Here is a 114,810-nt window from a genome sequence, read left to right on the forward strand (position 1 = left end):
CGAGAGCTATGAGGCCGGACTCCACCTCCGAGGATCGATCATGTGGCTGAAACTCCTCACCTCAACCACATGATCCGAACCCCAAACAGCCCCTAGGGGGAGAGCAGGAAGGACAAGCCGAGGTCGTTGAGCTGAGTGGGGCGCAGCGGCCGCCAGCCGCCGTCGAGTCTGGCGAGCTCGGCGTCGATGTCGACGTCGATCGTGCCGAACAGGTTGATGTTGTCGCTGCGGCCCGGCGAGATGTGCGACAGCAGCTCGTCGGGGACGTCGCGGCCCTGCCCGCGGAGATCGGCGATCGCGCGGGAGTAGTACTCGGTCCCGAGGAATTCGTCCAGCGTGTAGTGGGCCTCCCGTGCGGTCGGCATGATCACCATGGTGCCGTAGGGCGACCACTGGTCCGAGACGTGGGTGTAGGACGACAGGACCAGCCCGCCGTGGATGCTCATGTGCGCGCCGGTGAGGGTCTTGCCGCGGACGGGGAACCTCTGCCCGTCGGAGGAGGACATGGTGCCGCCGCCGAACACCCGCGACAGGTCCAGGCCGTGGTGGTGGTTGACGATCCGGTTGCTGGCCTCCCGGAGCGCGTCCTCGCGCAGGTACCACTCGCTCGTCCAGGCCAGCACGTCGTAGGAGACGCCGCAGGCCTCGGCCATCCGGGTCAGCCCGAGGTTCGTGCCGCCCGCCAGCAGCACCGCCAGCAGGTTGCGTTTGAGGTCGGCGGGCCGGCTGGTCTTATGGCCGCCGGCGTGGGTGAAGGCGTCCAGGAAGCCGGTGCGGCCGTCGAGCTCGATCAGCAGGGCGGAGATCGGCACGAACGGCAGCATATTCGCCAGCTCGCCGCGCAGGGTCTTGGCCTCGGCCGGGACGTCCTCGGCCGACAGCGGCGGAATCACCAGGCGGCCTTCCTCATCCAGCCGGACCGTGCCCACATCACCCGGCGCCGCATCGGCCAGCGCCGCCTCCAGGTCGGTGAGGGCCTGGTGAAGCTCCTCCTTCGCCCGCTCGATCGCCGCAGCCGCGCCCGGCGGCTTGCCGACCAGCGCGCAGAAGTCGTCGCGGCGCGGCCGCCACTGCTCGAGCGTGAACAGATAGGTGCCCGGATCGGCGTACCGGCGCGACCCGGGCACGAACACATCCCCCGACCGCAGGCCGTCCCGCAGGGCCAGGATCACGCACAGCTCCCAGTAGTGCCGGAACGCCGTCTCGTCGCCATCCCTGCGGGCCGCCGTCAGGTAGTCGGCGTACCGCGGCGGCACGAACGAGGACGGCGCGTCGGCGGGGACCTTCCGGCCGCCGGACCGGTTGAGGTCGCGCAGGATCGCCAGGGCGTCCATCAGATCGGCGGTGCCCGGGCCACCGGTGAAGTCGACGGCAGCCAGGACCTCGGGGGTGAACTGGCGGAGGTAGGAGTAGGAGGCGGCCAGCGCCGACAGGCGGCCGTGGTCGCGCGGCAGCGGCCGCCACCCCTCGGCGGAGATCTCGCGCAGCCGCTGCATCCCGATGCTCTCGCGCAGCATCCCGCCCACCCGCTCATCCGGGACCGACGGGTCGGCGAGCACCGGCAGGATCAGCTCCATCAGCACCTGGCGGGCCTCGCCCCTCCGGGCCCGCTCGGCCAGCGCCGCCTCGGTCCTGGCCTTGGCCCGCCCCTCGCGTCCCGACACCGCCCGGTCGAACAACGCGACCACCTCATCCAGCTGATCGACCGCCGACTGCGCCATCAACGTCAACAAGATCGGATACCTGCGCTCCTCCCGCCGCATCAGCCCCCGCGTCGTCGACCTCCTCCCGACCGTCGCCAGGAACCGACGCCGCTCGACCGGCAGCATCGACAGATCCAGCACATGCGCGTCAATCCCGCGCAGAAACTCCAACTTCCGCACCGACGCCAGCACCGCGGGCGCGGTCGCCTCCACCGCCGGCGTCGTCAACCACGTCAGCCGCGTCATCCCCCGCAGCTCCGGCACCGGCTCCAGCAGACCGTCCAGATCGCCACGCATCCGCACCGTCAGCAGCGGCCCGACCTTCTGCGACGTCAGCTCCGACGCCGCGGCACGGGCCGTCCCGACCATGTCCATCAACGCGAACAGACCCGGCCGGATCACCTTCGCCGCGATCAGATACTCCCGCGCCAACGCGAACAACAGCGACGGCGCGTCATGCTCCATCGCCCGGTCCAGCAGGAACTGTTCCAACTCCTTCATCGGCGCACCCGCCGCCCTCGGCTGCCGCCACCCCAAATACCCCGCCACCAACCGCAGATGATCACTCCGCGTCTGCGGACGGCGCCCGTAGAAGTCCAGCACCCCCGGATGCAACGCGAGCTGATTCGCCAACCGGATCACCACCGCCCGCGGAGCACCCCGCAGATCATCAGGGATGAACCCCAGCCACGGCAGCGTGCACAACTGCAACGCCAGCCCCATCCGGGCCTCAGGACCCCGCCCACGACCCCGGTTGTCAACGAACTCCAGATCCGCCCGCCTCAACGTGAAAAACCGGATCAGCTCCTCCCGGCCGACATCCGGAAACGACCGCAACCGCTCGATCTGATCCTCAGAGAAGAACAGCGTCGCCAACCCGCCAACCCCCACGAAGCACCGGAATCAGCACGAACCGTAGCGACAGAGATCAACAACAGCCAGCGAAACCCGAGAACTCCCAGGCCAAGGGCAACATCGTTGGATTCGCAGCCGATGCTCAGCCGACCCCTGGTCGGGGGGGGTCGCTATGATCCGCCGGTGGTGACTCACGGAAAAAAGGTGGAAGCTCCGGCTCCCTGGAGACCGCAGGATGACCGCGCTACCAGCCGCCCTTGAGGACCCCGTAGACGGCCAAGGCGGCGTCTTCCATCGGGGCCCCAGGCCCCGTCACCCGAGGCCGCGGTCTTCACGACTCTCCAGGCCTGAACGTCGTACGACTTCAAGGCCCTTGGAGGCCGCTGACACTAATACGCGCATCCCACTGACAAGATCTCCGCGCGCAACAGACCGGTCATTTTGGGGGCCAGTCCTCATGTTCGGCGGTAGCGATGGTCGTCGGCGACCTGGCGGATCACCGCGGAGGGCTCGGGGCCGTGGGAGGTCCTGGCGCTGGGGGTGCGGGGAGGGGGTCCCGTCAGGGGAAGGTGATCCGGGCCAGCCTGCTGTCCAGCCAGTCCTCCAGGCGGGTCGGACGGCTGAGGGTGCCCGGGTTGTGCGGCTGGTTGAGATCGGCGACGAACGCGGTGAGGATCGGCAGCCGCTCGGCGGGGTCCGTCACCGGTGCCGCGCGAGCCCGCAGGTCGGCCCGCACGCCATTCTTGAGGTGGAAGGTGAACTCTGGGTGCGCCAGGAGGTTGGCGTACCAGCTCGTCGCTCCGCCTCCGGCGCCGCTGCACAGGTAGGTCTCGCCGAAGGCCCGGTAGAAGAAGATCTCGATGCGCCGGGGACGGCCGGTGCGGCGTCCCGTGGTGGTGATGTCGATGATCCGCTGCCGGGTGCCCGCGTCTGGGGTGATCTCGATGGCTGCTCGTACGGCGGCGTTCATGAGCGGTCCTCTCAGGCGTCGTGCTTGAGCGCGGGGCCGAGCAGTATGCCGCCGTCGACGACGTACTCCGAGCCGGTCGTGAACGAGGCCTCGGCGGAGCTCAGGAAGAGCACCAGCCGGGTGACGTCGGCGGGCTCGCCCATGCGCGGGATCGCGAAGGGCTCAGGAGAGTAGAAGTCCGAGATCGGGGCGTCGGCGCCGGCCGCGGGCTCGGTGATGAACGGGGTGGCGATGACGCCCGGGTGGACGGCGTTGACGCGGATGCCGTCGCGGCCGAGTTCCAGCGCCGCGGTCTTGGTGAGCCCGCGCAGCGCCCACTTGCTCGCGACGTAAGGCGCGTAGAAGGCGGTGCCGCCGATCCCGGAGGTGGAAGCGATGTTGACGATGGCGCCTGCGCCGCTCCGGCGCAGAGACGGCACGGCCGCCTTGATCCCGAGGAAGGCGCCGGTCAGGTTGATGTCGAGGATGCGCTGCCAGACCCGTAGGTCGGTGGCCTCGACGGGCGCCGCGGGGTTCTGCACACCCGCGTTGTTGACCAGCACCGACAGCGGCCCGAACCGCTGCTCGGCCGCGGTGACGGCGGCGGTCCACGACTCCTCGTCGGTGACGTCCAGTCGGACGAACAACGCCCGGTCGCCGAGTTCGGCGGCGAGGTCCCGTCCGCGCGGCTCGGCGATGTCGGCGATGACGACGTTCGCGCCTTCGGCGTGGAAGCCGCGGATGTGACTCGCTCCCTGTCCGCCGGTGCCGCCGGTGACGAGGACGGTCTGGTTCTCGAAGCGTCCCATCGGAGATCTCCTTCAATGATCATGAGTTGTGAGTCGAGTGACTCGCCTTACCTGAACACTAGGTCCGGGCAAGTGGTGAGTCAAGTCGCTCACCTCGCCTAGAATGGTGATATGACGACCGAGCCCTCCGCGTATCACCGGCGCGTCGCCGAGGAGAAGAGGAACGCGATCCTCAAGGCCGCGACCCGGTTGTTCCTCGACTCCGGCTACGCCGGCGCGTCCCTCGCCAAGATCGCCGACGCGGCCGGGGTGTCCAAGGCCACGCTGTTCAAGCAGTTCCCGACCAAGGCCGCGCTGTTCGACGCGATCGTCACGGCCTCCTGGGAGACCGGCGAAGACACCGGGGAGCGGCCTCCGGTGGGCGACCTCGACGCCGGCCTGGCGACGATCGGCCGCCGCTACGTCGCGCTGCTCACCCGTCCCGGCATGGCCGACCTGTTCAGGATCGTCATCGCCGAGCTGCCGCGCTTCCCGGAACTGGGAGAGACCCAGTTCAACCGGGGCAAGATGCCGTACTTCGAGTCGGTCCGCGGGTACCTGGAGACCGAGCGCGACGCCGGCACGATCACCCTGGACGACCCCGACCTGGCCGCCACCCAGTTCCTCGGGATGATCTCCAACTACGTGTTCTGGCCGCGCATGCTGCTGCAGGACTGGGCGCCCGACGAGGCGGCCATGGACCGCGTGGTCGACGAGGCCGTCCTGGTCATGCGCGCACGGTATGCCCGCTGACCGTCGCCGGTCAGCGGGCCCGCGCCGCCAGGAGGCCGGACACCGGCCCGAGCGACAGCAGACCGCTCGCCAGCCCCGTCGCCGCCGGGCGCAGGGCCGTCTGCGCCCGCAGGAGCACAGCGCCGTCCCCGGCGTGGTCCGCCGCACGCGCGAGCAGCGCCCGCACCCCCAGCTGCTGAACCGGCGGATTCGATCAACGACGTGATCGGCAGGCTGGGCAAGGCAGTGGCAGCGTCGAGTCCCCTGGAGGAAGGGTCCTCCTCCGACTGATCTTTCCGGTGCCCATCCGGCGTCCCCGGTCAGACGCCGGGCAGAACCCCCGCTCTGTCCGGGTACGGACGGCGCGCGGTGAGGTGATGGGAGCCGGTAAGAAGCGCGGCATGAGCCCCAAGTAGCCCGAACAACCGCGCCTCCGGTTAAGGGCCGTCCGCATCACCGCACCGGGTAGATGATCTGTCCGCTCATAATGGTTGCGGCGGCGGTGGAGAAGGGGTGTGCGCGTGGTGTCGGGGGAAGAGGGCTTCGATGGTCGGATCGAGCCGTTCCGGACGGAGCTGCTCGCGTACTGCTACCGGATGCTCGGGTCGGTTCACGACGCGGAGGACCTTGTTCAGGAGACGTATCTGCGGGCGTGGCGGGCTCGGGAGCAGTACGACGAGACGCGCAGTTCGGTGCGGACCTGGCTGTACCGGATCGCGACGAACGCCTGCCTGACTGCGCTGAAGTCTCGCGGCGGCAGGCCGCTGCCGTCGGGGCTGGTGGCCGCGTCGGATCCGCTCGCGCCGTTGGTCCCGGGTGAGCACGCCTGGCTCCAGCCCCTGCCGGACTCGCTGCTGGAAGCGGGTGACCCTGCGGTGACCGTGATCGACCGCAGCAGCCTGCGGCTGGCGTTCGCGTCCGCCCTGCAGCACCTGTCGGCGCGGCAGCGCGGCGCGCTGATCTTGCGTGACGTGCTCAGCTTCTCGGCGTCCGAGACGGCGGAGATCCTCGACGCCACCGTCGTTTCGGTGAACAGTTCCCTGCAGCGGGCACGTGCCCGTCTGAAGGAGACCGGGGCCCGGCAGGAACTGGTCAGCGAACCGTCCTCGACCGAGCAGCGCGCCTGGGTCGAGCGTTACATGAAAGCGTTCGAGCTCGCCGATGTCGAGGCCCTCAAACGGCTGATCACCGAGGACGTCCTCATGGAGATGCCGCCGATGCTCAACTGGTTCACCGGACGCGCCGACTACGGCCTGTTCATGGGCTGGGTGTTCGATGCCGCCGGGAAGGACTGGCTCCTCAAGGAGACCACCGCCAACGGCGGCCAGCCCGGATTCGCCGCCTACCGGCGCGTCGGCGACGGGTACCGGCTGCACACGCTTCAGATCTTCACCGTCACGGCCGAGGGCATCAGCCGGAACTCGGTGTTCCAGGACCCCGAGATCTTCGCGGCCTTCGGTCTGCCCACCGAAATCTCCTGACGAGGGTGCGATGAGTTCGACCCGCGCCGTCGGTATGTATCGGCGAGCTCACCGGAACACCCCGGGCGAGCCGATCACAAGGGAGAACCCGATGCCGAACACCCGTGTTCAGGACGAGGCCGAGATCCAGACCGTGCTGGCCGATTCCTACAAGGCGTGGGAGGCCGGCGATGCCGACGGCATGGTCGCCGACTACACCAAGGACGCGACCGCCATCATGACCGGCTCGCTCCGCGACGGCCGCGAGATGATCCGCCAGAGCATGGCCCAGGGCTTCGCAGGCCCCCTCAAGGGCAGCTCCACCTACAACAAGCAGCTCAGCATCCGCTTCCTCGGCCACGACGCCGCGATCGTCATCAGTGAATCCGCCATCCTCTTCCCCGGCGAAACCGAGATCACCGACGACCACCGCAAGGTGAACGCCACCTGGGTCTTCGAGAAGCGCGACGCCCAGTGGCTGATCGCCGCCTACCACAACAGCCCGGTCCTGCCCCCCGGGCAGTAGTCCCCGTCCAGCGGCCGCCAGCCCCTCTCCGTTGCGAAAACGCAGCGAAGAACAGCTTGGCGGCCGCGGTACGGCGAGCCGGACGTCGTCGGCCGTTCCTGGATCGGCCTGGTCCCGCGCCTGACCCCGACCATGCCGCCGCGGAAAGCGCCCGTGCTCGGTACCAACGATCAGCTCGCGCGTCTCCACCGCGGGCCGGTCCCTCCTTCACCAGCGCCATATCCTCACCGCAGCCGGCCCTTCTCGTCCGCGTCGAGGGGTTCCGCCCCGCCGACGGCGTGCGGCTGTTCGAAGACCCCGCACCACCTCGAAGGTCCCCGCGCTGGAGCGGCCCGCGTTCGGACGGGTCGCGGCCGCGCACCCCGGCGAAGCCGTTCTCGAGTCCCTTCGCGGCTCCGAAGGTGGCGGTGGCCTGCGGCCGTTGGCACGGGTGGGAACTCAGGCTTCGCCGGTGTGCCCGGTGAGGGTGCGGAGGGTGAGTTCGAGGGTGGCGGCGGCGTAGAAGGGGGTGGGGTCGTCGGGGGGCTCGCCGGAGCGCCAGGCTCGGTAGGACGCTTGCAGGCGGATGGGGTCCACCAGGCCGTGGTCGGCGAGGAGGGGTGTGGTGAAGAGGGTTTCCAGGCGGTGGCGGGCGGTGTGGCGCAGGCTTTCGATGAGGACCGGTTCGAAGTCGTCGGTGTCGGGTGGAAACGCCACGAGGGGGGAGATTCCGCGGCGGGTGAGCAGGTGCCGTTCGAAGAGGCGATCCGTGCGCCAGGGTGTGGGCAGCCAAGCGCACAGGCGTACGAGTTCGGGCGTGCACAGCGGATGCACCGGCCAGATTCCGCGGCGGAGATACTGGGCGGACGACAGGGCGGTCGTCTCGATCGCCGAGCCGCGCGGGATCGACGACGGGGCCGTGTCGATCGTCTTCGGTGCGGCGAGGGCCGCGTCTCGTGCCGCGGGAGTGAGGAAGGCGGGGAGTTGCTCCGGGGCGAGGGTCGTCGGCCGTTCACCGGCCCGGCCGGCGCGTCGCCGTGGATGGCTCAGCTCATCGCCGCCGAGACCGGTGAAGATCATTTGGATTCCGTCCTGGACGGCGCGGTCCAGCATCGCCTCGGACGCCTCGGCGTAGCACTCCTCCCAAGGCGTCATCGGTCCGGCCGCGCCGCGGCCGAAGGTCTCGGGACCGTCCGGGGCGAGCGGGCGGTGGGCGGCGAACGGCACGGTCGTGTCCGCACCGCCGAAGCGGCGCACGAGTTCGGCGCGCCGGGCGTGCTGCCGGGCGCCCGGCACGCCCGCCAGAGCGAGTCCGTAAGTGCGGGGGCCGGTGCCGGTCACCTCGGCGACCGCGGCGGTGACGAGCGCGGAATCAAGGCCGCCGCTCAGTTCGCACCCCGCGATGGACGCGGCGTCGTCGGGGAGCCAGCGTCGGACCGAGGAGGTGAGGCACCGCCACAGTCCGTCGAGCACGTCCGCGTCCGGTCGCACCTCGCGTTCCCCGTAGGGCTCGGCGTCCACGGGGTAGTGGACGGCCAGCGTCCCGTCCTCTGTCGGCCAGCGCGCCACCGACCGTTCGGTGATCATGTGCAGGCCGCGCAGCATGGTCCGTCGCGCGTACGGGGTCTCGAAGGTGGCCAGGAAATGGGCTGCGAGGGTCTCCTCGAGCGGCGTGTCCCGGTCGAGGAGCGGATAGAGCAGCACCGGGTCCCAGTGGCCGTGCAGGCCGTCGCCCGACGCCACGGCGAAGACCGGTGCCGTGCCCCAGGCGCCGCTGCGGATGGTCACCCGAGGAGGGTCGTCCACGGCCGAACCCGGCTCCACCGTCAGGCAGACGTACTGGAGCGGCCAGGACGTCACCCCCGCGAGGATCTTCTCCCACTGGGCGGGGCTCACCTCGACGGGCGCTCCGGTGCCGCAGCCAGCCGGGCCGGAGATGACCGGCCCGGCCGCACCGCGGCACCGTTCGCGGACGGCGACCAGCAGCCGCCGTCCGCAGCGGGCCACGATCTCTTCGAGCGCCCGCAGGCGGAGCGGAGCGATCCGGCTGTTCCCGGCCGACCAGCCCGCCGGTCCCTCATGCCAGGGGCCGTCGAGATCCTGCCGGTGCAGGGTGAACTCCAGCATTCGCCGCTCCGCTCTCAGCCCGTCCCGCTATCCCTTCTTCTTCTTTTGCTTGTCCCGGTTGCCCGGACGCTTGCCCTCGGGCTCGTCCACCTCGCCGTCGGATCCCTCGGACGTCCGGTTCACGCCGGAGCCGAACAGCTCGTCACCGGTCGTGACCTTGGGTGCGGCGTTCCTTTCCGGTGCCGCGTGCTGTTCGTCGGGAGTACGTGCGGTCATCATGAACTCCTTTTCTCTGAGCGAACCCGGCCTTCGGGTTCGGGTCTGTGGAGAAGGTCGCCCCAGCGGGTGCGCTCCGGGTCCGCCGGATCGGCGACCGGGCAGGACTCGCTGGGCAGGCGGACCTTCGCGGCGGCCGTGCAGCCGCAGGCCGAGCACACCTGTGACGGTGCCCGCAGAGCCGCGCTGAGCCGGTACAGGCCCGTCGGCTCCACGTCGACCAGGTGCGGGCAGGCTTCGCAGGCCGCCCACCGGCGGGCTCGCGTCGCCTCGTCCACGGCCGTGAAACCGCTCGCGGACCAGCGCGTCATCGCGACGCTCGCCCTCTTGAGCAGCTGCGCGGTCGAGTGCTGAGGGACGTCGCGTTCCAGGCCGGCCATGTGCGCGGCGCTGGGCGGAAGTTCCGGCGGACGATCGAGCAGCCATGCCACCGCGTCCCGGTGGCAGCGGGCCGCGCTGAGCCGCCGCTGGTAGCCGGGATGCACCAGCGCCGCGACGAGCGCCTGCTCCGACACCGGCAGGTCGGTCCCCAGCCAGCGGGCCAGCAGTTCCGCCGCCCGCTGCGGGGTGACGGCGTCACGGACGTCGCGCAGCATGTCCTCGGCGACGGCCGGGGCCGGTTCGGCGGGGGCGGTCATCCTGCGTCCCCCGCGGGCGCGCACTCGGCGCACGCCGGAGCGTGCGGCCCCTCCATCGCCGCCGTGACGGTCTCGATCCGGCACGCGTCGCTCGGATAGCGGTGGCCGAATCCGTCCGTGCCGTCGTCCTCCTCACCGTCCTCACCCTCCTCGGCACCGACGGGCACGAGGTATCCGAGCAGCTTCTCGAACTGGGCCAGCGCGCTGGAGGTGAGATCGAAGTAGGAGGATCCGAACCAGATGTTGCGCAGCACGACGCCGACGCCGTAGAAGTCGGCCTTGCCCTCGCACGTCACCCCGTCCCTGACCACCGGCTTGCCGAGCAGGTGGCCGACCTCGTGTGCCATCGCGAAGGCCATGCCCTCGTACTCGAAGCCGTCGATGCGTGCCAGGCCGCCGGAGACATAGACGTACTTGCTCTCGCCGTCGACCCAGGAATGGGTGTTGACCTCCCCGCTGTACCAGTCGAAGAGGAACTCGATGTCGGGGTAGGCCGGGCCGAACACCTTGTCCCGCAGCCACTCGCACTCTTCGAGGTAGTACTGGTTGCTGATCGGCTGCTTGGGCGCGATCCGCCGGAGCCGGACCGCCTGCCGGCGCGGCAGGAACGCGCTGGCATGGGACGGGACCTCGACCGCGTGCTGCTCGGCGGAACGGAACACCCCGTCGTTGATCTGGACCGGCCCGTCGAGCGGCGCGAAGCGGCGGGTGAGCTCCCAGTCCGCCGAGCCGACCGCGGGTCGCCCGGATTCCGCGCCCTCCGCCCGGCCGGTCAGCTCCGGCAGGTTCACGAAGGTCGACACGGCGTAGTCGCCGGTCACGATGCCGCCGGTCACCACGAGGTGCCCGTCGTACGTCGCGTTCGGTTCGGTCATGTCGGTCGCGAGCTCCCAGAACGCGCCCTCGTAGCTCCCCAGCGAGACCGAAAGGATGGACACCGTGGAGCCGTCCGCGGCGTACAGTTCGTCGGTGACCTCGAGGGAGCCCGCGGACACCAGCTTCCTGCCGGAGGCGGCCTTGACCAGGACCGGGTGGTCCATGGTGAGGACCAGTTCGCACTTCTTCCCGTTCAGCTTGTAGGCCAGGTAGATGGTGTTGTGGGTGAGGCCGGGGGCGCTCTGGGACACCAGGTTCGCCGGCTTGGCGGAGAACCGCAGGTCGATCCCCGCCGCGAGGACGGGTGTGCCGGGTTCCAGCTGGTTCACCGGCTTGTCCTCGCCCGTGGCGAGCATGATCGGGGTCCCCGCGCCGAGGCAGCTGCAGATGCAGTAGCAGACCTTGCCGTTGACCTTGTACATGATCCACTTGCCGGCCTGCTTGTTGAGGTCGTGACAAGTGCTGTCGATGTTCCTCTTGTCGTTCTCGCAGTAGTAGGGCGAGACGGTGTCGCAGTAGACGACTGCCATGGTGGTGTTCCCCTCTAGATGTCGTTGGCGAATCCGTAGAAAGAACCCATGTAGGTCATGAGGTCACGCTTGACGGCGGCTCTGACCGCGGTGAGCTTCGGCCCCCACACCGGGTTCTCCGCGAGCACGGTGAGCAGGGCGTCAGCCTCCACGCTGACCCTGGCCAGCGTGCCCGCGCGGTCGGTCGTCGGCGGCAGCTCACTGATCAGCCGCGCGTTCTGGGCGATGCTCTCCTCGTCGGGGCGGCGGGCCTGCGACGGGAGCGATTCGCCCTCTCCCTGCGTCGGCGGCGGGGTCCGGGACACGTAGGTGACGCGGTGCAGGAGCCGCCAGACCTCGTTCGGCCGGGTGAGGGCCTGGCGCAGCGCGAGCGCGTCCGGGTCGTAGGAGCCGGCGTACCGTCCCGTGCCCGCGAGCCATTCGTCATCGACGACCTGGGGGAAGTCGTCGAAGTTCCGCTTGGACGGCGCGAGGTAGAAGCTCATGAACCGGTAGGCCTGCACCTTGCCGGGCGACGGCTTGTCGGTGTAGACGAGGTCGTCCTCGCCCTCCTCGATCAGGCCCGTGTACCGCTCGCCGAGCACCTGCGCTTCCATCAGGTACTGCCACTGCTCGCGTCTCGCCTTCATCGCCTGGGTGGTGACATGCGTCCCGAAGAGCGCGGACAGGGAGTAGCTGGGCCCGACGTTGAAGGACAGCTCGGCGTACCCGCCGATCCTCGCCGCCATCGAGTACACGCCGCCGGAGGACTCCTCGCGGACCGCCGTGTACTGCTGCTCCTCGCTGTACAGCCCGCCCTCGGACGTCCACACGTAGGTGTTGACCATGTTGCGGCGAGCCATCCGCTCCTTCCACTCCTCGCCGGTCAGCGCGTTCTTGTCCGTGACGCCCAGCAGGACGTTGGCGATGTCGCGGTCGGGTTCCGACAGGTCGACCGCTCCGGGCCGGCCCGCCTTGTCGCGCCGGCCGAGGCCTGAGGCGTCGAACGCCTCGAAGCGGGTCCGGCGCTGCTGGCGCTCCCGGTCGACGAGCCGCTTCAGCGCGTAGGCCTCCAGCGGCTTGAAGTAGCTGCCGTGCTCGCCGGGCTGCAGGTGGCCGTAGCCGGAGTCCGGCTGGAAGCCGATCCAGCCGTCCAGCGTGCCGTTCTTCACATAGGTGTCCTTGATCTTGAACATGATGATGTTCATGTCCTCGGGGATGTCCGGGCTGGGCCGCATGGAGTAGCCGACCAAAGTCCCCGATCCCCGGATCCGCATCGCGAAGACGTCGGCCGTGCCGGAGCGCACCAGCGCATAGCCGACGTTGGACGGGTAGAAGACCGAGCCCGTCCCACCGTCGATGGCGTAGGTGTTGGGGTGCCAGGCGCCCTGTGACTCCAGGTACTTGCGCGCGGTGGCCTGGGTCTCCTCCGACACCTGCGCCTCCGCGAGCGTCCCCGCCGACTCCTCGGACTCGGTCTGCAGGCCGGCCGAGAGCTCCATGCCGTAGATCTGCTGCTGGACGCCGATGCCCGCGGAGGTGTTCAGCTCGATGCCGAGGCCCTCCTGCAGGCTCAGCGCCGAGTCCGAGCCGATGGTGCGGCTCCCCGTGTAGGTGAGCACCTCGTTTCCGACCTCGTCGATCGTCACGGAGGACGCGGCGACATAGGAGTCGGGTGAATCGGGGAACACCTTGAGGTTCTCCGCTGGCAGCGGCGGGGCGCCTTCGATGTAGCCGATCAGCGTGGGCGCCATCTGGGCCTGGCCGACGTAGGCGATGTCCAGGGCTCCCAGGGTGTCGCCCGCCCGGAGTTCGAGCCGCCCCGCTCCGGCCGCGTCGGCGTCGGCGTCGGCGTCGATGGAGCCGAACGCCAGTTTCAGGGTGGCCAGCAGTTCGCCGCGCGCGCCCTGTTCGAGCCGGCCGTAGGCCGCGGTTCCCGGCGCCCAGGCGCTGCGCCGGCTGTGGTCCCCCGCGATGCCGCCGGGCAGGCTGGTGACGGCGAGCGGCTCAAGGGCGACGGGCACGGACGACGGGCCCCAGGCCGGGTCTCCCCCGCCGATCCACTGCCCGTTCGCGCCGCGGCTGGTCCGGTCCGCGATGATCTCCCCCGAGCCGTCGTCGAACGGCCAGTAGCCGGCCAGGCCCGGCTCGTCTCCGTGGAGCGGCCGATGGAGCAGACCTCGGACCTGCTCGCCGGTCAGCTGCCTGTCCCAGACGCGCAGCTCGGCCAAGTCGCCGGTGAACTCGTTGACCAGCGCCGACTGGTAGGAGAGCACGGCGATGGTGGCCTGCGGATCTCCGAACACCTGCTCCTCCGACGCGATCGCGAAGGTCGTGGCCGGGACCGCGACGCCGTCGAGGTAGAAGGTCCAGGCTGCCATGAACGTGGCGCGGACCCACATCGCGTCCACCGCGGCGGCCGTCAGGCGGGCCCCGGCGTCCCTGATCACGGCGTCGTTGTCGCTCACATCGTCGAAGGCCACGGCGTTGCGGCCGGTCTCCAGCGGCCAGCGGGAGATCAGCCCCCGTGGATTCGGCTCGGGATCGCGCCGGGCGAAGTAGGCGACCTGCCAGTTCATGCGCCCGGCCGTCCACAGCCGGGTCTCCCCGACGGTGCCCTGGAGGTACCCGGAGAATTCGGCGCTGCCGATGGTCAGGTGCGTGTCGCTGACGACGAGAGGGTCGACGACCCGCTCGAACGCCTCCATGATCCCGTCGACGAAGACCTTGTGGGCGAACTGCCCCTTGTCGACCCGCGTGAAGTCACCGCCGGTGAGGACGCCGTTCGCCGTTCCCGCGCGGTCCATGACCGTGGTGCCGAACAGGTCGTTGAACGGCCAGTACCCGGCCAGCCCGCGTTCGGACGCCGAGAGCGGCAGGTTGATCTTCTGCCGGGCCTCGGCCACCGACAGGGCGCGGTTCCACAGGCTGAGCTCGTTGATCAGGCCCACGAAGGACTCCTGGGGGCCGACGCCACCGACGGTGTACGCCACGTCCATGCCCTTGCCGGAGACGGCGGGGCCGGAAGCCGCGATCGTGGACCGCGGGCCGGTACCGTCCTGCGGCCCTCCGTACAGCGGAACGCCGTCGACGAGCAGGGCGATCACATGGGTGTCCTGCTGGTAGGTGCAGGCCAGGTGCACCCAGTCGTCGTTGCGCAGGCGCCGGTCGCCGGTCACCGCGTAGGCGTTGGCGCCGTCGCTGACCTCGAACGAGGGGTATCCGTCGCGCAGGCCGACCGAGACGACGATGGGCTGGGCCGGGTCCTGGGAGATGAAGAGGACTTGGTCCTTCGGCTGGAACGCGCCGACCCCCTTGAGCCACATCGCCACGGTCACGCCGGTCTTGGGGGGCAGCTCCACCTTGGGAAGGCTGACCTAGGAGCCGGCGGTGAACATCACCGCGACCTGCCGCTCGAACTGGACGTCGTACACGCCCGCGAGATGGTGCCAGGTCCCTGGGGTCAGCGCCGTCCGCGACACCACGCTGCGCCGGACCGGGCCGGTCGCGGTGGATTGCTGGACGGAGAAGCGGACCTTTCCGTCGGGATCGACGCCCAGGTCCCAGCTCTGGCCGCCGCGCGGAGCCCATCGGGCGATCGCCGTCTGCGATTGCCCGGGCCGGGGCGGCTCGTCCAGACGCACCCAGACCTCGGCCGTCAGTGCTTCCGGTGTGTCGAGGCTCCTGTCGTTTCCCGCGTCGAGGTACCTCTCGCCGCCGAGCCGGATGCCGAAGCTGCTCTGGTAGGACGCCGCGAGGTGCTGCCAGGCGCCGTCGGTGAGGGGCGTGTCCACGCGGGCCGCGATCGGGCCGTTCACCGCGTACGGGCGCCGCTCACCGTCGATGCCGAGCAGGTACCGGGCACCCTCCGGCTGGTTGAACACCAACACGGTCATCGGATCCCCGGACGGGTCGGAGCCGGGTCGCAGCCAGGCCTCGACCGCCATGTCCCGGTCGGCGGCCAGCGATCCGTCATAGTCGCCGACCTGCTGCTCGTCCAGCACCTCGACGAACTGGCCGGACTCGCTCAGGTCGAGGCCGGCCGGCGGAGGCGCGGGCAGCCAGCACGGGTCGGTGCCCGCCCGGCCGAGGACCGCCGGAGCCGCTGAGGTGGGAGTGACCAGGGAGGGACGGCCGTTGGACGATCCTTCGTCGGGGATGGCGGCGAACAGCGACGATCCCGTGCCGGGCGCGGGGACGGGACCGAGCTGCCCGCCGGCCGGGGTCACCACGACCGCCTTGTAGTCGTAGATCGGCCGCGAGCGCGCCTCCTGTGCCGGAACGTCGCCCTTCTGCGCGGCCTCGCCGTTGAGCACCTGGCAGAGCGCCTCGAGTTCCTGCGGCACCTTCGGCCAGCGTTCGGTGTATCCGGTGGAGCCGCGGAGCGTCACGGCCACGTGGCCCTTGCCGTCCTGGGCGATGGTCACCGGCGGGTTCTTCGAGGTCGCGGGGTTGACCGCGGCTCCCGTCTGACGTGCGACGAAGCCGACCGTCCCGGCCTCGTCGTTCTCGGCGTCGTCGGGGTCCGCGGCCAGCCACGACGCCTGGAACGCGCCGCGGGCCACCACGGTGGACAGGTGCGCGGCGACCATCGTGCCGTCGGGCGGTGCCACCCCGTAGAGGTGGACGAGTGAATCGGCGCCTTCGGTCAGCCAGGGCGCCGCCGCGAGGGTCGTGAACTCCAGGAGGCCGGTGGCGATGGTCAGGCCGCGATCGTCCCAGGACCGCGGGGCGAGGGAGGAGGCGGCCAGGGTGGATCCGGGTACCCAGCGGGTCCCGGAGAGGGTTCCGTCCGCTCCGGACAGCCGCGAGATGTTCGGCACCGTGGTGAACCGGGCGTCGGCCGCAGGCGCGTCCATGGGCCAGTAGCCGTTGAGGTTCGCCCAGTCCGGATCCGCCGACGTCACCGTCGTGCACATGGCCGCGAGGATCTCCTCCCGCGTCCGTGCGCGCTGCCAGAGGCGCAGTTGCTCGATTCTCGCGGTGACGCTCGATTTCCCGCCCAGCCGGTAGCCCTTGGCGGGCGGGTCGGCGGGCGCTACCGGATCTGTCGGCTCGTCGTGGGGAACGCCGTTGACGTACAGGACCGCGTTCGTCCCGTCCCAGGTCGCGGCCAGATGCGTCCAGACCTCCAGGTCGATCGGGTCGGCCGCGGTCACGGCGGCGTCCGCACCGGCGGTGTACACGGGAACTCCGTCGACCAGGGCGATCGTCAGCGGCCCTGTCTCCGGGGCGGAGCTCACGATGATGCCGGGTTCGAGACCGGTTCCCGCCGAGGTGAGGGCGGCCCACAGCTCCAGCGTGTACGGCCCGTTGATCTGGACGGGCGGCAGATCGGCATGGACCGGGCACGATGCCGAGATCTCCAGGGCCGTGACCGGCTTCGGCGCCGCCGCGACGGTCAGCTCGTCCGGGCCCTGGGCGAGCGTGGCGTCCTTCGCGACACCGAGATCGACGATCGCGACCTGGCCGCCGGATCCCGCCGTGACCGCGAGCATGAAGCGGGCCTCGCGCTTCTGCAGCGCGATGGCGCCGCCGTCCTGAGCGAGCTGCTCCTGCTGGTGGTACAGGAGTGCCGCCGGGCCGTGACCGACAGGCAGGGGCGCGCCCGAACCGGAGACGAGCGTGAAGTCCTGGTCCGGTTCGATGACGCCGTCCTCGCCGATCCGGTCGGCCAGGTCGAAAAGCCCGTTCGCCGACCTGAGGATCGAATAGCCGACCAGTCCGCCGGTGTCGCGGTTGTGCAGAAAGAACTGCCAGCGGGACATGCTCGGTAGTTCCCCGGGCACCAGGGCCACCGCGAAGGAGCCGTTCACCACCGGTGGCAGGAAATCAAGCTGGATCGTGGGTTCGACGAATTTTTCGCCGTTCATGTCCGTGGAGCCGAACGTGTCACGGCGGTCCAACGGGATATCGGCTTTTCCGCTGCGCCGGAATCTGACCTGCCAGGCGTTGTAGAGCCGCCCGGTGGCCTCGTCCAGCACGAACCGGTCGACGTACACGCCGGCGTCCTTCGACTGCCGGAAGACGTACAGGTAGTCGCCGTCGCTGACGATCTGGAACGGCGCGTCCGCGACGGGGATCTCCTCCCCGAAGTCCACCGCCACCACCGCCCGGCCCGCTGTGGCGATCCGCTGCGGGAACGTGAGTTCCTGGAAGTCCGTCCACGAGGCGTCGGCATCGGGGCTCGTGGACTGCGGCGTCATCAGCGAATAGCCGATGCGGAACAGCCCCGACCCGGGCTCGGACTCCCTCGCCGAAAATGCCACCACCCAGCTGGCGTGACGGACGATTCGAACGTATTCACACACGCTTTGAACGACCCGCATAACACCCTCCAATGCACTCAGTAGCGAGAGTCGCACGGAGAGTGAGAATTTGTCAATGAGAATTTCTGCCCGCCGGAATTCTCATTGACACGACCCAGCGGAAAGTTAAACAAGGCATTTCCCAAAGAACGTCCATGCAATTTTTGCCCGGCCTCCGAGTCGCCAGGCCGCCGACCATCGGGCGTCGACGACCTCGGCGCCGAGGAGGGCAACGGGACAATGCGCGGACAGGACCCCGAGAACACCACGACAACCTAAAGTGATCGAATGACAACTCTGTGTTGCCTTGGGGGGTCTGAGAATCTAGAGTCGAAGCGTGCTTAATGAGAAAAACGGGGTCGCCGGGGACGGAGCAGGAGGGCTGGCAGCGCTCTTGGCGCCGGTCGGGCTGCGGGAGTTCTTCGGCGGCCATCACGAGAGCGCGCCGCTCCACGTTCCGGGGGAGCCGGAAAGATTCCGGGATCTGCCGCAATTGGCGGACGTCGACTTCCTGCTGACGGCGACCGTCTCGGACCGGATCCGGCCCGTTGACGGCGAGCGCCTGGTCCGCAGCGAGGCCGGCGGCGGGCTGACCGAGCGCCGTGTGCGGACTTTGAGCTCCCTCGCGGTAGACGTGCAGGACGTCTACCGCGCCTACGACGAGGGCTTCACGCTGATCGTCAACCGGTTGCACCGGCGGCACGACGCGGTCGCACGGCTCTGCCGGGAACTCCAGGCGCAGCTGCGCTTCCCCGTCGGCGCCAACCTCTACCTCACTCCCGCCCGCAGCCAGGGCTTTCTGCCGCACTCCGACAGCCACGACGTGTACATCCTGCAACTGCACGGCTCAAAGGTGTGGCACGTCAGCCCTCCCGAGACCGAGCTCCCGCTGCGCACCGAGCAGGGCGGGCCGCGAGCACTACCCGAACCGGACGTGCTCACCCTGGCGCCCGGCGACGTGCTGTACCTGCCGCGCGGCTGGCGGCACGCGGCACTGACCGGCGAGGCGTCCTCGATGCATCTCACCGTCGGGGTGGAGGCCTACACCTGGCACGACTACCTCACCGTCGCCCTCGACGTGCTCGCCGAATCCGACGTGGCGTTCCGGTCCGCCCTGCCCCGCTCCTACTTCGACGGCCCGGCCGACCCCGCCCGGATGGACGCGCTCACCACCCGCCTCACGTCCGCCCTCGCCGACCCGTCGGTACGGGCACAGGCCCGCGATCGGCTGCGCTCCCGCCTGTCCCGCGAGACCCTTCCCACCGGTTTCCAGCGGTTCGCCTCACTCGACGCGCTGCCCGCCCTGGAACCCGGCGCGAAGATCCTGCGCGACCCGGACATCACCTGCGTCGTCCGCACCGTCGCCGCCGAGACGACCATCGAGTTCCTCGGCAACCACGTCACCGGCCCCGCCATCGTGGCCCCCGCCCTGGAGTTCATCGCCGCGGAGACGCGCTTCGCCATCGCCGACCTGCCCGGCCCCCTCACCGACACCGACCGCCTCGACCTCGTCCGCCGTCTCATCAGCGAAGGCCTCTTGGAGGTAGATCCCACATGAACGACGAAACCGGAAACGACATCATCGGCGGCGACATGGCCGAGGACGACCAGCGGATCCTCCGGCACTGGCGCGACAGCCTCATCCTGCTCGACCTCCGCTACGAGGACCGCCGCCTCGCCAAGATCGCCGCGCGGGCCATGACCGACCCGGTCTTCCGCGCGTCGGCACTGCCGCCCGGCGAGACCGAGGCCGTCCCCTACGACGACCAGACGCCCGTCGAGATCCGCTTCCACGTCAACACGCCCACGGTCCTGCACGTCGTCCTGCCACCGCCCGCCGGAGAGGCCGCCCGGCGTCCGCTCGCCCTCCGCGAAACCCTCCGTTCCCGCACCAGCCTCTCCGCCACCGCGGCGATCTTCGGCAACGACAACTGGAACATCTCCGACCCCGGCAACGACCCCTCGGTTCTCCTGGGCCCGCACATGCCCGACGGCACCGACGGCCACGGCCACGGCACCGGCGACATGTTCCAGGCCCACCCCGACGGCGGCACCCACTGACCGCTGATGATGAACGAACCGAACAAGTCCGGGAAAGATGGCTTTCAGCATTCCGATCCGGCTGGCAGCCCGAGCCAGGCGTCGACATCGCTGCGGCCGACTTCACCGGCCTCGACCTGGCAGCTTGAGACCCTTGAGCCGGGCCGTCAGGCGAGGTGTGGTTTCACTGCGATCCAGCTGCGGAGTTGCTCGGCGAGCGACTGGTCATGGAGGTCTGGCAGGTGAGGAGCGGCCGCGCTGACCAGGTTCTTGGCTTGCCGACCCCGCTCACCGGCGCTCGCCCGGCGTGGGAGCGATGTACCGGACGACGTGCTCGGGTCGCGCATCGCGCGGCGGGGCGGTCCTCCTGCTCGGCCGTGGTCGCGCATCACTCATGTACGTGACAGTAATCCGTTTCCGCGTACATGAGTGATCCGAAAGCCCGGGCTCGCGCGGGGTCGTCGCCGTTCCGGTCACAGCGTCGGCACGGCTTTCGCCTCCTTCCGGACGTGTGTCGCTGGGGAAGGTGACGGGCACGCCGACGGCGGCCGTTTCGCCGGAGGCGATGCCCGACGGCGATGCAATCCGAACGCGTCGAGAAATTCTCAGAAACAGAAGTCCAGTTGCGAGGCCTTGCCCTGTTTCCTCTGCAGTCCCAGTGATCGATGCGCTTCACGGCGAGAGCGGCCGTTCGGGCACGGAGAGTGTCGCAGTTGGGGACGGAACAGGGCCGGATATGAGCCTATAGCGGTGTTTGTGGTGTTCGCGGGGGTGATGCACGCTGCCCGAGGACGGCCAGGAACCACGCTTCGACGATGCGATGGCGCCAGGTGATCGCGTTCTTCTTCCCGGTCGTCCCGGGCTGTCCGGCGCTGGGGCCGGACATGCCGCAGGCCGGTGGATCCATCAGGATCCGCCGGCGGTTCGCGACGGCCGGGAGGCACGGCGATGGGATTCATGCGGTACAAGAACACCGGCTTCAGCTCGGCGGCGGCACTGCCGTCCGATGCGTTCCACGGGATGTTCCTGCGGGGGGACCGGCTCGTGGCGACCTCGGGAACGGACATCAGGTACGAGGGTCTGATCGGCGGGTTCGACTCGGCGAAGCTGAACGCGATCCCGGAGCCGTTCAAGAGCGCGTGTGACGGGATGCTGATGCTCCCGGTCACCGGCGGGTCCTGGCAGACGGTGTTCTTCAAGGGCGACCAGGCCTGCTGGTACCACTGGGACAACAAGGTCGTCAGCCAGGGCTCCTGGACGGCCCTGGCCAAGGGCGGCCCGGCCTGGAACACGATGCTGCCCGCCGGCTACAGGACGGACGTGGACGCCCTGCTGATGGACTCGGTCGGAGAGTCGGCTGCGTGGCGGACGTATGTGTTCAAGGGTGACCGGGTCGCCACCATCGACTGGGCGACCGGATGCACCCGGGACTGCCGGATCTACGAGGGCGCCCAGCCGACCGCGGGCTGGGCGAGGCTGCCGGCCGAGTGGCTGCGGGATTACGACCACGTGCTGCCTCTGCCGAGCGTGGCGGGCGCCAAGCGCAGCCTGCTGATCAAGGGCGGCAACGGGTGCGTGTTCAACTGGAACACAGGCCCGGAGAAGACCGGGGCGCTGACCACGGTGCTGCCCGAGCTGACGGCCCTGCCCGCGCCCTACACCACGCAGTACAAACCGATCGTGGGCCGCTGGGGCAATACGGCCGCGCCCAACCCTGTCACCGTGCGCGGCGATCTGGACGGCCTGGGCGCGACGCGGCAGTTCAGCGGCGACATCGACCAGATCAGCGGCGCGACGCGGAGTCCCCTGTACTCCTTCCGGGTCCCCGCGCCGGACATCGTCGTCTCGGCCACCGAGGTGACCGCCACCGGCAGGGTGCAGTGGAAACCGGCCTGGGTCGGCTGCACCGCCAAGATCACCATTCCGCGGGTGACGCAGTCCGCCTCCGCTCCCGCCCTGCGGTTGGAGCTCCGTTTCGACGACGGCAACACCCCCACCTACGATCTGCCTTACCAGTCGGCGCACCTGCGCACCATCGACCTGGAGATCGACGCGATGGCCGGCCGGGCCGCGCTGGCGTCCTATGACACCGCCACCGACGCGGAGGCCGGTCCGCCCGACTACGTCGACCGGCAGCTGACCATCGCCTCCGCGTTCGCTGAAGCCGGCATCGAATTGCGTGCCGCGGGCACGGTCAACGAGGTCGGCACCGCCGACGCCGGTATCGACCTGCGGTGGTCGGACTCCGAATTGCACACCGCGATGCTCCACAACTTCTCCGGCCACGCCGAGACCGAGCAGTGGAAGCTGTGGGCGTTCGTGGCCAGCCGGCACGTCAACGACAGCACGGGCGTCATGTTCGACGTCAACGAGGGCAAACAGCGGCAGGGCATGGCCGTCTTCTACGACCAGATCAACAACGAACGCGGCTACTTCAAGCTGGGCCTGTACGTCCACGAGCTCGGCCACTGCCTCAACCTGCAGCACTCGTGGCAGAAGGGCGACTCCGGGGCCCCGCTCGGCCCCCGCGACGGCCGCGGCGACCTGTCCTGGATGCAGTACTGGAACATGTACATCGCCGAGGACGGCAGCAGCGGCTGGGACGTCTTCTGGAGACGGTTCCCGTTCACCTTCACCGCCAACGAGCTCGCCCACCTGCGGCACGCCTTCCGCTACGACATCATCCCCGGCGGAGCCAACTGGGCCGCGCAGGGCAGCGCCGCCTACGCCACCACCGACCGGGCGCTGGCCGCGATGGACGCCCCGATCTCCGACGATTCCGGGCTGGCCCTCACCCTGTCGGGCCGGGCGTTCGCCTACGGCGAGCCGGTCACCGTCGAGATCAAACTCGCCCGCGACGGCCGTGACGTCACCGTGCACCGCGAGCTGTCGCCCAAGAGTGAATACCTCACCATCGCCATCACCGCACCCTCCGGCATCACCCGGCCGTTCCGGCCCCTGGCCCGCCACTGCAAGGGGCACGGCGACGACGCCCTGACCAGCCTGACCGCCGAGGTGCCCGCCCTGTACGAGTCGGCCTACCTGGGCTCGGGCGCCGACGGCCAGTACTTCACCGACCCCGGCCTCTATCGCGTCCGCGCCGTCTACTCCGCGCCCGACGGCTCCCGCGTCGTGTCCAACGACCTCCAGGTCCGTATCCGGCTGCCCCTCACCGGCGACGACCGGGACGCCGGTGAACTGCTCATGGACGACCAGACCGGCACCCTGATGGCCCTGCTCGGTTCCGACTCACCCGCCCTTCAGGCCGGGAACGACGCTCTGGCCGAGCTGTCGGACCGGTTCGCCGGCCACCCTCTGGCCGTCTACTCCCACCTCGCCCAGGGCGCGAACGCCGGACGAGACTTCCAGCACATCGTCGACGGCCGGATCGAGGTCCGCCCCCCGGACACCAAGGACGCCGTCGCCCAGCTCAGCGCCGCCATCGATGCCTCCACCGGGCCCGAGGGCCTCAACAACATCACCCTCAACGCCACCATGCGCCGCCTGGCCACCGTCCAGGCCAAGGCCGGTGACCTCGCCGAGGCCGACGCCACCCTGACCCGCCTCGTCGACCACTTCCGCGACGAAGTCCCCGCCGCCGTCCTGGAGACCATCCAAGCCCAGGCCGACGCCACCCGAGAAGACATCCTCCCCGACCAGGACATCACCCTGCCCTGACCAGACGCAACACCCGGTGGCCGGCGCCAGGCACCGAAGGAAGCGCCGGCCGGGCCGCCGTGAGGCCTCCCGCCGATCGGATCGGCGGGAGGCCTCACGGCATCGCGTTGGAGCGTCTGGTTCAGGCGCGGTTGGAGTTGCCGGCGTTCTCGACGTTGGATGCGATGGAGTCACGGATCCGGGGGCAGGTGAACGAGGCGATTTGCCGGAAGATCTGGACCGGGCTGGGGGCGGGCGGCCGGGTGCGGATGCAGGATCTGCCGGTGCCGGGACCAGACGGGAAGTCGCCGTTCAACGAGTTGAAGAAGCCGGCGAAGCGGCCGACGTGGACGAAGTTCCGGGACCAGCAGAGGCATCTGGAGTGGGTGGACGGCCGGGCCGACACCGATGTGCTGGCGCGTTCCTACCACGGGGAGGCCAAGCGGCTGGCGTTGATCACGTGTCTGGTGCATCAGGTGCGGGGCCGGGTCGGGATGATCTGACGCAGATGCTCTGCAAGCGGCAGGCGATCAATGTGAAGAAGGCGAAAGCGAAGCTGGAGGACTTCCATCAACGGCAGCGGCAGCTGATGGAGAAGCTGATCCTCAATTTCGGGGAGGTGCTGCGGGGTCTGGCGCCGTCGGGCCCGGTGGCGGGGTCGGAGGATCTGGCCGCGCGGATGCTCGGGGTGGCGATGGAGGCGACCAAGGATCACACCCCCTCCACGCCCGCGGATCAGGCGATCGCGTCTCAGACGGCGGCGCTGGTGGCGCTGGTGAAGGCGGTGCGGGCGCAGTCGATGGGGGTGGGGTCGGTCCGGGAGACGGTCCAGGCCCAGAGCGGTTCGACGCCCTGCTGGCGGAGATCGAGGAGTTGACGACCTACCGGGACGGGAACTACGAGCTGCTGGTGCAGGAGTTCTTCAAGGGGTGGACAACCGTGAACAGGTCCGCGAGTTCCTGACCTCGCGGCGAGCCAAGATCAACCCCGAGCAGGCCGCCTCGACATGACCGCCGAACCCGGCCTCACCCTCACCATTCACGCCGCCCAACCCGGCTCCCCCTCCGAACAAGCACTCCGACTCCTCTCCTCCTGGGCAGCCACCCCCCCACACACCCGCACCTCACACCGGCGCCTGAACCCGCACCCACCGGCAGTGAGCGCACCAGCGCAAACTGAGGTTCGCCCCTGCAGGGCTTCGGCCTCCCCAGGCGTAAAGGAGTGGCTGCGGAAGCGAGTCGGTGGCGTGTGCCTCTACCAGGCGACCTCGGTGACGTCCGCCGAGGTCGTGATGCGGGCGATGCGCCACAGGCCGAGCCAGCTGTCGGGGAAGACGGACGGGTCGAGGAGGGCGGCGTGGGCCTGTGCGTCGGGGTCGGCGCAGGCATCGGCGCAGATGGCGACCTGGTAGCCGATGTCGTGGGCCCAGCGCGCGGTCGACAGGACGGTGCCTGACGTGGCCACTCCGGCGATCACGATCCGGCCGACACCGGCGTCGCGGAGCCGCTGGTCCAGGTCGGTGCCGGCGAAAGCCGAGAACGTGGACTTGGCGAGGACGGGCTCGTGCGGACCACGCTCCACCAGGGGATGCAACTGCTCGGTCATCGGCCCAGGGGCGACATGGAAGACCGGCATGCCCGCATCCCTGGCGGCTCGCAGGGCCTTGGCGGCGTTCTGGGCCACGCCGGGGTCGTGGCTGTAGTTGTCGACGATGTAGGTCGCGAAGTCCAAGGTGAGGAAGGCAGTGCCGGTGCGGCCCGCCGAGCCGTCGGTGGTCATGGGTTCCCTTTCCTGTCCGGAGGGCGCCCACTAAGTGGAGACATCGCCCCGTTTTGGCGCAGGCTACCATAAGCGGAGATAGCGCCCCGTTTCTTGGAGGAGGTGCCGTGCCGGCTCAAGGCAGGCCGCTGCGGGCGGACGCCCGTCGCAACCGGGACCAGATCGTGCAGGCAGCACGCCAAGCGTTCGCCGCCGAGGGGTTCGGGGTGCCACTGGACGAGATCGCGCGGCGCGCCGGCGTGGGGCCGGGCACCCTCTACCGGCACTTCCCGACCAAGGAGGCGCTGTTCGAGGCGATCGTGCGCGAACGGCTCCTCCTGCTCGTGGAAGGGGCCAAGGCCGCGCGCTCGCGACCCGATGCCGCCGGCGCCCTGTTCGGCGTGATCGAGGCGATCGTGGCCGACGCCCAGGCCAAGACCGAGCTGATCGACGCCCTCACTGGCGCCGGCATCGACGTCCAGACCGAGGTCGCCGCCACGGCCGCCAAACTGCGCGAGGAAGTCGACGCCCTCCTCCGACGGGCGCAGCACGAGGGCTCGATCCGGGACGACGTCGGCGCGGCCGAACTCATGGCCTTGATCGGCGGCGTGATCCTCGCCCTGCGCGGCCCGCAGGCCATCGACCCCGCACGCGCCCTCGCCGTGATCCGCGACGGCCTACGCCGGTCCGCCTGAACGCCTCACCTAGCCGGTCCGCCCCCATCCGGCAGGCATACCTCCATGTACGTGATAACTGCCTGTTATCACGTACATGAGCGCCGAGCGATCAACACCGAGCTGCGGATCCACCCCCGCGGCCGATGCACGACTCGGTCATGTTATCCGGTACATCGCTCCGAAGATCGGCGGTGGGCGATGAGCGGCGCGAAGGTCACCGCGCTCCGCGGCTCCGCGATCAACCTCGGCGACGCTGCCGATGAGTTCCTCGGCACGCACCGGGTCTCTAACGACGACAAGACCCGCCACAAGAACCCCCGCACCGCCATGCGCTACCCCCGCCCCGGCGGCGAAGCCGCCGCCGAAATCACCGGCATCCTCGCCCCGCCCTGTCGCAGTCACTGAGCAGCCGGAACGCTCTCAAGATCTACTCATTGTGGGTTTTGGGCTTATGTGGGCTGGACCCCTAGACGCTTCTCCGAGGTGCCGGAGCAGGTCACTCCGGGGCGCGCCGGAGGCTCGCCGGATCCGTGGCCGTGATCGGATCCGGGATCTCGAGGTGGGACGTCACACTCACCCTGACGTTTCTTATTATGCATTGAATTTATGAATAGTGGATTGTACGGTGTGGGCACCCCGCAGCGAGGCCGGCTCCGCGCCCCCACCCCTGGAGAGCCCTATGAACACTTCATCGACCTGGACCAGGAGAGGGACCGCCATGGCCGCGGCCCTGCTGCTGTCCATCACGGCGGCGGCCTGCTCCTCTGGAGACACAGGCGAAAGCCATGACGGGCCGCTGCGGATCGTGATCAACTCCGGGGCGACCCCGCCGATCCTGCCGCTGGTCGCCGAGAAGAACGGCGACTTCACTCGTCAGGGGCTCCAGGTGAAGATCACGGCCCTGCCGAGCACGAGCATCACCACGTTCGCTCCGGCTCTCGGCCGCCAGTACGACATCGCGTGGGGCACTCCCGCCGATGTCATCGCCGCCAAGGCCCAGGGCCATGACCTCACGGTGATCGCGAGCGCCTATGTCGACAGCACCGAGCACTCCCAGGCGCAGATCTTCGCCGCCAAGGGCAGGAAGATCACCTCGTTCGCCGGTCTGGGCGGCAAGCGCATCGCGACACCGTCGCTGTCCGGGACGCTCTACCTGTCGGTCGTGACCGCGCTCAGGAAGGCCGGCATCGGCACCAAGGCCGTCACGCTCGTCGAGGTCCCCTTCCCGAACATGCTCGACCAGCTCAACGCGGGACGTGTCGACGCCATCGCGACGATCCAGCCGTTCATCGGCGGAACCAAGGCCGCCGGCCACACGCCCCTGGGCGACCCGTTCCTGTCGGTCGCCTCCCCCGCCGTCACCGGCATGTGGACCGCCGACCGCGCCTGGGCGGCGAAGAACCCCGACAAGGTCGCGAAGTTCGTGGACGGCATGGACGCCGCCGACTCCTGGGTGGCCTCCCACGACTCCGAAGCCCGTGCCTTCCTGGCGGCCACCCTCAAACTGCCGCCGCAGCTGATCGCCGGCATGCCGCTGCCCGACTGGAAGTCCGCCATCACCCCGGACGACCTGACCCCGTGGATCGACGCGGTCGAGGCGTCCGGCCAGGTCAACGGCAAGCTGCCGAAGGCCACCGACCTCGTCGTCCAGCGGGCCGGGTGACGGCGGCCTCGCTCGCTCCCACACACTCCGGCCTGCCCCGGCAGGGCCGGTACTGACCTCGGCCGCGCCCGCGACCGATCGGGGGAACCACCCAATCCGGATCTTCCGGTACAGCGAGAGTCCTTCACCATGACGGCGCATTCCCAGCCCCGCCTCGCCACGTCGGCGCCGCGCCCGCTCCCCGCGGCCCTGGCCGGTCTCGGCGCGGTGCTCCTCCTGATAGCCCCGCTGGGTCCCGGCTGGCTGTTCAGCCCGGCGAACCCGGCCGCCGGCATCCCGGCGATCACCCTGAGCTTCGCCGACCTCCACCGCCTGACCAGCTCGGGCCCCGTCCCGACCAACTGGATCCAGGAGAACTACTTCTCCTGGCTCGGGTGGGCGCTCATCGCGGTGACGATCCTCACCACCGCCGCGGGCGTCCTCCTCCGCAGGCGCGAGCTGAACAGCACAGCGGCCGCCCTCGCCGCTCTGGGGATCGTCCTCACCGTCCTGGCCGCCAAGGGCACCCTCACCTGGTCCCAGTTCTCCGACGAGACCCCGCACATCCGTGTCGGCGTCTATCTCCTCCAGCTCGGCTACGTCCTGATGATCGCCGCGGCGGCGACCGCGCAGAAGCGCCGCTGACCCGAATCCTCGTAGCACGTCGCCTTTGCCCCGGTGTCCCCGACGCGGATACCAGGGCAAAGGCGACGCTCGGAACCGAGTGGGGTGCGGATCATCAACCATGGCACGGTGGCCGGGAAAGTCTCCGATGTCAGTGGGGTCGGCGATGCTTTGGGCGTGGAGTATGTATCCAGAGTGCCACGACCGCCGCTGGACGCGCTGATCGACGACCTCTACTACCTGGAGGGGGCGCCTCCGTACGCTCGGCTGACGCTGCCGCCGACGCTGGCGGCGTTGCTCATCGTCAACCTCGGGGCGCCGTTCCGGATCCGCGCCGGTACCGACATCGAGACGGCCGAGTACGCCGACGGCTGCGTGATCACCATGCCCACCCGCGCGTACGAGTTCGGCTACCCGGTCCCGACCCGCTCCGTCGGCGTGCACCTCAAGCCGTGGGGACTGGCGCCGTTCCTGCCGATGCCCGCGGTGGAGCTGTGCGACCGGCCGGTGACGATGGAGCAGGCCTGGGGCCGGGCCGCCGCCACCGAGTTGCGAGACCGGCTGGCCACGGCGGACGCACCGCAGGAGATGCTGACGCTGCTCGAGGAGGAGCTGATCCGACGGCTGTACGAGACCGCAGGGCTGGGGCTGGTCCGCCATACGAGCAGGGTCATCGCGGCGGCCGGCGGGGCCGTGTCGATCGGCGGCCTGAGCGTGGCGGCCGGTGTCAGCAGCACGCATCTCGCGCGGCGATTCAAGGAGCTCATCGGCGTCACGCCCAAGCGGCTGGCCCGCACCTGCCGCTTCACCGCCACCGTGTTCGCGATCGACCTCGCCGGACCGATCGACTGGGGCGAGCTCGCCGGTGACGCGGGCTACTTCGACCAGGCTCACTTCGGCCACGAGTGCCGGGAGTTCACCGGGCTCACCCCGACCCGGTACCTCGCGGTCCGGCGACGGTTCCTGCGCGAACATCCCGGCCACGCGATGGACGGCTGGCCGCTGCCGGCGGATTGATTTCTTACAAGAACCGCAGCTCACGGCCCGCTAACTTGGGGCGTCCCCAAGAAAAGGAGTGCCCCATGGGCAAGGTGGTCATGTACGGCTCGGTGTCGGTGGACGGCTTCATCGCGGACGAGAACGACCAACCCGGACCGCTGTTCGACTGGCTCTCCAGCGGCGACGTCCCGTTGGACGAGAGCGGCCACCTGACGGTGTCGCAGACGTCGTATGACTACATCCGGCCGTACTGGGACCAGATCGGAGTCACGATCGCCGGCCGCCATGTCTTCGACCTGACGGACGGCTGGGACGGAGTCCCGCCGAGCGGCATCGACCACGTGGTCGTCGTGACGCACCGGCCGATGCCCGAGGGCTGGAGCCCCGAGTCCCCGTTCCACTTCGTCGACGGCGTCGAGGCGGCCGTCGCCAAGGCCCAGGAACTGGCGGGCGACCGCATCGTCGAGGTCGCCGCCGGCGACGTCGGCGGCCAGGTCCTCGCCGCAGGCCTGATCGACGAGGTCCGCATGGACGTCGCACCCGTCGTCTTCGGATCCGGCAAACGCTACTTCGGCTCGATCCAAGCCCAGCACCTCCTGGAGAACCCCGACACGGTGATCCAGAGCAACCGGGTCCTCCACCTCCGCTACCAGGTCCGCCGCTGACCGGTGCGGAGGACGACCTGGGCGTCCTTCCTCCGCCTCGACGGCTACCTCGCCGGCATGGTGTTCGGCAGGTCATCGTGGGTTCGGCCGTCTCCTAGGCTGGATGCTCCAAGTGACGGACGGGAGACCCAGGTGAGGGTGGACGAGGTGATGGCCGAGCTGGCCGCGCTCGAGGATCCGAGGGCACGTGAGGTCAATGAGCGGCATGGCGACGATCACGGGGTGAATCTCGGTAAGCTGCGGGCGCTGGCCAAGCGGCTGAGGACTCAGCAGGATCTTGCGGTCGGGCTCTGGGCGACCGATGACACCGCCGCGAAGCTGCTGGCTCTGCTGATCTGTCGTCCGAAGGCCTTCGAGCTCGGTCAGCTGGACGCCATGCTGCGTCAGGCGCGGACCCCGAAGGTGCACGACTGGCTCGTGAACCATGTGGTGAAGAAGAGCTCGCACGCCGAAGAGCTGCGCGTGGCCTGGCTCGCCGATCCCGGTCCGGTGGTCGCGAGCGCCGGGTGGGCGCTCACCACCGAACGCGTGGCGAAGGCACCCGAAGGTCTCGACCTCGACGGCCTTCTCGACGTCATCGAAGCCGAGATGAAGAACGCCCCGGACCGGCTCCAGTGGTCGATGAACCACTGCCTGGCTCAGATCGGAATCGAGCACCCCGCTCTCCGTCCTCGGGCCCTGGCCATCGGCGAGCGTCTCGGGGTCCTCAAGGACTACCCCACGCCCCCGAACTGCACCTCCCCGTTCGCCCCCACCTGGATCAACGAGATGGTCCGCCGCCGAAGCACCTGAGGATCCAGGTGGTCAGAGGTCGAGGGGCGTTCCGGTGATCTCCTGGGCCCAGAGAAGGTCGGTGAGGCGGGCGGTGGCCTTGGCCAGGTGCCTGCGGTAGGTGGAGAAGGAAAGGTGGAGGGCCTCCGCAGCGGCCTCCTGGGTGGGAGCCGGGTGGAGGTAGGTACGGTCGAGGACGCGGCTGAGCTGCAGCGCTCGGGGGTCGTCCCCCAGATGGCCGACGGCCGCGAGAAGGGTGGCGCGCAGGTCGGCCGGGGTGGGTTCGGCGACCAGGGCGGTGCCCAGCAGGGGGCTGTTGGCGAGCCGTTCGGGACGGTTCAGATCGGCGAGTGCCTGCCGGACGGCGCCGTCGAAGCGGGCCCGGTCGAGGGGGGCCGGGCGGAGGAGTTCGGGAGGCGGCGGTCCCGTCGCGCCGGTGAACTTCCGTTCGGCCACGAGGTCGGACCAGCGCTCGACGGGCAGGCGGCGCCAGTCGACGCCGTAGAGGGTGCGCGTGGGACCGGCGGCCGAGGCGACGGTGGCCAGCCTGCTGAACGCCAGGTAGTGAAAGATCGGACCCCAGTAGTCGGGATCGGTGGTCGCGGTGAACGACCAGGCGAGTGGCCGGGTGGCCCAGCCGACGGTCGACATGACCGATCCTGCGAGCTTGGCGTGCGGGTCGCGTTCGTGACCGTTCACGCCGATGACGTAACGGGCGATGCTGATCTGCTCCCCCGGCCGGGGCGGGCAGACGGCGTCCGCGGTCTCCAGCGCGGTGCGCAAGACGGGATCGGCGTCGAGGAGGGCGGGGGCGGCCGGCCAGACGCACTCGAAGGCGCAGGCGGCCAGTCCATCGAGCGAGCGGACGACCACGAGGTTCTCGGGCTGCTCCGCCAGCCAGAGCGCGGCGAGTTCGGCGCTCTCGGTGCCCTCGAAACGCTCGATGAGGGCGAGCACAGCAGGGTGATCTTCGTGACTTCCGGGCGTCACGGCCACCGTCCGGTGCTCGGGCAGCGTCCAGACGTGGCCTGCCAGGGGGCTCCCGCGCAGCAGGAAGACCTTCTGGTGGGCGGCGATCCAGCGTTCCCTCGCTCCGATGCGGCGCAGGCCTGCGAGGGCGTGGCTGTAAACGATGCGGTGGACTCGCCTGTGGGAATCCGGTGAGCGGCGGCGAAGGTCGGCGGTGAGGAGATCGCGGACGAGGTCGTGGGCGTGCAGGCCGTCGCTGCTTCGGCTGATGTAGGGCCGGCTCTCCAGCCAGGCCCAGACCTGCGGTGCGCGTTCCCCGACGGCCCGCCGGAGCAGGTCCTCGGTGGTGAGCCAGGCGTACGCGCACACCGCCAGGCCGATCGCGTGTTCTTCGTCGGGCACCACGCCGACGATCCTGGTGACCAGCGCGGCGACCAGGTCGGGTGCCTCGCTCAGCTCGTCGGGTGGCGGGCCGTCGGCCGCGGCGTCGGCCAGGAGCGCCAGCACGAGCGGATGGCCGCAGCCGAGCGCGGCCAGGCGTTCGGAGAGCGACGCCGACATCCCGGCACGGCTGAGCAGCTCGAGACTCTCGGTCCTGCTCAGCGCCGCGAGCTCGCGGCAGACGGTGAGGGCCCGCCATCCCGGATCGGCGCGCCATTGCGGGTTCGGCGGATCACGCCCGGCCAGAACGACGACCGTTTCCGCCGGGACGGATGGCAGGAACTCCTCGCGCATCCAGCCGTCCAGTGTGGCGAGGTATTCGTAGCCGTCCAGCAACAGGACCTGGTCGGTGCGCCCGTCGCCGTCGGAGACCGCCTTGCGGAAGGCCTCGGGCGAGCAGTCGACGGCGCACCCTTCGACGGACACCACGTGACGTCCGGCGGCCTGCGCCCTCATGCGGAACTGGCCGAGCAGCGTGGTCTTCCCGATCCCGCCCGGCCCGTGGAGCAGCAGCACCCGGCGCGGTGTTCCGGTCTCGAGCACATCGGCGAAGACGGCGAGTTCCTCCGCCCTGCCGACGAACGCCCGCCGTCGCGCCTCGTCGATGACCGCCGCCAGATCCTCTGCCATCACCACTCCCACAGCCGCGGCCCCCAGGCTAACGCCGCGACCGTCCCGCGGACAGCCCGAAGCCGCCGCGGGCCCGGCGGGGTCCGCGGCGGCGGTGTTCGGTGATGGTGGGTCAGGGGACCGTCGGCGGTGTGCAGAGGAAGCAGTTGACCTCGGCGCCGAGGTCGACCGGGTCGATGGAGCCGGGCTCTTCGTCGTCGCCGATCTCCTCGTAGATTCCCAGCGCGTGCCCGACCGCGCCGAATTCGTTCGAGCCCCAGCACCGGACGGTGCCGTCGGTGGTGACCGCGCAGGTGTGCGCCGTACCGCCCGCGAGTGCGATGACCGAGTCGCCGCCCAGGCTGAGGGGCAGTGCGGTGGACGGCAGTTCGTCGTCTCCCAGGTCGTCGAAGTTGCCGAGGTCCGGCAGGCCGAGACGGCCGTCCTTGGCCCCGTCGCCGCCCTGGCCCCAGCACTTCACCGCGTGGACGGTGCCGACCAGTGCCGCGCAGGTGTGGTTGTCGCCGGCGTCGGCCGTGATGATGTCGGAGGTGGTGTTCGGGCCGGTGAGCAGGCTCACGTGACCGGAGCTCGGCGACAGGTCGAGCGTCGGGGTGCCGAGCCCGGTCGCTCCGGTGGCGTTCTGGCCCCAGCAGCGGAGCTTGGAGTTCTCCAGCGTGACGCAGGTGTGGTTACCGCCCGCCGTGACGCTGACCGCCTTCATTCCCGGCCCCAGATTGACGGGGCCGGCGTCGATGGGGTCCTCCGTGTCGCCGATCTTGTTCTGGAGATCGGGGTAGCCGAGCTGGCCGAACTCGTTGTCGCCCCAGCAGAACACCGAACCGTTGTCCGTCACCACGCATGTGTGCGACTCGCCCGCGGCGATCGCCTTGACGCTCCGCCCGCCGAGATCGACGTCGCCGACGCTGCCGAGAAGTTCGGTGTCGCCGATGAAGTCGTCCCCGTTGGGATAGCCGGCTTCGCCATCGAACGCCTTGCCCCAGCATCTGACATTGTCCTCGTCGGTGATCGCGCAGGTGTGGTCGCCGCCCGCCGCGATCGCCTTCGCGCTCCGGTTCGAGCCGAGAGCGACCCTGATCGTTCCGGGAGAATCGTCGTCGCCGACCGCTGCGCCGTACCGATTCTGGCGCCCGGTGCCCAGGCGCCCATAGGTGTTGAGGCCCCAGCAGGAGACCTGAAGGTCGGCGAGGAGGGCGCACGTGTGGTTGTTGCCCGTCGCCACCCTCAACGCTCCCGGCCCACCGAGGCTAACGGGCCCGACCACGGACGGCACCTCGTCGTCGCCGACGAGTACCCGGGACGGCGTGATGATGTTGAGGCCGTGACCGAGCTGGCCGTTGTGGTTCCTGCCCCAGCAGCGCACCGCCCCGGCGTCGTCGACCACGCAGGTGTGCCAGTTCCCCGCGTCGAACCGCGCCGTGACGGGCGCGGGCAGCGGGATCGGAGTAGCGCCGGCCGGGGTCAGGAACGCCGCCCCGACCGCGATCACCGTCATGACCACGAAGGCGACGAGCAGTCCCGCCCGCCGCGCCCCGCTGATCCGATCTGTTTCCACGAGTTTCCTTCCTCGCACGACCCGCCCCCGTGGCAAGCCGTGCACCGAGGATCAGCCGATCGGCTGCCCACTCTCCAGGTCAGAAACCCGTCATCTCCTGTCCATCCGCCGCCCCGCGGACTTGTCTGCTCGTGGGCCGTCGAGCCTGTTCTTCGGCGGCGTCGAGTGCGGGTGCCAGGGTCGCGAGGGCGGAGCGGAGCAGGTCGGGGAGGGAGCCGGACAGCAGGAGGAGTCCACTGGTCGCGAGAGGTGCGGGCGGAGGCTGGAGCCACTGCTGAAGTGCGACCCGGACGGCGGCGGCGACGCTCGTCGCGAGTACCCGGGAGGTGAACGTGCCGGTGCCGCCGAGACGCTGGTCGATCGCGGTGGCGAGGGGGTGTTCGATCGTCGCGGCGGCGTCGAGGTAGCTGTCGCGCAGGGCGGGGCTCGCGGTGATCAGCAGCAGCTCGTCCCGGTCGCGTGGTTCGGTGTACTGCTCCACGATCGTCGCGGTCAGGGCGTCGGCGAGGCGGACGTGGGCGGGCCAGGCCGCCACGGCGGCGGCGACGCGGTGTTCGCGTTCGGCGGTGACCGCGGCGACGATCGCCTGTTCGCGGCTGGAGAAGTAGTTGTTGTAGGTCCGCGGTGAGACGCCGGCCGCCTCGGCGATGTCGTCGACGCGGACGTTGGCGGGTCCGTGTTCGAGAGCCAGCCGAAGTGCCGCCTCGCGCAGGGCCACCTGGGTGGCCTGCTTCTTCTCCTCGCGCAGCCCGGGCCGCCGTGTCGTCACCCCTTGAGCATCCCAGCAGAGGTGCGTGCACGCAAATTTGCGTGCACGCAATATTCGAGGCTAGCCTCGGCCGCCTACAGAAGGGTCGGACGCATGCGAGCCAAGGGCATCTGCTACGAGACAGGCTTCCTCCGCGACGGCGAAAGCTCCCGGGAGCACTTCGACCCCGACCAGTTCAGAAGGGAACTGACCATCATCCGCGACGATCTCCACTGCACGGCCGTCCACATCACGGGCGGCGACCCGGACCGCCTGGAGCTCGCCTCCCGGCACGCCGCCGACCTCGGATTGGAGATCTGGTTCTCGCCCTATCCCCTGGAGCTGACGGCCGACGAAATGCTCGCCCTGTTCGCCGACTGCGCGGAGCGGGCCGAGCGGCTCCGGACGGAAGGCGCCGAGGTCGTGTTCGTCACCGGCGTCGAGCTGAGCATCATGAACCGGGGTTTCCTCGACGGCGACAGCACCGAGGAGCGGCTCGGCCGTCTGCTGAGCGACCCGTCCCTCCGGCCCGAGAGAATCGCCGCGGTCGGCACCCGCCTCAACGCCTTCCTCCGCCGGGCCGTGACGGTGGTCCGCGAGCGCTTCCATGGCAAGGTCACCTACGCCGCCATCCAGTTCGAAGCCGTCGACTGGGACCTGTTCGACTTCATGACCTTCGAACTCATCCGGACCTCGGAGGTCGCCGATGTCTTCCGAGAGGCCGTGCGCAGCCTCGTCGCCCAGCCCAAGCCGGTCGCGATCACCGGCTTCGGTACGGCCACCTGGCGCGGCGCCGGCGACGTCGCCGCCCGCAGCATGGAGATCCTCGATTCCACCCGCACCCCGCTCCGGCTGACCGGAGCATACGAACGCGACGAGGCCGGCCAGGCGGCCTACCTGAGCGAACTCCTGGAGATCTTCGACAGCGAGGGCGTCGACAGCGCCTTCGTCTTCCTCTTCGCCCTCTACAACCTGCCCCACCGCCCCGACGGCGACCCTCGCGACGACCTCGACCTCGCGAGCCTCGGCATCGTCAAGATCTTCAAGGACCGCCGCGGCGACACCTACCCCGACCTTCCCTGGGAGCCCAAGGCCGCCTTCACCGCGATCGCCGACCATTACCGCGGCTGAGAGCCGGGCTGTCAGAGGGGGCGCTCCCAGGCTCCGTTCAGCCAGGGGTTGTCGGCCGGGTCCTCTTCGGGATCGGCGATGGCGTAGAGCTCGGCGTTGGTCCAGCAGGCGATGGGGCCGCGCCGCCATCCATGTTCCGACCGTAGACGCCCCGTCCGACAGTCCGCCCTCCGCCGGTCTTGACACGTAGCGACCGTTTGGTTTCTATGTGGCCATGGGATTCGACGTGGTGGTGCGGGGCGGGCGCTGGTTCGACGGGACGGGGGCCGCCTCGGCGATCCGGCATCTGGGGATCAGCGGGGGACGGGTCGTCGCGGTCTCGGCGGAGGCGCTGGACGAGGAGGGCGCGGAGGTCGTCGACGCCTCGGGCAAGTGGGTGATGCCGGGATTCGTCGACGTTCACACGCACTACGACGTCGAGGTGCTGGTCGCGCCGGGGCTCGGGGAGTCGGTGCGGCACGGGGTGACGACCGTGCTGTTCGGGTCGTGTTCGCTGGGGACCGTGCACGTCGATCCGCTCGATGCCGCCGACCTGTTCAGCCGGGTCGAGGCGGTGCCCAGGGAGCATGTGATCGCGGCGCTGGAGGACGGGAAGTCCTGGACGAGCGCGGCCGGGTATGTCGAGGCGCTGGAGCGGCTGCCGCTGGGGCCGAACGTGACGGCCTTCCTCGGCCAGTCCGACCTGCGGGCCGCCGTGATGGGCCTCGGCCGGGCCACCGATCCGGCCGTCAAGCCGAGCGACGAGGAGGTGCGCCGAATGGAGGGCATGCTCCGGGAGGCCCTCGACGCCGGGATGGTCGGCATGTCGGAGATGCTCAACCCGTGGGACAAGCTCGACGGCGACCGCTACCGTTCGCGCACCCTGCCCTCGACGTTCGCCACCCGCAAGGAGCGCCGTCGCCTCCACCGGATCCTGCGCCGGAGCGGCCGGATCCTGCAGTCGATCCCCAACCTCACCCTCCCGGTCGCCCTGATTCCGGCGCTCATCGAGTCGATCGGCATCGGCCGCGGAGCGCTCAAGACCAGCTACCTGACGGCCGCCGACGTCAAGGCCAACCCGTTCCTGATGCATCTTCTGGGCCCGCTGGCATCCGCGGTGAACAGGCTGCGCGGCGACTTCCGCTGGCAGCATCTGCCGGTGCCGTTCGACATCTACGCCGACGGCATCGACCTGGTCGTCTTCGAGGAGTTCGGCTCGGGCCGGGCCGCGCTGCACCTCAAGGAGAAGGTCGAGCGGGACGCCCTACTGAACGACGAGGCCTACCGCCGCCGGTTCCGCAAGGAGTACGAGAGCAGGTTCGGGCCGCGCGTGTGGCACCGCGACTTCTACGACGCCCACATCGTGGCCTGCCCCGACCCCGACGTCGTCGGCAGGACGTTCGGCGAGGTCGGCGACCTGCGGGGCATCCATCCGGTCGACGCCTTCCTCGATCTGGTCGTCGAGCACGGCACCGCGATCCGCTGGCACACCGTGATCTCCAACCACCGGCCGAAGGAGCTCAACAAGATCAGTTCCTGGTCCGGGGTCCAGATGGGCTTCTCCGACGCGGGTGCCCACCTGCGGAACATGGCGTTCTACAACTTTCCGCTGCGGCTGCTGCGCCGGGCCCACCATGAGGGCTTCATGAGCATCGAGCGGGCCGTGCACCGGCTGACCGGCGAGCTCGGCGCCTGGTACGGGATCGACGCGGGTTTCCTGCGTGAAGGAGACCGCGCCGACCTGGTGATCGTCGACCCCGCGTACCTGGACGAGAGCGTCGACGAGCTGTCCGAGGCGCCGGTGCCCGAGTACGGGGGCCTCAGCCGGATGGTCAACCGCAACGACGCCACGGTGGTGGCCACTTTCGTCGCGGGTACCCGGGTGTTCGGCGCCGGCTCCTACGCGCCCGTTCTCGGCAGCCGGCGGACCGGCCGGTTCCTGCGCGCCGGAGAGGCGCGGGGCACGGTCGATCCGCGCACCCTCCCCGGAGAGCGGCTAGCCTCGGCCGGATGAGTTCCGAGCAGACCCCTCCCCGGCGGACCCAGACGGAGCGGAAGCAGGCCACGATCGACCGGCTGGTCGACGCGACGATCGGCGCGATCGCCGAGATCGGCTACTCCCGCGCGTCCGTGGGGGAGATCTGCGCGCGCTCGGGGGTGTCCAAGGGAGGGCTGTTCCGGCATTTCGACTCCCGGCAGAGTCTCATGGTCGCCGCGGCCGAGGAGGTGGCGCGCCGCCACTTCGCGGCCGTCCGCGCCCGCCTGGACGGACTGCCCGACGCCGACCTGCGCACCGCGGTGGTCCTGATGCGCGAACGTCACCGCAACGTCGACAACGTGGTCTGGTTCGAGCTGATGGTCGCCGCCCGCACCGACGCCGAGCTCCGCGAACGCCTGGCTCCGTCGGCGCAGTGGTTCTTCGCCGCCATCACCGACATGGCGGCAGAGCTGCCTGCGCTGGCGGGCCTGTCCCCCGACGACCGCCATCTGGTCATCTCGACCATCCGCCAGCTCTTCGACGGCGAGGCGATCTCCCGGACGCTCGTCCCCGAACCCGAGGTGGAGTCCCGCCGCCTCGATCTGGCCGTCCGGTACGCCGAGTTCGTGGCCGCCCGCGGCACGGCCCTCCCCGGACGCGCCGAGCCCTGAGGCGCCGCCGTCAGCCGGTGCGGCCGCGGAGCCACAGGGCGCGCAGGACGGTCTCGGTGGCGAAGCGGCTGTCGGGGTCGGTGAGGTCCTCCTGGAGGATCTCCTCCAGGACGCGCATCCGGTAGCGGACGGTCTGGACGTGCAGGCCCAGGTCCTCCCCCATCCGTCCGGCGGGGCCCCGGGTGCGCAGCCAGGCCCGGAGGGTGTCGGCGAGCCACTGGCGGCGCCGTTCGTCGGCCCGGGTCAGGAAGGAGAGCTGCCGCCGGGCGATCTGCTCCATCAGCGGGCCGTCCGACAGCAGCCACATGCTCACCAGGTGGTCCTCGCAGAGGGTCAGGGTGCCGTCGTCGAAGATGCCCTCGGTGATCAGGGCGAGCATCCGCCGGGCCCAGCGCAGGGAGTCCGCGGCGCGTGCGGGCGGCACCGGGAGGCCGACCGCGGCCCGCCCGCTCGCCAGTGCCGCCTCGAGCATCGCCCTGCGCGGCGCGGTCAGCGGGCCGGGCACCAGGAGGTAGGGCTCGGGGGTGTGCAGGTCGAGCAGCAGATCGGGATCGAGCAGCGGCCGGACGGCGGAGGTCCGCGGTGGGAGGGCGACCAGGGTCACCTGGGCCGGGGCGGTCCACTCGGCGGCGGGGTGGAGGGCCTCGACGTCGGCGTCGGAGCGCCGGACCAGGTCGCGCAGCAGGAGCAGCCGTGCGGCGTCCCGTTTCTCGTCCTCCTCCGCCCTGACCCGGTCGTAGCCCTCGCGCGACAGCTCGGCGGCCTCGTCCATGTACCTGAACAGCGCCTCGGCGAGGACGGACACCGCCACCGCCGACGGTTCGCGTTCGGCCAGGAGGCTCTGGATGCGGGACCAGCCGAGCTGGGCGCCGATCCGGTAGGCCGACTGCAGGACCGCCAGGGGACGTCCCTCCATGGCCTCGAACGCGCCGATCCTGCGGCAGAGGTCGTTGCGGCGTTCCAGTGGCCGGCCGGGGTCGGCGAGCCACTCGACGAAGCCGAGGACGTTGCGCTCCACCCCGCACCGGATGATCTCGTTGTAGGGGCTGCCCTGGGGACGGTCGTAGTCGGGGATGGTCGCACGGATGCCGTCGATGATCTCATCGACGAGCCCGGGAACGAACTCGTTCAGGTCGGGGAGGAGGTCTGTGTAAGGTCTCTGCGCGCCCATGGTCCCGCCGTTGGGAAGGGTCTCCTGGCGCGCCTTCCAGGGGACTTCGGTAAATCTCTCACCGTGAATCAGGCCACGTTGACGTTAAATCACCGATCCCCTCCCGGCAATACCGGACTGGCCCGGTCGCGCAGTCGCAGGGCGCGCAGTGCGGCCTCCAGCCCGTAGCGGGCTTCGGCGTCGTCCATCTGGCCGCCGATCCGCTCCCTGATCTGGTGCAGCCGGTAGCGCACGGTCTGCGGGTGGATGTGCAGGAGGCGTCCCACGTCGGCGGCGGTGCTCCAGCTCTCCAGCCATACCCGGAGCGTCTCGGTGAGCGCGGTGCGTTTGGACGCCGGCAGGCTCATCAGGCCGCCGAGCCGGCGCTGGACGATCTCGTCGAGCAGGGCCGGGTCGTTGGACAGCCACAGGTCGAGCAGGTGGTCCTCGCTGAGGATCACGGGTGTTCCCGTGTCCGCGGCCGGGGTGAGGGTGAGGACACGGCGGGCCCAGCGCAGGGCGTCGGGGAGCTGTTCCAGGGGGACGGTGAGGCCGACCGACAGGCGGGTTCCGGGCAGTGCCGCCTGCAGTGCCGCCCGCCGGCCGGCGTCGAAGGGCCCGGGGAGCAGCAGCCACGGCTGGGCGCCGTCGAGGTCGAGCAGGAGGTCCGCCGTCCCCAGGGGGCATCGCCATCGGGTGCCGGGCTCCACCGCGACGGGCGTCGCGGCGGCGGGCAGCGGCCAGCCGGCCCGGCCGGCGAGGTCGGCGGCGCTCTCGGCGTCCCCTCCGGCGAGGGCCGACATCAGGCGGCGCCGCAGCTGCGCCCGTTCCTCGCGCGGCCTGCGGTCCGCTTCCAGATAGCCCTGGACGACCAGGCCGATGATCTCGTCCATGTAGGCCATGTGGCAGGCGGCGAGGTCGGCGAGCACGGAGCCGGGCAGCCGGTGGCGGGTGCAGACCTCGGCGGTGCGCTGCCAGGACGTGCGGAAGGCGATGCGGACGGCGGCCTGAAGCGAGTCCAGGCTGCGGCCGCTCTTGAGCTCCTTGCGGCCGAGTTCACGGAACAGGCCCATGAGCCTGTCGGTCGGGACGGCCGGGTCGGCGATGCGGGCCACGAAGAACGCGAGTCCCTCGTGCACCACCGTCGGGATCGAGGGCGGGCTGGAGTCGGCGACGGTGTAGTCGGAGATGGAAGCGTTGATCTCGGCGTAGATCTGTTCCGCGAGCCCGGGCAGCCCGGTCCGCAGAGCCGCCGCGAGCTGCGGGCCCGGTGGCCTCACCGACTCTCGCCGCATGCTCCGTCCTTCCTCCCGGCCGACCGGTGGCGGCCGTCGGCGGAGTCGAATTCCCTACCGGAGGATAACTCCGTTGGTGGTTGAATTCAGCATGGTTGTTCCGGCAATCTCCGGGCTCAGATCATCACGGGCGATATAACGCGGCGGGGGTTTCTGCTCATCCGCTGACAGACTTCGGTCCAAACACCCGTCCCACTCTTGTCGCACTCGATCCCCGGACTTACGCTCGTGAAAGTAATCGATTACTTGCCCCCTGAGCTGCCCTTTGTTCGCCCAGTAATGGGCCGCTCACCATCCCACCCCGAACGAAAGGCCCATTCATGCGCAGGTTCGCCATCGCGGCGTCGGGTGCGGGCGCCATCGCCCTCGTCTTCAGCACCCCCGCCTTCGCCGCCGGAACGTGGACGGCCACCAACGCCGGCCCGGTCACCGCGACCTCCAGCAACATCTCCTTCCAGGACGTCACGGCCGGCATCACCGCCAACTGCACCTCCGGCAGCGCCGCGGGCAGCGTCATCGCCAGCGGAAGCTGGCCCAGCGGCACCGCCGCCTCGCTCACCTCCCTGTCCACCAGCGGCTGCAGCGGCGCGGGCATCACCTTCAACCTGACGGCGAACATCTCCGCCGGCAGCCCCTGGAGCCTCAAGATCACCGGCCCGACCAGCGGCGGCATCACACCGGGCAGCATCAACGGAGCCTCCGTCCACGCCACGGCGCTCGGCGGCCTGTGCAGCCTCGACGCCGACGGCCCCGGCGGAGCCAACTCCCACACCGGTGTCATCAACGGCTCCTACAACAACAACGGCACCCTCACCGCCACCGGCTCCACGAACATCAAGCTCTACAACGTGAGCTGGGGCTGCCTGGGCATCGTCAAGAACGGTGACGTCGCCACCCTGACCGGAACCTTCGCGGTCACCGGCGCCGGCGGTGTCCCGGTCATCACCGCCGTCTGATCCACCGCTCGGACGAGCACCTTCAATGGGGCCGCACGGACCACCCAGGGCCGTGCGGCCTCCGGCGTGCCGAGGCGCAGGGGAATGCGCCAAAACATCGGGCCCGGCGGCAGAACCGGAACATCCCCGCATTTGCGAAAAACTCTTCGGATTTCGCGCCGGACAACGAATTGGACGCGATGTCAACGAATAGTGGATCGGGTGTCCAATTCACGAAAGGGCTCCATCCGCCCCTCCCCGGGAACGACGCGGGGCGAGGATGTCACACACTGGTGTGGTGTCCCGTCCTCTGGGTGTGAGTGAGTTCGAAGGGCTTCGGCCACGGCTGGTGCGGGTCGCCTACGGGCTGCTCGGCGATCTCGGCGAGGCCGAGGACGTCGTGCAGGAGGCGTGGATCCGGCTCGGCAGGGTCGGGGAGCCGATCGTGGACGTCGAGGGGTGGCTGGTCGTCGCGGTGTCGCGGCTGGCGCTGGACGTGCTGCGGTCGGCACGCCGGCGGCGTGAGGAGTACGTCGGGGAGTGGCTGCCCGAACCGGTGGTCACCGCCGTGGACCCGGCCGACAGGGTGACGCTGGAGGAATCGCTGAGCATGGCGATGATGGTCGTGCTGGAGACCCTCAGCCCGGCCGAACGGGCGGTGTTCGTGCTGCACGAGGTGTTCGGAGTGCCGCTGAGCGAGGTCGCGGTGACCCTCGGCCGCAGCCCGGCGGCCGTCCGGCAGCTCGCGTCGCGGGCGCGCCGGCACGTCCAGGACGGCACTCCTCGCTTCGACATCGACGCCTCCGCGCACCGCAGGGTCGTGGGGGCGTTCGCGGAGGCCTGCTCCGAGGGCGACCTGGACGCCCTGATGGGCCTGCTGGCACCCGATGTCGTCTACCGCAGCGATGGTGGAGGCGTGGTCAAGGCGGCCATCAATCCGGTGGTCGGGGCGGACCGGGTCGCCCGGTTCATCCTGGGCGTCGGGCGGAAGGCCCCCTCACAGACCCGGCCCGTGGACGTCAACGGGCGTCCCGGGCTGCTGCGGCTCGTCGACGGCGCGACGGTCGGCGTCTATGCGCTGACCGTGGCCGACGGCCTGATCACTCGCATCGATCTCGTGATGAACCCGGAGAAACTGAGGAGCGTGCCATGACCGAACGCATCGACATCGCGGAGCTTGCGCCGAAGGCGTACCAGGCGATGTTCGGACTGGAGAAGTACCTGCACGGCAGCGGGCTCGAACAGCGCCATATCGAGCTGATCAAGCTGCGGGCCAGCCAGATCAACGGCTGCGCGTTCTGCGTCGACATGCACAGCGGTGACATGAAGAAGCAGGGCGAGCCCGACCGGCGGATCTGGGCGGTCGCCGCGTGGCGGGAGACCTCGTTCTTCACTCCCGAGGAGAGGGCCGTCCTGGCGCTGACCGAGGAGGGCACGCGCCTGGCCGACGCCCACGAGGGGGTGTCCGACGAGGTCTGGGCCGAGGCCGAGAAGTACTTCTCCCCCGAGCAGATGGCCGCGCTCTGCATGGCCGTGGCGACGATCAACGCCTGGAACCGGCTCGGCGTCATGCCGCGCAAGGCCCCGCCGCCGTTGGCCTGATCAGGGGATCAGGACGATGCGTCCGCGAAGGCCCCGGGTGCCGCTCAGCTCGTAGGCGGCGGCCGCGTCGGCCAGGGGAACGGTCCTCGCGACGCGGGCGGGCAGCGCGCCGGAGTCCATGAGGGCCGCGAGCCGGGTGAGGGCGGGGCCGTCGGCGGAGATCCAGACCTGCTCGACGCGGGTGCCGCGCAGGGCCCGCGGGGTGGAGGCGCCGGAGACCGAGGCGAACGCTCCGCGGTTGCGCAGGGCCTCGACGGCCGCCGTTCCGATCGCGGCGGCGTCGAGCACGCCGTCGACCCCTCCTGGGACGACGGCCCTGGCCGCCTCACCCAGCCGTTCCTCTCCCCTGGCCAGGAACTCCGACGCCCCCAGGGCGCGGACCTGTTCCTCCTCGGAGGCGTCCGCCAGGCCGATCACGCGCAGTCCGCGCCGGGCGGCGAGGCCGACGGCGAATCCGCCCACGCCGCCGGCGGAGCCCGTGACGAGCAGGGTGGATCCGGCGGGCAGGTCGAGCGCGTCCAGGGCCTGGGTGGCGGTGAGGCCGTTGAGCGGCAGGGTCGCGGCGTCGGCGTCGGTGACCGCGGCGGGGGTGCGGGCGACGGCGGAGGCGTCCAGGACGACGTGGTCGGCGTGGGTGCCCAGGGCGACGTCCAGCCGGTCGCGCAGCCCGATCACCCGCTCTCCGGCGGCGAAGCCGGTGCCGGGCGCGGCCTCCTCCACGACGCCCGCGACGTCCCATCCCAGGCCCAGCACGGGACGTTCGGCGATCATCCCCGCGCGGGTGAGCCCGCCGGTGGCGGTGGCGAGGTCCACGGGGTTCACCGCCGCAGCGGTCACCCGGATCCGGATCTGCCCGGGCCCGGCCTGCGGGGCCTCCGTCTCGATGAGCTCCGGTCCGCGAAGTCCCCTGGTCACGACGGCACGCATCAGCGCGTCCCCCTTCTCTCGACGATGATCACAACCCTAGGGAGAGCTACTATCCGTGGGGTAGTACGCACCCGAAGGTGCGTAAGTCACGCCGGAGGACGCATGCCGACCCAGACCGCCGCCCAGCGCCGCGCCGAGGCCCGGACGGCCTACAACGCCTATGTCGCGGAGTGCCCGGCCCGCGCCTTGCTGGACCGCATCAGCGACAAGTGGGTCAGCCTCCTGCTCATCGCCCTGGCCGAGAGCCCGCAGCGGTACAGCGACCTGTCCCGCACCGTCGCCGGGGTGAGTCCGAAGATGCTCACCCAGACCCTCCGCGCGATGGAACGCGACGGCCTGGTGGCCCGCACCGTGACCCCCGAGGTCCCGGTGCGCGTCGACTACGCGCTCACCGCTCTGGGCGAGACCCTCCTGCCCGTGATGCGCGCCATCAAGACCTGGGCCGAGACCCACATGCCCGACGTGGCCGAGGCCCGCACCCGCTTCGACGAGACCCGCCCCTGACCACCCACCGCAACCCGCTATCCGGCCATGGCCGGTGACCTCCCGGCCGCACGGTGGCTCCTCAGCCGCTCGCGACATTTGGTTGCTACAGGCAATCAAATGGGCTTACGGTTGCCTGAGGCAATCAGATGGAGGGTTCATGACGTCGGCGGCATCGAGGGAGACGGTGGAGGAGCGGACGTCGCACGCGCAGCTTCTGCGGGCGCTGTCCGGGCTGTACCTGGGGATGTTCGTGGCGATCGTCTCCGCGACGATCGTGGCCAACGCGCTGCCGGTCATCACCACGGATCTGGGTGCGGGGCAGAGCACCTACACCTGGGTGATCGTCTCGACGCTGCTGGCCACCACGGTGACGAGCCCGCTGTGGGGCAAGCTCGCGGATCTGGCCGACAAGAAGAAGCTGCTGCAGGCGGGGCTGCTGGTCTTCGCGCTCGGCTCGGCGCTGTCGGGCGCGGCGGTCAACCCGGGGCTGCTGATCGCGGCGCGGGTGGTGCAGGGGATCGGGGCGGGCGGCCTGCTGGCGCTCACCCAGGTCATCATGGCCACGATCCTGTCGCCGCGTGAGCGGGGCCGCTACAACGGCTACATGGGTGCGGTGCTGGCGGTCGGAACGTCCGGCGGGCCGCTGCTCGGCGGGCTGATCGTCGATGTGGACTGGCTGGGCTGGCGGTGGTGCTTCTTCATCGTCGTGCCGCTGGCGCTCCTGGCGATGGCCGTCCTGCAGCGCAATCTCGACCTTCCGGTGCGCAGGCGCGAGGTGACGGTCGACTGGGCGGGTGCCGCGCTCATCACCTCCTCGGCCTCGCTGCTGATGGTGTGGGTGACGTTCGCCGGGGCCGAGTACCCGTGGCTGTCCTGGCAGACCCTGGCGATGGCCGGCGGGGGCATCGTGCTGGCGGCGCTGTTCACCTGGGTGGAGGGCAGGGCGGCCGAGCCGATCGTGCCGCTGCGGCTGTTCCGCAACCCGACGGTGTCGCTCGCGGTGGTCGCCAGCCTGCTGGCCGGGGTCATCATGTACTCCTCGACGACGTTCCTCAGTCAGTACTTCCAGCTGTCGGCCGGGAAGTCGCCGACCATGGCCGGAATACTGACGCTGCCGCTGATCCTCAGCCTGGCCGTGGCCTCGACCCTGTCGGGCCGGATCATCAGCACGAGCGGGCGCTGGAAGCCGTTCCTGGCCGCGGGCGGGGTCATGCTCGCGATGGGCAGCGGGCTGCTGGGCCTGCTCCGCCACTCCACGCCCTACCTGGTGGTGGCCCTCGGCATGGCCTTCGTCGGGGTCGGACTGGGCATGACGCTGCAGAACCTGGTGCTGTCGGTGCAGAACCAGGTGCGGCCCGAGCAGCTCGGCGCCGCCAGCACCTCGGTGTCGTTCTTCCGCACGCTCGGCGGCACCATCGGCGTCTCGGCCCTCGGCACGGTGCTGTCCCATCGGGTCGTCGAGTACTCCAGCGACGATCTGGCCCGCCTCGGCGTGCACGGGTCGTCGAGCGGTGACGCCATCCCGGATCTGCCGTCGCTGCCCGCGCCGGTCCGTTCGGTTCTGGAGAACGCCTTCGGGCACGCCATCGGTGACGTGTTCCTGTACACCGCACCGCTCGCCCTGCTAAGCCTGGTCGCCATCGCCTGCATCAAGGAGGTCCCGCTGCGGACGTCCACCCCGCTGCAGGTTCTGGACGAACAAGCAGGAAGGCGGTCATGAGGGCCGAGACCACCGACGTCCCCGAGGCCTACGGCGCGCTCGAACGGGAGCTGGGCGTCTTCCTGCGCCGGGCCCGGGCCGCGTCCGACCAGCTGAGCCGGGCCGTGCATCCGCAGCTGGACTCGACCGCCTACGGCCTGCTCATCTATCTTCGCGATCACGGGCTCGCCCGTCCCAGTGAGCTGGCGGCGTTCGTCGGGGTGGGCAAGCCCACGATCAGCCGGCAGCTCCAGGCGCTGGAGGATCTCGGGCTGGTCCAGCGTCAGGACGATCCGGTCGACCGACGGGCCCATCTGATCACCCTCACCCCGGACGGCCGTCAGCGGCTGGACGGGGTGCGGTCGGCCCGCCGCGATCACTTCCACGCCCTGCTCAACAACTGGCCCGACGACGACGTCAGCACCCTGGCGACGCTGCTGGCCCGCTTCAACGCCCTGGGCGCCGACCAACCCGGCCAGCAACCTCCGGGTCTTCGGTAACATTCCTTGACAGGAATATTCCCCTTGGGGAATACTTCGGGGCATGGACGGACTCCTCGGCGCGCTCGCCGACCCGATGCGGTGGCGGCTCGTGGAACTGCTGGCCGAAAGACCCCGGGCCGTCGGCGTGCTCGCGCAGCTCGCCGAGGCCCGGCAACCGCAGACCACCAAGCATCTGCAGGTCCTCGAGCGGGCCGGTGTCGTGATCTCCCAGCGCAGCGGGCAGCGGCGGGTCTACGCGCTGCGGCCCGGAGTGCTGCGGGAACTCGCCGCCGAGCTGGTCAGGCTGGCCGATGTCGCGGAGCGCGCGGGCGGACCGCTGGAGACCTTCGAACGGTACGGGGCGGGGATGGCCGTGGAACGGCTGGCCGCGGAGGAGCCGGGGTGGGCCGACGGGCGATCGTTCGCGTTCCTCCGGTCCCTGCCCGCCGGGCCCGAGCTGGTGTGGCGGCACCTGACCGAGACCGCGCTGCTCTCCCGCTGGTGGACCCCCGACGACCTCCACGTGTCGGATCTGGTCTTCGAGGCGCGGCCGGGCGGCCGGATCGTGCTGGAGTACCGCGACCTCGACGACACCGGCGGGGTCGACCCCGTCGCCGGGCGGGGCGAGGGGTCGGTCTCGGTGGCGCGGCCGGGTGAGCATCTGGCCTACCGGCTGTCTCCGCTGCTTCCCGAGGGCGGGCTCGCCTTCACCTCCCATGTCGACCTCGGCCTGCGGGCCACGGACGACGGCACGGACCTCGACGTCCGCTTCCGGATCACCGGCAGCGCGGTGGAGTCCGCGGACTTCGTCGCCGGGATCGAGATCGGCTTCGGCCAGAGCCTCGACAAGCTGGCGGCAACCCTCGCCGCGCCCTCACCGGGCGGCGGCACATCAGACGACGAAGACTCCAGGAGCACACGATGACCGAGAAGACCGGCGGCCGCAGGGTCGTCACCAACATCAGCCTCTCCCTGGACGGCCGCTACGCCGCGCCGGAGAATCCCCTCGACATGGGCTGGGTGATGCCCTACGCCGTCACCGACGTGGCCCGCGACCATCTCACCGGCCTGTGGAAGAACGCCACGACGGCCCTGCTCGGACGGGTCAACGCCGAGGGGTTCCTCGGCTTCTGGCCGACCGTCATCGGCATGGAGGGCGCCGACCCCCGCGATGAGGGCTTCGCCCGGTGGCTCGTCGGCGCCGACAAGGTCGTGCTGTCCAGGACGCTGGAGAAGCCGCCCTGGGAGCGGACCACGATCGTCGACAGGCCGGCCGCGGAGGCGGTCGCCGATCTGAGATCCGCCGAGGGCGGCGACATCCTGGTGCTCTCCAGCGCTAGCGTCATCAAGTCCCTGCTGGCGGCGGACGAGGTCGACCGGCTGGCGCTCACGATCTTCCCGGTCTTCCTCGGCGGCGGCCCCCGCCTGTTCGACGACGGGCTCCCGCCGGGCCGCTGGGCCTTGACCGGCCAGACCGCGGGAGCCCACGGCACCCTGGCTCTGGTCTACGACCGGATTCCCTGAATCCGGTCTCCCCCGGCCGCTCTCCCCCGGCCGACCGCCGCGCGCCGTGGGCGCCACTGAGGCCGCCGGGGCCGTCAGGTCGTGGTGAGGATGGCCAATCGCTGGGTGGCCCGGGTCATGGCGACGTAGCGGTCGACGGCGCCTTCGATGCCCTTGCCGAAGGATTCGGGGTCGATGAGGACGACGAGGTCGAATTCGAGGCCCTTGGCGAGTTCGGGGGTGAGGGAGCGGACGCGGGGCCGCGGCTGGAAGGCGGGGTCGCCGATGACGCAGGCGGTTCCGTCGGTGTTGGCGGCGAGCCAGGTGTCGAGGATCGAGGGGAGGTCGGTGACGGGCCCGTGCAGGACGGGGATGCCGCTGGAGCGGATGGAGGTCGGCACGTTGGCGTCGGGAAGGGCGGCGCGGATGACCGGTTCGGCCTCGATCATGACCTCTTCGGGGGTCCGGTAGTTGATGCTGAGGGCGGCCATGGTGATCTGGTCGAGGCCGACCCGTTCCAGCCGCTCCTGCCACTGCTCGGAGAAGCCGTGCCTGGCCTGGGCGCGGTCACCGACGACGGTGAAGCTCCGGGACGGACAGCGCAGCAGCAGCATCTGCCATTCGGCGTCGGTCAGTTCCTGGGCCTCGTCGACGACGACGTGGGCGAACGGGCCGGCCAGCAGGTCGGGGTCGACGGTCGGCATCTCGGACTCGTCGACGAGGGCGTCGCGCAGGTCCTCCTGGACCAGGCTCATGACCAGGCCTTCGCCGTCGTCGGCGGCGATGAGGTTGTCGATGACCTGGTTCATGCGCTCGCGCTGTGCGGCGACGGAGGCCTCGTGGCGGCGTTTGCGGCGGCCGGCTTCGGGGTCGCCGATCCGCTGCCGGGCGGCGTCCAGGAGGGGCAGGTCGGCGACCGTCCAGGCCTGGGCGTCCTGGCGCTGGAGCTTGCGGATCTCCTCGACGCTGAGCCAGGGGGCGCACAGCCGCAGGTAGGCGGGCACCGTCCACAGGTCTCCGACGACGTCGGAGGCCTCCAGGAGCGGCCAGGCCTTGTTGAGGGCCATGAGGAGTCCCCGGTTCTGCTGCAGAGACTTGCGGAGCAGGGCCTCGGGGGCGTCGCCGTCGTGCTTGTCGATGAGGATGGTGAGGAGTTCCTCCCAGATCCGGTCGCGTGCGTCGTTGTGCGGGGTGCCGGGGTCGGGTGCCTGGAACGCCTCGGCCCAGTCGTCGGCGCTGAGGTGGATGTCGGACCAGTGGGTGGTGACCGTCATTCCCTTGGCGGGCACCTTCTCGTAGAACCGGACGGCGGTCTCGACGGCCCGTACGAGGTCGGCCGACGATTTCAGGCGGGCGACGTCGGGGTCGGTCTCCTCCGCGGCGGCCGCCCCCTCGGCGACGAGGTCGCGCAGGGTGCAGGTCTGGACTCCCTCCTCGCCGAGGCTCGGCAGGACGTCGGCGACGTAGGCGAGGTAGGGCTGGTGCGGGCCGATGAACAGCACGCCGCCCTTGCGGTGGGCCAGACGCGGGTCGGAGTACAGGAGGTAGGCCGAGCGGTGCAGGGCGACGACCGTCTTGCCCGTGCCGGGGCCGCCGTCGACGACGAGCGTTCCACGCGATCCGGCGCGGATGATGGCGTCCTGGTCGGCCTGGATGGTGCTGAGGACGTCGCGCATGCGGGGTGAGCGGTGGCTGCCGAGGCTGGCGATGAAGGCGGACTGGTCGTCGAGGGCGGCGTGGCCTTCGAAGCCGTCAGTGGTGAACACCTCGTCCCAGTAGTCACTGATGCGGCCGAGCGTCCAGCGGTATCTGCGGCGGCTGGCCAGGCCCATCGGGTTGGCGTGGGTCGCGCCGAAGAACGGCTCGGCGGCGGGGGAACGCCAGTCGAGCAGCAGCCTGCGGCCGGCCTTGTCGGTGAGGCCGAGCCGGCCGATGTAGACCGGTTCGGGGTCGTCGGCGGTGACGATGTGGCCGAGGCACAGGTCGAGGCCGAAGCGGCGCAGGGTGCGCAGGCGGGTGGTCAGGCGGTGGACCTCCAGGTCGCGGTCCAGGGCCGCCTGGCCCTCGCCGCCGGCGGATCTGCGCTCGGCGTCGAGGCGTTCGGAGAGTTCGGCGATCGACTGCCCGAGACTCTCCTCGATGGCCGCGAAGTGCTGCTCGTCCCCGGCGATCAGTGCGGGGGTGGCCTTGGCGGCGAGGTGGTCGGGAAGGTCGAACGCGCTGGTAGTCAGCGTCATCAGCTCCGATCTGAGGTTCGTGGACATCGATGAAGGGGCGAATTCGCGGGCACGGCGGAATTCGCGGGGGAAGGGAGAGGGCGTCGTCGCGCGCTCGGCCGCCGGGCCGGGTCAGGGCACCGGGGACCGCGTCCGCGGTGTCGTTCCGCGGCTGACGCGGGTCGTCGATGGCATGCGCGGTCCCTCCCCTCGGTTCCGGCCTCGATGGACGATTGTGCGGTAGGCCCGGGGGCTTGTGGCAAGCCCCCGGGTGCGCTATAGATTGAGAGTGGAGAGGTGCGGATGATTCCCCTCTCCTTCTTCATTTTCGCACCTCAGCGCCGTCGAGGGCTCCCGGGCGGCCCGTCAGCGCGCAAAGCCCCTGCCGGAGCGCGGCAGGGCTTGCGGGCCGGTCGGCTGAGGAGCGGCGGGGTGTGGTGCTTCAGCGGCAGGCGAGGTGGGACTTGTAGAGGCGGCCGTTCCATTCGGGGTCTCGGCCGTTGGCCTCGGCGTCGGAGTACAGGGCGGAGACGCTGATGCACAGGCCCTTGCCCTTCCAGCGGCCGCGGACCTTGACCGGTCCCGCGTAGCGGCGGAAGTTGCCCTGGTCGTTGTCGATGTTGCCCTTCTGACGGTCCTCGGCCCACCGGGCGTTCATGATCTCCAGGAACATGGGGACCTTGGCGTTGTAGCGGGGCTTGCCGGGACGCTTGACCATGACGGCGCAGTTCCAGCCGGACTTGGGGTTGTAGTAGAGCCTGATGTCGCTGCGGTAGTACCGCTTGCCGGTCAGCTGGTCCTTCAGCGGGACCGGGATGGTCTTGACGAGCTTGCCGGCGCATCCGTAGGCGCCGGCACTGGCCGCGGGGGCCACGGCGGTGCTGACGCCGAGCGTGGCGACCGCCGCGACGAACACCGCGGCTGAGCGCTTGAGCATGCGGAAACCTCCTGGATCGGGGGTGGTTTCCGAAGAGCCTAGCGATCAAGATCGCTTCCGTGGAGGGGAATCGGTCACCGGATCCGTTGCATTAAGGACGACCCTGGCCTGTATCGACGCTTGTCGATACAGGCCAGGGTCGCGTCCTGCTTGGACGTCTGCCACCATCGACACATGTCGAGTCAGAGGGGTCTGCCGGTGGTGGACGCCGTCGACCTGGCGCGGGTGTTCAAGGCTGTGGCGGATCCGATCCGGCTGAGGCTGCTGTCGCTGATCGCCTCCCCTCCGGGCGGGGAGGCGGGCGTGGGCGATCTGAAGACATCCGAGACGGTCCCGGCGTGACGGGCGGCCGCGGCGTGCCGCCCTCGGTGCTGTTCGTCGGTGTTCACGACGCGGGCCGTTCCCCGATGGCCGCCGCGTTCCTCGCGCACCTGTCCGGCGGGAGGGTCCCGGTGCGGTCGGCCGGGTCCGCGCCCGCCGAGCGGGTCGGTCCCGTCGTCGTCGAGGCCATGCGCGAGGCCGGTATCGATGTCTCGGCAGCCGTTCCCCAGGCCGTCAGTGGCGAGCACCTTGAGGCGTCCGACGTGGTCGTCACCCTGGGGTGCGGTGACGCCTGCCCTGTTCCGCCCGGTCGGCTTCGTCTCGACTGGGTGCTGCCCGACCCCGCGGGGCTGGGCCTGGACGCGGTCCGGCCGATCCGCGACGAGATCGGGCGGCGGGTTCGCGGTCTGCTGGACGATCTCGGTGTCCCGGTCACGGGGGCGCGGGTGGCGGCGATGCTGCCCGAGCACGCCGGGCAGGTCCTGGAGATCTATCAGGCCGGGATCGACACCGGTGACGCCACGTTCGAGAAGGCCGCTCCGTCCTGGTCCCGGTTCGACGCCACCCGCCTGCCCGCCCACCGGCTGGTCGCGCTCGGCGCCGACGGACGTGTCCTGGGCTGGGCGGCCGTGGTGCGGGTCTCCGACCGGTGCGCCTACAGCGGTGTCGTCGAGCACTCCCTTTACGTTCATCCGGAGGCCAGGGGCCGGGGCGTCGGGACGGTCCTGCTGACGGCGCTGCTGGCCTCCACCGACGCCGCCGGGGTCTGGACCGTCCAGTCGGGGATCTTTCCCGAGAACGCGGCCAGCCTGGCACTGCACGCGCGGGCGGGGTTCCGGACGGTGGGGGTCCGGGAGCGGGTCGGCCGGCAGGGCGACCGCTGGCGGGACGTCGTCCTGCTCGAACGCCGCAGCCCGGCCGTCGGCTGAATCAGCGTGCCGGACTGGGCCGCGGGGCTCCGATCGGCCACCATGGAGGGATCATGCGACGAGGGAGGCCGTGCTGAACGCCGACGATCCGGTTCTCGAGGGGTTCCTCGTCGGAGGGCCGGGGCCCGTCGCGCCACAGAGCCTGCCGGCGGTTCCGCAGGCCCCGGCCGCGGCGGAGGATCCCTTCGCGCAGGCGGCGGGGATCCTGCCCGCGCTGCCGATCGACGCTCCGGGAGACCGGTACGGGCTGCGGGCGTTGACGGCGGCGTGGCTGCGGAGCCGGCGCAGTGAGGCCACCCGCACCGCCTACTACCGGGATCTGGCCGGGTGGCTGGGGTTCTGCGCCCGTACGGCCTTGGATCCGGTGGCCGCGCGCCGGTCCGACGTCGATGACTGGGTGGCGACGATGACGTCGGCGACGCGCGCCGGGGGCACCCGTCCGGCCGGGGCTGCGACCAAGGCCAGGCGGCTGGCGGCGGTGTCGTCCTGGTACACCTATCTGCAGTCCAACGAGGCGGTGCAGCGCAATCCGACGCTGCTGGTCACCCGGCCGTCGTCGGCGGAGATCGCCGCCTCGGCGCGCAAGGCCCCGACGATCAGCGTCCGGGAGACCGCCGATCTTCTCGACGCGGCCGAGGCCCACGCCCGTGAGGCGGACACGGAGGCGGCCTGGCGCGACACCACGGTCATCGCGCTGCTGTTCTACACGGCGTTGCGCGTGTCGTCGATCACGAACGCCGATCTGGCCGACGTGACGGTCGAGGCGGGTTACCGGATCCTGTGGCACGGGGTGAAGGGCAAGGGTCCCGACGGCCGCGACTACGTCCGGCTCGACGGCGAGGTCACCCGCGTCCTGGACCACTACCTCCAGGTGCGCGGGCGGAGCCGTCCCGACGGCGTCTGCCCGCCCGGCCCGCTGCTGTTGACCACTCCGCACCCTTATGACCCGACGCGGCCGGGGGGCAAGCGCCTGACCCAGCGCGACGTCACCAACATCCTGCGCCGGCACGCGACCGCGGCGGGCCTGCCGGCGGCCGCCCTGCTCACCCCGCACAGCGGCCGCCGCACGGTCATCACCACGCTCCTGGGCAACGACGTGCCGCTGGCGAAGGTCCAGGATCTCGCGGGCCATGCCGATCCGCGCACGACCCGCCGCTACGACGACACCAACCACAAGCTGGCCGCCTCCCCGGTCACCGATCTGACGCGCATCCTCGCCCGCCACCGCACCCCGCCGCCCCCGATGCGTCCCCGGGATCCGGCCGACGGCGGGTCCGATTCGCCCGTTGAATGATCTTTTGGCTGCAAGATCGAAGTTCGGGAGACAGGGGGTGGTCCCCGAGTGCAGACTCGGGTCTCGGTCTTCTAGTCGTTGGAGTGGATGAATGGCTCCTCAGCCGGTCGTGGTGGCGCTGGGTCTGGGCATGGCGGTGCGGGAGGCGGCCCGGGCGGGGCTCAACCGGGTGCTGCCCGGTGGTGGGCCGGTCCCCTTGCGCGTCGAGGGCGTGACGGACGCCTGGCTGGGCAGGGCTCTGCGGTTGAAGTCCGGTGACGTGACCTCGGTGCGGGTGGTGGGCGCGGATTCGGGGACGGCGGCCAGGGCGCGGATCGCGGTGACGTCGGAGTCCGGCGGGGTGCCGGAGCGGCTGTTCGTGAAGCTGGTGCCGACGAACTACCTGCAGCACGTCATGCTGAACCTGTTCGAGCTCGGGGTCAGGGAGATCCACGCCTACACCGCGCTCGGGGACGTGCCGCCGGTGCGGGTGCCGCGCTGCCATGTGGCGATGGTCGATCCGGCGCGCGGGCGCAGTGTCCTGGTGCTGGAGGATCTTTCGGAGACGGCGCGGTTCCGGACGGTCCTGGATTCGTTGACGCGGCAGGAGGCGGAGGCCGTCGCCGACGGGATGGCCGACCTGCACGCCGCGTTCTGGGAGTCCGACCGGTTCGCCGGCGACCTGAGGCCGCTCGCGGGGCGGTCCGCCGGGGCCGAGCGGCTGGGGAACCTGATCCGGCGGCGTTTCCTGGGCAGCATCACCGGGCCCGCGGCGGGGCTGATCCCCGAGGAGATGAAGCGGGAGTGCCGGATGCTGTTCGAGCGTTCGGGTGAGATCGACGCCTTCTGGGACGCCCAGCCGCGCACGCTCATCCACGGCGATCCGCATCTGGGGAACCTGTTCTTCGAGGGTGCGGTGCCCGGCTTCCTGGACTGGCAGGTGGCGATGGCGGGGGCCGGTATCCGGGACGTCGCCTATTTCGCGTGCGCGTCGGTCGAGCCCGAGCTGCTGCGCACCTTCGAGCGGGAGCTGGTCGAGCGGTACACCGCGCGGCTCGCCGCCGCGGGGGTCGCGGTCGAGGTCGAGCGGCAGTGGACGCTGTACCAGGCGGCGACGACGGAGTTCTATCTGGCGGCCGTCTGCACCGCGGAGGCGGGTGAGCGGATGCAGCCGCGCGACGTCATGCTGTCGGGGGTGGAGCGGGCGGTGGCCGGTGTCGCCGCGCATGACGGGTTCGGTGTTCTGGCGCGCCTGCTGGAAGCGGAGCGCTGAGCGGGGCGTTCAGGGTTTGCGGGCGATGCCGCCGATGGCCCAGAAGGAGTCGGGGTCGACGGTCGGCTCGCCGGGGAGGGGCCGCCAGGCGGGCATCGGGACCAGGCCGGGCGGAACGAGGTCCAGCCCGGTGAGGAATCGGGCGACCTCGGCGCGGGTGCGCGGCTCGGTGCGGTCTCCCTCGAGCAGGTAGTGCTGGTGGAACAGGTCGGCCAGTTTCGCGGTGTCGGCGTCCGGGGGGTCGCCGACGGCGTGGGAGAACAGCAGGTAGCTGCCGGTGGCCAGGCGGTCGGCCAGGCGCTGGATGGTCCTGGCGACGAGGGCGTCGTCGAGGATGGTCGTGAACACCGACTGCACGACGATGGCGGTCGGTTCCTTCAGGTCGATGTGGGCCGCCACGACGGGGTGGTCGAGGAGGGCGTCGGGTTCGCGGACGTCGGCCTGGACGACGCGGATGGTTCCCGTGGTGTCGATGAGGGCGTTGCTGTGGACGATGACGACCGGGTCGTTGTCGACGTAGACGACCTTGGACTCGGGGGCGATGGGTTCGAGGATCTGGTGGACGCTGCCCTGGGTGGGCAGGCCGCAGCCGATGTCGACGTACTGCCGGACGCCGTGTTCGGCCAGGTAGCGGACGGTCCTGGCGAGGAACTTGCGGGATTCGCGGATCATCATGGGGATCTCGGGCGCGAACTCCAGGATCTCCGCGGCGGCCTTGCGGTCGGCGGCGAAGTTGTCCTTTCCGCCCATCATGAAGTCCAGGACCCGCGCCTCGTTGGGCACCCTGGGGTCGAATCCCCTCACCTGGTCGGCGGCCTCATCCGTCACCCCCGAAGGATAGTGCCCTGCACCCGTTGATTTCAGGTGGGTTACCGCATGACGCCCGATGGGGTCGCGGCGGTCCGCGGCGTCACAGGCCGCCTTCGAAGAAGGCGAGGAGGGCCGGTACGGGGTCGGTGGCGACGGTCGTGTTCGCCACGGCGACGACGACGAACACGATGCCGAGGAGGCCGGTGAGGGCTGCGCCCGCCGCCAGGACCCGCCGGGTCCGGCGTTCGGGACGTGCGGTGCGGGCGTACCGCCGGCCCAGCAGCGCGGCGGCCGCGAGGAGGATGGCGGCGGTGACGGCGGCGATCGCGACCATCGCGGCGTGGTAGCGGACGAAGTCGTCGATCATCGTCTCGAGGGCGGGCGAGGTCGCGGCGCCGGTGTTCTGGGCGGTGGTGAGCTGCTGCCGGATCTGGTCGAGCACGCCGGTGAGCGGGGCGCCGTTCGCTCCGTCGGTCACCATGGGCAGCAGGGAGGCGTACGGCGCGGCGGCGCCCTGGAGGTTGGCGACGACGGCCAGCAGGGACCCGGCGGCGAGCGTCAGGGCCAGGGCCCCGGACCCGCACAGGAGCACTCCCCTGGCCGTGGATCCCTTGGCCGTGGATCCGCCGGTGCGTGCGAACGCCGTCAGGACGCGGACGGCGAGTGCGATCAGGACGGCCAGCAGGATGGCGGCGATGGCGGCTTTGGCCAGGTGGTAGCGGAGCCAGTAGTCGACGACGCGTTGCAGGTCGGGTGCGGGATCGGCCGCTCCGGAGTTCCAGGAGGCGACGAACGAGCCGCGCAGCGCCTCGACGAGGTCGGCCCTGCCGCCGAAGTCGCCGCCGGCGAGCACGCGGGGCGCGGCGACGAAGGCGGCGACCAGGCCCGCGGCCAGGATGGTCAGGACGGCGAGCAGCCGCCCGGACAGGCCCTCTCCTCGGGGCAGTGCTGCGGGAACGTTCATGGGGACTCCTCGGGCCGCGTGCGGTGACGCTTCGGAGCATGCCTCCGCCGGCGGGTGTTCCGCATCGGCCCGTGGCGTGATGCCCCGTCGGCCTGCGGCATGACCCGGGGGGTCAGGGGCGGGGCAGGAGGGCGGCCAGGAGGCCGGGGAAGGCCGCGTCGATCTCCTCGCGGCGCAGGGCGTTCATGCGGGAGGTGCCGGCGTAGTACTGGCGGATGAGGCCGGCTTCGCGCAGGACGTGGAAGTGGTGGGTGGCGGTCGACTTGCTGACGGGCAGGTCGATGGTGCCGCAGCTGAGCGGTTCGGGGGCGCGGTAGAGCTCGCTGACGATCAGCCGTCGGACCGGGTCGACGAGGGCTTCGAGGATCTGCTGGAGCCCGATGCCGTCGATGTCGGGGTGGGCGGGGATGCGGTCCCGTCCGGTGGTGCGCTCTGTTCTCATGCTGCCTCCCTCCGCTCATCGTACGACAATCATCGTAGTACGATGGCCGTCAAAGTTTGACTGTTGTCGTACTTTCAAGGGGTGTGGGCGATGTCCAGAACGGTGCGGTTCCACGAGCTCGGAGCGCCGGACGTGCTGCGGCTGGAGGAGGTCGAGGTGGGCGGGCCCGGCCCGGGTGAGCTGCTGATCCGGGTGGAGGCGATCGGCCTGAACCGGGCCGAGGCGAGTTTCCGGGCCGGTCATTACATCGAGCCGGTCAGGAGGTTCCCCGCCCGGCTGGGCGCGGAGGCCTCGGGTGTGGTCGAGGCGGCGGGCCCGGGGGTGACGGGTTTCGCGCGCGGGCAGGCGGTGAGCGTGGTGCCCTCGTTCTCGATGAACGACTACGGCGTCTACGGCGAGCACGCGATCGTCCCGGCCTCGGCGGTCCTGCACCGGCCGGACTCCCTCGACGCCGTCACCGGCGCCGCGGTGTGGATGCCCTACGTGACGGCCTATGGCGCGCTGGTGGAGCTCGGCGGGATGCGGGCCGGGGACACGGTCGTGCTGACGGCGGCCTCCAGCAGCGTGGGCCTGGCCGCGATCCAGGTCGCGCGCCGGATGGGTGCGGTGCCGATCGCGACGACCCGCGGACGGGCGAAGGCCGGAAGGCTCCTGCGGGCGGGGGCGGAGGAGGTGATCGTCACCGGGGAGGAGGACGTCACCGCCGGGATCCTGCGGATCACCGGCGGGCGGGGCGCGGACCTCGTCCTGGACGCGGTCGCGGGTCCCGGCGTGACCGCCCTGGCGGGCGGCCTTGCTCCCGGGGGGAGGCTGTTCGTCTACGGCGGGCTCAGCGGGCGGGACACGCCCTTCCCGCCGCTGGGGACGATGCGGGCGCGCAGCATGCACGGCTATGTCATGTTCGAGACGACGACCGATCCGGTCCGGCTGCGGCGGGCGGAGGCGTTCGTGTCGTCGGGGCTGCGGTCAGGGGCGTTCGTGCCGGTCGTGGACCGGGTCTTCGCCCTGGAGGAGATCGTGGAGGCGCACCGGTACCTGGAGTCGGGCGACCAGTTCGGCAAGATCGTCGTCACGGCGGGCGGCCGACCCTAGAGGGGGCGGTCGATCCGGTAGACGTAGTGCAGGGGCTCGTCGACGGGGTTGTCGGGTTCGAGGTCGCCCTCGCCGACGCGGTGCAGGCCCGCCTTCTCCAGGGCCCGCCAGGACGGCCGGTTGCCCGCCGCGATCGCGACGATGACGCAGGTCGCGGCGGGGTGGTCGCGCCAGGTCCGGGCGAGGGTCTCCTCGATGATGCGGGGACCGAGGCCGCGGCCGGTCCGGTCGAGGTCGCCGATGAGGTAGTCGACGGTCATGGCCTCGACCGGCACCTCGACGATCTTCGCCAGGGCATCGCGCTCGCCGGGGTAGTCGGCGAACCGGCTGCGCTGGACGAGCCCGACGGGGGCGCCGTCGAGGAGGGCGATGAAGTCCTCGCAGGGCTCCTCGCCGCGGGTGGCGGGTCCGAAGTCGCGTTCCACGGCCTCGGGTGAGGTCTCGTGGTTCCACCAGCGGGCGACGTGGGGCTGCTCCAGCCAGGTGCGCAGCTGGGGGAAGTCGGCCGGTTCGACCCGGCGCAGGCTGATCGGCATCTGACGCTCCCTGAGGTGGCGATCAGCCGAAGGTAACAGGTCAGATCACGGTGGCGAGGTCTTCGGCGATGAGGCGGTCAGTGGCACGTTCGGCGATGGCGGCAATGGTCATGGAGGGATTGCAGGCGGCGGTGGTGCCGGGCATCAGGGCGCCGTCCAGGACGTAGAGGCCGCGGTGGCCGTGGACGCGCCCGGCCAGGTCGCAGACCCGGCCCATGGACGCCCCGCCCAGGGGGTGCCAGGTCGAGGGGACGGCGGCGTTGGTGTCGAGCAGCATCGAGGACGGTCCGGCGATCTTCTCGCCGCGTTCCTGGAGCCGCTTGAACAGCGTGGCGTCCCCGCCCTTGGGCCAGCGCAGGACCGCCTCGTCCCTGGCCGTGTCGTAGACGAACCGTCCGCGGTCCGGGCTGATCCCGTAGCCGACGAGCATCGTGGAGCGCAGGTTGGCGGGCAGGGGCGGCAGGGACGCCTGGATGATGGTGTTGGCGGTGGCGGGGTCGTCCCATTCCTTGCTCCCGTAGACGACGGGCCCGCCCTGGGGTGCGCCGAAGTCGTCGGCGAGGTTGGTCCACACGTAGATGCGGTCGCCGTTGGTGCCCCAGCCGGTGCCGAGCTCGGTGGGCAGCCCGGAGATGCGCTCGTGGGCGGCGGCGCGCATCAGCAGCCGGGTGGTGCCGGCGGTGCCCGCGGCCATGATGAGCGCCCGGGTGGTGATGATCTTCTTTTCGAGGACCGTTCCATCGGTGGCGATGCGGTCGGCGTGGACGACCCAGCGGCCGCGGGGTCCCTGGGCGATGTCGGTGACGTTGTGGCGGGTGGCGACGGTGACCAGGCCGGTGGCCTGGGCCGCGGCGACGTAGGTGACGTCGACGGTGTGCTTGCCTCCGTTGTTGACGCCCAGCGAGCAGTCCCCGTTGGTGTAGGAGGCCTTCATCTCGCCGCGGAGCTCGCGCTGGGCGAAGGTCCAGTCGATGGGCATCGGGATCTTCGACACGGCGTAGCCGGCCCGTTCGGCGTTGCGGGCGAAGATCCGGGCGGGCAGGTAGGTCCGGCTGTTGATCAGATCGTCGGGCGCGGTCCGGAGTTTCAGCATCCGGGCGACGCGGGGGTAGTAGGTCTTCTCCATGGCGCTGTAGTCGAGGCCCGCGGGCATCGTGGCCTCGAACAGCTCGCGGGTCGGCTGGACGGTCATGCCCTGGTAGACCAGGGAGCCGCCGCCGACTCCGGCGGCGCACATGATGTTCATGCCGTCCCCGCGGACGAGTTCCAGCAGTCCGGTGTAGGGGTCGTGGGCCGGCACCTTGACGCCGAGGAACTCCGGGCCGAGGCCCATCCAGAACGCGCGCTTGTCCATGGCGGAGGGGCTGGGGAAGGTGGTGGCGCCGGGTCCGGTCGGCCACCAGATGCCGCGTTCCAGTACGAGGGAGGGCACTCCGGCCTGGGCGAGCCTCAGGGCGGCGACGCCTCCTCCGAAGCCCGAGCCGATGATCACGAGCCGGTGTTCCTCGCGGGTCACGGGGACGGCTCTGCGGGTGGAGGCGCGGGCGGTGCGGGCTCCGGTGGTGGCCAGTCCCGCCGCGGCGGTGGCGCCGGCGAGCAGGGAACGGCGGGTGATGTCGGGCATGGCGCTGCTGCTCCTGGGGCTCATGAGTGGAAGCGAAAAGGGGGCGTCCCGGCGCGGTCGCCGGGACGCCTCGGGGGTCAGGGCTGGCCGGGGAGCTTGGCGCAGGTGCCGGTGGTGCGCTTGCCGTTGAGGCGGGCGGTGAGCCAGGTGATGGCGTCGCCCTGGTCGGTCAGGAGGGGGGCGAGGTGGTTGGTGAGGAGCTTGTTCCCGAGGTTGGGGAGCTTGACCGGCTTGTAGGTGACGTTGGCTCCCTTGGCGCACCACCGGACGGCCAGGGTGCGGACCTGGCCGTGCACGACGATGTCGTCCAGGACGCCGGTGGTGACGCGGACGGGGCCGGCGGGCTTGAGGGAGCCGAGGCGCTCGCGGGCGAGGATCTTCTTGACGCTGGGGCTGGCGGCGATGATGGCGCCGACCGAGCGGCCGTCGCGGGTCCACTGCTTGCTGGTGGAGAAGCCGTAGCGGAGGATCGCGTCGCCGACGCAGGTGGTGGACAGGTCCTTGAGGGCGGCGCGGCCCTTGGCGTTGACGTGGCCGTTGATGACCCGCCTGATCTCGGGGTAGGTCTGGGACAGGCCGTTGATGGACCAGCCGAGGGCTCCGGCGAGGGCGCTGCCGTCGATGCCCTTGATGACCTGGGTGAGGTCGGCGGGGGGCGCGCCGGCGTAGGTCCCGGACAGGTGGATCTCGGGGGCGTAGCGGGGCTGGAGTTCGGCGGCGGCGGCGCTGGCCCCGCCGCCCTGGCTGTAGCCGTACAGGCCGATGCGGGACTTGGCGGTCAGGGAGGTGCGGGGCAGCCGCTTGGCGGCCCGGACGGCGTCGAGCAGGGCGTGGGCCTGGTCGAAGCGTTCGGCGTAGGTGTGGAGGCGGTCGGTGGTGCCGAGGCCGGCGTAGTCGGTGACGACGACGGCGATGCCCTCGTTGAGCATCCGGTAGATCCCCAGGTCCTCGTAGCCGACGGAGACGGTCTCGCCGTTGACGGTCAGGGGGTGCTGGAGGGCGAGGGAGGGGGCGCACTGGTCGCCCTGGCCCATGGTGCCGGCGGCCATGCCGATCAGGGGGCGGGGGCCGCGTCCGCGCCACTTCTTCGTGGGTTCGATGTAGGCGCCGGTGACCGCGACGGGCTTGCCGTTGGCGTCGGTCGACTTGTACATCAGCCGGGTGGCCCTGCCGGGCAGCGGGCCCTTGACGTCGGACAGGGTGACGGCCAGCGGGAGCGGCTGGGTCCTGATGAGCGTCCCGTTCTTGCGGGGCAGGTGCTTGGGCGGGTCGTAGAAGGCGGGAATGGTGATGCCGCGGGAGGTCTCGCGGTGCTGGGGTGCGGCGGAGACGCCGGATCCGGCGGCGAGGATCGCGGCCGCCGCCAGCCCGCCGGTGACGGGCAGGGCCCGCCGGCGGATCTCGCGGGCGGGACGCCGCTCCTGCCGGGGGGTGTCGCCGCTCGCCTGAATCGTCTCTCGCGCCATCGGTCTCGCTCGCCTTCCTCGACGTAAGTTGCCGATGAGTAACATAAGTGGCCGGTTACCTGATGATCTAGGCTGGGGCGACGCGAATTCGGCGGCGGGAATGTGTGTCCAACTGAGTGGTTTCTCTAGCCGCTCGGCTAGGCGTCATATAGCCGCTCGGCTATGCGGTGGGGTTGCTAGGGTGTGGCGATGAGCCAGCGGAGCCGTCCAGGACAAGCCCGTGGACGGGTGCTGGCCGCGGCCCTGGACCTGTTCTCCCGGCACGGGGTCAGCGGAACCTCGCTCCAGATGATCGCGGACGAGATCGGCGTGACCAAGGCAGCGGTCTACCACCAGTTCCCCTGCAAGGACGACATCGTCCACGCGGTCATCGCCCCCGCCCTGGAACAGCTCGGCCGGGTCACCGCCGAGGCGGAACGGCTGCGGGGCCGCTCGGCGCGCGCGGAGGCCGTCCTGGCGGGGATCGTGGACCTCGTGGTGCGCAACCGGCGGCTGACCGCGGTCATGCACTCCGATCCGGCCATCCTCGACCCGCTCTTCCGCACGCCGCAGATGCAGGAGCTGGAGCGGCGGGTGTTCGAGCTGCTGGCCGGTCCCGACCCCGACGCCGAGGCCCTCACCGCCACCGTCATGATCAGCGGCGGGCTCATGGTGGCCACGACGAGCCCGTTCCTGGAGGGGTTCGACGAGGACGCGCTCCGTGCCCACCTGCTGAGCAACGCCCGCCGGCTGCTGCGCCTCAGGCCGCCCGCCGCCCGCTCTTGAGGGTCACTCCCCCGGCGCGTCGGGGGCCTGGCGGCGCAGCAGGTCGCCCGGCCGGCAGTCGAGGACTTCCACAGCGCTTCCAGGGGCCTGCGGGCTAGTGGGGCTCCTCGGTGGAGCGGGAGTCGGTGAGGGTGAGGGCGCCGCCCGCGGTGACGAGGCCGACGATGACGGCGAGGAGGGCGTAGGTGATCTGCTCGCCGTGGAAGAAGGACGAGACGAGGTCGCCGCTCCAGGTTCCGGCAGGGAGATGCGTGGTGACCAGGGCGGCGATCATGGTGCCGATCACGGCGGTGCCGACACTGGTCCCGACCTCCTGGGCGGTGTCGTTGAGTGCGGTGCCGATCGAGGTGCGGTTGCCCGGCATGGCCTCGACGAGGGCGATGGCGCAGATCGTCATGACGGTGCGCAAGCCGATGGTCATCACGACCATGGAGACCGCGATGGCGGCGTAGCCGTGGCCGACGCCCCAGGCGAGCGCGGCCAGTGATCCGGCGAGGCAGGCCGCGCCGACCAGGCAGGCCACGCGGTGGCCGAACCGCTTCGCGAGCCACTCCGACAGCGGCGTCGCGACGATCATCGTGATGATGATCGGCAGGTTGGCCAGGCCGGCCCGGACGGGGCTCCATCCGTAGGCGTACTGGAAGTGGAGGATCAGCCCGAACATCACCCCGGCCATCGCGATGGACGTCCCGATCTGGGCGATGGCGGCGCCGCGCACGGTGCCGTGGGAGAACAGGCCCAGGTCCAGCATGGGTGCGGCGGTGCGGCGTTCGTGCCACACGAACGCGATGCCCGCGGCCGCGGCGCCGAGGATCGAGGCGATCGTGATCGTGGAGAGCCATCCGTGCTCGATGCCGCTGGTCAGCGAGTAGCAGGCCAGGCCGATCGCCAGGACGCTCAGGACGGCGCCGGGCAGGTCGAGCTTGTCGTCGGTCAGGTCCTCGGGCCGGTCGGCGGCCACGCCGAGCCGGACGCCGATGGCCGCGATCAGGGCGATGGGCGCGTTGATCACCAGGAGCCACTCCCACCGCACGTGGGCGAGCGCCGTGCCGCCGAGCAGCGGGCCGAGGACGAAACCGGACATCCCCACGACGATCATCAGGGTCATCGCGCGCATCCGCAGCGCCTGGTCGTCGAACAGGCGGAAGACCAGGGAGTTGGTGATGGGTGCCATGGCCGCGGCGGCGATGCCGAGCCCGGCCCGCAGGGCGATGAGCTCTCCCGCGGTGGTGACGGCGACGACGCACAGGCTCAGCAGGCCGAAGATCGCGAGGCCGACCAGCAGGACGCGCCGGCGTCCCAGGCGGTCGGCCATCGATCCGGCCGTCAGGAGCAGGCCGCCGAAGGTCAGGGAGTAGGCGCCGGTCACCCACTGCAGCGCGGTGGTGCCGCCGCCGATGTCGCGGCCGATCGTGGGCAGCGCGATCGAGAGCAGGGTGTTGTCGACCATCTCGACGAAGAAGGCCAGGCAGAGGGCGGCCAGGGGGATCCAGGCCGCGCGGAGGGAGGGGTAGGTGCGGGTCGCCGGGGGCCCGGCCGCATCGGTGGTCACGGTCATGATCGACCTCCTCTCGGAACGTCGCCGACTATCGAACGACGTTCCATGATAGAACTTGGTTCGATGTTGAGGCAAATCATGATTAGATGGATGCCATGACAGGCCCGCGACCACGACCAGCCGAACGCCCCTCCCGGGGACGTCAACGCGCCTCCCACTCGATGGAGGCCGTCCTGGCCGGGGCCGTGGCCCTGCTCGACGAGTCGGGCGAGTCCGCACTGACGCTCCGGGCCCTGGCGGCCCGGCTCGGCACCGGCGTCGGCAGCATCTACTGGTACGTCTCCGGCAAAGACGATCTTCTCGACCGGGCCATCGACCACGTGCTCGGCGGCGTCCTCACCGCCCTCAACGCACAGGAGCCCGGAACCGACGCGATCGACGACCTGCGCGTCATGGCCGTGACCCTGTTCGACGCCATCGTCGACCGGCCCTGGCTGGGCGCCTACTTCATGCGCAACACCGACGTCCAGGGCAACTCCCTGGGCCTCTACGAGAAGCTGGGACAGCAGACGCTCCGCCTCGACCTCACCCCGCGCCAGCGGTTCCACGCCGTGTCGGCGGTCGTGGGCGTCGTGGTCGGCAACGCCGTCGACATGGGGCAGGAGCCTCCCCCGGAGGTCCTCGACGGAAGCCTGACCCGCGAGGAGTTCCTCGGCCGCTACACCAGAACCTGGCGCGCCCTCGACGCCCGGGAGTACCCGTTCGTACACGAGATCGTCGAGGAGTTCGACGGCCACGACGACAAGGAACAGTTCCTCGCCGCGCTCGACCTGACCCTCGCGGGCCTGCGCCTCCAGGCCGGAGCCCGAACCCTCAGCCCACCGTGAGGAACAGGCCCGGCGCGAAGGCGAGAGCGGTGAAACGCAAGGACCGGCCGAGGAGGCACACGACGGTGAACAGCCCCGCGGGCATGGGACTCCGGGCGAGATAGACGCTGGTCATCAGCAGCGGCGGAAATCCCGTGGCGGAACTGACCAGCAGCAGCGACACGGCGTGCCGGGGGCGGTCGAGGGTGGCGAGCGCGGTCCGCGCCCGGGAGGAGCCGGCCGGTTCACGCAGGCGCCGGCGCAGCAGGCGCCCGGCCGTTCCCGACCGCAGGGCGCCGCGGGAGAGCAGGAAGATCAGGAGCTTGCCCGCCGTCTGGCCGAGCGCGGCGGCGACGCCGAGACAGGCGGGCGGGACGCCGGTGGTCACCGCTGCGCCGAGAAGATACGGCTCGATCGGAGCGACCGGCAGGACCGCCGACACCGCGCCCAGCAGCGTGGTGACGGCCAGCGCGGCGATCATCACGCGGTCCGCGGCACGTGGTCCGGCCAGGAGGGGAGCCGGACGACCGCCCGCAGGGAGACGGCCTTGACCACGGTGACGGCCGCGGCCAGGAGCGCCGGACAGACCGGTGTTTCCACGGCACCAGGACGCAACACGAAAGGCCGCCCCCACCGGCTGATCATGACGACAGACGGCGGGACGGCCAGAGAACCAGGCGAGAACTACTGCCGGTAGCCCTCCACCTCACTAGCGGAACGGGGATGAGCGGCCTCGGGATCGGCACCGAACTCCCGGGCGGCACGCCGCTGCCGCAGAAGATCCCAGCAGACGTCGAGATCCTCCTCGATACGGCGCACCCGCGCGGCAGCCTGAGCACCACCCACGCCCCGAAGCTCGTGCTCCTCCTCGATCATCGCCTTGATGCGGTGCAAAATCTGATCATCTTCGCCCATAAGACGCATCTCCCCGCTCACACCCGATCCAACCGCCGAACAGCGCAGGCCAGAGCATTATTTGGCACACCCCGAATGTCAGACCCCCCGGCTAACGTCGACCCATGCGACCCGCACAACTGCTCCCGCTCACCGTGCAGGAGTCCGTCGACAACTACGTCGAACTCGTCCACGCCAAAATGGCCACCGGACAACTCTCCCCCGCCACCGCCGAGCTGTACGCACGCGACGTCGCCACCTTCGCCCGCCTCGCCGGACCCGAACGCATCCTCGACGACCTCACCGGCCAGGACCTCGACACCATCCTGCTCGCCTTCGCCCGCAAACCCGACGGACGCAGGACCGAACCACGCCCCGGCCTCCAAAGCGCCGCCTCCCAAGCCCGCTTCCGCCGCTCGGTCTCCGCGTTCTTCCGCCACGCCGCCCTCACCGGCTGGGTCCAGCTCGACCCCATGCCCACCAGCACCGTCCACGCCCGCGAACGCGGCGGACTGCGCGCCGAACGCCGCGCCCTCACCCGCGAACAGGCCGGCGGCCTCGTCACCGCCGCGGCCACCCTCGCCACCGCACCCACCACACCGTCCACCCGCGACGACCAGCGCACCGGCCACCGCGACGCCCTCATCGTCCTGCTCCTCGCCACACTCGGCCCCCGCGTCTCCGAACTCGTCAAGGCCGACATCGAGCACTTCTACACCGGCGACGGCATCCGCTACTGGCGGATCTTCGGCAAGGGCGGCCACACCCGCGACGTCCCCGTCCCCCGCCCCGTCGCCACCGTCCTCGACTCCTACCTCACCGACGGACGCCCACCCCTCGACCGCGGCCGCGAACCCCGGGCCCTCCTGCTGTCCTGGCGCGGCAACCGCCTCAACCGCGGCGACGTCCAGGCCGTCATCAACCGCGTCCTGGCCAAGGTCACCCCGGCCGACCGCCGCTCCGTCACCCCCCACGGCCTGCGCCACACCACCGCCACCCACCTCCTGGCCGCCGCCACCGACATGGACGCCGTCCGCCGTGTCCTCGGCCACTCCGACCTCACCACCCTCACCCACTACCGCGACGAACTCCCCGGCGAACTCGAAGCCGCCATGCGCGCCCACCCCCTCCTCGACCCCACCGGCACCGCCACTGACCTGTAGCCTCACCCCCAAGCCCGCCCACGACCGTCCCCGGCCCACCAGACTCGAACGACATGAGACCCGGAACACCGACCCTGATCATCGTGAGCGGAGCACCCGGCACCGGAAAGACCACCCTCGCCAGGGAACTCGCCCGCTCTCTCGGCTGCCCCGCGATCATCCGGGACGAGATCAAACAGGGCATGGCCCTGTCCACACCCGGCTACACACCCCAGGACACCGACCCCCTGAACCCACCGGTCCTCGACGCCTTCTTCGACACCCTCGGCGTCCTGCTCCGCGCCGGGACGACCGTCATCGCCGAAGCCGCCTACCCCGACCGGCTCTGGCGCCCCGACCTCGAACCACTCGCCGACCTCGCAGCACTGCGGATCCTCCAGTGCACCGCCGCACCCGCCGTGGCCCACGCCCGGATCGCCCACCGCACCACCCGCTCCGGCACCGAACCGCCCACCCCGGCCGCGGGCACCTTCACCACCGCGTCCTTCACCCCGATCTCCCTGAAGGCCCCCGGGCTCCTCGTCGACACGACCGACGGCTACCGGCCGGGCCTCCCCGACCTCCTCACCTTCGTCACCACCACCCGTTAAAGGAAGGGGCCATCTGCCGGGCTCAGTCTGGCGAACATGCCGATCACCCTCCCCCCGCACACCGGCAGCGGCGGCCTCATCGCGGCCGCCGACCGCGAGACCCCCACCACCCTCCTCAAGCTCATCCGTGAGGAACACCGCCCCACATGGCACGATTGACCACGTGACCAGCAAACCGACCCCGGAACAGCACCTACGCGACCTCGCGCGCCTCCGCCGCGTCCGCGACCGGATCGACCGCGAGTACGCCCAGCCACTGGACGTCGAAGCACTCGCCCGCGGCGTGCACATGTCCGCCGGTCACCTCAGCCGCCAGTTCCGCCTCGCCTACGGCGAATCCCCCTACGGCTACCTCATGACCCGCCGCATCGAACGCGCCATGACCCTGCTCCGCCGCGGCGACCTCAGCGTCACCGAGGTCTGCTTCGAAGTCGGCTGCTCCTCCCTCGGCACCTTCAGCACCCGCTTCACCGAACTCGTCGGCATGCCCCCCAGCGCCTACCGCAAGCAGGCCGCCGACGCCACCGAAGGCATGCCGCCCTGCGTCGCCAAACAGGTGACCAGACCGATCAGAAATTGAGAAGCGCACCTGACCGAACGACAACTAGCGTGACCGGCATGGACCTCTCCATTCACCAGACCTATCTCCCCCACGACGACGCCGACGCCGCCCTGGCCTTCTACCGCGACACCCTCGGCTTCGAAGTCCGCAACGACGTCGGATACGACGGCATGCGCTGGATCACCGTCGGCCCGCCCGGACAGCCCGACACCTCCATCGTCCTGCACCCCCCGGCCGCCGATCCCGGCGTCACCGACGCCGAACGACGCACCATCACCGAGATGATGGCCAAGGGCACCTACGCCGGCATCAACTTCGCCACCCCCGACCTCGACGCCACCTTCGAACGCCTCCAGGCCGGCGACGCCGAGGTCGTCCAGGAACCCACCGAACAGCCCTACGGCATCCGCGACTGCGCCTTCCGCGACCCCGCGGGCAACCTCATCCGCATCCAGGAACTCCGCTGACCGTCCTCACGGACGCCAGATCACCAGCTCGATCTCCCGGGTCCGCTCCGCGAACAACCCCCCGTCCGAGGCCCCCATCAGGAGCCCGCGCAACTCCGCCTCGAAGACCGGACGGCCGGAGCCGAACAGATGCGGCGTCGAACCGCTGAGCGAGAAGACCGCGGCGACGATCTCCTCGACACTCCGGGCCACGACCACGCCACCACCGCACCTGACGCGGACCGGCCCCCGGTAACCCGCCTCGATCATGATCTCCTGCTCGCCTGACGGGGTCCCGCTGGGCAGGAAGCCCCGCCCAGCCCTGCGGACCGGACCCAGATGGCGGGCGACGAGTTCCTGGATCCGATCCCAGGGCGGCCGCGGATGCGTAAGGCCGTCCTCACCGTCGACCCCCTGGTGGGTGCTCGCACTGACGTGCACCCAGACGCCGTCCGGGGCGAGCAGGCCACGAACGCGCCCTGCGACGACGGCCCGGTCCATCCAGTGGAAGGACTGCGCGAACACCACCACCCGGAAGGGGCCCAGATCCGACGGCAGCTCCTCGGCCCGCAGATGCCGCCACTCGACGTTCGAAACGCCCAGCTCACCGCACCGCCGGGACGCCTCGGCCAGCATGTCGCGGTCGGCGTCCACGCCCACGGCCGAGGCGAACAACGGCGCCAGCACCCCGGTCAGCGATCCCGGCCCGCAACCGACATCGAGCAGCCGCCCCTGCCCGTCGAGCCCGAGTTCCTCGGCCAACACGGTGGCGACGACCGCCGGATACGGCATGCGCCCTACCGCATAGTGCTCCGCGCTCCCGGCGTACAGCGTCTCGTCCCACTCCCACCCCGAATCCACCCCGCGATGCTACCGACCTGCTCCGCCGGTTCTGGTTGATGAGTCTTCAGTCCGTTATCAGGTCTAAGGGGGGAAGGCACTGCCATCGCCCTGGGCCTTTACACAGTAAGGTTCTTAATGATCAGAGCCGTGAACGGAGCGCCCAGGGCTATTTGATCAAGAGCCACTGCTGGACGTCGAGATAGCCCGAGCGGAAGCCCGCTTCGGAGTAGGACAGGTATAGCTCCCACATGCGGCGGAACGTCATGTCGAAGCCGAGGGCGTCGACGCTCTCGGCCGAGGCGGTGAACCGCTCGCGCCACAGGCGAAGGGTACGGGCGTAGTCCCGGCCGAAGCCGTACCGGTCGGCGACCCACAGGTCCGTCGCGGCCACACAGCCCTCGACGGCCTCCACCGACGGGATCAGCCCGCCGGGGAAGATGTACTTCTGCACCCAGGTGTGGGTCTTGCGCGACGCCAGCAGCCGATCGTGCGGCATCGTGATCGTCTGGATCCCCGCCCGGCCGCCCTGCACCAGCAGGCCGTCGACCGTCGCGAAGTAGACCGGCCAGTACCGCTCGCCCACCGCCTCGAGCATCTCCACGCTCACGACCGCGTCATAGGCGCCCTCGACCTCGCGGTAGTCGCACAGGTCGATCCGGATCCGGTCCGACAGCCCGGCCCGGGCCGCGCGGCGCATCGCCAGCTCCCGCTGCTCGGACGACAGGGTGATCGAGCGGACCGTCGCCCCACGCGAGGCCGCCCGGATCGCCAGCTCGCCCCAGCCCGTTCCGATCTCCAGCAGCCGGGTGCCGGGACCGGCCTGGACGGCGTCGAGCAGCCGGTCGATCTTCCTGTGCTGGGCGGCCGGAAGCTCCGGCCAGACCGGATCGGCGCCGTCGAACAGGGCACTGGAATAGGTGAGGGTCTCATCCAGGAACAGTGCGAAAAGGTCGTTCGACAGGTCATAGTGCCGGCTGATGTTCCGGCGGGCGCCTTCGGGGTCGCCGTCCTCGCTCATGGGCGGCCGGGGAAGGACCAGCGGCCGCAGGGCCGCGAGACCGCGCGGCACCAGGCCGCCCATCCGGCCGGCGAAGACCGTCAGGACCGCCGGAAGGTCGTCGGCCTCCCAGTCCCCCGCCATGTAGGCCTCACCGAACCCGATCAGCCCCTCGGCGCCGAGCCGCGCGAAGAACGCCTCGGGTCGCACGATCCGCAGCTCGGGACCGCCCGTTCCCAGACGCTCGCCCCCGGCCATGCTCACCCGGACGGGCAGATCGGCGACCGCCCGGCGGAACAGCCAGCGGGCCGCCCTCGCCCGGTACCCCGCCCGGGGCACGCGCTGAAGGGCCGGCCAGCGTTCATCGGTCAAGACGGTCATGAGTGGACTCCTCACGTGGAACGACGGGGACACCCCGCAGGAACAGCCGGATCCCCTGGATCCGGATCCGGATCGCACCGGCCAGCGGCGCCCACGGATGCCGCACGGCCATCCGCAGCAGCGACGGCCAGGTCGCGGGCCGCCGCACCCCCCGCACCGAAGCGGTGAACGGAGGCCCCTCCGGAAGATGAAGCGTGATGGTCAGCGCCAGCCGCTCGTCCGGCTCGGGCAGCGACAGCCGGTACCAGCCCTCCACGGCGTGGAAAGGCGAGACATAGAACTCCTTGTCCGCGCGGGCCGAGCCCCGCTCGTCGGTGCGGACCAGGTAGCGGTGGCTACCGCCGTAGGTGTTGTGGACCTCGGCGACCACGCAGACGAGCGCTCCGTCCGGGTCGTGGCACCAGTAGACGGTCAGCGGATTGAACACGTGGCCGAGGACCCGGGCGTGGGCGAGCATCAGCACCCGGCCGCCGCCGAGGTCCACCCCGGAGGCCGCCAGATAGCCGTCCAGCTCCTCGCGGGTCGCGTCGAACCTGGCCAGCGGGCCACGGGCGGGCGGGGAGTCGAGGTCGATGAGCCACAGGTAGCTCTGGTAGGCGAAGGCGTGCCGCACCGGCGCGGACCTCGCGTGCCGGATCACGCACTCGTACAGTGCCGGGGTCACCATCGCGCGCCCAGCGCCGCGGCCGCGGCGACCCCCGACCGGCATCCGTCCTCGTGGAAGCCCCACCCGTGGTAGGCCCCGGCGAAGGCCAGGGCCGGCCCGTTGAGCGAGGGGAGCAGCGCCTGGGCGGCGACGGCCTCCCGGGTGAAGACCGGGTGCTCGTACTCCATCCGGGCCAGAACCCGGTCCGGCGCGATGTCGGCACCGAGCGAGACCAGGTAGCGGCCGGGGCCCGGCAGCCCCTGCAGCCGGTTCATGTCGTAGGTGACCCTGACCCGGTCGGCGGAGGTGTCGCAGGCATCCATGGCGTAGTTCCACGACGCGCGCGCCCCCGCGGCCCGCGGCAGCACGGACGCGTCACCGTGCAGCACCGCGGTGTTGGGCGTGTAGGTGAACGCGCCGAGGATCTTCTCCTCGGCCGGGGTCGGATCGGCCAGCATCCGCAGGGCGTGCGCCGGGTGGGTCGCCACGACCGCCGCGTCGAAGGTCTCGGCGCCGCCGGGGGTGCGGACCTCGAGCCCGGAGTCACCGCGGACGATCGCGGTGACGGGCGTCGAGACGCGCACCGAGTCCAGCCCGGCCGCGACGCGCTCCACGTAGGTCCGCGATCCGCCGACGACCGTCCGCCACCGCGGAGAGCCGGTGATCGAGAGCATCCCGTGGTTGGCCAGGAACACGAACAGGTGCCGGGCCGGATAGTCCAGCGCGGTGCCGGGGGCGCAGGACCACACGGCGGCGACCAGCGGGGTCACGAAGTGCCGGACGAAGTAGGGGGTGAAATCCTCGGCCGCCAGGAACTCCCGCAGCGTCGTCTCATCCGTGCCCGTGGCCAGCAGCGCCCTGGCCCTCCGGTGGAACCGGGGGACCTGGGCGAGCAGCCGGGCGTAGCGCGGCGAGACACGGCGGCGCGCCAGCAGCCCCGCCGCCCCGCGCGCTCCCGCGTACTCCAGACCGCAGCCCGCGCACGACACCGAGAGGCTCATCTCGGTGTCGCGGGTGGCGACCTCCAGCTCCCGGAACAGCCGCGTGAGATGCGGATAGGTCCGGTCGTTGTGCACGATGAAGCCGCTGTCGACGCCCTGGCCGTCCAGGTCGTGGGTGTGGGCGTGGCCGCCGAGGCGGTCGTCGGCCTCGAACAGCGTCACCTCGCCCCGCTCACGCAGCAGGTGCGCCGCCGTGAGACCCGAGACACCGCTGCCGACCACCGCGAATCGCATGGAAACTCCTCTCTTCCGTCATTCGTCACCGCGGCCTCCGCGGATGGGTCGCGGATCGGGTGGTGTGGCTCACAGGTGGTGACGCAGCGGAAGATCGGCGGGGAACGGCTCCAGGAAGGTCTGGTCGGCCAGGTAGGCGTGGTCCTCACCCTCGGCGTTGTGCCGCAGCAACGCGATCGGGACGCTCAGCGGAGCCCGTCCCTGCCGGTAGTCCTCGATCGCCTCGACGATCCCGTGGCGGCGGCTGCCGTTCAGCCGGTCGCTCATCGGGCCCAGCACGTGGTGCAGGGCGTTGACGTTCCTGCCCCGCCCGGCCCTGGTCGCGAAGGCCGCCAGGAACACCGCCCGGTAGTCGGCCGCCAGGTCGGCGTGCGGCCGCACTCCCGCCTGGGCGACGATCCTGCCGCTCTCCCGGTACCGGACCGGATCATGGGCGAGGATCTGCAGCTTGTGCCTGCTGTGGAAGGCCACCAGGTCGCCCGGCTTCCAGTCGGAGTCCAGGAACTCCCGCAGCCGCGCCCCCGCGAAGATCCTCTCCACGAAGTGCTCCCGCAGGCCGGAGTCGTTGAGCCGGCCGTCCTCCTCGACCGGCAGCAGCGGAAACTCCTCGGTCAGCCGGCTCGCGAACAGACCGCGGCCGCGCCGGTCGACCGGCTGTCCGTCGGTCCGCTCCCCGTCGTCGCCCGAGGCGTACCGCGGGACGCCGTGCAGCGCGCAGCTCGGCGACCGGCTCTTCAGCACGTAGCCGTCCAGGTCGGCGAGGCCGGGCAGCCGCTCGTCGGCCAGGGCGTGCATCGCCGCGGTGTGGTCCGGCGTGCCCTCCTTGCCGACGAGGTGGCCGTCGGTGCGGAGCCGGATCGTCGGCCGGGGAGCGCCCAGCCCGATCTCGATCTCGGGGCAGACCCGCACCCAGTCGACGTAGCGGTCCAGCTCGTCGGTGAGGAACCGGCATCTGCTGTGACCCGCGTTGTACCGCACGGGATCGCCCAGCAGACAGCTCGAAGCGCCCAGGAGCGGCCGAGCGGTCACAGCAGCTCTCCGAGCTTGCGCAGACCGCGCGCGGTGCGGGCCTTGACGGTGCCCAGCGGCACGTCCAGGCGTGCGGCGATCTCCCGCTGGGTCAACTGCCCGAAATGGGCCAGTTCGATGGCCTCTCGCTGTGGCCTCGGCAGCCGCGCGAGCGCGCAGCGGACGTCCCTCGCCAGCTCGACGGCCGAGGTCCCGTCGAAGGCGCCGTCCCGCTCCACCAGCGGAACCTTCCTGCGTGAATGCCGGGACTCCGCCCTGAGCTGGTCGATCGCGCGCTTGCGGGTGATCCCCATCAGCCAGGCCTCGAGGCTCAGGCCCGGGTCGTAGGCACCGCGGCAGCGCCACAGCTCCACGAACACGGCCTGGGCCACGTCATCGGCGGCGTCTGCCGGCACCCACCAGCGGGCGTACCGGCGCACCATCGGCCCGAATCTGGCATAGCACTCGGCCAGGGCCCCCTCCTCGCCCCGGTGCAGACGCTCCTCGAGCCGCGCCTGATCTCCGCTAAACTTATGCATAACTTGTTCATAGCTGGAGATTGAGAGAGCGCGCAACCCGAAGACGTAAAATGTTGGGACTAACCGAGGCCGAGCGCGGTCTCCACTTCGTCGACCGCGCCCACCAGCGTCAACGGCCGCGAAACGCCCTCCGGAAGCTCACCTGCCCAGCCGGGACCCCCCACCAGCAACCGCACCGCCGGACGGTGCACGGGCAGCTCCGCCAGCCAGCCCGGATCACCCGTCTCCGCCGTCTGCGACCACACGAACACCGCCCCGGGGCCGATCCGCTCGATCGCGTCGGCCAGCGCCTTCGCCGGTGTGCGCGCCCCCAGCAGCCGCGAGGCGATCCCCGCTTCGGCCAGCGCCGCCGCCAGCGCGTACACCGGCAGGCTGTGCTGCTCCTCGGGAGCGCACGCCAGCAGCACCGGACGCGCGTTCCGCGTCACCGGCGGCTTCGGCACCTCCGCCAGGCACACCAGCGACTGAGCCGACAGCAGATGCTCGACCTCCACGCACTCGCCCGTCCGCGCCACCCGCTCCCCCACACTGCGCAAAACCGGCGTGACCACCTCATTCCAGGCGTTCACCACACCGTCCCTGCGGATCACCGTCCGCAGCAGCCCGTAGGCGACCGGCTCGTCCATCGCCATCGCCGCCCGCGCCAGCCGGCGCGCCTCGGCGTCGGCCGAACCCAGCGCCAGCCGCCGCCCGCCCTGCCCGTGCGCCCGGCCGTCCGCCGGCGGGGCCGCCACCTCGCCGCCCAGCGCCGACCTGGCCGCCTCCGCCGGGGGCACCCCGTCCAGGATCAACTTCTGCATCGCCTGGAGACGCAGCACGTCCTGCGGGGTGTACCGCCGGTGGCTCCCGCCGCTGCGACGGGACGGACCGATCCCGTACCTGCGATCCCAGCTGCGCAGCGTCGAGGTCGCCACTCCCAGCCTGCGCGCCAGCGCGCCCACGCTCAGCCCCTCGTCGAGCTCCTCGGCCATGGCACCTCCCCGATCACACAGTAGGGCTCACCCGGCATTCGGACCCCGATATCACGGCGGTTGCAACCCAACGGCATCCGGGCTCCGAAGACCTGCCGATGAACACCACGATCATGCTCTTCACGAGGGACCTCCGCGTCCACGACAATCCGGCTCTGGCCGCCGCCTGCGCGTCCGGGACGGTCGTCCCGATCTTCGTCTGGGACACCGCGATCCTGGACGGCCCGTTCGCGGTCCCCAACCGGCTGCACTTCATCGGCGAGGCGCTCACCGATCTGCGCGCGTCACTGCGCGCCAGAGGCGGCGACCTCATCGTGCGCACCGGGGACCCCGCCACCGAGGTCGGCCGGATCGCGGAGGCCACCGGGGCCCGCGCCGTCCATCTGGCCGACGACCGCTCCACCCACGCCCGGCGCCGCCTGGCCGCGTTGCGGAGGCTCCCTCTCGCGGTCCACGCCCATCCGGGCACCACGGTCGTCCCGCCGGGAGCGCTCACCCCTGCGGGCGGCGACCACTACCGGGTGTTCACCCCGTACTGGCGGGCCTGGACCGCGGCAGGGCGGCGGCCGATCGCCGGCACCCCGGACAAGGTCCTGCTCCCGCCCGGCCTCTCCCCCGGAGAGATCAAGGTTCCCGGCGGACCCGGCTCCCCCGGACGCGCCCCCGGCGGCGAGGGCGCGGCCCGCGACCGGCTCGAAGCGTGGCTGTCCGGCGGCGCGGCCCGCTACGACGACGACCGTGACCGCCTGGCCGTGCCCGGAACCTCGATGCTCAGCGCCGCGCTCAGGTTCGGCTGCGTCTCACCGGTCGAGGTGGCCGACCGGGCCGAGGACCATCCCGGCTTCGTCCGGCAGCTCGCCTGGCGCGACTTCCACTACCAGGTCGCCGCGGCCTTCCCCGATCTGGCCACCCGCGACTACCGCGACCGCGAGGAGCCCTGGCGCGACGATCCCGAGGCCCTCGCCGCCTGGTGCGAAGGGCGCACCGGCCACCCGATCGTCGATGCCGGCATGCGGCAGCTCCTGCACGAGGGCTTCATGCACAACCGGGCACGCATGATCACCGCGTCGTTCCTGACCAGGAACCTCCGCATCGACTGGCGGCACGGCTATCGCCATTTCAACTCCCTGCTCACCGACGGCGACGTCGCCAACAACGCCGGCAACTGGCAGTGGACCGCCGGAACGGGCAACAACACCAGCCCCAACCGGGTGATGAACCCGCTCCGGCAGGCCGCGCGCTTCGATCCCGACGGCTCCTACGTCCGCCGCTGGATCCCCGAGATCGCCGCGCTGGAGCAGCCCTACCTGCACGAACCCTGGCGGACCCCGGCGGCCCTTCGGCGAAACCTGTCCTATCCGCCTCCGATCGTCGACCCCGACGACCTGAAACGGCCCGGCGCCTTTACGCAGTAAGGTTGTTCCAGGCCTCGGCGAGGAGCCCGTAGGAGCGCACGCGCTCCTCATGCCCGTGGGTGATCGTCGTGACGAGCAGCTCGTCCGCGCCGGTCACCCGCCGCAGGGTCTCCAGCCGTTCCACCACCGTCGCGGGCGATCCCACGAACTGGGTGTCGACCCGGTCGGCGACCAGGAGCCTGTCCTCCTCCGTCCAGACGTGCGCGGCGGCCTCCTCCGCGGTCGGATACGGGATGGCCCGCAGCTCCCTGCGGATGCTCCGCACCCACACCGGGTAGGGCGCGGCCAGCTCCCTCGCCTCCTCGTCGGTCGGCGCCACGACCACGTCCGCGGACACGCTCACATACGGCTCGGACAGCACGTCCGACGGCTTGAACGCCGCCCGGTAGGCCTCGACGGCCTCCAGCACGTGGGAGGGCGCCACGTGGTAGTTCGCCGCGAACGGCAGACCCCGCTCCCCCGCGACCCTGGCGCTCTCCCCTCCGCTCGAGCCGAGGATCCACACCGTCAGGTCCGAGTTCTCACCCGGCACGACGTGCGCCGGAACGCCCTCGGTGGCGAACGAGCCGTCGAGCAGGGCGCTGATGGCGTCCACCTGCTCGGCGAAGTCGGGCGACTCCGCGCCGGGCTGCTGGAGCAGCGATCCGAACAGCCGCACCACCGGCGAGCTCGCGAGGATGGAGAAGTCGAACGGCCTCGGCAGGAGCAGACCGTCCACGATCCTGGGCTCCTCGGCCGGCGGCGGGGCGGCCGTCCCCTCGTAGAGCTCTTTGCGGCGCTGTCCCGAGCGGCCGAGCCCGAGGTCGATCCGGCCCGGATACAGGGCGTCGATCGTCGCGAACTGCTCGGCGATGGCCAGTGCGGTCCAGTGCCCGGTCTGCACCGCGCCCGACCCCACCCTGATCCGTTCCGTCGCCGCGGCGACCAGCGCGATCAGTACCTGGGGCGCCGAGCTCGCCACGCCGGGCGCCAGATGGTGCTCGGCCAGCCAGTACCGCAGGTAGCCGAACTCCTCGGCCCTCCTGGCCAGATCGATCGTGTCGTGGAGCGCCTGTCCGGGTGTCCCCCCGGATTTGACGGGCGCGAGGTCGAGGATGGACAGCGGAACGGTCATGACGCGCCTCCGGTCAGGGGCCTGCGGGAAATCGGGGGGAACGCGTGGAGCCTCACAGCGGCTTCTCCATGCAGATCGAGAACGTCAGCCACTCGTACGGTGCGAAGACCGGGACGCGGGTGTAGCCCTCGCGCTCGTAGAGCCGGACCGCGTCGGGCTGCCGGTCACCGGTCTGCAGGATGATCCGTGCGGCGCCCAGGGCGCGCGCCGCCTCCTCCGCCCCCGCCAGCAGGGCCGTGGAGACGCCCTTGCCGCGGTGGGACGGGGCGACGTACATGCGCTTCAGCTCGACGTCCGGACCGGCGTCGCGCAGGGCCGCGTGGCCGACCGGCAGCCCGTGCTCGTCGTAGGCGACCCCGACGTAGACCACCTTCTCGGCCTGCACGCCGAGCGTGATCTGGAGCTCCTCGGCCCGGGCGGCGAACTCGGCGAGCCGGTCGGCGTACCGCAGCTCCATCTCCGCCTCCATCGCCCGGCGCAGCGCCTCGCCCGCCGGGTCGTCCCAGGCGGCCTCGCGGACCTCGATCCCGCTCACCGGGCCGTCCCCGTGTACCGGCTGAGCGGGCGGGGCAGGCCGAGCCGCTCGCGCAGGACCGTCTCCTGGTAGGAGGTGCGGAACGCACCGCGCCGCTGGAGTTCCGGCACGAGCTTTCCGCTGATCTCCGCGAGGTCCGTCGGCAGGACTCCCGGACGCAGCCGGAACCCCTCGTAGCCGAGCTCGCGCCAGTCGAGGATCAGGTCGGCCAGCTCACCGGCCGAACCGGTGAAGATCAGGGCGTCGGAGAAGAGCTCCGCGCCGTCGAGGTCGTCGAGCCTGGCCTTGCGCTCGGCCCCATCGAAGATCACCAGCACGTCGGCGAAGACCTTCAGCGGCTCGCCCGTGCGCACCACGGTCCGCTCCGCATCGCGGACCTGGCCGAGGATGGTCGCGGCCTGCTCGCGGGAGTGCGGTGTCACGTAGAGGACGTCGGCGGAGCGGGCGGCCAGCTCGTAGGGGACCACGTCATGGCCGAGGACCGTGACCAGCGGCTGGCCCTGCGGCGGACGCGGGGTGATCGACGGGCCGCGCACACTGAAATGCTCGCCCACGAAGTCGATGTAGTGGAGCTTGTCGCGGTCGATGAACCGGCCGGTGGCGGCGTCGCGGATCTCGGCGTCGTCCTCCCAGGAGTCCCACAGCCGCCGGACGACCTCGGCGAAGTCGGCCGCCTCGTCGAACAGGGTGCTGACGAAGCCCCAGTCGAGGGCGGCGGGGTCCAGCGGCGGGAACTCGCGGCGCCCGAAGTGGCGGGCGTCGACGTCCCGCCCGTGGACCTGCGGACGCCAGCCCGCCCTGCCCCGGCTGGCGTGGTCGAGGGAGGCGATGCCGACGGCCACGTGGAACGGCTCGGAGTGGGTGGTGCTCGTCGTCGGCACCAGGCCCAGATGGGTGGTGACCGGGGCGAGCCGGGCGGCCAGCAGGACCGCGTCGAGCCGGCCGCGCACCTGGTCGGTGCGGTCGTCGTGCCCCTCGAACCTCGATGACTGGAGCGCGAAGGCGTCCTCGAAGGTCACGAAGTCCAGCAGCCCGCGTTCGGCCTCCGCGGCCAGGCCGGCCCAGTACCGGGCCGAGAACAGCTCACGCGGCCTGGCGGCCGGATCACGCCAGGCGGCGGGGTGCCATCCGGCCCCGTCCAGGGCGGCGGACAGGTGCAGGGTCATGAAAGCTCCAGGTGGTCGCGCAGGGTGGTGCCGGAGTACTCGGTGCGGAAGACGCCCTTCTCCTGGAGGAGCGGGACGACCTGGTCGACGAAGGCGTCGATGCCGCCGGGCGTGACGTGCGGGGCGATGATGAACCCGTCGCAGGCATCGGTCTGGACGTGCTCATTGAGCTGGTCGGCGACGGTCGCCGCGGTCCCCACGAACGTCTGGCGGCCGGTGACCTCGACGGCCAGGTCCCGGATGGAGTAGCCGCGCGAGGCGGCGAGCTCGCGCCACTGCTTCACCACCGCGCCGCGGTCGCCGCGGAACTGGGCTCGGCCGCGCGAGACGCCCTCGCCGAGATCGGGCTCGACGTCCGGCAGCGGTCCTTCGGGGTCGTAGCCCGACAGGTCACGGCCCCAGATCGCCTCGAGGAACGACAGGGCGGTCTGCCCGGAGACCTGCTGCCGGCGGATGTGCAGGGCGCGTTCCTGCGCCTCCTCCCCGGTGTCGCCGAGCACGTAGGTGACGGCGGGGAGGATCTTCAGATCGGACGGTCGGCGTCCGTATTTGCCCAGCCGGTCCTTGACGTCCTTGTAGAACGCCCGGCCGTCCTCGAGCGTGCTGTGCCTGCTGAAGATCACGTCGGCGTCGGAGGCGGCGAACTCGCGGCCCTCCGGGGAGTCGCCGGCCTGGAGGATGACGGGCCGTCCCTGCGGGCCCCTGGGGACGTTGAACCGGCCGGAGATGGAGAACTGGGGACCCTCGTGGCGGAACTCGCCCGCCCCCTCGGTGACGAAGCGGCCGCTGTCGGCGTCGCCGATCAGCGCGTCGGGGCTCCAGGAGTCCCACAGTTCGCGGGCGGTGGCCAGGAACTCCCTGGCCCGGGCGTACCGGTCGGCCTCGGCGAGGTAGCCGCCGCGCCGGAAGTTCTCCCCGGTGAAGGCGTCCCAGCTCGTCACGACGTTCCAGGCGGCCCGGCCGTCGGACAGATGGTCGAGGGTGGCCAGCCGGCGGGCGACCTCGTAGGGCTCGTTGAAGGTCGAGTTGACGGTCGCGGCCAGGCCGAGATGGGTCGTGACCCCGGCGAGCGCCGACAGGACGGTCAGCGACTCCGGGCGGCCCACGACGTCCAGGTCGTAGATCTTCCCCTTGAGCTCGCGCAGCCGCAGGCCCTCGGCGAGGAAGAAGAAGTCGAACTTGCCGCGTTCGGCGGTTCTGGCGAGCCGCTCGAACGAGGCGAAGTCGATCTGGCTTCCCGCCTCGGGGTCCGACCAGACGGTCGTGTTGTTGACCCCCGGGAAGTGCGCGGCCAGATGGATCTGCTTGGGCATCAGGCGTGCTCCTTGGGAATGAGGTCGGGCAGGACGTGCGGGTTCTCCGCGAGATGCAGGTACACGGACGTCACGCCGGGATGGACGTAGGCGGCGATCCGGTCGCGGAGCTCCTCGGGCGAGCCGTGCGGCCACAGCTCGTCCACGAGGTCGTCGGTCAGGTGCCGGGCGATGTCGTCGCCCCTGCCGAGCCATTCGTGGAAGGCCCGGTAGGGTGCCTGGCCGAGGATCCAGCCGAGGAAGCGGCGGCCCGCGGCGCGGGCTCGCTCGGCGTCCTCGGTCGGATGGACGAAGATCTTCACGACCAGTTCCTGGCCGGGCCCGAGCGGTCCGGCCGCCTCGACGATCCGCGGGACGTCGCCGGCGGCCAGCACATTCGTGATCGCGCCGTCGCCCTCCCTCAGTGACAGCCGCAGCATCCCCGGCCGCAGCGCCCCGACCAGCAGTTTCACCGGGGCTCCCGGAGGCAGGGCGGCGCGGAGCGAGCGGAGCGTGTCGCGGACGGTGTCGTAGGGCCTGACGTGCGGGAGGCCGTTCAGGGCGGTCACATGGGCGGGCACCGACGATCCGATGCCGAGCAGCACCTCGGCCCCGGACAGTTCCGCCAGGCTGAGCGCGGTCTGGGCGAGGACACCGGTACCACGCGTCTGGGCGGGCACCACGCCGGTCCCCAGCCGCAGGCCCGGTGACCAGGCGGCGGCAGCGGCGAGCGGGGTGAAGGCGTCGGTCCCGCCGCCCTCACCCGTCCAGACGTCGGAGTAGCCGAGATCGAGGAGCCGCTCGATCGTCTCGCGGCCCGCACCGGGCAGCGGGAGGTTGACCCCCCAGCGGATCGCGGTCACGAGGCGATCTCCTCGCGCAGCCGGGGCTCCGGCAGCCGGGGCACGGCGGCGAGCAGTTCCCTGGTGTAGTCGGCCCGGGGGGAGGCGAAAACCTCACGGACGTCGCCGGTCTCCACGATCCGGCCGTCCTTCATCACCGCGACCCGGTCGCTGACCTGGTGGATCACCCCGAGATGGTGGGAGATGAACAGGTAGGCCACCCCCAGTTCGAGCTGCAGCCGTGCCAGCAGCTCAAGGACCTGGGCCTGCACCGAGACGTCCAGTGCGGACACCGGCTCGTCGCAGACCAGGACGCGTGGCTTCGGTGCGAGGGCCCGCGCGATCGCCACCCGCTGCCGCTGCCCGCCCGACAGATGGCGGGGCCTGCGCTCCAGCAGGGCGGGATCGAGGCCGACGAGCTCCAGCAGCTCCCCCGCCCGGGCACGGCGGCTCGTCCGGGGCTCCCCACCGGCGGCCAGCGCCTCGTCCAGCACCCGCCGGACGGTGAATCGCGGATCGAAGGAGCCCAGCGGGTCCTGGTAGACGACCTGGATGTGGCGGCGCAGCTCACGGCGCTCGGTCCGGCTCAGCCCGTCCCAGGGGCGGCCGTCGATCTCGACCCGGCCCGTGTCGGGTTCGGTGAGGCCGAGCACCAGCCGGGCGGCGGTGGTCTTGCCCGACCCCGACTCCCCGACCAGGCCCAGGGTCTCTCCCGCGCGCAGCTCGAAGGAGACCCCGTCGACGGCGGTCCGCCCCTTGAACGTCTTCACCAGGTCCCGCGCCTCGATCACGACCGGACCCTCGACCGGCGGCCGTTCCGCCCTGTTCTCGGCCCTCGGCACGGCGGCCAGCAGGGTGCGGGTGTACTCGTGGGCGGGCTCCGCCAGCACCGTCCCGGTCGGCCCCTGCTCGACCACGATGCCGTCACGCATCACCAGCACCCGGTCGGCGACCTCGGCGACGACCGCCAGGTCGTGGCTGATCAGCAGCAGGGCCGTGCCCGCGGCTTTCCGCTCGGCCAGCAGCCGCAGGATCTGCGCCTGCACGGTCACGTCGAGCGCCGTGGTCGGCTCGTCGGCGATGAGCAGGTCGGGGTCGCAGGCGATCGCCGAGGCGATCAGCGCCCGCTGCCGCAGCCCGCCCGACAGCTCGTGCGGATACTGCGCGGCCCGCGCCCCGGGCTCGGGCACCCCTACCTTGACCAGCAGCTCCAGAACCTTGTCTCCCGACTCCGAACGCGGCACGACCCGGTGGAGCAGCAGCGGTTCGGCGATCTCCTTGCCGATCGGGCGGAGCGGATCGAGGGAGACCAGGGCGTCCTGGAGGACGTAGCCGATGCGGGTGCCGCGGACCTCGCGCCACTGCTTCTCGCCGAACGCGAGGGCGTCGCGGCCGTCGATCCGCAGGGTCTTCGCGGTGACACGGGCGCCGTCGCCGGTCAGCCCGAGCAGGGCCCTGGCGGTGACGCTCTTGCCCGACCCCGACTCGCCGACGATCGCGACGGCCTCCCCCGGCTCGATCGTCAGGGACACGCCCCGCACGGCGGCGACGTCCCCGAAGGAGACCTCGAGTCCGGACAGTTCGATCAGGCTCATGACGGCCTTCCTTCCAGGCGGCGTTGCAGATGACGGCCGACGACGGTGATCGACAGGACCGTCAGGGAGATCGCCAGGCCGGGGAAGACCGCCACCCACCAGGCGACGGCGAAGTAGTCCCGCCCGGCCGAGAGCATCGCCCCCCACTCCGGGGCGGGCGGTTTCGGCCCGAACCCGAGGAAGCTCAGCGACGACGCGGCGACGATCGTCAGGCCGACCTCGATGGTGGCCAGCACCAGCAGCGGCACGAACGCGTTCGGCAGCACGTGCCTGACCACGATCGCGATCCGCCCGAGCCCCAGGGAGGTCGCCGCCTCCACGTAGCCCGACCGTCCGATCAGCTTCGACTGCACCCGGACCAGCCGGGCGTAGCTCGGCATCAGGTACAGCGCGATCGCGAAGATCGAGTTGAGGGTGCCGGGTCCGGCGATCGTGAAGACCAGCAGCGCCAGCAGCAGCGTCGGCAGCGACTGGAGGACCTCCACCAGCCGCATGGTCGTCTCGTCGGCGAACCGTCCGCCGAGCCCCGCGACGAGCCCGAGGGCCGAGCCGACCAGGACGGCGAGCCCGGTGGCGCCCAGCCCCGCCAGCAGCGAGGGACGGGCGCCGTAGACGATCCGCGTGAGCAGGTCCCGGCCGTTGGCGTCGGTGCCCAGGAGATGATCGGCGCCCGGTCCCTGGAGCGCGGACACCGCGTCGGCGGCACCGGGATTCCCGCTGGTCAGCAGGCCCGGCACGACGGCGGCGACCACGACCAGCCCCACGAACAGCGACGCCCCCCACACGCCCGGCCGCAGCGCCCTGCGCCGCCGCGGAGGGGCGAGGGCCACGGCCGTCATCGCGCACCCCGCAGCCGCGGGTCGATGATCAGGTAGGCGAGGTCCTGCAGGATGTTGACGGTCACGAACACGACCGAGGTGAGGACCACGACGCCCAGCACGACCGGCAGATCCTTGCCCTCGACCGCGTGCAGGATCAGCTGGCCCATGCCGGGACGGGAGAAGACGGTCTCCACCACCACGAGCGAGCCGAACGTCATCCCGAACAGCCAGCCGACCAGCGTGACGAGCGGCAGCAGCGCGTGCCGCAGGGCGTGCCGGACCCGGACGAAGGCGTCGGAGGCTCCGCGGGCCCTCGCGGTCGCCACGAACGGCTCGTCGAGCGCGAGTTCCAGCCCCTCGCGCAGCACCTGCGTGAAGATGGCCATCAGCGGGACGGCCACCGCGACCGCCGGGAGGACGAGCGAGGAGGCACCGTCCGCCCCGGCGGCCGGGAACCAGCCGAGCTTGAAGGAGAAGATCGTGAGGAGCAGGATCGCCGCCCAGAAGGCGGGGATCGACACCCCGATCAGCTCCAGCCCGGAGGACAGGGAGCGCACGCTGCGGCGGCGGTGCGCGGTCAGCAGCGCGACCACGATCGAGACCGCGAAGGCCAGGCCGACGCCGACGAGGCTGAGCTGGATCGAGGAGCCCAGCTCCCGCCCGACGGCCCCGGTGACGCTATCGTGCAGCTGGTAGGAGTGGCCGAAGTCGCCGCGGGCGATCCGGCCGAGGAAGTCCGCGTACTGCTCCGGCACCGGCCGGTCCAGCTTCAGGTCGCTGACGATCTGGGCGCGGGCCTCGGGGGTGACCGGAGCCGTCCCGAGGATCGCGTCGATCGTGCTGCCGGGTGTCAGCTGGAGGACCGCGAACGCCACGGTGATCGCGCCCCACAGCACGAGCAGCGAGGAGCCCAGCCTGATCAGGACGGTTCTCACTTGGTGACCCAGGCGCCGTAGAAGGTCGGGTAGGCCTGCGGCTCCCAGGTGATGCCGTGAACCTTCTTCGACGCCCCGAGCACGTAGTTGAACACATAGACGGGGAAGACGACCGCGTTGTCGGTCACCTTCTGCTGGACCTTGGCGTACAGCTCCGCCCGCTCGGCGTTGTCGGTGGTGCCGAGAGAGCCGGCGAGCCAGCCGTCGACCTCCTTGTCGGAGTAGCGGGATCCGTTCTGGCCGAAGAACGTGGGGGTGGTGATGCTGGAGGTGTCGAACAGGTTGCGCAGGGCGTCGCCGTCGGCCCGCTGCCAGGAGAAGTCGGCCAGGTCGTAGTCGCCCTTGGCGAACCTCGGCACGTACTCGGCGACGGTCGCGTCCTGGAGCTGGAGGTCGAAGCCGATCTTCTTGGCCTCGGCCTGGACCTGCTCGGCGAGGGTGGCGCGCTGCTCGCGGGCGAAGGCGCGCACGAACGTCCAGCGGACGGTGAGGCGCTTGCCGTCCTTGGTGCGGAAGCCCTCTCCGTCGCGGCCGGTCCAGCCCGCCTCGTCGAGGAGCTTGTTCGCTGCCGCGGCGTCGTACTTCCAGGCCGTCTCCGTGGCCTTGTCATAGCCCTGGGTCGCGGGCGAGACGGGGCTCGCGGCCGGCTGGAAGATGCCGAAGTAGAGCTTGTCGATGACGGTCTTGAAATCGATGCCGTCGCGGAAGGCCCGGCGGACCTTCGCGTCGGTGAAGACCCCGGCCGTAGTGTTGGGGTAGTAGTTGTAGTTGCCGCCGGGCGCCTGCCGGGTCTCCAGGGTGAAGCGCGGGTCGGCCTTGATCTGCTTGACGTTCACCGGCGGGACGCTGGCGATGCCGTCGACCTGGCCGCTGGTGAGCGCGCCGAGCCGGACCGAGTCCTCCTGGAGCACCTTGAGCTCGAGCTTGTCGAGCCGGGCCGGGCCCGTGTGCGACGAGCCCTCGGGCGCCCAGTCGTAGTCGGGGTTGCGGTGGTAGGTGATGCCCTGGTGCGGGGTGAAGGCGTCGATGACGAACGGGCCCGAGCCGATGACCTTCTTGGCGAGGGCGTCGGGCCCGGCCTTCAGCGAGGTCGGCGACTCGATGCCGAAGTAGGCGGTGGCCAGGGCCGCGAGGAACGGCGAGTGCGGCTTGGAGAAGGCGACCTTGACGGTGTGCTCGTCGATGACGGTCGTCCCCGCGTAGGGGGTGATGAACCCGGCTGCGAGCTGCGACTTGGTCTTCGGGTCGACGATGTGGTCGAGGTTGGCCTTGACGGCCTCGGCGTCGAAGACGGTGCCGTCGCTGAACTTCACGCCCTCGCGGAGCTTGAAGGTGTAGGTCTTCTGGTCGGCGGAGATCTCCCAGGACTTCGCCAGCCAGGGGTGGATCGTTCCCTTGTCGTCGAGGGAGACGAGGGAGTCCAGCACGGGCCGGGTGAACAGGCCGGTGATGTCCTGGGGGCTGGCGTGCGGGTCGAGGTTGGTCGGCTCGGTGTTCACCGCGTAGACCAGCGTTCCGCCGTTCACCGGGGCGCCTGCGGTGTCGGGCTTCGTGTCGTCGGAGGTGCCGCCGCAGGCGGCGAGTGCGAGGGCCGCGGCGGAGAGGACGGCGGCGGAGCGGAACAGCGTCATGGGGGGTCAAGAGCCTTTCGGAGGTGGCGGCGCGCAAAACCTAGTATCAAAGTAGGAAATGTAGGTTTAAGCGTCAAGCAATCTCCGGAAGAGATTTTTCCGTGGCTCAGCGGCCGTTGCGCGGGCACAGCCCGGCGGCGACCTCATGGAGGGCCTCGGCGAGCGCGCCGACCTGCGCTTCCGTCAGCCGATCGAAGATCATGGACCGGAGGTCCCTGGCATGCCTCGGTGTGATCTCTTCCACGAGCGCCAGGCCTTCGTCGGTCGCCACGGCGATGGTGACCCGGCCGTCGCCCGGGCACGACCGGACCTCGACGAGCCCCCGGCGCAGCAGCTTGCCCATCCGGTGACTCAGCCGGCTCTGCGAGACGTTCATCGCCTCGGCCAGATCCGTCAGCCGCACCCCCTGCGGCGACTCCACCAGCGACGCCAGCAGGCCGTACTCGATCTGGACGAGCCCGTACTCCTTGAAGGTGCGTTCCAGCGCGGGCAGCCCGAGCGTGGTCAGCACCCGCAGGCTGCGCCAGACGGTCTCCTCATCCGGATCCAGGGTCCCGGGCACCTCATCGGCCATGGCCGAAGCGTACGGTGTGCTTATTTCCAACTTTTCCGGTATGAATATCAGGAATCTTGGAGGCCCCCTTGCCGACGGCCGTCGCCGCACCCCCCGCAGCCCATCCGCGGACGAAGATGTTCGTCCTTCTCGGCGCGCTCACCTCCGTGGGCCCGCTCGCCATCGACCTCTATCTGCCCGCGCTCCCCCGGCTCGCCCACGATCTCGGCACCGACGCCTCGGCCGCCCAGCTCTCCCTCACCGCGTTCATGGTCGGTCTCGGCACCGGCCAGGTCATAGCCGGGCCGCTCAGCGACGCGTTCGGCCGGCGGCGTCCGCTGCTGGCCGGGCTCGCCGCTTTCGCCGCCGTGTCCCTGCTCTGCGCCTTCGCTCCGCGCGTCGACGTGCTCATCGCCCTGCGCCTGGTGCAGGGCCTCACCGCCGCGACCGGGGTCGCGCTCACCAAGGCCGTGGTCCGCGACCTGTACACCGGCGTCGAGGCCGCCCGGTTCTTCACCATGCTGATGCTGGTCACCGGGCTGATCCCGCTGCTCGCGCCGGTCCTCGGCGCGCAGCTCCTGCGGGTGACGCCCTGGCCCGGGCTGTTCGTCGCGATGGCCGCGGCGGGAGCGCTGCTCTGGCTGATCGCGATCCTGCGCCTGCCGGAGACTCACCCGGTGGAGGCGCGGGTCGCCTCGAGGCCCGGCGCCGTGCTGCGGGCCCTGGTGACCGTCGGCCGCGACCGCCGCTTCCTGGCCTTCACCCTGACGGCCGGATGCGCCAGCGGAGCGCAGTTCTCCTATCTCTCCGGCTCCTCGTTCGTGTTCCAGGAGGTCTACGGGCTCAGCCCCCAGGGTTACAGCGCCCTGTTCGCGGTCAACGCCATCGGGATGATCGCCTCGGGCCAGATCGCGGGACGGCTGGCCGGGCGGGTCAGGATGCGCACGATCCTCGCCGCCGGCCTGGGCATCTCGGGCGCGGCCGGGCTGCTGGTGCTGGCCGCCGTCGTGTTCGGCTTCGGGATCGGGGTCGTCTCGCCCGCGTTCTTCCTGATGGTCGCCGGCCAGGGGCTGATCTATCCGATGGCGCTGACGCTGGCGATGTCGAGCCAGCCGACGTCACGGGCCGGTAGCGCCTCCGCGCTGTTCGGGCTCGTCCAGTGGGTGACCGGCGGGATCTGCGGACCGATCTCCGGGGCCTTCGGGCCGGGGACCGCGCTGCCGCTGGCCCTGACCGTCGCCGTGCTGGGCGTCGCGGCGTGCGTGGTCGGCCGCCTGACGATCACAGGATCGTGCGTCCCAGAGCCGACATCAGGAGGTCCGCCGCCAAGGGCAGCCCTGCCGGATCCACTCCCGTGAACTCGATGCCGAGCAGCCCCGGACGGGCCGCGACGGCCTCCATCGCCTGGTGGGTCTCGCGGTGCGACAGGCCCGCTCCCGACGTGTACACGTCGGCGTCGCAGAGCACGACGTAGCCGCGGGTGCCCGCGGTGGCGGCGTCCAGCGCCCTGCGCATCACCTCGCGCATCCCCCGGGCGTCGACGTCGACGATCGTGTGCACCGGGAGCGGGGTCTGCTTGACCAGCGCGGAGGCCTCGCGCAGCCCGACCACGGCGAGGTTCTCCGGCGCCAGCCGCGGCCGCAGCTCCAGCAGGGCGGGGAGCAGCTCGGCCCGGCCGGTCAGCCAGACCGCTCCGAGCGCGTCGGCCGTCGCGGTCAGCTCGGCGGGCAGTGTCGCGGTGGGACGCCCGGTGAACCGGACGGGCAGCCCGTCCGGGTCCACCGCGAACCCGAGTTCGGCCAGCCGTTCGGCGGTCTTCACCTCGGTCGTCCCCGGGCGCAGCGCGGGATCGGGCCGGAGCGCGATCGTTTCCGCGCGCGGCGGCGGCTGGTCGAACATCGGGACCTTTCGCACGTATTCGCTGGTCATCGCGGCGAGAAGGGCGCCGTAGCCCATTTCGAAGTGCAGGGTGCCGCCGACCACGGGGCGCGGCCGGACGTCGGTGACGTCGATGATGAGGTGGTCGCTCGAGGCGCCGAGGATCTCCAGGCCGGGCTCGACGGGCAGCAGCACCGAGGCGTCCACGTCCTCGCGGCCGATGTTGAGGATCCCCCGCAGCCGCTCGCCCCTGTCCTCGAAGCGCGGACGGCCACCGAAGGCGTCCACTCCCGTCTCCCCGATCGGCACCGACGGCTTCAGCTTGACCTCGACCAGGTCGCCGCCGAGCAGGAAAGCGCCCCGGTCGAGCTCCTCCCACGGCTCGTCGAAGAAGGTGTCCCGGCCGCCCTGCAGAATCGTCTCGCCGAGCCGCAGATTGTTGACGCCCGGCGGCATCCGGCCCTCGAGCAGGAACGGCAGGCTGCTGGAGTTCCCTCCGGAGACGTACTCCAGGGGGACACCGAACTCCCCGCGCACCCGCTCGGCGTAGCCGGCCAGCCGCCCCATGTTCTCCTCCGACGGCAGAACGGCGCCGAAGCAGGTCAGGTTGGTGCCGAGCCCGGCCAGCCGCACCCCCGGCAGCTTCAGGATCCGTTCCACCACCGGCATCAGGTCGTCGGGCCAGATGCCCTCGCGCAGATCTCCGAGGTCCACCATGAGGATCACCTCGTGGACCCTCGACCTGCGCTCGGCCACCCGCGACAGCTCTTCGATCGTGGCGAGCTCGGAGTTCAGGCTGATGTCGGCCAGCTGGACGGTCTCGTCGGCGAGCCGCGGCGGCGGGCTGCGCAGGAGCAGCACCTTCGCGTCGATCCCGGCCGCCCGCAGGCGCCGGATGTTCTCGAACCGCGACTCCCCGATGCCGATCACGCCACCGCGCAGCATGGCCCGGGCGACCTGCGGCATCCCACAGGTCCCCTTGGTCACCCCGAACACCCCGACGCCGGACCGCCCGCAGGCCCGCACGACCGCCCGCGCGTTCCGCTCGACCACGTCCAGATCCACCGTCACCCGCGGCGCCGCCATGAGCCCCCCGAGACCCGCCGACACGACCATCACTCAAAGCAACCGTAACATCACCCGACTGGCGGGACGTCAGGCGATCTCCCCATCAAGGCTCCGGCCTTGACATAGTAAGGTTCAGGCCCGGCGGCCTTTCCCTGCGGGCAGCACGGCCAGTAGCTCGGGGGTGAAGAACTCCGCCTCGTCGATGATTCCCGCGATCATGGCGAAGTAGGAGGCGACCAGCTCCGGTGAGTCGCTGATGGTGCGCAACAAGGTCAGCCGCGAATCGGGCACCTGGAGCCTCGCCAGCTCCAAGGTGCTCGTGTACGGCTCGTCCAGCACCTCCCGGAGCTCGTCCCCGTACCGTGCCAGGCGCCGGTCGAGACCGGCGGCGTCGGCGAAGTCCTGTCCCGCCACCGCGTCCGCGATCAGCTGCGCCTGGATCAGGGCGTTCGTGATCCCTCGCGCGGTGATCGTGTCCAGATGGTGCGCCGCGTCTCCGACCAGCGCCCATCCGGGGCCGTGAGGGCGGCGGAAGAAGTTCTGCTGGTTACCGGTTCCCATGAGCCGCCCGGCCTGCTCGGCGGCGCGCACCTGGTCGTGGAGTTCGGGCGCGCCCGCCTCGATGGCCGCGAGATGCCCGCTCATCGGATCTTTCCGCAGGTCCGCGAAACGGTCCTGCGGGAAATAGGTCGCCACCAGGGTGACGTCGCCGTGGGTCGGGATGCGGGCTATCCAGCTCCCCGGACGCTCGTGGTACCCGAACCCGGTCTCCACCCCGCGCCACGCCGAGTAGTAGACGCAGCTGGCCAGTGGATCCGACCTGGTGAGCGGAGCCCCGACCCGTTCGGCGATCCTGGAGTTCATGCCGTCGGCGCCGATGACCAGCCGCGCCTCGACGGTCTCCGTCACGTCCCCGCGCGACACCCGCACCCCGGTCACACGGCCGTCGCTCCACACCGGTTCACGGGCGCTCGTCCGGTCCGTGAACTCCGCTCCCGCCGCGACGGCGGCCCGCACGAGAAGGCCGTCCAGCACCTGCCGGCGCGGCGCGTAACACGCTTTCGCGTAAGCGGTCGCCGGTGCCGGAGCCGCCAGCCGCAGCCCGCCCACGTCGTAGGTGATCGTGTCCAGCGCGGGGCATCCCGAGGCGACGACCTCGTCGAGCACTCCCCAGCGCGCCAGCAGTGCCACGCCGGGCGGATGGATGTAGAGGGTGGACATGGTGTCCGACGGAAAGGCGGCCCTGTCGATGAGAAGGACCCTGTATCCCCGCTGCGCTAAGAGCAGCGCGGTACCGGCGCCCGCGCACCGGGCTCCCACGATGACGGCGTCGTACATGGGGGCCACCGTAGCCGCACGGCTCACCCGCTCACAATGAGGTCGTCCAGAGAGCCGACCGGCCGGGAAAAGGCGAAAGGCCGGTCGCCGGACCGGCCTCACCCCTTTTCGCGGACTCTCAGTGGTCCACCCATCCGTGGGACCGCGCGAGCGCGATCACCCGCTTCCTGATCTCGAGGATCTGCGAGCCAGGCAGGGCCGGGTCGGCCAGGAGCAGGGTCTCGGTGAGCTCGTGCGCGAGTTCCCTCTCCGACAGGACGTCGCACATGTCGTCGCCGTGCGGATCCGGGACGAACCTGCGCGTGTCCTGGCCGCGGCGGCCCGAGAGTTCGGCCCCGACCACGGAGACCCTGGACGCCTTCGGCCCCCGGTCGCCCTGGTCCGGGGTGTATTCCACGACGCTGCCCGCCACCATCAGGCTCTTGTCGACCAGGAGGTCATTGACGTGGACGAAAATGTCCTCGCCTCCTGAGTCGGGGGCCACGAACCCATACCCCTTGATCCGGTCGAATGAGACCACCGATCCCCGTGCCACCACCATCACTCGCATCCATCAGCCAGCCATCCACAATGTATGAGGCCATTTTACGGTCCCCGACGGCCCATCAAACCATTCCGACAGTGAGCAGCCGTCCCGCGATGTCCTCGACCAAGGCTTTTTCCCCGGCCCTGAGATAGAAATGACCGCCCTCGAAGACCCGATGCTCGAAGGCGCCGCTCGTCGCGGCCGACCAGGCGCGCACGTCCTCGACGCCCACCTCGGGGTCCCTGTCCCCGCCGTAGGCGGTGACAGGGACGGAAACGGCCGCCCGCGGGCCGGGCGGGTAGCTCGCCACGACCCGGTAGTCGGCCGCGATGGCGGGCAGGATCAGATCACGGATCTCCGGGTCCTCGTACAGCGCCATGTTGTCGTGGCCGAGTCTCCGGACCTCCGCCATGAGCGCCTCGTCGTCGGCGAGCCGTCCCGGCTCGAGGGGCCGGAGCCGGTGGGGCGGCACCCTGCTGGAGACGAACAACCCGGCGATCGGCGCCATCGGCGAGTCGTCCAGCCGGAGGACCAGCTCATGGGCGACCGAGGCTCCCATGCTGTGTCCGAAGAACACGACCGGCCGGTCCAGCAGCGGGCGCACCGCCCCGGCGAGACGGTCGACGAGGACGTCCATCCGATCGATCGGCCGCTCCCCCAGCCTGCTCTCCCGTCCCGGAAGGCAGGCCGCCAGGAGCTCCACGTCGCCGGGCAGATGTCTCGGCCACGTCCGGAAGGCGCTGGCGGCTCCGCCCGCGTGCGGAAAGCAGACGAGCCTCAGCCGTGCCCTCGGCGCGGCCGTGTAGGGCCGCAGCCACAGTGCGCTCTCACCGTTCATGTTCTCCCTCGCTCCACCTCGTCATCGTGTCCCTTCCCCTGCCCTCGGCGACGGCGTCCGCGATCGATCGCGCGAGCGGCACGGGATCGGCGCGGGGCAGCGGCGGGGCGTCCGGCCGGTCCTCCGCCAGCGACACCAGGCGGTTGGCCGCCGCCCGCATGTCCGGCACCGACAGCCGCCTCAGGCCCAGTTCACAGGCGGCCAGCAGCAGTCCGGGGGTGGCGAGGTTGTTGCTCAGGTCGTGCTCCAGCGCCGGGAGATAGACCGCGTCGAGTGCAGCGGCGTCCTCGGCTCCCACCTCGACGTCCGGATAGGACAGCGGAATGATGACCGGACCCGCGTTCATCCCGGCGAGGTCGGCCGCGCCGATCGGCGCACCGGACAGTCCGACGCACACGTCGGCGCCCCGCAGCGCGTCCCGCACCGAACCGGCGGGGCCGTAGGGGCCGGCCAGTGCGGCGAGTTCCGTCTTCTCGCCGGTGAGGCCCGCCCGCCCGGGACGGACGATCCCCGCCGAGTCGACCACCCTCAGCTCACCGGCCCCGAGGTCGTGCAGGAGCCGCGCCGTGCCCGTCCCGGCGGCGCCCGCGCCGACGACGACGACGCACAGTTCCCCGAGCTTGCGGCCGGTCCGCGCCACCGCCGTGAGCACCACCGCGGCGGCCATGGCGGCCGTGCCCTCCTCGTCGTCGTGGAGCACCGGGCAGTCCACGGGGCCACCGTCGAGCAGACGCCGCAGTTCGAAGCAGCGCGGGGCCGCGATGTCGACCATCAGGATCGCGTCGTAGTTGGACCGCAGCAGCTCCAGCGCCCGGACGTGCTCCCCGGACCCGGCCGGGGCGAGAGCCAGCGGAAAGGCGCTCATCGCGGTGGCGCGTTCGATCACGGCGCACTTGCGCTCCAGGATCGGACGCACCGCCTCGACGCCGAGGGCTCCGCGGCTCAGCACGGACGTGCCGTCGCTCAGGACCAGCACCCGGGGCCGATGCCCTCTGCCGTCCCCGCCCCTCGCGGACGCCAGGCGCAGCACCGAGCGGGTGACGTCGGCGAGCGACCGGGGATCCGCACGCGCCGGAGCCGCCTGTTCCCGTGGAACCATCGCCTACTCCTCGAACAGCGGACGCAGGTCGCTTCTTCTGAGCTTGCCCTGGGTGCTCTCGGGGAACGCGCTGACGACGCGCAGCTTCGACGGGTACATCGCGGTCGGCAGCATCAGCCGCAGGTCGCGCAGCAGCTCGCCTGCCGCGTCCGCACCGCGCGGGCTGATCACGGCCACGCAGATCTGTTCGCCGAACCCCTCCTGGGGGATACCGCAGACCCGGGCCCGCTCGATGTCGGGATGCCTCTCGACCCACGACTCGACCGTGCTCGGGGCGATCGTCTCGCCGCCGCGCCTGATGGCGTCGGAGTCGCGCCCCAGGACCGTGAGCCGGCCGTCGGGGCCGAATACGGCGAGGTCGCTCGTGAGATACCAGCCTCCGGGCCCGACGGGGTCGCCGCCGACATAGCCGAGCATCACGTTCGGCCCCCGCACCCGCACCCGGCCGGGGACGCCCGGAGCGGTGGGGACCCCGTCGGGGTCGATCGTCTCGACCTCGATTCCGGCCTGGGGGGGCATCCGGCCCGGCTCGTTCACGGCGCCGAGCACCTGGGTGCACGCATGGCCGGGGACCTCGGTCAGCGCGTAGGCCTCGATGACCGGGGCCGAGAACTCCGCCTCGAGCCTCGCGCGCTCCCGGGCGGGCAGCGCGTCGGAGGTCGAGCGGATCACCCGCGGGCGGAAGGAGGAGAACCACGAGGGCCAGGACCGCTTGGCGACCAGCATCGAGGCGTGCATCGTGGGCGCCGCGGAGTACCAGGTGATCTCGCAGCGCAGGGCCTCCTCCAGGAAGGCCAGGTCCGAGGAGTCGATGATGACCAGCTCACCGCCGCTGAGCAGCGGAGCGATCAGCCCTGCGGTGATCCCGTGGCCGTGGTGCAGGGGCATCATCGAAAGCCCCCGGTCGCCCGGGGTCAGCCCGAGCGAGCCGGCGATGAAGGCGCCGGCGGCCATGAGGTTCCGCTGGGCCAGCCGGACCCACTTCGGGTCACCGGTGGTGCCCGAGGTGCCCAGCAGCAGGGCCGGGTCACCGGCCCATCGGCACGGCACCTCGTCGAGGTCACCGGGGCCGGTGGTCTCCGGGTCGGACACGTCGAGGGTCACCGGCGCCGCTTCGGCGGGCCCCGGAACCGCGGACACGACGGCGCGGAGGTCGAACGGACCGGCCGGCAGCTCGGGCGCGTCGGCGGCGACCGGCACCGCCACGCCGTAGGCCATCGTGGCGAGCAGGGCGAGGGCCGAGGGCGCGTCATGCCCGACACGGACCGCGATGGTCGCCCCCGGCTCCACTCCGGCGGAACGCAGCCCGGCGCAGATCCCCGCGACCCGACCGGCGATCTTCGCGCCCTCGACGGGGTCTCCTGCCAGATCGTCGATCAACGCCGCCGATTCGGGGCCGGCCAGCGACCGGACGAGGCCGCCCAGCGACTCCGGGTGGCCCGCGGGGGGCGCCTGCGGATCCACCGCGGTCATCCCCTCACCGCCCATCGGAGGGGGATGGCGCGAGACCCCGGTCGTCGGTGGCGAGCTCCTCCGCCCACATCGCCTCGGCCAGGTCCCGGCTCGGGCCTCCGCCGCGCGCCACCAGGTGCTCGCGGATGGAGCGGCGGACCTCGGGCGAATGCTCCTGGCTGAGCTTGAACATGGCCTCCACCGACTCGACGTGCATCCGGAACGCGCCGACACCGGGCTGGATCCGCCGGAAGTAGTCGAGCGAGTCCGTCATGTCCCATGCCGTGCCGGCGACCTTCTCCAGGGCCTGAACCGTCGCGGTGACGACCTCGAGGGTCGGCTCGCCGCCGGGGATCGTCTCGATCCGTCCGCGGAGGTGGACGGTGATGAAGTTCCAGGTCGGTGCGGCGGGTCGCTGCTCGTAGGCGACCGGTGAGATGTAGAAGTGCGGTCCCTGGAAGACCGCCAGGACGCTGCGGGTCGCCCGCAGAGCCTCCCAGTGCTCGTTCCGCCGGTTCATGTGTCCGAGCATGGTCGCCCCGACCAGCGACTCCGCCGCGTCCGACTCGGCGGCCATCCGGTCGATGACGACCGGTGCGTGGGTGGCGAACGGCGTCTCGGCGCCGTTGCCCGCCACCAGCGCGAGCGGGTTGCTGCGCACGACGTCGACGACATCGCTCGCCCGGCGCGGCCGGTACATCTCCGGGACCAGCATCACGAGACCCCGATCCCGACCGAGGCGTCCGCGCCGTCGAGACCCTGGCCGTCCTGCGCGCGCCTCCGGGCGATCGACTCCGCGATCTCCCCACTGCGGACCGCGATGTTCGACAGGAGCGAGGACGACAGACCGTGCGTGTGCTCGGTACCGCCCTGGAAGTAGATGCCGCAGCGCAGTTCCGGCTTCGTCACGACCCGGTAGTCGCGCTCGAGGGAGAACCGGTTCTCGGCGTCCCGCACGCAGTAGCCCTCGAGGTCGCCGAGCAGCTTCGCCGGATCCATCGGCTCGTAGCCGGTCGCGCAGACGAACAGGTCCACGTCGAACCGGTCGATCCGGCCGGTGAGCATCGACTCCACCGTGATCTTGACCGTGTCGCCGGCCGCCTCCGCTCCCCGCACCCTGGCGACGTTGACGACGTGCAGCCGCTTCTTGTTCTCCAGGTCGTCCTGGTAGCAGCGCTGGTAGAGGCTGTTGATCAGCTCGTCGTCGACCACCGAGTAGTTGGTGTTCTTGTGGTACTCCCAGATGATCCGCTTCGACTGCTCGGGAGAGTTGTAGTAGTCGTCGACGGCACCGGCGTCGAAGATCTGGTTGGCGAAGGGCGTGTTGTCCGCCACGGAATAGCCGTAGGACGGCAGGATCGCGTAGATCTCGGCGTCAGGTTCCGCGTCGTAGAGGAACCGCACGATCTCGGCTCCGCTCTGCCCCGCGCCGACCACCGCGATGCGTTTCAGCTTTCCCGGTTCGCGTTCGCGATATTTCGCCAGGAACTCCGAACTGTGCCAGGTATTCCGGCCGCGGACGATTCCGTCGGGCACCCTGGGCGCCAGCCCGGTCGACACGACGATGTTCCTGGCATTGATTAACTCACTGCCGCCGTCGCCGTTCCGACACAATTCCACCTGCATCCTGTCCACGGCTCCGCCCGCATCCGCGAGCGGCCGCACCGCGACCACTTCGGCGCCGTAGGTGACGCGATCGGCGAAACTCGCCCCGACCCATTCGAGATAGCTGTGGAACTCACGGCGGGTGGGGAAGAAGTCCTTGGTGTTCACGAAGTTCGCCAGCCGGCCGCTGGCGTGCAGGTAAGCGACGAAGGTGTATCGCGACAGCGGGTTCCGGAAGGTCACGAGGTCCTTCAGAAAGGAGACCTGCATCTTCGTCCCGGGCAGCAGCATTCCCCGGTGCCAGCCCAGTGACGGCTGGCGCTCGACGAATACGGAGTTCATTCGGCCGGGCCTGCCGGCTCCCGCCATCTCCTCCAGGGCGATCGCGAGCGACAGATTGGAAGGGCCGAATCCTACGCCCACCACATCGTACGTCTGAAGTCCGTTGGATTGCATGGGCTCAACCCCAACCGAAATATCGTTCAGGACACAACGGAATATACTCAGAGTGGCATATCCGGTCAAGCATGGTGGTCGTCCGCCGATCCGACGGCGGTGGCGAGTTCACGTACCGTCGAATGCGTATAAAGAACGTGCACGGGAAAATCGCACCTCAGCCTCTCATTGATGGCGGTCATCGCCTGGGTCGCGCGGATCGAGTCACCGCCGAGGCCGAAGAAGGAATCGTCACGCCCGATGCCGGACCGTCCGAGGATCTCGGAGAACACCTCGGCGACCGAGGTCTCGGCAGGCCCCTCGGGCTCGGCGTAGGTGATGGGCGAGGCGTCGCGGAGCGCCAGGATCGCCGCGCCGTCCGGCAGCCCGGCCGCGTCGCGCGGGACCGCCGGCAACGCCACGACGTCCGCGAAGACCCCGACGGCCGCGAGGTCCGCGGCGACCCGCCCGATGACGCCGCCGGGGTCGGCGGACTCCTCCGGTACCACCGCGACGACGAGGTTGGCGCCGTCGAACTGGTCGGCTGCCAGATGCTCCTTGATCCAGGCGTTCCCCGGGTCGATGCCGGCGAGCAGCCAGGGCCTCCTGCCGTGCAGCGCGGCGACCAGCAGCTCGAGGCCCTTCGACTGCTCGATGACCCGGAACCCTCGGCGTTCGGCGGCCGGGACGAGCGGGCTTCCCTCGTTCATGCCGGTGCCCGCCCACATGCTCCAGCCGATGCAGCGAACCGTCCGGCCCCGCTTCGCCCATCTGGCGGCGAACCCCTCCATAGCGGCGTTCGCGGCGGCGTACGCCCCGACGGAGCTTCCGCCGAGGAATCCGTTGACGGAGGAGAAGAGAACGACGCTCGTGCCGGGACGGCCGCCGAGCAGCGACTCGACGGACGCGCAGCCCGCCAGCTTCGGACGCAGCATGCCCCGCAGCCACTCCACCGACTCCCGGCGCAGGTCGTGCGCGGCCATGTCGTCCCACTGCGGTGCGATGGAGGCTCCCGCGAGATCGACGACCAGGTCCAGCGGCCGGCCCCAGGAGCGCTCGGCCTCCTCCACCGCGGCCGTCATGGCTCGGACGTCCGCGATGTCCGCCGCGACGTACCGGACGTCGCCGAGCTCGGACAGGTCGGCCAGCACCGCGTCGGCGCCCGTTCCCGCATGCCCGCCGGTCGCCGTGCGGCCCGTGATGAGCAGCCGTGCACCGGTGCTCACCAGGATGTACTCGGCGATGAGGCGTCCTGTTCCGCCGAGGCCGCCGATGATCAGTGCGGTGCCGCCGCGCGGCAGGATCGAGGCCGGGATCTCCATCCGCGGGTCCTGCTCGACGCGCCGGAGCCGCGGCGTGCTCGCGGCACCCGCGCGGACCGCGACGACCGGCGTGCCGAAGCTCAGGAGCGCGACCCCCGCCGCCTCCGCGTCGCCTGAGCCGAGGGGCAGGTCCACGAGCTGGACCGAGCGCAAGGTCGCCTCGGTGTTCGCGGTCCGCACCATCCCGGCCAGCGCCGCCCGGGCGGGATCGACGTCGGTGTCCGATCCGGTGGCCAGAGCTCCCCTGGTGAGCACGGTCATCTCCGCCGCGGGCAGCGCTCTGGCGAGGGCGGCGAGCGCCCCGAGCAGGCGCACCGAGGGCAGGGCCGGGTCCTCTGCGGCGCCTCCGATCGCCCACGCGTAGACGACCCGGAGCTCCGTTCCGAGGTCCTCGGCGATCCGGGCCAGGGCCCGGTCGTGCTGCCCGGGATCGTCCGGATCGATCTGGAAGCGGGCCGGTCCGATGATCGCCTCGCCCGAGGCGGGAGTGATCAACGCGTACGGGGTCTCCCCCAGCCTTCCGGCGAGGTGCTCGTCGAACCAGCCAGGGGACGGGGCGTAGACCAGGACCGGACGGGCGCCGGCCACGGGTTCCACCGGGCGGGCCGGTTCGAAGACCGCTTCGAACAGCCAGGAGTCCTCCGCGCCGGCTCCGCCCGGAGCGAAGTGCGTCCGGTCGTCGAATCGCCCGGCACGGAAGGCCTCGGCCAGGCGGCTGCGCTGGATCTTGCCGGTCGGGGTGCGGGGGAACTCCTCCCCGGTGACCGGGACGATCGCCGCGGGCGCGAGCCCGAACTCCCGGCCGAGCACGGTCCTGATGTCGGCGACCGCCGCCTCGATCCGGCCGACGGCCTCACCGGCGGGGACGAAGAAGACGTGCGCACCGTCGGTGCCCGTGCTCTCCTCCTGGATGCCGCAGGCGGCCACCATCGACACCCTTGCGCCGAGGGCCTCGGAGATCACCGTCTCCATCTCGTGCGCCGGATAGTTGGCGCCGTTCACGATGAGCACGTCCTTCTGACGGCCGGTCAGGGTGAGGCGGCCTTCGTGCAGGAAGCCGAGATCGCCGGTGTCGAACCAGCCGTCCGCGGTGCGGGCCGCGGCGTTCGCCTCGGGGTTCCGGAAGTACTCACGCAGCATCGTCGACCCTCTGACGTGCAGATGTCCGAGATCACGTTCGCGCAGGACGGCGCCCTCGTCATCGACGACCCGGAGTTCGACCCCGGGGATGGGCGCGCCGACGTCGGCCAGCACCATCGACTGCGCGCTGCCGTGCGGGACGATGGTGATCCTGCCGGTGTTCAGCGACGCTCTGCTGACGCTCACGGTCCCCGCGGCCGGATCCCTCCTGTCCATCCTCGAGTACGTGACGCCCGACGACGTCTCCGACATCCCCCAGCACGGGACGACGGCGTCGTCCGGCAGCCCGTGCGGTGCGAGCAGTTCCAGGAACCGGTGCGCCGTCCGCGGGACGATGGCCTCGCCGGCGTCGCAGATGTTGGTCATGCTCGAGAGGTCCCACCGGCCGCCTTCGATCTCCTGATGGCACTTGTTGACCAGCGCGAACGCGAAGTTGGGGGCCCAGGTGCTGGTGGCGCTGTACCGCTCGATCCAGTCGAGCCAGCTGACCGGCCGGCGCACGAACGCCTCGGTGGTGGCGTTGACGTGCTCGCAGCCGAGGAACACGTCGCGCACGTTGAACATCACCATGCCGCCGACGTGGTCGAGGGGCATCCAGTTGAGTGACGTCTCGTGCTCGGTGAAGCCGTTCGCGGCGACGGTCGCGTAGGTGCGGGCGACGATCGAGGCATGGGCGTGTTGCACGATCTTCGGGAATCCGGTGCTGCCCGAGGTCAGCAGGTTGACGGCGGGGGCGTCCGGATCGGCTGCCTCGGGTGTGGCCGGGTCGTGCGTCATGAGCTCGTCGACGGCCTCGATCCTGACCCGGTCGCCGTCCTCCCACCGCTCGGTGAGGCGTTCGAGGGCGTGGCGCCGTCCCGGGGCCGTCACGATCAGCGGCCGGTCCAGCAGGGACCACACCCCGTGGAACCGCCGGGAGTAGGCGCTTTCGGACTGCTGCTGGGGCGCGAGCGGTGTCGGGACGAGGCCGCCGAGCAGGCACGCCCAGAAGCCGGTGACGAAGCCGCGGTTGTCCTCGCAGTGCAGGAGGACGGCCTGGCCCTGCCGGGCACCGGCCTGCCGGAGTCCGGTGAGGGTGCGCAGAGCGTCGTCGAGCAGCCGGGCGTAGGTCTGGCGGTGCTCGCTCCCGTCCGGGTCGAGGAACGTCGTGCCACGATCGGGCACCAGGTCGGCGGCCCGGAGCAGCGCTTCGGGGAGGGTCCGTGCCTCGGCGGCGGTCCGCCGCCGCACGGGACCGGCGGCGATCGCCGGTCCCGGCGGAAACTCCGGCTCCGCGACCGCCGGTGGGGCCGGGGCGGCCGGGGCCGCGGTCTCGACACGGCGCTTGAGTGCCCGGTCGGCGACCGTGACCGCCTCCCGCACTCCGGGGACCGCTTCTGCCCTTGCGGTGATCGCGGCGAGGTCGGCCGCGGGTGAACCGTTCGACGGCGGTGGCGTGTCCGTCCTCATCCGCGTGCCAGCCGGTCCGCGATCAGCCGAGCGGTGTCCGCCGGCATGTCGTTGGCGAAGTAGTGCCCGCCCTCGACCTCGAGGAAGGCGAAGTCGGCCGAGGTGTGCTCCTGCCATGCCCTCACCGCGGGGGCGTCGGCGATGTCGTCGTCGACTCCGCGCAGGGCCGTGATCGGGCACAGCATCGGTTTCCTCGGCTGATGGCCGTACTGCCGCCACAGCTGGAAGTCCGACCGCAGCAGCGGCAGCAGGAACTCCGTCAGCTCCGCGTTCCGCGCGACGGCCTCCGGCAGCCCGCCCCGCCGCCGGACCGTGTCGAGCAGCTCGTCGTCCGGCAGCGGCCGCAGCAGCACCGAGGTGGACGGGAGGTGGGGAGCGTGCTGGGCCGCCGCGATGAAGTGCCGCGGCCAGGTCCCGAACCTGGCGTTGATCTCGTGGGCCAGCTCGAAGGCGAGCAGCGCTCCGGCGCAGTGGCCGTAGAACGCGTACGGGAGGGCGCAGTAGGGGCCGAGCGCGATGGAGCCGGTGTGGACGAGCCTCCGGAGGTTCACGGGCGGGGGCTCTCCCGACCGGTCCTCGCGGCCCGGCAGCTGCAAGGCCACGACCTCGATCGTGTCGGGCAGGAGGCCGGCCAGCGAATGGTAGACCGACGCGCCGCCCCCACCGTAGGGCAGGCAGATCAACCGCAGGGCCGGCCTGCTGCGAGCGGCCCGGCGGACCCACAGGGAGTCGGTCTCGAATGCTCCGTGAGCTCGCACGGCCTCAGCCCCCGATCTTTCCGCTGATGATCCCGCCAATGCGCGCCGCGTTCTCCGGCAGGTGGATGTCATGGTGCGTGCACGGGATCTCGTGCTCCTCGATCGTTCCGCGGATGAAGGGCTCCCACCCTCCGCTCCGCTTCCCGTCGCGGTGGCCCAGGCTCGCGGTGAACACCACCGCGTCGCCGTCGTAGAAGGGGGAGACGAACCCGCCCAGCAGCGACATGTGGCCGCTGACGATCCTCGTCGCGATCTCCAGGCCGGAGGAGCCCTCGTCCGTCCCGTGCAGGTCTCCGAAGTACTTGTCCAGGCCCGCGCCCATGACCTCCTGGTAGTCCCGGCTCTCGTAGGTGGTCTTTCCCGTTCGCGGTGGGCTGTCCAGGAGCGCCAGCAGGCCCACCTCGTGGCCGCGCTCCCGCAGCTTCGTCGCGACGAGGTGGGCGATGACGCCGCCCAGGGACCAGCCGAGCAGGTGGTAGGGGCCCTGCGGCTGCCGGGACAGCATCTGCTCGAGGTAGTCGTCCGCCATCGCGTCGATCGATTCCGGCAGCGGCGTCACACCGTCGAAGCCGCGCGCCTGGACTCCGTAGACCGGACGGCCGGGGAAGCCCGCGGCGAGACCGAAGTAGCACCAGGCCAGCCCGCTGCCCGGGTGGAAGCACCAGATCGGTTCCCGGTCCCCACCGGTCCTGATGGGCAGAACGACCCCGAACGGATCCGCCGCCTCGCCCGTGTCGCCCTGATCCACCTGCCGGGCCAGCTCCGCGACGGTCGGAGCGTCGAAGACCGTCCGGATCGGCAGCTTGACGCCCAGCACCCCGCGGATGCGGCCGATCAGCCGGGTCGCCCGCAGGGAATGCCCGCCGAGTGCGAAGAACGAGTCGTCGATCCCCACCCGGGGCAGCTCGAGGACCTCGCTGAACAGCCCGGCCAGCACCCGCTCCACCGGGCTTCCCGGCGCCCGGTAGGTCTGGGCGGCGGAGGGCCGCGCCAGCAGCGCCTCCCGGTCCGGCTCACCGTCCGCCGCCAGCGGCAGTTCGCGCAGCACCGCGAAGGCCGCGGGCACCAGGTCGAAGTCCGGGAGCCTCCGTGCCACGTACTCGCGCAGTTCCGCGACGTTGCACGACACTCCCGGCTCCGGCACCACGTACACCGCGAGCCGTCCGCCTCCGGTTCCGCCGGAGTCCTCGTCGAGGTCCTTGACGAGGACGACCGACCGGGTCAGGAGCGGGTGCCCCGCCAGCACGGCCTCCACGTCGGCCGGTTCCAGCCACGGGCCCGCCGGCGCCCGTCCGGCGGCCGGGCCCTCCGGGACGAGGTCTCCGGAGGCGTTCCACCGCGCGGTCTCACCGCTCCGGTACAGGCGCCCGCCCGACCCGAACGGATCCGCCACGAAGCGGCAGGCCGTCAGGCCGGGTCTGCCGGGGAACCCCTGGGCCAGGCTCTCCCCGCCGACGTAGAGCTCGCCGGGCACGCCGGGCGGCACCGGAGCCAGACCGGGCCCCAGCACGTACGCGCGTGCGCCGGCCACGGCGGTGCCCGCCGGGACGCCGGCGATCACCAGCTCGGTCCCGTTCAGCAGGGCGGGCCACGGCTCGCAGGCCGCGGCGTCCGAGGTCTGCCAGGAATGCGGCGAGACCCGGCCCTCCTGAAGCGGCCCGCCGTTCAGCGCCATGTCGATGATGTTGCGGTGCGTGATGCCGGCGCCCACCGGGGCTCCGCCCGCACTGGCCGTGTAGCTGACGAAGGCCAGGTTCCCGGGGTGCGGCGCCGGCCAGGAGCCCGTGTCGCCGAGCCACCGGGTGCGCGGCGGGTCGTCGCAGTGGACGTGCGGGATCTCGTTGCCGGGCAGGAGCTCGGCGGTGTCGCGGTCGGTCAGGATCAGCCGCGGCCCGGCGTCGGCGAGGATGTACTCGATCCTGCGGCCGGGCAGGTCCGGATCGATCGGCAGACAGGCTCCGCCCGCCTTCAGCACGGCCAGCAGCGCCACCACCAGCTCCACCGAGCGCGGCAACGCCACCGCCACCACGCTGTCCCGGGTCACCCCCGCGCCGACCAGCTCCGCCGCCAGCCGGGTGGCACGGAGATCGAGTTCGCCGAAGGTCAGCGATCCCTGCTCAGAGGTCACCGCCGCCGCCTCGGGAGAGAGCGCCACGATCTTCTCGAACAGCTCCGGAACCGTAGCGTGCGGCGGCGGCGCGTCGTCCGGCCGGGTGAGGAGCAGCTCCCGTTCGGCCTCGCTGAGCACGTCCACCGTGCCCACAGCGACGTCGGGATCGGCCGCCACCTGTTCGAGCAGCCGCACGAACCGTCCGGCGATGAGCTCCGCGGCCTCGTGGTCGTAGAGGCCGCGCTGGTACTGCACGATCATGCGGAGTGGTTCGGGGGCCGCCACCAGGGTCAGCGGATAGTGCGTCGTCACGACCGGCGCGGCCCTCCGCATCCGCACCCCGGTGGCGCTGACGGCCTCATCCAGGGCGGCGTTGTCGACCGGGTAGGACTCGAACGCCACCAGGGTGTCGAAGAGCGGGCTGATCCCTGCTATCTGCTGGATCTCGGTCAGCGGGTAGTAGTGGTGGTCGAACAGGGCGGCCTGCCGGGCGTGCAGGGCGGTCAGCACCTCGGCGAGGGTGTCGGCGCTGTCGTAGCGGACCCGGGCGGGCAGCGTGTTCATGAACAGCCCGACCATCTCGCCGATGCCGCTCAGCGTGGGCGGGCGCCCGGCGACCGTCATCCCGAAGACGACGTCCTCCCGGCCGGTCAGCCGTCCGAGCAACACCCCCCAGCAGCCCTGGACGATGTTGTTGAGGGTGACCCCCAGAGAACCCGCGCGCCGGGTCAACGCCAGGCCCGCTTCGACCGACAGCCCGACCTCGACGGTGCCGACTCCGTGCTCGGTGTCGCTCTGCCGGGCCGACGGCGCGACGAGGGTCGGCTCGGTGACACCGTCGAGCTCCTCGGCCCAGGCCCGCGCCGACTCCGTCTGGTCGCGCTGGGAGAGCCAGACCAGGTAATCCCGGAACTCCGGTACCGGCGGCAGCGCCGACAGGTCGCCGCCCGCGGTGTAGAGGCGCGGGAGATCCCGCATCAGCAGCGGCAGCGACCAGCCGTCGAACAGGAGATGATGGCTGGCCAGGATGAGATCCGCCCGCTGGTCGGCCAGGCTGACCAACGTCATCCTCATCAGGGGCGGGGTCGCCAGCTCGAAGGGCGTGCGCTCGTCCTCCGCCACCAGGCCGGCCAGCCGTTCGGCGCGTTCGGCCTCCGGCAGCCCGCGCAGGTCGACCTGCTGCCAGGGCAGCTCAACGTGATCGACGACGACCTGCAGCGGCTCTCCGTCGGGCGCGAGGCCGAAGCCGGCGCGCAGGTTGGTGTGCCGGTCCAGGAGCCGCTGGCCGGCCGCGCGCAGTCGTTCCGGATCGATCGGCCCCTCCAGGTGCAGCACGAGCTGGACCTGGTAGGCGTCGATGGAGGACTCGGCGAGGATCGCGTGGAAGAAAAGGCCCGACTGCATCGGAGCCAGCGGCCAGACGTCCGCCAGGCCGGGGATCCTCGCCTCCATGACGTCGAGTTCGAGCTGGCTCACCGACACCAGGGGAAGGTCGGAGGGGGTCAGGCCGCCGGCGCCGTCCCGGGTCACGTGGTCCGCCAGGGCGGTCAGCGCCGCGGACCACAGGTCGGCCAGCTCCTGGACCTCCTCCCGGTTCAGGACCCCGGTGGGAAAGGCGAACGTGGCGGTCAGCGCGGGCCCGTCGGAGGTCGTGGTGACGAACGCGTTGATGTCCAGTTCCGCCATCGCGGTCATGTCCGCGTCCCGCGCACCGGTGAGCCCCGCCTCCCCCTCGGTGACGGGGAACCAGTCCGCTCCCCTGGTCCGCTGGGGGGCGTCCGCGTCGGCGAGGTGGCCGAGGTAGTTGAATCCGATCTGGCCGGAGGGCAGCGCGGCCAGCACTCCGGCGGTCTCGGGGTTGAAATGGCGCAGCAGGCCGTAGCCGATCCCCTTGTCCGGGATCGCCCGCCACTGCTCCTTGACCGCCTTGATCACCGAACCCGCGCCGGGACCGCCCGCGAACGCCTCGTCCAGGTCGGCGCCGGCGACGCTCAGCCGGGCGGGGAACACCGTGGTGAACCAGCCGACGGTGCGGGACAGGTCGGCGCCGGGGAACAGTTCCTCCTCGCGTCCGTGGGCCTCGACCCGGACGAGCACCGACGCCTCGGAGACTCCGCGCTTCCGGCGCCATCGCGCCACAGCCATCGCCAGTCCCGCCAGCAGCCCCTCGGCCGGGCCGGCCCGGTAGGCCCGGGGCAGTGCGGCCGTCAGCGCCTCGGTCACCGAGGGCGGCAGGGTCACCACGACCCTGTCCACCGTGGCCGCGACGTCGACGGCCGGATCGCACCGCCTTGATCCGATCAGCGGATCCGGAGCCGCCACGGCGGCCCGCCAGTACTCCAGCTCGGCCACCCGTTCGGAGCGCACGGCCTCGTCGGCCAGGGCCGCGACCCACCGCCGCATCGAGGTCACGGGCGGGGGCAGCACCGGCCGCCGCCCGGCGCGGATCTGTTCCCAGGCCGCCGCGAGATCCGGCAGCATGATCCGCCACGACACGGCGTCGACGACGAGATGGTGGGCCACGACGAGCAGCCGGGCTCCTGCGGGCGCGTCGAACCACACGAGCTGCACCATGACACCGTCGGCGGGGGCCAGACGGTCCAGCGCGGCGTCCAGCTCGCGCGAGACCAGGCGCGCCCAGCCCGTGTCGTCCTGCCAGGTCTCCTCCACGCGGTGGATGAGGCGGTCGGCGTTCATCGCACCGGCGGGGCCCACCCGCAGGGCGGGCTCGCCGTCCCGGCCGGGCACCAGCCGCGACCGCAGGATGTCGTGGCGGTCCAGGAGGGCGGTCGCGACCCCCGCGAGCCGGTCCCGCCGCATTTCGGCGGGAAGGTTCACGGTGATCCACTGGGCGAAGCGGCCGATGCTCCCGCCCCGCTCGAGCAGGTGGCGGCCCACCGGCAGCAGCGGCACGAGCCCGACGCCTCCGCCGGGCAGTTCCGCCAGCACCGGCCGGTCCTTGGCGAGGGCGTTCTCCTCCGCGACGACGCACAGCCGCGCGACCGTGCGGTGCTCGAAGACGTCCCGCGGGCTCAGCACCAGCCCCTCGGTCCTGGCCCGGGACACGACCTGGATCGAGCGGATGCTGTCGCCGCCGACCGCGAAGAAGTCGTCGTCGGCACCGACCCTCTCCAACCCGAGCACGTCGGCGAAGACGCTCGCCAGGGCCCGCTCCTGCGGAGTGCCGGGCTCCCGGTACCTCCCGCCGCTGAACACCGGCTCGGGCAGGGCCGAGCGGTCCAGTTTCCCGTTCGCGGTGAGCGGCAGGCGTTCCAGCAGCGTGAACGCCGCGGGGACCATGAAGTCCGGCAGCCGTTCCGCCACATGCCGCCGCACCTCGTCGGGCAGGTCCTCGAAACCGGCGGGGAACGGCCCGTCCCGCGTCTCGCCGGTCGCGGGCACGATGTAGCAGATCAGCTGCTTGCCGGTGTCGCTGCCGCGCGCGACCACGACCGCCTGCGCCACCGCCGGATGTGACACGACCGCGGTCTCGATCTCCCCGGGCTCGATCCGGAACCCGCGCAGCTTCACCTGGTGGTCGACGCGGCCGCCGTAGAGCAGCTCACCGTCCGGAGTCCAGCTCGCCAGGTCTCCCGTGCGGTACATCCTGGTCCCGGCCGGCCCGAACGGGTCGGCCACGAACCGCTGCCCGGTCAGCCCCGGGCGGTCGTGATAGCCCTGGGCCAGACCGTCGCCGGCGATGTACAGCTCACCGGTCACCCCGGGCGGCACGAGCCGCAGATACCGGTCGAGGATCAGCACCCGGGTGTTGGCGACCGGCCGGCCGATCGGCGGTGCTCCGGCTCCCCTCACCGAAGCCACCGTGGAGAAGATCGTGGTCTCTGTCGGGCCGTACAGGTTCGTGACCTCTGCGGCGTGCTCGCTCAGCGTCCCGGCCAGCTCCGGCGGCAGCGCCTCGCCGGTGGACAGGACCCTCAGCCCGGCCAGACCCTCCGGGTCGTGCTCGATGAGTGCCTGCCACAACGACGGAGTGGCCTGCATGAGGGAGACCCCGCCCTCGGCGACGAGGCGCAGCAGTTCCGCCGGCTGCCGCACCTGGTCCCTGGTGGCCAGCAGGACCTGCCCGCCCGCGAGCAGCGGCAGGAACAGCTCGACCGCCGCGATGTCGAACGCCACCGTGGTGACGGCCAGCAGCCGGTCGGCGGGGGTCAGCCGGAACCGGTCCTGCACGGAGAACAGGAGGTTCACCAGGGACCCGTGGGTCACGACCACCCCCTTGGGCGTGCCCGTCGAGCCGGAGGTGTAGATGGCGAAGGCGGGGTCCAGCGGTGACAGCGCCGCCCCCGGATCGGAGGCGGGATATCCCGACAGGTCCCGTGCCAGCTCGGCGGGACCGAGCACCAGGGTCGCGGCGCAGTCGGACACCACGAACTCCACGCGCGCCACGGGGTAGTCGGGGTCCACCGGCACGTACGCGCCGCCGGCCTTGAGCACCGCCAGCAGCGCCACGACCAGGTCCGGCGACCGGGGCGCAGCAACGGCCACCCGGCTGCCCCGGCCCGCCCCCCGCTCGAGGAGCCAGTGCGCCATCCTGTTGGACCGCTCGTCCAGCTCACGATAGGAGACCGCCTGCTCGCCGAAGAGCAGCGCCACCGCGTCCGGCGTCGCGGCCGCCTGCCGCGCGAACAGCCGCGGCACCGGGTCCGGGCCGATCTCCACGGCCGTGTCGTTCCACCCGGCCAGCAGGTGGTCGCGCTCCCCCGGGCCGAGCATCTCCGCGTCACCGGACCGCAGTGAGGGATCCTCGACCATCTGCTCGAGCAGGCGCACGTACCGGGCGCCGATCGTGTGCACCGTCTCCGGGTCGAACAGGTCCTCGGCGTACTCGAGGAATCCGCGGATCGGCTCGGCGGGGCCGGCTCCCGGCGCCTCGGACAGCGTGAAGCTCAGGTCGAACATCGACGCCTCGGTCCTGACCGGCTCGACCGTCCAGCTCGGGCCGTCCTGCGCCACCTCGGGCATGGCGTTGTTCTGCCAGATGAACATCACCTGGAACAGCGGGTTGTAGGCCGTCGAGCGCTGCGGGTTCAGCAGCTCCACCAGCCGCTCGAACGGCGACTCCTGGTTGTCGTAGGCCGCGAGGCACTTCTCTCTCACCTGCCCCAGGACCTCACCGAACGACGGGTTCCCGGTCAGCCGGACCCGCAGCACCCAGGTGTTGACGAAGAAGCCCACCAGATCGGCGAGGGCGGGGTCGGTGCGGCCGGCGATCGGCGATCCGATCGTCACGTCGTCGTCTCCGCTGAGCCGGGCCAGCAGGATCGCCAGCGCGGTCTGCAGCACCATCGGCACGGTCACACCCCGGCCGCGTGCCAGGTCGCGGATGCGCGCGGCCGTCGCCGCCTCGATCGAGAACTCCAGGGTGCCGCCGCGGTAGCCGGCGACCTTGGGCCGTGGCCGGTCGGTCGGCAGCCGCAGGGGCTGCGGCACGTCGGCGAGCTCGGCGCGCCAGTACGCGAGCTGCCCGGCCAGGATGCTGTTCGGATCGGTGTCGTCGCCGAGCAGCTCCCGCTGCCACATCGTGTAGTCCGCGTACTGGACCGGCAGCGGCTCCCACGCGGGTTCACGGGCGTCCGCCCGCGCCGCATAGGCGAAGGCCACATCCCGTGCCAAGGGCGCCATCGACGCCCCGTCGACCGCGATGTGGTGCATCACCAGGACGAAGACGCACTCGTCCGGGCCGCTCCGTACGACCGCCGCCCGCAGCGGGATCTCGGCGGCCAGATCGAACCGGTGGCCGATCAGCTCGGCCACCATCCCGGAGACGTCGTCCGGTTCCACCTCCAGCACCGGGACGTCCAGGACGAAACCGTCCTCCGGAACCACCTGCTGGAACGCCGCTCCGCCCTCGTCCTCCACGACCACGGTCCGCAGGACCTCGTGCCGCACCACGACGTCTCGGACCGCCGCGGCCAGCGCCGGAACGTCCACCACGCCCTTCAGCCGCAGGACCACGGGCAGGTTGTAGGTCACCGACGGGCCCTCGAACCGGAACAGGAACCACATCCGGCGCTGAGCGTAGGACAAGGGGATCATCGGCTTCGCCTTTCGGTGTTTCGAGCGTCGGGTGACCGTCCCTGCCGCGGCGCGGGCCGGGACGCGCGGCGCCCGCCCGCCAGGGCCCGTTCGAAGGGCAGAAGCACGTCCACGGCGCCGACCGGCAGGTGCGGGTCGGCGGCGAGCTGTTCCAGAACGCGCGAATAGCGGGCGGCGATCACCTCGGCGGCACGCCGGTCGAAGAGGTTGCGCTGGTACTGCAGGCTCACGCGCAAGGGGTCGGGCGCGGCCATGAGCGTCAGCGGGTAGTGCGTGCCGCCCGCATAGCTGAGGCTCCTGAGGGTGACGCCGCCCGGCACGGCGACGTCACCGGTGTCGCCGTCCCAGGGATAGGACTCGAAGACGACGAGGGTGTCGAAGAGCGTGGTCATGCCGGTCGCCTGATGGATGTCGGCCAGCGGATGGTGGTGGTGGTCGAGCAGTGCGGCCTGCCGGTTCTGCAGGCCGGTGAGCAGGTCGGCGAGGGAGTCGCCCGGCCCGTACCGCACCCGGGTGGGAACCGTGTTGATGAACAGCCCGATCATGGACTCGATCCCGGGCACCACCGGCGGGCGGCCGGAGACCGTGACCCCGAAGGCCACGTCCTGGCGGGAGGTCAGCTGTCCCAGGAGCACCGCCCAGGTGCCCTGGACGAGGGTGTTCACCGTGACACCCAGCTCACTCGCCCGCCGGGCCAGCTCACGTGCTGTGGCGCCGGGCAGGGCCACGTCCACCCGGCCGATGCCGGGAGAGGCGCCGAGGTGTTCGGCGTGCGGCACCAGGAGGGTCGGTTCGGTGAGACCGTCCAGCTCCGCCGACCAGACCCGGCCGGACTCCGCGTGGTCGCGCCGCGACAGCCACGCCAGGAAGTCCCGGTACTCCCCGGTCCGCCGCGGGAGGTCACCGTCGGCGCACAGCTCCATCAGGTCCCGCATCAGCAGCGGCAGCGACCAGCCGTCGAACAGCAGGTGATGGCTGGTCAGGATGAGCTCGAACCCGTGGTCGGACATCGACACCAGGGCCATCCGCAGGAGCGGGGCGGCGGCGACGTCGAAACCGGTGCGCCGGTCCTCGGCCAGCAGGTCCCGCAGGCGCTGTTCTCGGTCGGGTTCCGGCACGTCGCGCAGGTCGATGTGCCGCCAGGGCAGGCGCACCCCGTCCAGCACCACCTGGACGGCGTCGCCCTCGGTGTCGAAGCCGAAGGCGACGCGCAGGTTCTCCTGGCGGTCGAGCAGCTCCTGCCCCGCAGCGCGCACGACATCGGGATCGATCCGCCCGTCCAGGTGCATCACCAGTTGCACCTGGTAGGCGTCGTGGCCTTCGCCCGCCACCATCGCGTGGAAGAGCAGGCCCGACTGCATCGGCGTCAGCGGCCAGACGTCCGTCATGGCCGGGAACCGTGCCTCGAGCGCATCGATCTCGGATCGGCTCATCGCGACCAGGGCCAGATCCGACGGGGTCAGTCCGCCCGCCTCCGGGGTACGGGCGTGGCGGGCCAGGGCGCTCAGCGCCGAGGACCACAGGCCGGCCAGCTCGCGGACGTCGTCGTCGGCCAGCACGCCGCCGGGATAGGCGAAGGACGCGGTCAGGATCGGGCCCTCGGCGGTGTCCGTGACGAACGCGTTGATGTCGAGTTCCGCCATCGCGGGCAGGTCCGCGTCCCATTCGGCCGCCAGTTCCGTGCTGCCGGGCACCGGCGTCCAGCCCGTCCCCCGGGCGTGCTCCGGCACGTCCGCCGCGGAGAAGCGGCCCAGGTAGTTGAACCCGATCTGCCCGGACGGACGGCCGGCGAGGACGGCCGCCGTCCGCGGGTTCAGGCTCGCCAGGAGCCCGTAGCCGATTCCGTTGTCGGGGACGGCCCGGTACTGCTCCTTGACCGCCTTGATCGCTTCGCCGGCGCTCGGGCCGCCGGTGAAGGCGTCCTCGAGATCGAGGCCCGCGGCTCCGATCCGCAGCGGGAACTGCGTGGTGAACCAGCCGACCGTCCGGGAGAGATCGGCGCCCGCGATCACCTGCTCCTCCCTGCCGTGCCCCTCCATCCGGATCAGGACCGACGGCTCGGGCTCACCGCGGTCCGCGCGCCATCGGGCCACGGCCATCGCCAGCCCGGCCAGCAGCCCTTCGTTCGGGCCGGTGCGGAACGCCCGGGGAAGATCGGTCAGCAGGGCCTCGGTGACGGGCGCGGGCGTCGACACCGAGAGCCTGCGCACCGTGGCCGCCACATCGAGGGCGGGATCGCATCGGCGCGCTCCCAGCAGCGGATCCGGCCCCGAGGTCATGGCCAGCCATGCGTCGAGTTCCGCGATCCGCTCCGGGCGCTCCGCCTCCTCGGCCAGGGCCGCGGCCCAGCGCCGCATCGAGGTCGTCGCCGCGGGCGGATCCGGGACGCCTCCCGTACTGATCCGCGCCCATTCGGCGGCGAGATCGGGTACCACGATCCGCCACGAGACCCCGTCGACCACCAGGTGGTGGGCCACGACCAGCAGCCGTCCGGCCGATCCGGATCCCGGGGCGTCGAACCAGACGAACTGCACCATCACCCCGGCGCCCGGGTCCAGCCGGCCGAGGGCGGCGTCCAGTTCGCCGGTGACGAGCCGCTCCCAGGACTCCTCGTCGGCCCACCTGGCCCCGGTCGACCGGATCAGCGCCGCGGCGTCGACCCGGCCGGGCGGGTCCACGCTGAGCACCCAGCCGTGATCGTCGTCGGGCACCAGCTTGGACCGCCAGAGGTCATGGCGGTCCAGTACCGCGGTCGTGATCGCCTCCAGCGCCGGCCGGTCGACTCCTGCGGGGAGCTCCACCGCGACCCACTGGGCGAGGCGCCGGAATCCGCCGCCGCGCTCCAGCAGGGAGCGGGCCACCGGGAGCAGCGGCACCGATCCGGTTCCTCCGCCGGGAAGCTCCTCCAGCACCGCCCTGCCGCTGGTCGCCCCGTTCGCCTCGGCGACGGCGCACAGCCGGGCGACCGTCCGGCGTTCGAAGATGTCGCGCGGGGTCAGCGTCAGTCCCGCGGCGCGGGCCCGGGACACGACCTGGATGGAGCGGATGCTGTCGCCGCCCACCGCGAAGAAGTCGTCGTCGGTCCCGACCCGTTCGAGCCCCAGCACATCCGCGAAGACCCGGGCCAGGGCCTTCTCCACCGCCGTACCGGGGGCCCGGTACGTACCGGCGGCGAAGACGGGCGCGGGCAGGCTCGCACGATCCAGTTTTCCGTTGGCGGTCAGCGGCAGGCGCTCCAGCAGCACGATCGCCGCGGGCACCATGTACTCCGGCAGGCGGGATGCCGCGAACTGCCGCAGCTCCCCCGCGATGTCGCCCACCACCACCCCGTCCACGAGGACGGTGGCCCCGAACTCCACCACGCCGCCGCTGCTGCCGGTGACGGCGGTGCTCTCGGCCGCGGTGCTCAAGACCACGTAGCCGACCAGCCGGGCTCCGGTGCCGTCCGCTGATCCGTCCCTGGCGACGACCACGGCGTGCGCGACGGCCGGATGCGAGAGCAGCGCCGCCTCGATCTCGCCGGGCTCGATCCGGAATCCGCGCACCTGCACCTGGTCGTCGGTCCTGCCGAGGAACTCCAGTTCCCCCGAGGCGTTCCACCGCGCCAGGTCCCCGCTGCGGTACAGGCGGCCGCCGATGCCGAACGGGTCTGCGACGAACCGCGCGGCCGACAGGCCCGCCCGGCCCAGGTATCCGCGGGCGACTCCGGAGCCGCCGACGTAGAGCTCTCCCGGCACCCCCACCGGGACCGGTTCCAGCCCCGCGTCCAGCACGTAGGCCCGGACGTTCTCCAGCGGCCGGCCGATGGGGCTGAGGGCCGGTCCCTCGGCGTCCGCCGGAGTCAGGGGCAGCCGGGTCACGTGCACCGT

At 71.2% G+C, this 114,810-nt stretch carries 97 protein-coding genes (1 of these 97 only partly in view); 40 read left to right on the plus strand and 57 right to left on the minus strand.

Annotation, left to right across the window (positions count from 1 at the left end; all coding sequences use genetic code 11):
- Positions 1-92: 92 nt before the first annotated feature.
- From ABD785_RS21055 to ABD785_RS21065, 3 genes are all read right to left on the minus strand, one after another.
- Positions 93-2,594: a Tn3 family transposase gene (locus tag ABD785_RS21055; RefSeq protein ID WP_344830937.1), complete on the minus strand. Its 2,502-nt coding sequence runs from the start codon at positions 2,592-2,594 to the stop codon at positions 93-95.
- A 523-nt stretch (positions 2,595-3,117) separates the two neighbouring features.
- Positions 3,118-3,528, minus strand: coding sequence for a nitroreductase family deazaflavin-dependent oxidoreductase (locus ABD785_RS21060; protein WP_344830939.1), 411 nt, complete (start codon positions 3,526-3,528; stop codon positions 3,118-3,120).
- An 11-nt stretch (positions 3,529-3,539) separates the two neighbouring features.
- Positions 3,540-4,316: an SDR family NAD(P)-dependent oxidoreductase gene (locus ABD785_RS21065; protein WP_344830940.1), complete on the minus strand. Its 777-nt coding sequence runs from the start codon at positions 4,314-4,316 to the stop codon at positions 3,540-3,542.
- Between the two features lie 111 nt (positions 4,317-4,427).
- Between ABD785_RS21065 and ABD785_RS21070 the strand changes: the two genes are divergently transcribed.
- Positions 4,428-5,048, plus strand: a complete 621-nt coding sequence (locus ABD785_RS21070; RefSeq protein WP_344830942.1) for a TetR/AcrR family transcriptional regulator — start codon at positions 4,428-4,430, stop codon at positions 5,046-5,048.
- 10 nt (positions 5,049-5,058) lie between these two features.
- On the opposite strand, the gene ABD785_RS21075 is transcribed toward ABD785_RS21070, so the two are convergent.
- Positions 5,059-5,214 carry a hypothetical protein gene (locus ABD785_RS21075; RefSeq protein WP_344830945.1) on the minus strand — a complete coding sequence of 52 codons (156 nt, stop codon included), beginning with the start codon at positions 5,212-5,214 and terminating at the stop codon, positions 5,059-5,061.
- Positions 5,215-5,548: 334 nt separating this feature from the next.
- Here ABD785_RS21075 and ABD785_RS21080 point away from each other — a divergent pair, with 334 nt between their 5' ends.
- Together ABD785_RS21080 and ABD785_RS21085 are read left to right on the plus strand one after the other, a co-directional pair.
- On the plus strand, positions 5,549-6,508 hold the full coding sequence (locus ABD785_RS21080; protein ID WP_344830948.1) for a sigma-70 family RNA polymerase sigma factor: 960 nt from the start codon (positions 5,549-5,551) through the stop codon (positions 6,506-6,508).
- Between the two features lie 91 nt (positions 6,509-6,599).
- A complete protein-coding gene (locus ABD785_RS21085) occupies positions 6,600-7,013 on the plus strand; it encodes an SgcJ/EcaC family oxidoreductase (protein ID WP_344830951.1) in 414 nt (137 codons plus the stop codon).
- A gap of 438 nt (positions 7,014-7,451) precedes the next feature.
- Here ABD785_RS21085 and ABD785_RS21090 read toward each other — a convergent pair whose 3' ends face one another.
- The 6 genes from ABD785_RS21090 to ABD785_RS21115 are packed head-to-tail and all read right to left on the minus strand — an operon-like array spanning position 7,452 to position 17,630.
- Positions 7,452-9,119, minus strand: a complete 1,668-nt coding sequence (locus tag ABD785_RS21090) for an asparagine synthase-related protein (RefSeq protein ID WP_344830953.1) — start codon at positions 9,117-9,119, stop codon at positions 7,452-7,454.
- Between the two features lie 27 nt (positions 9,120-9,146).
- Positions 9,147-9,335, minus strand: a complete 189-nt coding sequence (locus ABD785_RS21095) for a hypothetical protein (protein ID WP_344830956.1) — start codon at positions 9,333-9,335, stop codon at positions 9,147-9,149.
- A complete protein-coding gene (locus ABD785_RS21100; protein ID WP_344830959.1) occupies positions 9,335-9,973 on the minus strand; it encodes a hypothetical protein in 639 nt (212 codons plus the stop codon). The genes ABD785_RS21095 and ABD785_RS21100 overlap by 1 nt, the downstream gene beginning before the upstream one ends.
- Complete coding sequence (locus tag ABD785_RS21105; protein WP_344830962.1) at positions 9,970-11,379, minus strand: hypothetical protein; 1,410 nt, start codon at positions 11,377-11,379, stop codon at positions 9,970-9,972. Before ABD785_RS21105 ends, ABD785_RS21100 begins: the two co-directional genes overlap by 4 nt.
- Before the next feature lie 14 nt (positions 11,380-11,393).
- Positions 11,394-14,720: a LamG domain-containing protein gene (locus ABD785_RS21110; RefSeq protein WP_425547800.1), complete on the minus strand. Its 3,327-nt coding sequence runs from the start codon at positions 14,718-14,720 to the stop codon at positions 11,394-11,396.
- Between the two features lie 15 nt (positions 14,721-14,735).
- Complete coding sequence (locus ABD785_RS21115; RefSeq protein ID WP_344830965.1) at positions 14,736-17,630, minus strand: LamG domain-containing protein; 2,895 nt, start codon at positions 17,628-17,630, stop codon at positions 14,736-14,738.
- 373 nt (positions 17,631-18,003) lie between these two features.
- Between ABD785_RS21115 and ABD785_RS21120 the strand changes: the two genes are divergently transcribed.
- From ABD785_RS21120 to ABD785_RS21140, 5 genes are all read left to right on the plus strand, one after another.
- Positions 18,004-19,224, plus strand: a complete 1,221-nt coding sequence (locus tag ABD785_RS21120; protein ID WP_344830966.1) for a cupin domain-containing protein — start codon at positions 18,004-18,006, stop codon at positions 19,222-19,224.
- Entirely contained in the window at positions 19,221-19,727 is a 507-nt protein-coding gene (locus ABD785_RS21125; protein ID WP_344830969.1) for a hypothetical protein, read from the plus strand. The genes ABD785_RS21120 and ABD785_RS21125 overlap by 4 nt, the downstream gene beginning before the upstream one ends.
- Positions 19,728-20,654: 927 nt before the next feature.
- Positions 20,655-23,384 carry a hypothetical protein gene (locus ABD785_RS21130; RefSeq protein WP_344830971.1) on the plus strand — a complete coding sequence of 910 codons (2,730 nt, stop codon included), beginning with the start codon at positions 20,655-20,657 and terminating at the stop codon, positions 23,382-23,384.
- 107 nt (positions 23,385-23,491) lie between these two features.
- Positions 23,492-23,866, plus strand: a complete 375-nt coding sequence (locus ABD785_RS21135) for a hypothetical protein (protein WP_344830974.1) — start codon at positions 23,492-23,494, stop codon at positions 23,864-23,866.
- Between the two features lie 5 nt (positions 23,867-23,871).
- Positions 23,872-24,240 carry a hypothetical protein gene (locus ABD785_RS21140; RefSeq protein ID WP_344830977.1) on the plus strand — a complete coding sequence of 123 codons (369 nt, stop codon included), beginning with the start codon at positions 23,872-23,874 and terminating at the stop codon, positions 24,238-24,240.
- 377 nt (positions 24,241-24,617) lie between these two features.
- Here ABD785_RS21140 and ABD785_RS21145 read toward each other — a convergent pair whose 3' ends face one another.
- Positions 24,618-25,142 carry a cysteine hydrolase family protein gene (locus ABD785_RS21145; RefSeq protein WP_344830979.1) on the minus strand — a complete coding sequence of 175 codons (525 nt, stop codon included), beginning with the start codon at positions 25,140-25,142 and terminating at the stop codon, positions 24,618-24,620.
- A gap of 164 nt (positions 25,143-25,306) precedes the next feature.
- Here ABD785_RS21145 and ABD785_RS21150 point away from each other — a divergent pair, with 164 nt between their 5' ends.
- From ABD785_RS21150 to ABD785_RS21180, 7 genes are all read left to right on the plus strand, one after another.
- The gene (locus tag ABD785_RS21150) at positions 25,307-25,816 is read left to right on the plus strand and encodes a TetR/AcrR family transcriptional regulator (protein ID WP_344830982.1); all 510 of its coding nucleotides are present in this window, start codon (positions 25,307-25,309) and stop codon (positions 25,814-25,816) included.
- Positions 25,817-25,996: 180 nt separating this feature from the next.
- Positions 25,997-26,203, plus strand: a complete 207-nt coding sequence (locus ABD785_RS21155) for a hypothetical protein (RefSeq protein WP_344830985.1) — start codon at positions 25,997-25,999, stop codon at positions 26,201-26,203.
- Positions 26,204-26,477: 274 nt separating this feature from the next.
- Entirely contained in the window at positions 26,478-27,461 is a 984-nt protein-coding gene (locus tag ABD785_RS21160) for an ABC transporter substrate-binding protein (protein ID WP_344830987.1), read from the plus strand.
- 129 nt (positions 27,462-27,590) lie between these two features.
- Positions 27,591-28,085, plus strand: coding sequence for a hypothetical protein (locus ABD785_RS21165; protein ID WP_344830989.1), 495 nt, complete (start codon positions 27,591-27,593; stop codon positions 28,083-28,085).
- A 174-nt stretch (positions 28,086-28,259) separates the two neighbouring features.
- On the plus strand, positions 28,260-29,081 hold the full coding sequence (locus ABD785_RS21170) for a helix-turn-helix domain-containing protein (protein ID WP_344830991.1): 822 nt from the start codon (positions 28,260-28,262) through the stop codon (positions 29,079-29,081).
- 65 nt (positions 29,082-29,146) lie between these two features.
- Positions 29,147-29,728, plus strand: a complete 582-nt coding sequence (locus ABD785_RS21175) for a dihydrofolate reductase family protein (protein ID WP_344830993.1) — start codon at positions 29,147-29,149, stop codon at positions 29,726-29,728.
- 150 nt (positions 29,729-29,878) lie between these two features.
- Entirely contained in the window at positions 29,879-30,520 is a 642-nt protein-coding gene (locus tag ABD785_RS21180; protein WP_344830996.1) for a DNA alkylation repair protein, read from the plus strand.
- A 12-nt stretch (positions 30,521-30,532) separates the two neighbouring features.
- Here the strand turns inward: ABD785_RS21180 and ABD785_RS21185 are convergent, their stop codons facing one another.
- From ABD785_RS21185 to ABD785_RS21195, 3 genes are all read right to left on the minus strand, one after another.
- Entirely contained in the window at positions 30,533-32,539 is a 2,007-nt protein-coding gene (locus ABD785_RS21185; protein ID WP_344830998.1) for an ATP-binding protein, read from the minus strand.
- A gap of 112 nt (positions 32,540-32,651) precedes the next feature.
- Positions 32,652-34,094: an RCC1 domain-containing protein gene (locus tag ABD785_RS21190; RefSeq protein WP_344831001.1), complete on the minus strand. Its 1,443-nt coding sequence runs from the start codon at positions 34,092-34,094 to the stop codon at positions 32,652-32,654.
- Between the two features lie 79 nt (positions 34,095-34,173).
- Complete coding sequence (locus tag ABD785_RS21195) at positions 34,174-34,863, minus strand: TetR/AcrR family transcriptional regulator (RefSeq protein ID WP_344831005.1); 690 nt, start codon at positions 34,861-34,863, stop codon at positions 34,174-34,176.
- Between the two features lie 93 nt (positions 34,864-34,956).
- Here ABD785_RS21195 and ABD785_RS21200 point away from each other — a divergent pair, with 93 nt between their 5' ends.
- The 3 genes from ABD785_RS21200 to ABD785_RS21210 all read left to right on the plus strand — a co-directional run bounded on the left by ABD785_RS21200 (position 34,957) and on the right by ABD785_RS21210 (position 38,601).
- On the plus strand, positions 34,957-35,973 hold the full coding sequence (locus ABD785_RS21200) for a glycoside hydrolase family 113 protein (protein ID WP_344831007.1): 1,017 nt from the start codon (positions 34,957-34,959) through the stop codon (positions 35,971-35,973).
- Positions 35,974-36,187: 214 nt separating this feature from the next.
- Entirely contained in the window at positions 36,188-37,966 is a 1,779-nt protein-coding gene (locus tag ABD785_RS21205; protein ID WP_344831009.1) for an N-acyl-D-amino-acid deacylase family protein, read from the plus strand.
- Positions 37,963-38,601: a TetR/AcrR family transcriptional regulator gene (locus tag ABD785_RS21210; protein WP_344831011.1), complete on the plus strand. Its 639-nt coding sequence runs from the start codon at positions 37,963-37,965 to the stop codon at positions 38,599-38,601. Before ABD785_RS21205 ends, ABD785_RS21210 begins: the two co-directional genes overlap by 4 nt.
- 10 nt (positions 38,602-38,611) lie before the next feature.
- On the opposite strand, the gene ABD785_RS21215 is transcribed toward ABD785_RS21210, so the two are convergent.
- Complete coding sequence (locus tag ABD785_RS21215) at positions 38,612-39,772, minus strand: PucR-like N-terminal domain-containing protein (protein WP_344831013.1); 1,161 nt, start codon at positions 39,770-39,772, stop codon at positions 38,612-38,614.
- A gap of 89 nt (positions 39,773-39,861) precedes the next feature.
- Positions 39,862-41,046, minus strand: coding sequence for a PucR family transcriptional regulator (locus ABD785_RS21220; protein ID WP_344831016.1), 1,185 nt, complete (start codon positions 41,044-41,046; stop codon positions 39,862-39,864).
- A 320-nt stretch (positions 41,047-41,366) separates the two neighbouring features.
- Between ABD785_RS21220 and ABD785_RS21225 the strand changes: the two genes are divergently transcribed.
- The 3 genes from ABD785_RS21225 (at position 41,367) to ABD785_RS21235 (ending at position 43,583) form a co-directional block, all read left to right on the plus strand.
- Entirely contained in the window at positions 41,367-42,002 is a 636-nt protein-coding gene (locus tag ABD785_RS21225) for a hypothetical protein (RefSeq protein ID WP_344831018.1), read from the plus strand.
- A 295-nt stretch (positions 42,003-42,297) separates the two neighbouring features.
- Positions 42,298-43,134, plus strand: a complete 837-nt coding sequence (sigJ, locus tag ABD785_RS21230; RefSeq protein ID WP_344831020.1) for an RNA polymerase sigma factor SigJ — start codon at positions 42,298-42,300, stop codon at positions 43,132-43,134.
- Positions 43,131-43,583 carry a carboxymuconolactone decarboxylase family protein gene (locus tag ABD785_RS21235; protein WP_344831022.1) on the plus strand — a complete coding sequence of 151 codons (453 nt, stop codon included), beginning with the start codon at positions 43,131-43,133 and terminating at the stop codon, positions 43,581-43,583. The genes sigJ and ABD785_RS21235 overlap by 4 nt, the downstream gene beginning before the upstream one ends.
- On the opposite strand, the gene ABD785_RS21240 is transcribed toward ABD785_RS21235, so the two are convergent.
- A complete protein-coding gene (locus tag ABD785_RS21240; protein WP_344831025.1) occupies positions 43,584-44,510 on the minus strand; it encodes an NADP-dependent oxidoreductase in 927 nt (308 codons plus the stop codon).
- Positions 44,511-44,612: 102 nt separating this feature from the next.
- Between ABD785_RS21240 and ABD785_RS21245 the strand changes: the two genes are divergently transcribed.
- The 5 genes from ABD785_RS21245 (at position 44,613) to ABD785_RS21265 (ending at position 48,701) form a co-directional block, all read left to right on the plus strand.
- Positions 44,613-45,014: a winged helix-turn-helix transcriptional regulator gene (locus ABD785_RS21245; protein ID WP_344831028.1), complete on the plus strand. Its 402-nt coding sequence runs from the start codon at positions 44,613-44,615 to the stop codon at positions 45,012-45,014.
- Between the two features lie 139 nt (positions 45,015-45,153).
- Positions 45,154-46,716, plus strand: a complete 1,563-nt coding sequence (locus ABD785_RS21250; protein ID WP_344831031.1) for an MDR family MFS transporter — start codon at positions 45,154-45,156, stop codon at positions 46,714-46,716.
- Positions 46,713-47,195, plus strand: coding sequence for a MarR family winged helix-turn-helix transcriptional regulator (locus ABD785_RS21255; RefSeq protein WP_344831033.1), 483 nt, complete (start codon positions 46,713-46,715; stop codon positions 47,193-47,195). The genes ABD785_RS21250 and ABD785_RS21255 overlap by 4 nt, the downstream gene beginning before the upstream one ends.
- Before the next feature lie 43 nt (positions 47,196-47,238).
- Positions 47,239-48,102 (plus strand): metalloregulator ArsR/SmtB family transcription factor, encoded by an 864-nt coding sequence (locus tag ABD785_RS21260; RefSeq protein WP_344831036.1) that lies wholly within the window; start codon positions 47,239-47,241, stop codon positions 48,100-48,102.
- Positions 48,099-48,701 carry a dihydrofolate reductase family protein gene (locus ABD785_RS21265; protein ID WP_344831038.1) on the plus strand — a complete coding sequence of 201 codons (603 nt, stop codon included), beginning with the start codon at positions 48,099-48,101 and terminating at the stop codon, positions 48,699-48,701. The genes ABD785_RS21260 and ABD785_RS21265 overlap by 4 nt, the downstream gene beginning before the upstream one ends.
- A 74-nt stretch (positions 48,702-48,775) precedes the next feature.
- On the opposite strand, the gene helR is transcribed toward ABD785_RS21265, so the two are convergent.
- Both helR and ABD785_RS21275 read right to left on the minus strand, forming a co-directional pair.
- A complete protein-coding gene (helR, locus tag ABD785_RS21270) occupies positions 48,776-50,917 on the minus strand; it encodes an RNA polymerase recycling motor ATPase HelR (protein ID WP_344831039.1) in 2,142 nt (713 codons plus the stop codon).
- Positions 50,918-51,338: 421 nt separating this feature from the next.
- Entirely contained in the window at positions 51,339-51,833 is a 495-nt protein-coding gene (locus ABD785_RS21275) for a hypothetical protein (RefSeq protein ID WP_344831041.1), read from the minus strand.
- Positions 51,834-52,007: 174 nt separating this feature from the next.
- Here ABD785_RS21275 and ABD785_RS21280 point away from each other — a divergent pair, with 174 nt between their 5' ends.
- The 4 genes from ABD785_RS21280 (at position 52,008) to ABD785_RS21295 (ending at position 55,629) form a co-directional block, all read left to right on the plus strand.
- On the plus strand, positions 52,008-52,175 hold the full coding sequence (locus ABD785_RS21280) for a hypothetical protein (protein WP_344831043.1): 168 nt from the start codon (positions 52,008-52,010) through the stop codon (positions 52,173-52,175).
- Positions 52,172-53,083, plus strand: a complete 912-nt coding sequence (locus ABD785_RS21285) for a GNAT family N-acetyltransferase (protein ID WP_344831045.1) — start codon at positions 52,172-52,174, stop codon at positions 53,081-53,083. The genes ABD785_RS21280 and ABD785_RS21285 overlap by 4 nt, the downstream gene beginning before the upstream one ends.
- Positions 53,084-53,153: 70 nt before the next feature.
- Positions 53,154-54,377 carry a tyrosine-type recombinase/integrase gene (locus ABD785_RS21290; RefSeq protein WP_344831047.1) on the plus strand — a complete coding sequence of 408 codons (1,224 nt, stop codon included), beginning with the start codon at positions 53,154-53,156 and terminating at the stop codon, positions 54,375-54,377.
- A gap of 91 nt (positions 54,378-54,468) precedes the next feature.
- Positions 54,469-55,629 carry a phosphotransferase gene (locus ABD785_RS21295; protein ID WP_344831050.1) on the plus strand — a complete coding sequence of 387 codons (1,161 nt, stop codon included), beginning with the start codon at positions 54,469-54,471 and terminating at the stop codon, positions 55,627-55,629.
- Positions 55,630-55,638: 9 nt separating this feature from the next.
- Here the strand turns inward: ABD785_RS21295 and ABD785_RS21300 are convergent, their stop codons facing one another.
- From ABD785_RS21300 to ABD785_RS21310, 3 genes are all read right to left on the minus strand, one after another.
- On the minus strand, positions 55,639-56,457 hold the full coding sequence (locus tag ABD785_RS21300; RefSeq protein WP_344831052.1) for an SAM-dependent methyltransferase: 819 nt from the start codon (positions 56,455-56,457) through the stop codon (positions 55,639-55,641).
- 82 nt (positions 56,458-56,539) lie between these two features.
- Positions 56,540-57,403: a hypothetical protein gene (locus tag ABD785_RS21305; RefSeq protein WP_344831054.1), complete on the minus strand. Its 864-nt coding sequence runs from the start codon at positions 57,401-57,403 to the stop codon at positions 56,540-56,542.
- 112 nt (positions 57,404-57,515) lie between these two features.
- Positions 57,516-57,845, minus strand: coding sequence for an ArsR/SmtB family transcription factor (locus tag ABD785_RS21310; RefSeq protein WP_344831057.1), 330 nt, complete (start codon positions 57,843-57,845; stop codon positions 57,516-57,518).
- A 90-nt stretch (positions 57,846-57,935) separates the two neighbouring features.
- On the opposite strand from ABD785_RS21310, the gene ABD785_RS21315 reads away from it, so the two are divergent.
- Positions 57,936-58,937 (plus strand): zinc-dependent alcohol dehydrogenase family protein, encoded by a 1,002-nt coding sequence (locus tag ABD785_RS21315; RefSeq protein ID WP_344831059.1) that lies wholly within the window; start codon positions 57,936-57,938, stop codon positions 58,935-58,937.
- On the opposite strand, the gene ABD785_RS21320 is transcribed toward ABD785_RS21315, so the two are convergent.
- The 3 genes from ABD785_RS21320 to ABD785_RS21330 are packed head-to-tail and all read right to left on the minus strand — an operon-like array spanning position 58,934 to position 62,563.
- Positions 58,934-59,473 carry a GNAT family N-acetyltransferase gene (locus tag ABD785_RS21320; RefSeq protein WP_344831060.1) on the minus strand — a complete coding sequence of 180 codons (540 nt, stop codon included), beginning with the start codon at positions 59,471-59,473 and terminating at the stop codon, positions 58,934-58,936. The genes ABD785_RS21315 and ABD785_RS21320 overlap by 4 nt on opposite strands.
- A 40-nt stretch (positions 59,474-59,513) precedes the next feature.
- Entirely contained in the window at positions 59,514-61,121 is a 1,608-nt protein-coding gene (locus ABD785_RS21325) for a GMC oxidoreductase (protein ID WP_344831062.1), read from the minus strand.
- A 53-nt stretch (positions 61,122-61,174) separates the two neighbouring features.
- Positions 61,175-62,563, minus strand: coding sequence for a lipase family protein (locus tag ABD785_RS21330; RefSeq protein ID WP_344831063.1), 1,389 nt, complete (start codon positions 62,561-62,563; stop codon positions 61,175-61,177).
- Positions 62,564-62,752: 189 nt separating this feature from the next.
- On the opposite strand from ABD785_RS21330, the gene ABD785_RS21335 reads away from it, so the two are divergent.
- Entirely contained in the window at positions 62,753-63,328 is a 576-nt protein-coding gene (locus tag ABD785_RS21335; protein WP_344831064.1) for a TetR/AcrR family transcriptional regulator, read from the plus strand.
- 94 nt (positions 63,329-63,422) lie between these two features.
- Here ABD785_RS21335 and ABD785_RS21340 read toward each other — a convergent pair whose 3' ends face one another.
- Positions 63,423-64,886, minus strand: a complete 1,464-nt coding sequence (locus tag ABD785_RS21340) for an MFS transporter (protein WP_344831067.1) — start codon at positions 64,884-64,886, stop codon at positions 63,423-63,425.
- 86 nt (positions 64,887-64,972) lie between these two features.
- On the opposite strand from ABD785_RS21340, the gene ABD785_RS21345 reads away from it, so the two are divergent.
- Positions 64,973-65,713 (plus strand): TetR/AcrR family transcriptional regulator, encoded by a 741-nt coding sequence (locus ABD785_RS21345; protein ID WP_344831068.1) that lies wholly within the window; start codon positions 64,973-64,975, stop codon positions 65,711-65,713.
- On the opposite strand, the gene ABD785_RS21350 is transcribed toward ABD785_RS21345, so the two are convergent.
- Positions 65,700-66,173, minus strand: coding sequence for a hypothetical protein (locus tag ABD785_RS21350; protein WP_344831069.1), 474 nt, complete (start codon positions 66,171-66,173; stop codon positions 65,700-65,702). The two genes, ABD785_RS21345 and ABD785_RS21350, sit on opposite strands and share 14 nt — an antisense overlap.
- A gap of 203 nt (positions 66,174-66,376) precedes the next feature.
- On the minus strand, positions 66,377-66,628 hold the full coding sequence (locus tag ABD785_RS21355) for a DUF2630 family protein (protein WP_344831070.1): 252 nt from the start codon (positions 66,626-66,628) through the stop codon (positions 66,377-66,379).
- Between the two features lie 83 nt (positions 66,629-66,711).
- On the opposite strand from ABD785_RS21355, the gene ABD785_RS21360 reads away from it, so the two are divergent.
- The 5 genes from ABD785_RS21360 to ABD785_RS21380 all read left to right on the plus strand — a co-directional run bounded on the left by ABD785_RS21360 (position 66,712) and on the right by ABD785_RS21380 (position 69,368).
- Complete coding sequence (locus tag ABD785_RS21360) at positions 66,712-67,749, plus strand: tyrosine-type recombinase/integrase (RefSeq protein WP_344831072.1); 1,038 nt, start codon at positions 66,712-66,714, stop codon at positions 67,747-67,749.
- A gap of 83 nt (positions 67,750-67,832) precedes the next feature.
- Complete coding sequence (locus ABD785_RS21365; protein ID WP_344831075.1) at positions 67,833-68,339, plus strand: P-loop nucleotide/nucleoside kinase family protein; 507 nt, start codon at positions 67,833-67,835, stop codon at positions 68,337-68,339.
- A gap of 36 nt (positions 68,340-68,375) precedes the next feature.
- The gene (locus ABD785_RS21370) at positions 68,376-68,498 is read left to right on the plus strand and encodes a hypothetical protein (RefSeq protein ID WP_344831077.1); all 123 of its coding nucleotides are present in this window, start codon (positions 68,376-68,378) and stop codon (positions 68,496-68,498) included.
- Entirely contained in the window at positions 68,494-68,919 is a 426-nt protein-coding gene (locus ABD785_RS21375; RefSeq protein ID WP_425547802.1) for a helix-turn-helix transcriptional regulator, read from the plus strand. Before ABD785_RS21370 ends, ABD785_RS21375 begins: the two co-directional genes overlap by 5 nt.
- 38 nt (positions 68,920-68,957) lie before the next feature.
- Complete coding sequence (locus tag ABD785_RS21380; protein ID WP_344831081.1) at positions 68,958-69,368, plus strand: VOC family protein; 411 nt, start codon at positions 68,958-68,960, stop codon at positions 69,366-69,368.
- A 6-nt stretch (positions 69,369-69,374) separates the two neighbouring features.
- Here the strand turns inward: ABD785_RS21380 and ABD785_RS21385 are convergent, their stop codons facing one another.
- The 7 genes from ABD785_RS21385 to ABD785_RS21415 form a co-directional block, all read right to left on the minus strand.
- Positions 69,375-70,208 carry a class I SAM-dependent methyltransferase gene (locus ABD785_RS21385; RefSeq protein WP_344831083.1) on the minus strand — a complete coding sequence of 278 codons (834 nt, stop codon included), beginning with the start codon at positions 70,206-70,208 and terminating at the stop codon, positions 69,375-69,377.
- Positions 70,209-70,356: 148 nt separating this feature from the next.
- Positions 70,357-71,568 carry a class I SAM-dependent methyltransferase gene (locus ABD785_RS21390; RefSeq protein ID WP_344831085.1) on the minus strand — a complete coding sequence of 404 codons (1,212 nt, stop codon included), beginning with the start codon at positions 71,566-71,568 and terminating at the stop codon, positions 70,357-70,359.
- Positions 71,549-72,235, minus strand: coding sequence for a DUF1365 domain-containing protein (locus tag ABD785_RS21395; protein ID WP_344831087.1), 687 nt, complete (start codon positions 72,233-72,235; stop codon positions 71,549-71,551). The genes ABD785_RS21390 and ABD785_RS21395 overlap by 20 nt, the downstream gene beginning before the upstream one ends.
- Complete coding sequence (locus tag ABD785_RS21400) at positions 72,229-73,449, minus strand: NAD(P)/FAD-dependent oxidoreductase (RefSeq protein ID WP_344831090.1); 1,221 nt, start codon at positions 73,447-73,449, stop codon at positions 72,229-72,231. The genes ABD785_RS21395 and ABD785_RS21400 overlap by 7 nt, the downstream gene beginning before the upstream one ends.
- 69 nt (positions 73,450-73,518) lie before the next feature.
- The gene (locus ABD785_RS21405) at positions 73,519-74,478 is read right to left on the minus strand and encodes a YbgA family protein (protein ID WP_344831091.1); all 960 of its coding nucleotides are present in this window, start codon (positions 74,476-74,478) and stop codon (positions 73,519-73,521) included.
- Entirely contained in the window at positions 74,475-74,996 is a 522-nt protein-coding gene (locus tag ABD785_RS21410) for a sigma-70 family RNA polymerase sigma factor (protein WP_344831093.1), read from the minus strand. The genes ABD785_RS21405 and ABD785_RS21410 overlap by 4 nt, the downstream gene beginning before the upstream one ends.
- A gap of 59 nt (positions 74,997-75,055) precedes the next feature.
- Complete coding sequence (locus ABD785_RS21415) at positions 75,056-75,967, minus strand: MerR family transcriptional regulator (RefSeq protein WP_344831094.1); 912 nt, start codon at positions 75,965-75,967, stop codon at positions 75,056-75,058.
- 98 nt (positions 75,968-76,065) lie between these two features.
- On the opposite strand from ABD785_RS21415, the gene ABD785_RS21420 reads away from it, so the two are divergent.
- Positions 76,066-77,382, plus strand: a complete 1,317-nt coding sequence (locus ABD785_RS21420) for a cryptochrome/photolyase family protein (RefSeq protein WP_344831096.1) — start codon at positions 76,066-76,068, stop codon at positions 77,380-77,382.
- Here the strand turns inward: ABD785_RS21420 and ABD785_RS21425 are convergent.
- The 10 genes from ABD785_RS21425 to ABD785_RS21470 form a co-directional block, all read right to left on the minus strand.
- On the minus strand, positions 77,372-78,496 hold the full coding sequence (locus ABD785_RS21425) for an LLM class flavin-dependent oxidoreductase (protein WP_344831098.1): 1,125 nt from the start codon (positions 78,494-78,496) through the stop codon (positions 77,372-77,374). The genes ABD785_RS21420 and ABD785_RS21425 overlap by 11 nt on opposite strands.
- A gap of 52 nt (positions 78,497-78,548) precedes the next feature.
- The gene (locus ABD785_RS21430; protein ID WP_344831100.1) at positions 78,549-79,031 is read right to left on the minus strand and encodes a GNAT family N-acetyltransferase; all 483 of its coding nucleotides are present in this window, start codon (positions 79,029-79,031) and stop codon (positions 78,549-78,551) included.
- The gene (locus ABD785_RS21435) at positions 79,028-80,197 is read right to left on the minus strand and encodes an LLM class flavin-dependent oxidoreductase (RefSeq protein ID WP_344831102.1); all 1,170 of its coding nucleotides are present in this window, start codon (positions 80,195-80,197) and stop codon (positions 79,028-79,030) included. Before ABD785_RS21435 ends, ABD785_RS21430 begins: the two co-directional genes overlap by 4 nt.
- Complete coding sequence (locus ABD785_RS21440) at positions 80,194-81,510, minus strand: NtaA/DmoA family FMN-dependent monooxygenase (RefSeq protein WP_344831103.1); 1,317 nt, start codon at positions 81,508-81,510, stop codon at positions 80,194-80,196. The genes ABD785_RS21435 and ABD785_RS21440 overlap by 4 nt, the downstream gene beginning before the upstream one ends.
- Positions 81,510-82,352 (minus strand): LLM class flavin-dependent oxidoreductase, encoded by an 843-nt coding sequence (locus ABD785_RS21445; RefSeq protein WP_344831105.1) that lies wholly within the window; start codon positions 82,350-82,352, stop codon positions 81,510-81,512. Before ABD785_RS21445 ends, ABD785_RS21440 begins: the two co-directional genes overlap by 1 nt.
- A complete protein-coding gene (locus ABD785_RS21450) occupies positions 82,349-83,926 on the minus strand; it encodes a dipeptide ABC transporter ATP-binding protein (RefSeq protein WP_344831107.1) in 1,578 nt (525 codons plus the stop codon). The genes ABD785_RS21445 and ABD785_RS21450 overlap by 4 nt, the downstream gene beginning before the upstream one ends.
- The gene (locus ABD785_RS21455; protein ID WP_344831109.1) at positions 83,923-84,765 is read right to left on the minus strand and encodes an ABC transporter permease; all 843 of its coding nucleotides are present in this window, start codon (positions 84,763-84,765) and stop codon (positions 83,923-83,925) included. Before ABD785_RS21455 ends, ABD785_RS21450 begins: the two co-directional genes overlap by 4 nt.
- Positions 84,762-85,682: an ABC transporter permease gene (locus tag ABD785_RS21460; RefSeq protein WP_344831110.1), complete on the minus strand. Its 921-nt coding sequence runs from the start codon at positions 85,680-85,682 to the stop codon at positions 84,762-84,764. The genes ABD785_RS21455 and ABD785_RS21460 overlap by 4 nt, the downstream gene beginning before the upstream one ends.
- Positions 85,679-87,313: an ABC transporter substrate-binding protein gene (locus ABD785_RS21465; RefSeq protein WP_344831113.1), complete on the minus strand. Its 1,635-nt coding sequence runs from the start codon at positions 87,311-87,313 to the stop codon at positions 85,679-85,681. Before ABD785_RS21465 ends, ABD785_RS21460 begins: the two co-directional genes overlap by 4 nt.
- A gap of 106 nt (positions 87,314-87,419) precedes the next feature.
- Entirely contained in the window at positions 87,420-87,887 is a 468-nt protein-coding gene (locus ABD785_RS21470) for a MarR family winged helix-turn-helix transcriptional regulator (protein ID WP_344831115.1), read from the minus strand.
- 68 nt (positions 87,888-87,955) lie between these two features.
- Here ABD785_RS21470 and ABD785_RS21475 point away from each other — a divergent pair, with 68 nt between their 5' ends.
- Positions 87,956-89,224: a multidrug effflux MFS transporter gene (locus ABD785_RS21475; RefSeq protein WP_344831117.1), complete on the plus strand. Its 1,269-nt coding sequence runs from the start codon at positions 87,956-87,958 to the stop codon at positions 89,222-89,224.
- On the opposite strand, the gene ABD785_RS21480 is transcribed toward ABD785_RS21475, so the two are convergent.
- The 12 genes from ABD785_RS21480 to ABD785_RS21535 form a co-directional block, all read right to left on the minus strand.
- Positions 89,148-90,860 carry an alanine racemase gene (locus ABD785_RS21480; protein WP_344831370.1) on the minus strand — a complete coding sequence of 571 codons (1,713 nt, stop codon included), beginning with the start codon at positions 90,858-90,860 and terminating at the stop codon, positions 89,148-89,150. The two genes, ABD785_RS21475 and ABD785_RS21480, sit on opposite strands and share 77 nt — an antisense overlap.
- 84 nt (positions 90,861-90,944) lie before the next feature.
- Positions 90,945-92,150: an NAD(P)/FAD-dependent oxidoreductase gene (locus tag ABD785_RS21485; RefSeq protein WP_344831119.1), complete on the minus strand. Its 1,206-nt coding sequence runs from the start codon at positions 92,148-92,150 to the stop codon at positions 90,945-90,947.
- Positions 92,151-92,268: 118 nt separating this feature from the next.
- Positions 92,269-92,691 (minus strand): cold shock domain-containing protein, encoded by a 423-nt coding sequence (locus tag ABD785_RS21490; protein WP_344831122.1) that lies wholly within the window; start codon positions 92,689-92,691, stop codon positions 92,269-92,271.
- A gap of 64 nt (positions 92,692-92,755) precedes the next feature.
- Entirely contained in the window at positions 92,756-93,514 is a 759-nt protein-coding gene (locus tag ABD785_RS21495; protein WP_344831124.1) for a thioesterase II family protein, read from the minus strand.
- Entirely contained in the window at positions 93,504-94,613 is a 1,110-nt protein-coding gene (locus tag ABD785_RS21500) for a malic enzyme-like NAD(P)-binding protein (RefSeq protein ID WP_344831127.1), read from the minus strand. The genes ABD785_RS21495 and ABD785_RS21500 overlap by 11 nt, the downstream gene beginning before the upstream one ends.
- A 3-nt stretch (positions 94,614-94,616) precedes the next feature.
- Entirely contained in the window at positions 94,617-96,086 is a 1,470-nt protein-coding gene (locus ABD785_RS21505; RefSeq protein ID WP_344831130.1) for a class I adenylate-forming enzyme family protein, read from the minus strand.
- A 4-nt stretch (positions 96,087-96,090) separates the two neighbouring features.
- Positions 96,091-96,780, minus strand: a complete 690-nt coding sequence (locus tag ABD785_RS21510) for an FMN-binding negative transcriptional regulator (protein ID WP_344831134.1) — start codon at positions 96,778-96,780, stop codon at positions 96,091-96,093.
- Positions 96,780-98,126, minus strand: coding sequence for a lysine N(6)-hydroxylase/L-ornithine N(5)-oxygenase family protein (locus ABD785_RS21515; RefSeq protein ID WP_344831136.1), 1,347 nt, complete (start codon positions 98,124-98,126; stop codon positions 96,780-96,782). Before ABD785_RS21515 ends, ABD785_RS21510 begins: the two co-directional genes overlap by 1 nt.
- 65 nt (positions 98,127-98,191) lie before the next feature.
- Entirely contained in the window at positions 98,192-102,016 is a 3,825-nt protein-coding gene (locus ABD785_RS21520) for an SDR family NAD(P)-dependent oxidoreductase (protein ID WP_344831139.1), read from the minus strand.
- Positions 102,013-102,774, minus strand: coding sequence for a thioesterase II family protein (locus ABD785_RS21525; protein ID WP_344831142.1), 762 nt, complete (start codon positions 102,772-102,774; stop codon positions 102,013-102,015). The genes ABD785_RS21520 and ABD785_RS21525 overlap by 4 nt, the downstream gene beginning before the upstream one ends.
- A 4-nt stretch (positions 102,775-102,778) precedes the next feature.
- Positions 102,779-110,941 carry an amino acid adenylation domain-containing protein gene (locus ABD785_RS21530; RefSeq protein WP_344831145.1) on the minus strand — a complete coding sequence of 2,721 codons (8,163 nt, stop codon included), beginning with the start codon at positions 110,939-110,941 and terminating at the stop codon, positions 102,779-102,781.
- Positions 110,938-114,810, minus strand: partial view of an amino acid adenylation domain-containing protein gene (locus ABD785_RS21535; protein WP_344831148.1) — the final stretch only. 5,472 nt of this gene lie beyond the right edge of the window; only the last 3,873 of its 9,345 coding nucleotides appear in the window; its start codon lies off the right edge, out of view — the gene reads right to left on this strand; its stop codon occupies positions 110,938-110,940. Before ABD785_RS21535 ends, ABD785_RS21530 begins: the two co-directional genes overlap by 4 nt.

The organism is Actinocorallia longicatena (assembly GCF_039534125.1).
GTDB lineage: Bacteria > Actinomycetota > Actinomycetes > Streptosporangiales > Streptosporangiaceae > Actinocorallia > Actinocorallia longicatena.

Excerpts from the sequence above, each read along its gene's own strand:
- ABD785_RS21060 (WP_344830939.1), bottom strand. The coding sequence starts at position 3,528 with ATGAACGCCGCCGTACGAGCAGCCATCGAGATCACCCCAGACGCGGGC.
- ABD785_RS21065 (WP_344830940.1), bottom strand. The coding sequence starts at position 4,316 with ATGGGACGCTTCGAGAACCAGACCGTCCTCGTCACCGGCGGCACCGGC.
- ABD785_RS21070 (WP_344830942.1), top strand. The coding sequence starts at position 4,428 with ATGACGACCGAGCCCTCCGCGTATCACCGGCGCGTCGCCGAGGAGAAG.
- ABD785_RS21085 (WP_344830951.1), top strand. The coding sequence starts at position 6,600 with ATGCCGAACACCCGTGTTCAGGACGAGGCCGAGATCCAGACCGTGCTG.
- ABD785_RS21090 (WP_344830953.1), bottom strand. The coding sequence starts at position 9,119 with ATGCTGGAGTTCACCCTGCACCGGCAGGATCTCGACGGCCCCTGGCAT.
- ABD785_RS21095 (WP_344830956.1), bottom strand. The coding sequence starts at position 9,335 with ATGACCGCACGTACTCCCGACGAACAGCACGCGGCACCGGAAAGGAAC.
- ABD785_RS21100 (WP_344830959.1), bottom strand. The coding sequence starts at position 9,973 with ATGACCGCCCCCGCCGAACCGGCCCCGGCCGTCGCCGAGGACATGCTG.
- ABD785_RS21105 (WP_344830962.1), bottom strand. The coding sequence starts at position 11,379 with ATGGCAGTCGTCTACTGCGACACCGTCTCGCCCTACTACTGCGAGAAC.
- ABD785_RS21125 (WP_344830969.1), top strand. The coding sequence starts at position 19,221 with ATGAACGACGAAACCGGAAACGACATCATCGGCGGCGACATGGCCGAG.
- ABD785_RS21130 (WP_344830971.1), top strand. The coding sequence starts at position 20,655 with ATGGGATTCATGCGGTACAAGAACACCGGCTTCAGCTCGGCGGCGGCA.
- ABD785_RS21140 (WP_344830977.1), top strand. The coding sequence starts at position 23,872 with ATGCTCTGCAAGCGGCAGGCGATCAATGTGAAGAAGGCGAAAGCGAAG.
- ABD785_RS21145 (WP_344830979.1), bottom strand. The coding sequence starts at position 25,142 with ATGACCACCGACGGCTCGGCGGGCCGCACCGGCACTGCCTTCCTCACC.
- ABD785_RS21155 (WP_344830985.1), top strand. The coding sequence starts at position 25,997 with ATGAGCGGCGCGAAGGTCACCGCGCTCCGCGGCTCCGCGATCAACCTC.
- ABD785_RS21160 (WP_344830987.1), top strand. The coding sequence starts at position 26,478 with ATGAACACTTCATCGACCTGGACCAGGAGAGGGACCGCCATGGCCGCG.
- ABD785_RS21165 (WP_344830989.1), top strand. The coding sequence starts at position 27,591 with ATGACGGCGCATTCCCAGCCCCGCCTCGCCACGTCGGCGCCGCGCCCG.
- ABD785_RS21175 (WP_344830993.1), top strand. The coding sequence starts at position 29,147 with ATGGGCAAGGTGGTCATGTACGGCTCGGTGTCGGTGGACGGCTTCATC.
- ABD785_RS21180 (WP_344830996.1), top strand. The coding sequence starts at position 29,879 with ATGGCCGAGCTGGCCGCGCTCGAGGATCCGAGGGCACGTGAGGTCAAT.
- ABD785_RS21185 (WP_344830998.1), bottom strand. The coding sequence starts at position 32,539 with ATGGCAGAGGATCTGGCGGCGGTCATCGACGAGGCGCGACGGCGGGCG.
- ABD785_RS21200 (WP_344831007.1), top strand. The coding sequence starts at position 34,957 with ATGCGAGCCAAGGGCATCTGCTACGAGACAGGCTTCCTCCGCGACGGC.
- ABD785_RS21205 (WP_344831009.1), top strand. The coding sequence starts at position 36,188 with ATGGGATTCGACGTGGTGGTGCGGGGCGGGCGCTGGTTCGACGGGACG.
- ABD785_RS21210 (WP_344831011.1), top strand. The coding sequence starts at position 37,963 with ATGAGTTCCGAGCAGACCCCTCCCCGGCGGACCCAGACGGAGCGGAAG.
- ABD785_RS21215 (WP_344831013.1), bottom strand. The coding sequence starts at position 39,772 with ATGGGCGCGCAGAGACCTTACACAGACCTCCTCCCCGACCTGAACGAG.
- ABD785_RS21220 (WP_344831016.1), bottom strand. The coding sequence starts at position 41,046 with ATGCGGCGAGAGTCGGTGAGGCCACCGGGCCCGCAGCTCGCGGCGGCT.
- ABD785_RS21225 (WP_344831018.1), top strand. The coding sequence starts at position 41,367 with ATGCGCAGGTTCGCCATCGCGGCGTCGGGTGCGGGCGCCATCGCCCTC.
- ABD785_RS21235 (WP_344831022.1), top strand. The coding sequence starts at position 43,131 with ATGACCGAACGCATCGACATCGCGGAGCTTGCGCCGAAGGCGTACCAG.
- ABD785_RS21240 (WP_344831025.1), bottom strand. The coding sequence starts at position 44,510 with ATGCGTGCCGTCGTGACCAGGGGACTTCGCGGACCGGAGCTCATCGAG.
- ABD785_RS21245 (WP_344831028.1), top strand. The coding sequence starts at position 44,613 with ATGCCGACCCAGACCGCCGCCCAGCGCCGCGCCGAGGCCCGGACGGCC.
- ABD785_RS21250 (WP_344831031.1), top strand. The coding sequence starts at position 45,154 with ATGACGTCGGCGGCATCGAGGGAGACGGTGGAGGAGCGGACGTCGCAC.
- ABD785_RS21255 (WP_344831033.1), top strand. The coding sequence starts at position 46,713 with ATGAGGGCCGAGACCACCGACGTCCCCGAGGCCTACGGCGCGCTCGAA.
- ABD785_RS21260 (WP_344831036.1), top strand. The coding sequence starts at position 47,239 with ATGGACGGACTCCTCGGCGCGCTCGCCGACCCGATGCGGTGGCGGCTC.
- ABD785_RS21265 (WP_344831038.1), top strand. The coding sequence starts at position 48,099 with ATGACCGAGAAGACCGGCGGCCGCAGGGTCGTCACCAACATCAGCCTC.
- helR (WP_344831039.1), bottom strand. The coding sequence starts at position 50,917 with ATGACGCTGACTACCAGCGCGTTCGACCTTCCCGACCACCTCGCCGCC.
- ABD785_RS21275 (WP_344831041.1), bottom strand. The coding sequence starts at position 51,833 with ATGCTCAAGCGCTCAGCCGCGGTGTTCGTCGCGGCGGTCGCCACGCTC.
- ABD785_RS21280 (WP_344831043.1), top strand. The coding sequence starts at position 52,008 with ATGTCGAGTCAGAGGGGTCTGCCGGTGGTGGACGCCGTCGACCTGGCG.
- ABD785_RS21295 (WP_344831050.1), top strand. The coding sequence starts at position 54,469 with ATGGCTCCTCAGCCGGTCGTGGTGGCGCTGGGTCTGGGCATGGCGGTG.
- ABD785_RS21305 (WP_344831054.1), bottom strand. The coding sequence starts at position 57,403 with ATGAACGTTCCCGCAGCACTGCCCCGAGGAGAGGGCCTGTCCGGGCGG.
- ABD785_RS21310 (WP_344831057.1), bottom strand. The coding sequence starts at position 57,845 with ATGAGAACAGAGCGCACCACCGGACGGGACCGCATCCCCGCCCACCCC.
- ABD785_RS21315 (WP_344831059.1), top strand. The coding sequence starts at position 57,936 with ATGTCCAGAACGGTGCGGTTCCACGAGCTCGGAGCGCCGGACGTGCTG.
- ABD785_RS21320 (WP_344831060.1), bottom strand. The coding sequence starts at position 59,473 with ATGCCGATCAGCCTGCGCCGGGTCGAACCGGCCGACTTCCCCCAGCTG.
- ABD785_RS21325 (WP_344831062.1), bottom strand. The coding sequence starts at position 61,121 with ATGAGCCCCAGGAGCAGCAGCGCCATGCCCGACATCACCCGCCGTTCC.
- ABD785_RS21330 (WP_344831063.1), bottom strand. The coding sequence starts at position 62,563 with ATGGCGCGAGAGACGATTCAGGCGAGCGGCGACACCCCCCGGCAGGAG.
- ABD785_RS21335 (WP_344831064.1), top strand. The coding sequence starts at position 62,753 with ATGAGCCAGCGGAGCCGTCCAGGACAAGCCCGTGGACGGGTGCTGGCC.
- ABD785_RS21340 (WP_344831067.1), bottom strand. The coding sequence starts at position 64,886 with ATGACCGTGACCACCGATGCGGCCGGGCCCCCGGCGACCCGCACCTAC.
- ABD785_RS21345 (WP_344831068.1), top strand. The coding sequence starts at position 64,973 with ATGGATGCCATGACAGGCCCGCGACCACGACCAGCCGAACGCCCCTCC.
- ABD785_RS21350 (WP_344831069.1), bottom strand. The coding sequence starts at position 66,173 with ATGATCGCCGCGCTGGCCGTCACCACGCTGCTGGGCGCGGTGTCGGCG.
- ABD785_RS21360 (WP_344831072.1), top strand. The coding sequence starts at position 66,712 with ATGCGACCCGCACAACTGCTCCCGCTCACCGTGCAGGAGTCCGTCGAC.
- ABD785_RS21370 (WP_344831077.1), top strand. The coding sequence starts at position 68,376 with ATGCCGATCACCCTCCCCCCGCACACCGGCAGCGGCGGCCTCATCGCG.
- ABD785_RS21380 (WP_344831081.1), top strand. The coding sequence starts at position 68,958 with ATGGACCTCTCCATTCACCAGACCTATCTCCCCCACGACGACGCCGAC.
- ABD785_RS21390 (WP_344831085.1), bottom strand. The coding sequence starts at position 71,568 with ATGACCGTCTTGACCGATGAACGCTGGCCGGCCCTTCAGCGCGTGCCC.
- ABD785_RS21395 (WP_344831087.1), bottom strand. The coding sequence starts at position 72,235 with ATGGTGACCCCGGCACTGTACGAGTGCGTGATCCGGCACGCGAGGTCC.
- ABD785_RS21400 (WP_344831090.1), bottom strand. The coding sequence starts at position 73,449 with ATGCGATTCGCGGTGGTCGGCAGCGGTGTCTCGGGTCTCACGGCGGCG.
- ABD785_RS21410 (WP_344831093.1), bottom strand. The coding sequence starts at position 74,996 with ATGCATAAGTTTAGCGGAGATCAGGCGCGGCTCGAGGAGCGTCTGCAC.
- ABD785_RS21415 (WP_344831094.1), bottom strand. The coding sequence starts at position 75,967 with ATGGCCGAGGAGCTCGACGAGGGGCTGAGCGTGGGCGCGCTGGCGCGC.
- ABD785_RS21420 (WP_344831096.1), top strand. The coding sequence starts at position 76,066 with ATGAACACCACGATCATGCTCTTCACGAGGGACCTCCGCGTCCACGAC.
- ABD785_RS21425 (WP_344831098.1), bottom strand. The coding sequence starts at position 78,496 with ATGACCGTTCCGCTGTCCATCCTCGACCTCGCGCCCGTCAAATCCGGG.
- ABD785_RS21435 (WP_344831102.1), bottom strand. The coding sequence starts at position 80,197 with ATGACCCTGCACCTGTCCGCCGCCCTGGACGGGGCCGGATGGCACCCC.
- ABD785_RS21440 (WP_344831103.1), bottom strand. The coding sequence starts at position 81,510 with ATGCCCAAGCAGATCCATCTGGCCGCGCACTTCCCGGGGGTCAACAAC.
- ABD785_RS21450 (WP_344831107.1), bottom strand. The coding sequence starts at position 83,926 with ATGAGCCTGATCGAACTGTCCGGACTCGAGGTCTCCTTCGGGGACGTC.
- ABD785_RS21455 (WP_344831109.1), bottom strand. The coding sequence starts at position 84,765 with ATGACGGCCGTGGCCCTCGCCCCTCCGCGGCGGCGCAGGGCGCTGCGG.
- ABD785_RS21465 (WP_344831113.1), bottom strand. The coding sequence starts at position 87,313 with ATGACGCTGTTCCGCTCCGCCGCCGTCCTCTCCGCCGCGGCCCTCGCA.
- ABD785_RS21470 (WP_344831115.1), bottom strand. The coding sequence starts at position 87,887 with ATGGCCGATGAGGTGCCCGGGACCCTGGATCCGGATGAGGAGACCGTC.
- ABD785_RS21480 (WP_344831370.1), bottom strand. The coding sequence starts at position 90,860 with ATGGTCGTGTCGGCGGGTCTCGGGGGGCTCATGGCGGCGCCGCGGGTG.
- ABD785_RS21485 (WP_344831119.1), bottom strand. The coding sequence starts at position 92,150 with ATGTACGACGCCGTCATCGTGGGAGCCCGGTGCGCGGGCGCCGGTACC.
- ABD785_RS21490 (WP_344831122.1), bottom strand. The coding sequence starts at position 92,691 with ATGGTGGTGGCACGGGGATCGGTGGTCTCATTCGACCGGATCAAGGGG.
- ABD785_RS21495 (WP_344831124.1), bottom strand. The coding sequence starts at position 93,514 with ATGAACGGTGAGAGCGCACTGTGGCTGCGGCCCTACACGGCCGCGCCG.
- ABD785_RS21500 (WP_344831127.1), bottom strand. The coding sequence starts at position 94,613 with ATGGTTCCACGGGAACAGGCGGCTCCGGCGCGTGCGGATCCCCGGTCG.
- ABD785_RS21505 (WP_344831130.1), bottom strand. The coding sequence starts at position 96,086 with ATGACCGCGGTGGATCCGCAGGCGCCCCCCGCGGGCCACCCGGAGTCG.
- ABD785_RS21510 (WP_344831134.1), bottom strand. The coding sequence starts at position 96,780 with ATGCTGGTCCCGGAGATGTACCGGCCGCGCCGGGCGAGCGATGTCGTC.
- ABD785_RS21515 (WP_344831136.1), bottom strand. The coding sequence starts at position 98,126 with ATGCAATCCAACGGACTTCAGACGTACGATGTGGTGGGCGTAGGATTC.
- ABD785_RS21520 (WP_344831139.1), bottom strand. The coding sequence starts at position 102,016 with ATGAGGACGGACACGCCACCGCCGTCGAACGGTTCACCCGCGGCCGAC.
- ABD785_RS21530 (WP_344831145.1), bottom strand. The coding sequence starts at position 110,941 with ATGATCCCCTTGTCCTACGCTCAGCGCCGGATGTGGTTCCTGTTCCGG.